Genomic DNA, 112,932 nt, shown 5'->3' with positions numbered 1-112,932 from the left:
CCCAAATTTTCTGAAGCATTGCGCACCGGACTGATATTCGGCGCAGTTGAAACGCTTACGCCACTGATTGGCTGGGGCATGGGGATGCTGGCCAGCAAATTCGTGTTGGAGTGGAACCATTGGATCGCCTTCATTCTGCTGATTTTTTTAGGCGGGCGAATGATAATCGAAGGTTTTCGCGACAACGGCGATGAAGAGGAAGAACCGCAGCGCCGCCACGGTTTCTGGCTGCTGGTTACCACCGCCATTGCCACCAGTCTCGACGCAATGGCCGTCGGGGTGGGTCTGGCTTTCCTGCAGGTCAACATTATTGCCACAGCGCTGGCCATCGGCTGCGCCACATTGATTATGTCCACGCTCGGCATGATGATTGGTCGTTTCATTGGCCCAATGCTGGGCAAACGAGCTGAAATTTTGGGTGGGGTGGTGCTGATTGGTATCGGTGCCCAGATCCTCTGGGCACACTTCCACGGTTAATTCAGACGCTGCCAGACATGAATACTAAAGTCGGTCTGGCAGTCAAACGTCGTTTTCCCCGCTAACGTTTCCCACACTTCCGGCTTTGCCCGCCAGGCGAACGGCGTCATTTGCAGTAACGCAACGGCCTCGCTGCCCTGAAGCTGCATCTGATATCCCAGCGCAATGCTCTGTTGCAGAACAAAACCGTCCAGTTGCTCAGTATGGGGCGCATGCAAACGCACCTCATCATAAATCAGCCCTTTCAGTTCCATTAAATGGCGTGGTCCCGGCGTGGCGGTGATCACCCATCCACCCGGTTTAACCACGCGAGCCAGCTCTTGCGCTTTACAGGGCGCATAGATCCGGATGATGGCATCCATTGACTCGTCTGCGAACGGCAGACGATGGCTGGAGGCAACGCAAAAGATCACCTGCGGATAGCGTCTGGCTGCGGCTTTAATTGCCACTTTGGATACGTCAAGACCAAAGGTTGTACAGCCCGCCAGCGCGTCGGCAAACGCATGGGGGTAATACCCTTCCCCACAGCCAATATCCAGGATCGCTGCATCTTCTGAATTCGACTTTTCTTTAAGCACATTCACAATCGCATCACGCAACGGTTGATAGTGCCCAGCATCAAGAAATGCCCGTCTGGCTTGCATCATTTCAGCGCTATCACCCGGATCGCGCGACCGCTTATGCTGAACCGGCAGTAAGTTGACATACCCTTCTTTCGCCACGTCAAACTGGTGCCGCCCGGGGCAGACAAAACTGTTATTCGCTTGAGTAAGAGGCTGGTGGCAAAGAGGACAGGAAAACGACATGACAACTCCGGCAGGTGACTTAAGGGCGCAAGTGTAACGCGAATTGCGCCCTGGGAAAATAACTTACAGCGACGGCGAGGATACGTTGCTGCCGTGCATCACCAGCAGATGATCAGAGTCGGCAGGCATACCATCCGGTTTAACGTTCTCCAGACGCAGGACATCACCCATTATCTGGCTGAAGACAGGCGCAGAGACAGCCCCACCATAATAAGCACCGTTTTGCGGATTATTGATGACGACCACCAGTGCAAATTTCGGGTCGCTCGCTGGCGCAACGCCTGCCGTGTAGGCCACGTATTTATCGACATACTTACCGTCATCACCAATTTTCTTTGCCGTTCCTGTTTTAACCGCCACGCGATAATCTCTGACCGCGGCTTTAGTTCCCCCACCACCGGGTAACGCGACGCTTTCCATCATATGTTCAACCGGGTGAACCAGCGCCTCCGGCATCACTCTGGTACCGATTACCGGCGGGTCAATACGGGTAATCGAAAGGGGTCGATAGATACCAAAACTACCAATGGTTGCATATACGTGCGCTAACTGCAGCGGCGTTACCATTAATCCATAGCCGAATGCAAAGGTCGCGCGATCCAAATCGCTCCAGTAGCGGCGTTGAGGCATTAAACCGCTACTTTCACCGGTTAATCCCAGTCCGGTTGGATCGCCAAAACCAAAGCTCTTATAGGTATCCAGCAACTTTTGAACAGGCATAGCCAGTGAAAGGTGCGACACGCCGGTATCGCTCGATTTCTGCAGAATTCCGGTCAACGACAGCTCCGGGTAAAATCCGACGTCGCGAATGCGATGTCCATCAAGGTAAAAAGGATGGGTATCAATCACGCTGTCCGGTTGTACTATCCCCTGCTGGAGTGCAGTCATGATCACCAGCGGTTTAACGGTTGAACCGGGTTCAAACGTATCGCTTATTGCACGGTTACGAAAATCATCCAGTACCGCGCCCTCACGGTTATTGGGGTTGAAGTCAGGAAAGCTTGCCATGGACAGTATTTCACCGGTAGCAATGTTGACCAGCACTGCGGCTCCTGATTCCGCTTTATTCCACGTAACGGCATTGTCCAACGCATCTTCGGTGACCGTCTGCAGGCGCTCATCGATGCTGAGCTGTAATAGGTGTGCAGGAACAGGCGTGACTTCGGTGATATTCTCGATTACATGGCCAAATTTGTCTTTACGTACCAGACGGGAGCCAGGTTTACCCATCAACTGGTTATTAAAGCTTTTTTCCAGCCCTTCAATGCCTTGTCCATCAATGTTGGTAAAACCTATGAGATTCGCCGCTACGTGGCCTGCAGGATAGAACCGGCGGGATTCCTCGCGCAGGTTAATGCCCGGGAGATTAAGATCATCGACCCACTCAGCCTGCTGAGGGGAAATTTGTCGTGCCAGGTAAATAAAACGTCCGCCAGGATTACTGTTAACGCGTTCCGCCAGCGTACTCAGTGACAGATGCAGAGCCCTTGCCAGAGCCTGCCACCGTTCGTTATAACCCACGCCTCCCTTGCTGATGATGGTCTTAGGATCGGCCCATACGGCGTTAACCGGAACACTTACCGCCAGCGGTCGCCCTTCTCTGTCGGTAATCATCCCGCGCGGCGAGGCAATAGTTACCTCACGTAATGAACGCATGTCTTCCTGTTTCACCAGACTTGTCGGCGTGACAATTTGCAGCCATGCAACCCGACCCAGCAGCAATCCCAGACTCAATAATATTGCCACACAAAGCAGGGCAAAACGTACGGGAGTAAAATTGCGCGCGTCGCCGTCGTTTTTCTTTTTCACCTGAACTCCAGCAAGATAGTTTTTCAGGTGTCTGATTTAACGAGAAATGTCGTAAGAAAGCGGGGAAAACTATGCTACGAACATCACGCCTTTGCAACAAAGCGCTAATGGGAGGGCATTTAGAAATATTTAGACGTATTTTGAATTAAAAAGCCCCGCATAGGCGAGGCTTTATATCTGAGATGGTTGCGCATATGCGCTTCAAATCAGTGGTGTCGATCAGATAGCTGTTACGTTAACAGCAGCCGGACCTTTCTGGCCGTCCTGAATTTCGAACTCAACGTTCTGGCCTTCAGCCAGAGTTTTGAAGCCGTTACCCTGGATAGCGGAGAAGTGTACGAACACGTCTTTGCTGCCATCAGCCGGAGTAATGAAACCAAAACCTTTAGACTCGTTGAACCACTTAACTTGACCTTTAATCTTTGCCATTTGCAAAATTCCTTAGAGTATTTTCTTCGCCCGCAGGCATAACATAGATAAAACTGAGACATTACTGCTTGAGGCACTAATATAAGGTTCGGCAGAGAAGCGGTATTCAACGTCAACGTGTTTACTCAGGACTTCTTTACTGAAAATGCCACACATAAACAGAACTGTACCTCGTTTAACCCAAAACGTGTTATCACATACAACGTTAATAATGGCAAGCCATTTTTAAACGTGTCTCGATCGGTCGCACAAATCCTGTCGTTCATCAAACAGCAACTGCACAGTTATGCGCCACACTGAGTAGTGTTATATTCCCGCCGCTCGCCCCATCCCCCGCCAGGCTTGCACCATAGCCGGGACATTTCTACCATAGCTCAATAGCTTCGGTTGTTCCAGATTAGCTGTTACAGGGTGTGCCGAATATCATTTTTTATGCTTAGTAATGCATAAAATGTCACAAGCGTAAAAATGAGATCTGCCTTCTGCTTTTGCACCAAAATAATGAAAGAATGATGACAATGCACAAAAAAAGTAAGAGAAACGTTTCGCTGTTAATAAGACGATCGCTATCACAAAAATGACATAATCATATTTTTATCGTATGGGAAATTATATTTATATCAGACCGGGGATAAGATATTAATTGGCTGGAGCATCTGAAAATACTGAGTTAACACGAGAATCAGAGTGCTAATTACACGACATGTGCAGAAGAAAATAATCTGGCATGTTGGCGACAGGATGAAACATCTGAGAACGTAAGCAACAGATCCTCACCCTGTCATACCGTTTTTACCGCTCAGCTACCAGGCGGATGATGTCATCATCTTCGTCTTTCGCTGTGACCACAGCAGGCTCTGCCGCTTTTTCAGGTTCGTTAGCTTCGCAAAGGCGACGGAGCAATGCGTTCTGTCTTTTTTGCTGATCTAACAATGCTTCAAGCAGCTCAATCTGCTCATTAGTACGCGAACTTGCCCTATTGACGAAAAACCACAGTACAAGCCCGACAACCAGAATCACCACCGATACAGCCAAAGACGCCAAACTCAACGCGCCAGAATTCAAAACTTCGTTCATTTCACCACCTCAATGTAGACAGCGTAGTTTACCACTGCCGCACAAGAAGGTAATCAACTGTGGCAAAAATGCGCTTACCAGGGAATAAATTTATTAATGGCACAAATACCGCTGAAAAATTGTACATCCTGATCGCACATGATGTTGAACACTTGCGCCCACATCAGTATGCATACCAGCACGACAACTATCAGCACTACCCAGCGAATTTTTTTCACTCCAGCTCCACTCTTCGAATCAACATCTTATGCCTATAAATTATCATGCGTTACCTAAACCCAGCGTTAACTGTATCGGCATTCAATCTTTTTAGGAATGATTCACTTGTTTCATCCCATGTACAGGCTAATCTAATAATAACGAGAAAAGATAAGAGGTTGTAATGCGTCTGATAATCCGCGCTATTGTGTTGTTAGCTCTGGTTTGGATCGGTTTATTACTGAGCGGCTACGGAATTTTGATTGGAAGTAAGGAGAATGCAGCGGGCCTGGGCTTGCAATGCCAATATCTGACCGCACGCGGAACCAGCACCGCGCAATACGTCCACACAGACAGCGGTATCATTGGCCTGTCGGATTGCCCCTTGTTAAGAAAAAGCACGGTCATTATTGATAACGGTTAATATAGCAGCAATACATCCGCAACGTTATTTGCACCAACTAACATTATGACTGTTCATAAAAAACCCCAGATACAAAAATACCTGGGGTTTTTACGTTGACGCTATTACATCAGATTAGAACGGATAGTCGTTATAACCCATTTGTTCTGAAATTTTACGCGCAGCCGTATGCAGCATCGCCACATACTCGTGCAAACGTTCTTCTGAGAAACGCAGCGTCGGGAATGAAATACTCAAGCCTGCAATCACTACACCGAAACGGTCAAACACAGGTACACCGATGCAGCGCAGACCTTCTTCCTGTTCTTCGTTATCTTCACCGTAGCCCTGCTCGCGTACTTTATCCAGCAATACCAGCAGCTCATCAGTATTGGTAATAGTACGGTCGGTGCTGCGCTTGTACTCGATACCATCCAGAATCTGCTTCACTTCATCGCGGTCACGCCATGCCAGCAAAACTTTACCGATAGCTGTGCTGTACAGCGGATTACGGCGACCTACGCGAGAATACATGCGCAGATTGTACATAGAGTCGATTTTATGGATGTAGACGATGCTGTCTTCATCCAGTGCACCAAGGTGCACTGTCTCTTTGGTCAGGCGCGAAAGTTCGCGCATCTGAATATCAGCGCTACGGATAAGATCGACGTTTTGTAACGCGCGAGCACCCAGCTCGAATAGTTTCAGGGTCAGTGAGTATTTCTCAGACTCCCCTTCTTGTGCCACATAACCCAGCGTTTTCATGGTCTGCAAAAAGCGATAAACGGTGCTTTTTGACATCATGACGCGTTGCGACAACTCGGTAATACCAATTTCGCGCTCTTCACCCAGCGCCTGCAGAATGCCAAAAACCTTCAGCACGGAAGATACAGAATCGGGTTGTTTATCCAGATCTGCGATTGCCATTTATCACCCCTTTCGAGTGTTTTATAAAAATCAGAACCGGTTTTTATTATAATTTCACGTATCAGCCCTCGCAATCGCTCTTTGCTTACTTAGTTACAAATCTGCGACCTAACGCCTGAATATCAATGCTAAAATTATTATTCTCATCATAAATTCCAACAGTATTGACTTCCTATGGAAAAAACTCAGACCGATGGTCTGCCATTGCCCCAGCGATATGGCGCAATTTTAACCATTGTTATTGGCATCTCTATGGCAGTACTCGACGGCGCAATAGCAAACGTTGCCCTCCCCACTATCGCCACCGATCTTCAGGCCTCACCCGCCAACTCAATCTGGATTGTGAACGCCTACCAAATTGCGATCGTTGTTTCGCTGTTATCGCTCTCTTTTTTAGGTGATATGTTTGGCTACCGACGCATTTATAAGTGTGGTCTGGTCGTGTTTCTGTTGGCATCGCTGTTTTGTGCCTTGTCAGACTCGCTGCATATGCTGACGTTAGCGCGCGTGGCTCAGGGTTTTGGCGGCGCGGCGCTGATGAGCGTTAATACGGCATTGATCCGACTCATTTATCCTCAGCGCCAGCTTGGCCGCGGGATGGGTATTAACTCCTTTATCGTGGCTGTATCCTCGGCAGCGGGTCCGACTATTGCGGCGGCAATTCTTTCTATTGCCTCGTGGAAATGGCTATTTCTGATTAACGTTCCATTGGGGATCATCGCCCTGCTGCTGGCTATGCGTTTTTTGCCACCCAATTCATCGCGTAGCAATAAACCGCGCTTTGATCTGCCCAGCGCAATAATGAACGCCTTAACATTCGGTTTGTTGATCACGGCACTCAGCGGATTTGCACAGGGACAGTCGCTAAAACTGATTGGTGCTGAACTTATGGGGCTTCTCGTGGTAGGGTTTTTCTTTATCCGCCGCCAGCTCGCATTGCCGGTACCTTTATTACCGGTTGATCTGCTACGCATTCCGCTGTTTTCACTCTCTATTTGCACCTCAATCTGTTCATTCAGCGCACAAATGCTGGCGATGGTTTCCCTGCCCTTTTTTATGCAAACGGTTCTCGGACGCAGCGAAGTTGAAACGGGTCTGCTGCTGACGCCGTGGCCGCTGGCAACCATGGTGATGGCCCCACTGGCGGGATATTTGATTGAACGTGTTCATGCAGGTCTGCTTGGCGCGCTGGGCATGGCAGTAATGGCTTGTGGGCTGTTTTCTCTGGTGTTACTGCCCGCATCACCTTCCGATTTTAATATCATCTGGCCAATGATTTTGTGTGGTGCGGGTTTTGGTTTGTTCCAGTCACCGAACAACCACACTATCATCACCTCCGCGCCGCGAGATCGTAGCGGAGGCGCGAGCGGTATGCTCGGAACGGCACGCTTACTGGGTCAGAGTACCGGGGCCGCACTGGTTGCGCTGATGCTAAATCAGTTTGATGACAGTGGAACGCACGTCTCGCTGATAACAGCGGGTATTCTGGCTTCGCTGGCCGCAATCGTAAGTGGCTTACGTATTACACAACCGCGGGTTCAGTCATAAAAAAAGCGCGTCTGTCGACGCGCTTTTTGTTGTTGTCTGCTGCAGATTATTTCAGGTACTCACCGCTGCGCAGCGCTTCAATACGTTTGTCCAACGGGGGGTGAGTCATAAACAGCTCACTCAACGATTTGGATTTACCATTGATGCAGAACGCCATCATACTGGTCGCTTCCTGCGGCTCATAGCTGGTTTTCAGGCGCTGCAGCGCGGCGATCATTTTTTCACGACCCACCAGTTTTGCAGAACCGGCATCCGCATGGAATTCACGATGACGTGAGAACCACATGGTAATGATGCTCGCCAGAATACCAAACACCAGTTCCAGCACCGTTGCCACCGCAAAGTAGATCAACGGGTTACCGTTGCTACCCTCACCCTCATCACGGTTTCCGCCCATAAAGCCAGCGGCAATTTGCGCCAGAATACGTGAGATAAAGATAACGAAGGTGTTTACTACCCCCTGAATGAGCGTCATGGTCACCATATCGCCATTGGCAATGTGGCTGATCTCATGCGCGATAACCGCTTCGGCTTCATCCGGGCTCATGTTTTGCAACAGGCCAGTACTTACAGCCACCAGCGAGGCATCCCGGCGTGCACCAGTCGCAAACGCGTTTATATCTGGCGCGTGGTAGATTGCAACCTGTGGCATAGCGATCCCGGCCTGGCGGGCCTGATTCGCAACTGTATTCATCAGCCAGCGTTCTCTTTCATTGCGAGGCTGTTCGATCACTTCCCCGCCAACGGACTTTAACGCCATCCATTTGGACATCAGCAGCGAAATGAAGGAACCACCAAAACCAAACAGCAGTGCCATGATCAACAAGCCTTGAACGCTGCTTGACTGGATCCCTGTCAGGCTCAATACCAGCCCGAAAACGACCATCACAGCCAGGTTCGTCAGCAGGAAGAGCGCGATTCGCATCATAATTTTCTTTTAACCTCAATTTAACAAAACGCACTATGCGATTACCCATATCGTATGGGTCTTATGACTATTTTCAAGCATCCATAGGTGCTAAGTCACCAGAAAGACACAACTTTACATTTTATCGTATCAGGCTGACGTCTTCATGCACTTGTTAAAAAAACAGGCACAATTTCTTGTGCCTGTTCGAGGTTATTGACTGGTTGCGGGCTGTTCCGCTGGCTTCTCTTTCTCAAGATGCGCCAGGTCGAGCGCGATTTTTACCGTTTCATCCAGGTACGGATCCGGCTCCTGGTAATCCTTCGGCAGATCGTCCAGTTTCTTCAATGGCGGTTTGCCTTCACGTTTAAACCGATCGTTGATACGCGCCAGACGCATTGCGTCATCTTCGTTATTCTCTTTTTCACGCTGAGCGTAATTCAGAGAAGCGATGTTGCGCTTATCCTTCATCGCATTGAAACGCGCAATGTCCTTCATGATGTATTGGAACTCAGGATCGTTCGCAATACGTGCATTGTGCTCTTTCAGCAATTCAGGTCCGAACGGCGTCAGATTATCTGACTTAGTGTAGGTCGCAGCATCAATGCTGTCCCACGGCAGTGCGTTATCTTCAAACTTCTCGCCGGTTTCAGTTTCTTCATTACCTGTCGGCATGATGATATCCGGCGTAACGCCCTTACGCTGCGTGCTGCCACCGTTTACGCGGTAGAATTTCTGGATCGTGTACTGAACAGAACCCAGCGCTGGCCATTCCGGACGCAGCATCTGATCGTAAATACGGTTCAGGGAGCGATACTGCTGGACGGTGCCTTTCCCAAAGGTCGGTTCACCAACGATCAACGCTCGGCCATAATCCTGCATTGCCGCAGCGAAAATCTCTGATGCTGAGGCACTGAAGCGATCGACCAATACCACCAGCGGGCCTTTGTAGTACACAACGCCGTCGGTATCGCTGTCTTCACGCACTTTACCGTTATTATCACGAACCTGAACCACCGGGCCGGAAGGAATGAACAGACCGGAAAGCGAAACCGCTTCAGTCAGTGCTCCACCACCGTTAGTACGCAGATCGATGATAATACTGCTGACATTTTGTTTTTCCAGTTTCTGCAGTTGGACTTTGACATCATCAGTCAGGCCTACATAGAAGCCAGGAATATCCAGTACGCCAACTTTTTCTTTGCCAACGGTTTTCACGGACATTTTCACGGCGCGGTCTTCGAGACGAATACGTTCACGCGTTAGCGTCACGGTGCGCGTCTTGGTACCTTTACCGGCAGGCAGAATTTCAAGGCGTACCTTGCTGCCTTTAGGTCCTTTGATCAGTGCCACGACGTCATCCAGACGCCAGCCAATCACATCGACCATGCCCTTGCCCGTCTGCCCAACGCCGACAATACGATCGCCAACGCTGATCGACTTGCTCTTGGCTGCCGGACCACCTGCCACCATGGAGTTAATGACGGTGTAGTCATCATCCATTTGCAGAACCGCGCCAATACCTTCCAAAGACAAGCTCATTTCAGTATTGAACTGCTCGGTATTGCGCGGAGAGAGATAGTTAGTATGTGGGTCGATTTCACGGGCGAACGCTGTCATCGCCAGTGAGAACACATCTTCGCTGTTGGTCTGCGCCAGACGGCGAATCGCAAATTTGTAGCGGCGCGTCAGCGTTTCGCGAATTTCCGCATCGGTTTTACCGGTCAGCTTCAGGCTGAGTTCGTCAAATTTAACCTTACCGTCCCACAGCGCATTAAGCTCTGCTTCGCTCTTCGGCCACGGCGCTTTGCTTCGGTCGAGGTTAAACGTGTCGTTACCGGTAAAATCCATTGGACGTGCCAGTACGCTTAATGCGTACTGATAACGTTCAAATCGGCGTTTTTGCGCCAGATTATAGAGATCGTAAAAGACATCCAGCTTGCCAGCGCGCAGTTCATCGCCGAGGACCGTTTTCTTTTTTGCATACTGTTCGATATCGCTCGCCAACAGCACATTGTGGCTGTAGTCGAGCAAATTCAAATAGCGGTCAAAAATTTTTGCCGAAAACGCCTGATCCAGATCGAACTGGCGATAGTGTGATCGCGTAAAACGCGACGTCACACGTTCGCTTACCGTCGCATGCTGGGTTTCTTCCTTTAAAACGGGGATTTGATCGGCACGCGTGATGTCTTCCACAGCAAGTGCCTGGCCTGCTAATGCAAGCAGACCAGCTAACGCAGTAAGCCTAAAAAAAGTGTTCATGCCAGGCCTGGCCTCCGTTTCAGAACACCAGGTGTTCTGCGCGTACAATCAAAGACATACCCGAATTCAGCTGTACACGGACGCCATCTTTGGTGATTTCTAATACGGTGGCATCCATCGCATTATTTCCTGCTTTCACCTTCAGAGACTGCCCTACCGTCAGTACTGAAATATCAGATACCGGGGTATGCTGTTCTTCGCGAGGAGCACGCGGTGCTTTTGCTGCTGGTTTTTCAGCGCGAGGTTTACGCTCTGCACCTTCTTTACGACGCGGTGCAGGACGCGGCTTACGCTCGCGACGCGGTGCGCCTTCTTTTTCACCGGCAGCAGCAGCCGCTTCGCGTTTTTTCGCCTGTTGCTCTGCGCGTTGCGCCTGAACACGGGCTTTAGCTTCTTCCAGCTGTTTGCGCGCATGTTCAACATGTTGTTCATCCAGCTCACCACAAGGGTTGCCGTCGAGATCAACACGCGTTGCGCCCAATTTAACGCCGTACAGATAGCGCCAGCTTGAAGTATAGAGACGTAAGGCAGAACGGAGCTGAGTCTTGCTGAGGTTCATTTCGCCCTCAACACGCTCTACCAGATCCTGAAAAATGCCAATTTTCAGTGGGCGCGCTTCGCCTTCCGCACTAAAACACTGCGGGAAGCGTTCGGCCAGAAACGCGATGACTTCTTTACTGCTATTCAACTTAGGTTGATTTTCCATGAAATTTCCTGATTACAACGGACGTAGCCAACAAGCGCAGGCATGAACAGGCGACATTATAATGACGTCATCAGTAATTGCTACGTTATCCGTTGATTATCCTGCGACGTGCGCAAAGAATTTTTTGTAATCCGTCGTTGCAAGCACGGTTTCAAGCTGTGCCACCAGTGTACGCAGACCTTGTTCATCTTCCTCAGTAAAGCGGCCAAACGCCGTGCTATCGATATCCAGCACGCCGATTATCTGATTTTCGACGGTGATAGGCAGGACGATTTCAGCGTTGCTGGCGGCATCACAAGCAATGTGCCCATCAAAAGCATGTACGTCCTCAATACGCTGAACCTGGTTCTGCGCCACTGCTGTACCGCACACACCACGCCCTACCGGGATCCGCACGCAGGCAATTTTGCCCTGGAAGGGACCAAGCACCAGCGTATCGTCCTCAAGCAGGTAAAAACCGGCCCAGTTCACTTCTGCAAGACGCTCGTACAACAATGCGCTGGTATTCGCCAGCGTTGCCAGAAAACTGGTTTCACCTGCCATCAATGCCTGAAAATCACGGTTCAGATCCGTGTATAGCTCTATTTTGTTCATTATGTAATCACTTAGTTGTCTTACTTAAAACTGCAGCCTACTAAAATAAACATTAAATGCGTTAATGCTCAAGATCATTCCCGTCATGAGTTAAGATAACATTACTTCAACAATTTGATTCGCGATACATGGCCTTAACGACACCACGCATCACGCCAACTAAAAAAATAGCCATCAGGTCCATCGGTGAGGCACTACCTCGTGCACATTATCATCGCTGCCCTGAATGTGACCTGATATTTAGCTTGCCTAAAATGCGTTCGCACCAAAGTGCCTTTTGCCCACGCTGCCAGGCAAAAATTCGTGACGGACGCGACTGGTCATTAACGCGACTTGCGGCAATGGCTTTCACCATGTTGCTGCTGATGCCCTTTGCCTGGGGAGAGCCACTCCTGCACATCTATTTATTAGGCGTGCGCATTGATGCCAATGTTATGCAAGGCATCTGGCAAATGACCCGACAAGGTGACCCCCTCACTGCTTCTTTCGTGCTTTTTTGCGTCGCTGGCGCGCCGCTAATTCTCGTGACCTCAATTGCTTATCTGTGGTTTGGCAATATTCTTGGGATGAACCTGCGCCCGGTGCTGCTGATGCTGGAAAGGCTCAAAGAGTGGGTGATGCTCGATATCTATCTTGTGGGCATTGGCGTCGCGTCAATCAAAGTTCAGGACTATGCTTTTTTGCAACCCGGTGTGGGACTGTTTGCTTTTATTGCGCTGGTGATCCTCAGTATTTTGACGCTGTCGCACCTCAACGTAGAGCAGCTTTGGGACCGATTTTACCCGCAAAGACCAGCCCGTCGCCCTGATGAAAAACTCCGCGTCTGCCTCGGTTGTCACTTTACAGGTTATCCGGACGCTCGGGGTCGCTGCCCTCGTTGCCATATCCCGCTGCGCTGGCGCAGGAATCAAAGCATCCAAAAGTGTTGGGCGGCGCTACTGGCCTCGATTGTCCTACTTTTGCCTGCTAATCTGCTGCCCATCTCGGTAATTTATGTCAACGGTGGTAGGCAGGAAGACACTATCCTGTCAGGCATAATGTCTTTGGCAAACAGCAACGTCGGCGTGGCGGCGATCGTTTTTATCGCCAGTATTCTGGTGCCATTCACCAAAGTGATTGTGATGTTTACGTTGCTCATCAGCATCCATTTTAACTGCGAGCAAGGATTGCGTACCCGCATAAAACTGCTGCGTATGGTGACCTGGATTGGCCGCTGGTCGATGCTGGATCTCTTTGTTATCGCTTTAACCATGTCGCTGATTAATCGCGATCAGATACTTGCTTTTACTATGGGACCGGCTGCGTTTTATTTCGGCGCGGCGGTAATATTGACTATTCTTGCTGTGGAATGGCTGGACAGCCGCTTACTTTGGGATGCACATGAGTCAGGAAACGCCCGCTTCGCAGACTGAAGCGCAGATTAAAACAAAACGCCGTATCTCTCCGTTCTGGCTGCTGCCGTTCATTGCGCTGATGATCGCAGGATGGCTTATCTGGGGAAGCTATGAAGATCGCGGCAATACCGTAACCATTGACTTCATGTCCGCGGACGGCATTGTACCAGGACGCACGCCCGTTCGTTATCAGGGCGTTGAAGTGGGCACGGTGCAGGATATCAACCTCAGCAAAGATCTGCGTAAAATTGAAGTCCGCGTCAGCATCAAATCGAGCATGAAAGATGCACTGCGCAAAGATACCCAGTTCTGGCTGGTCACGCCGAAAGCGTCGCTGGCCGGAGTTTCGGGTCTGGATGCGTTGGTTGGTGGTAACTATATCGGCATGATGCCCGGAACCGGCGAGGAAGAAGATCATTTCGTTGCCCTCGACACGCAGCCCAAATACCGTCTGGATAATGGCGATTTGATGCTGCATCTGCGGGCGCCTGACCTCGGTTCGCTCAATAGCGGTTCGCTGGTTTATTTCCGTAAGATTCCGGTGGGCCGGGTGTATGACTACACTATCAACCCCAACAATCAGGGCGTAACTATCGACGTGCTGATTGAACGTCGGTTTACCAATCTGGTGAAAAAAGGCAGCCGCTTCTGGAACGTCTCCGGTGTGAATGCGGATGTCAGCCTCAGCGGCGCGAAGATCAAACTGGAGAGTCTTGCCGCGCTGGTCAATGGCGCCATTGCTTTTGATTCGCCTGAAGACTCAAAACCCGCCGCAGCCGACGACACGTTTGGTTTATATCAGGATCTCGCGCACAGCCAGCGCGGGGTGATCGTCAAGCTTGACTTACCCAGCGGGGACGGACTCAAAGCTGGCTCAACATCGCTGATGTATCAAGGATTACAAGTCGGCCAACTCACCAAACTGGATTTAAATCCAGGCGGTAAAGTGACTGGAGAAATGACGGTCGACCCCAGCGTCGTAACGCTGCTGCGCGACAACACGCGGATTGAATTACACAGCCCTAAATTATCGTTAAACGATGCCAATCTCAGCTCACTGCTGACGGGTAAAACGTTTGAACTGGTCCCCGGCGAAGGCGAGCCGCGTAGCCAGTTTGTGGTTATCCCCGCAGAGAAGTCGTTGTTACACGATCCAGGGGTCATGACATTTACGCTCACCGCACCGGAAAGTTACGGTATTGATGCTGGCCAGCCGCTGATTCTCCACGGCGTACAGGTCGGTCAGGTGATTGAGCGCACGCTTTCCAGCAAAGGCGTTTCATTTACCGTTGCCATCGAACCGCAGCATCGTGACCTGGTGCAAGGTGACAGTAAGTTCGTGGTCAACAGCCGCGTGGACGTCAAAGTCGGACTTGATGGCGTGGAGTTCCTTGGCGCCAGCGCCAGCGAGTGGCTCAGCGGCGGCATTCGTATTTTGCCCGGTACGAAGGGGGAAATGAAAAAAAGCTACCCGCTGTATGCCAACCTGGAAAAAGCGATTGAAAACAGCCTGAGCGATCTGCCAACCACCACGGTCAGCCTGAGCGCCGAAACGCTGCCTGATGTGCAGGCCGGCTCGGTGGTTCTATACCGCAAATTCGAGGTCGGTGAAGTGATCAGCGTTCGTCCTCGCGCCGATGCGTTTGATATCGATCTGCATATTAAACCGGAATATCGCAACCTGTTGACCAGCAACAGCGTGTTCTGGGCCGAAGGCGGAGCAAAAGTTCAGCTTAACGGCAGCGGATTAACCGTACAGGCATCTCCCCTTTCACGCGCGCTCAAAGGGGCAATTAGCTTCGATAATTTAAGCGGTGCCAGCGCCAGCCAACGCAAAGGCGACAAGCGCATTCTGTATGCTTCGGAAACCGCCGCGCGTGCGGTAGGCGGCCAGATAACGCTGCATGCGTTCGATGCCGGTAAACTCGCTGCTGGCATGCCGATTCGCTACCTGGGAATCGATATCGGCCAGATTCAGACGCTTGAGCTGATCACCGCCCGTAACGAAGTGCAGGCAAAAGCGGTTCTGTACCCGGAATACGTGCAGACCTTCGCGCGAAGCGGTACCCGTTTCTCCGTGATCACCCCGCAAATTTCGGCAGCTGGCGTGGAGCATCTGGATACAATCCTGCAGCCGTACATCAACGTTGAACCCGGACGCGGTAATCCGCGACGTGATTTTGAGCTGCAGGAAGCCACCATTACCGACTCTCGTTACCTCGATGGTCTGAGTATTGTGGTGGAAGCACCAGAAGCAGGTTCGCTGAATATCGGAACCCCGGTTTTGTTCAGAGGTATTGAAGTGGGGACCGTCACCGGGCTGACGCTGGGCTCGCTTTCCGATCGTGTGATGGTTGCCATGCGCATTAGCCAGCGCTATCAGCATCTGGTGCGCAACAACTCCGTGTTCTGGCTGGCATCCGGCTACAATCTTGACTTCGGCCTGACCGGCGGTGTCGTGAAGACCGGTACCTTCAATCAGTTCATCCGCGGCGGCATCGCCTTCGCGACTCCACCAGGCACACCGCTGGCTCCTAAAGCGCAGGCAGGTAAACACTTCCTGTTGCTCGAAAGCGAACCGAAAGAGTGGCGTGAATGGGGAACTGCCCTGCCACGATAATCTCTCCCCTTGCTCCGGCGTACTCGCGCCGGAGCACTTATGCTACACTGCGCACCTGTTTTTTTGCCGGTGGTACCAAGTGGCTTATTTTCCCGACGCCTTTCTGACTAAAATGCGTGAAGCAATGCCTTCCACGCTCTCATTCGATGATTTTCTCGCTGCCTGTCAGCGCCCGTTGCGCCGCAGCATTCGCGTCAATACGCTGAAAATCTCCGTTGCCGATTTCCTCACACTGACAGCACCTTACAACTGGTCTCTCACTCCGGTTCCCTGGTGTGCTGAAGGTTTCTGGATCGAACGCGATGAAGATGAGTCAGTGCCGCTAGGTAGCACAGCAGAACATTTAAGCGGCCTGTTTTATATTCAGGAAGCCAGCTCAATGCTGCCAGTCGCTGCGCTGTTTGCCGAAGGCAATACCCCTGAACGCGTAATGGATGTCGCGGCAGCCCCCGGTTCCAAAACCACGCAAATTGCCGCAAAAATGAATAATCGAGGCGCCATTCTGGCGAATGAATTTTCTGCCAGTCGCGTCAAAGTCCTGCATGCCAATATCAGCCGTTGCGGGATAGCCAACGTCGCCCTGACCCATTTTGACGGACGAGTATTTGGCGCTGCGTTGCCGGAATCATTTGATGCCATATTGCTGGACGCCCCGTGTTCCGGGGAAGGCGTAGTGCGTAAAGACCCCGATGCGCTAAAAAACTGGTCGCCAGAAAGTAATCTGGAAATTGCCGCAACTCAGCGCGAACTGCTCGACAGCGCCTTTCACGCTCTGCGCCCCGGCGGCACGTTGGTTTACTCGACCTGTACGCTTAATCGTGACGAAAATGAAAACGTCATGCAGTGGTTGATTGAAACCTACCCGGACGCCGTCGAGTTTTTACCACTCGGCGATTTATTTCCACAGGCCGAACGCGCTCTGACGCCGGAAGGATTCCTGCATGTGTTTCCGCAAATTTACGATTGCGAAGGTTTCTTCGTTGCGCGTTTGCGCAAAACAGCCGCCATCCCTCCACTACCTGCGCCGACATATAAAGTCGGTAACTTCCCGTTTAGCCCGCTGAAAGGACGCGAGTCCGCGCTTGTCGCGCAAGCCGCGAGCGCTTGTGGACTGCAATGGGAAGATAATTTCCGCCTGTGGCAGCGCGATAAAGAGATTTGGCTATTCCCAACAGAAATTGAGCCACTGATCGGCAAAGTCCGCTTTTCCCGACTCGGCGTCAAATTAGCTGAAACGCACAATAAAGGCTACCGCTGGCAGCATGAAGCCGTCATCGCGCTCGCCAACCCAAATCACAGCCATGCGTTTGAACTGACGCTTGCCGAAGCTGAAGAGTGGTACCGCGGTCGGGATGTCTACCCACAAACCGCACCGACGAGTGACGACGTACTGGTTACATTCCAGCATCAACCTATCGGTCTGGCAAAACGTATTGGATCGCGACTGAAGAATAGCTACCCACGCGATCTTGTCCGGGATGGCAAACTCTTTACGGGATAACGCACGTTTTTACTGGCGCTTTTGCTAACGTTGACTACGCTGAAAAATGGACGACCTAACTGGTCGTACCACAATTAGCAAATTAACGGAGAGCACGATGATGAAAACCAGTGTGCGCATTGGCGCTTTTGAAATCGACGACGCCGAGTTACATGGCGAATCGCCGGGGGACCGAACGTTAACCATTCCGTGTAAATCCGACCCGGATTTATGTATGCAACTGGATGCCTGGGATGCCGATACCAGCGTCCCGGCCCTGTTGAACGGAGAACATTCAGTACTATTTCGCGAACACTACGATCGTAAGTCAGATGCCTGGATCATGCGCCTTGCCTGATTCAAAAAGAACCCGTCGCCAGACGGGTTATTTCTTGGTTAATTTCCCTCATCTATCAACATCTTCTACACTACAGCTATGGCTTTACCATTTGAGGATGGAATGTTCACGCTGGTTCTTTTTGTGTGCTACCTGGATGGCGGTTGTGAAGATATCGTGGTTGATGTCTACAAAACTGAGCAGCAGTGCCTGATATCGATGGACGATCAACGTATTCGTAACGGAGGGTGTTTACCCGCGGATGACTACATTGATAGTTTCTGGCACCCGGCCCAGGAATACAGCGATTTTTGATTATTGCAGTTGTACCAGCGTTAACTCGCCGCCAAATACAGCACCGGTATCAATATAATGCAGATTCTCGCGATCCAGCCGATGGCGCAACGGCGTGTGGCCAAACCAAAAGTGATCCGCGCCGCGAATCCCACAACCGTTGTTCATTAGCCTCGAACGATCCCACAGCACACGCTGTAAATCGATCTTTTTTAGCCACTGATAATCATCATCCGGGTAATCGGCATGAGCAATAACGTGTATGCCGTTTTGACAGTGCAGCTCCAGAATCCAGGGTAATTGCCAACACTCTTCAAGAGCGAATTTCGCTGCCGGTTGCTCCGCCTGCGCATACCACGAGCCACCATTAATTAACCACATGAATTTATCCCCCGTCGCCAGCGCGTCCAGCGCCATCTGTTCATGATTCCCCCTGACCGCGACAATCCAGCGTTTACGCAATAATTTCAGGCAACGCAAACTGTCTGGTCCACGGTCAATAACATCCCCCACTGAAACCAGCAGATCCTGCCAGGGATCAAAACGGTACTGGCGCAGTTTAGCCATCAGTATCGAGAAGCAGCCGTGGATATCCCCAACCACCCAGACGTGACGCCACTGCGTACCGTCGATTCGTTGATAGATATTGTCAGGTCGTCCCATGTCGCCTCCAGAGTACAAGGGTACCTGATTATAATTTTAGCAATGATGGTAAAAAAGCCTGGACGATCGTGGGCAGGAGTATGGTATGGTTTATGGAGAATGCAGCATGCGATAAGACGTGTTTTGCCCTGGATGGTATCGCATTCGCCACATAAAAAGAGACCGAATACGATTCCTGTATTCGGTCCAGGGAAATGGCTCTTGGGAGAGAGCCGTGCGCTAAAAGTTGGCATTAATGCAGGCTAAGTTACCCTGCCATTTAAGAATAGATGACAGCGCCAGGTTTTCCAGTCCGCGACTAAAGTGGCCGGAAAAAAAGGACGTTTGTTACGCATCCAAACGCAAAAACCGCAAGTTCTCGTGTGAGATCCTTGCGGTTTTTTATTGGAAATCAGAGCGCTACATCTGACAATTAGCAGAGCTTTTCTGCACGCTCCACAAACGGTGCCAAGCTCATTTTTTCGCCCGGTTTCGCCGGATCATCAATCTGGATAATCTCGATCGGCTTTGCCGTGGTTTTTCCGCTCTCCATCTGCTGTCTGGCAACATCATTCAACGGGTATTGCACCAGCGTACTGGGATTGATGACATACAGCGCGTTACCCGGGCGGCAGGTCAGCATCACCTCTTCCCGATTAAACGCCCACTTATCTTTGCCAACCTCAAAACGGCTGACGGTAATGACCTGCGGCGCAGCCAGCGCGGCTCCGGAGCTTGCCAGGAGTAATAAAGAGATAATGATTTTTTTCATGCGTTTCGCCAGTCCATCAATCAGAAAGGTTCAAGGGTTGCAAACAGGCTGACAATTGCCAGCACAACGGCTCCTATACCCCATTCCAGCTTGGTCATCCAAATAAAATAGAGAGTCATGCCGCGGTTATCCTGCTGCATGCGTGGTACCAGAACATACCGATTCACCAGCGCAATCGCCACCATTAGCATGACCAGGGCACCTTTTAACAAAAGCAGTCGCCCGTAAGCCATGTGCCAGGGAACAGAAAAACCGACAATAAACAGCACATTCATAATACCGGTAAGTAAAACACCAATAACAAAAAGATGCCCGTAGCGGGAGAAACGCATCATGGTGCTGATGGCCTGTTCTCGCCAGCGGCCATGCGCCATTCGCATACAGTAAAGTACGGGTAGCAGGCCACCGAACCAGGCGGCGGCGCATATCAGATGCAAGGCATGGTTAACCTGCTGGATTGCCCCAGTAATACCACTATGCAGCGTCGCATGCCCGACGCCAGCCAGCAAAATAAACTGCGCAATCGTCAGCATTAACAGCCGTCGCGGCATGCTACGCGGTACGATAATAACCACCACCAGAGTGACCAGCGCGAGGATAATCTGCCATAACCAGACGCCGCCAAACTGCGTTTGCAACACCGCGCCCCATACATCTGTAGAGATAACATCCCGCCAGCCTGAGCCCATTAACCCGCCCTGGATCGCCAGCATCAGCGTCGCGCTGATAAAGCTCCACGTTGCGGCATGCCGTTGCAGACGCAAAAAACGACGCATCATTAAACGACGAACCGAAACGGGAGCCAGCCATGCGCCGTAAAGCGCACAGCCAAACACCAGCATCAACGTGGTAAAATGGATAAACCGTAATGCAACCCAGGTAAATGCCAGCATCGGTTATTTCACGCTAAAGGTATATTGCCCCTTCGTCTTGTGACCATCCACGGAAACAACGTGCCAGTCGACCGTATATTTTCCAGCTTCAAGTGTTTGATCAAGCGGAACAATCAGCTGTGTTTTGTCCTGCTCACTGCGTGACGCCTTACCCGTTTTGATCTGTTCTTTGTTTGGACCTGTTAGCTTTGCGCCGCTGAATCCCGGCTCTACGCCTTCAGAAAAATTCAGCGTCAACGCCTGAGGAGATGCCGCAACCTCGGCATTAGCCGCCGGGCTTTGTTTTGTGAGGTGGGCATGCGCCAGGGCGGCGGGCGTTGCCAGCACGCTGGCAAGTACGATGAGAGCGCTGCGAAGCATAGATGCAGATGAAGCCATTTCAACTATTCCTTTTTGTTATGTCTAATCTATAGAGAATAACCTTCTACAATGATCGAGTCGAGAATCATCATTTCGGTCTTGCCATTAATGCACACTCTTAGTAACTTTGCGCGCCGAAAGACAGAGAAAAGGAGAAGCCCATGAACATCAATCTGGCCAAACTTGAGCAAGCGGAAATGGATAAGGTCAATGTTGACCTGGCCGCTGCGGGTGTAGCGTTTAAGGAGCGATACAACATGCCGGTTGTTGCCGAAGTTGTTGAGCGTGAACAGCCCGAACATTTACGCGACTGGTTTCGCGAAAGACTCATCGCGCACCGACTGGCATCCGTTTCCCTTTCACGTTTACCTTACGAGCCTAAAGTTAAATAAAACTTATACTACGTTACGATTCCTTACATGATGGCTGCTACAGTATAAGTATATTCTTAATCTATACTTTCAGGATGATTGTAGACACTATGAAAAGGAAATCATTATGTCACACTGGAAAATCGCAGCAGCGCAGTACGAACCTCTTCACACCTCAGTTACCGAGCATGTCGCACATCACCTGCAATTCATTCAGGCAGCCGCCCAATGCCAATGTGAATTGCTGGTCTTTCCTTCCCTCTCCTTGTTAGGTTGTGTTGATGAACATGACGCGCTTCCTGCCCCGCCCGATGAAGCGCTGTTAGAACCTCTCGCCCATGCCGCCGTGACTTATCGTATGACAATCATTGCGGGACTACCGGTGGAACATAACAACCGGTTCGTAAAAGGCATCGCGCTCTTTTCTCCCTGGATGACCTCGCCCTTAACGTTTCATCAAAGTCACGGAGCCTGTATCGCCAGACAGCAAAATGCCATTAGCGTAGTGGATAGCCAACCGGAAGGAATCGATATCGACCCGGCTTACTCCCTGTTCACGAGCAGTCAGTCCATTAGCGAACCCGAATTGCTCTCCTCCACATCTCGTCTACAGAGTTTCTCGCATAAGTTTGCCATAGCTGTATTAATGGCCAACGCGCGTGGCAGCAGCGCGTTATGGGATGAGCGAGGCCGATTGATTGTTCGCGCAGACAGCGGTTCTTTGCTGTTAACCGGTCAACGCACGCCACGGGGTTGGCAAGGTGATATCATTCCATTACGCTAGTCGTTTTGGGTCAGGAGCATGGCATGTTGCGCATAATAGATACAGAAACCTGTGGTCTACAGGGAGGCATTGTTGAAATTGCTTCTGTCGATGTGGTTGACGGAAAAATAGTCAACCCAATGAGCCACCTGGTACGCCCTGACCGCCCCATCAGCCCACAGGCGATGGCTATCCATCGCATTACTGAAGCAATGGTGGCCGATAAGCCGTGGATTGAAGACGTCATCCCGCAGTATTACGGCAGCGAGTGGTACGTGGCGCACAATGCCAGCTTTGACCGCCGTGTATTACCCGATATGCCCGGAGAGTGGATTTGCACCATGAAGCTCTCCCGTCGTTTGTGGCCGGGGATCAAATACAGCAACATGGCGCTGTATAAATCGCGCAAGCTGAGCGTACAGACGCCAGCGGGTCTCCACCATCACCGCGCCCTGTACGACTGCTACATCACTGCTGCACTCCTGATCGACATCATGCAGACGTCAGGCTGGACAGCCGATCAAATGGTCGATATTACCGGCCGTCCCGCGTTACTCACTACTTTCACTTTTGGTAAGTACCGCGGAAAACCGGTATCAGAAGTGGCTGAACGCGATCCGGGCTATCTGCGCTGGTTATTTAATAACCTTGATAATATGAGCCCGGAACTGCGATTAACGCTAAAACACTATTTGGATCACGCCTGAGCAGGCAGTGTTCCCTGCGCCAGTCCAATCAAAAAAGCGTACTCAAGAGCCACACCTTCGTAAGATTTAAAACGCCCGGATTTACCGCCGTGTCCGGAATCCATATCCGTGCAAAGTAGCAGCAAACGATCGTCCGTTTTCAGCTCACGCAGTTTTGCCACCCATTTTGCTGGTTCCCAGTATTGCACCTGGGAATCGTGTAATCCCGTCGTGACCAGCAGATGCGGATACGCCTGCGCGGTTACATTGTCATACGGACTGTAGCTTTTCATATAGGTGTAATACTCTTCGTCCTGCGGATTACCCCACTCTTCAAACTCACCGGTCGTCAGGGGAATTGATTCATCCAGCATTGTGGTCAGCACATCGACAAACGGCACCTGAGCAATAACACCATGGAAGCGTTCCGGGCGCTCATTAATGGCGACGCCCATTAACATGCCCCCGGCGCTTCCTCCCATGCCATAACATAACTCAGGCGCGCCATAGCCCATTTTTAGCAGCGCATCACAGACGTCGAGGTAATCATTAAAGGTATTTTTCTTGCGCAGAAACTTACCGTCCTCGTACCACTGTTGTCCTAATTCACCACCGCCACGCACATGGGCAATGGCGTAAACAAAGCCGCGATCCAGTAAGCTTAAACGGCTGCTGCTGAAATCGGCATCCATGCTGGCGCCATATGACCCATAGCCATAAACCAGTAGCGGATTTTTTCCTTTCAGGAAAAACTTTTGATGATAAACCAGCGAAACCGGAACCTCAGTGCCATCACGTGCCGTTATCCATACGTGTTCGCTACGGTAATTCGCCGCATCAAATCCGGGTACCTCCGTCTGCTTAAGCACACGACGTTCCCCGGTGTCCATATCCAGTTCAAACAATGTGTCCGGGGTAGTCATGGAGGAATAGCCATAGCGCAGGCGCGATGTCTCCGGCTCTGGATTATAGGCAAGCCAGGTCACATATGCCGGATCGTCAAAGGCGATCCCGACCACTTCGCGCGTTTTACGATTAATCTGCCGCAGGCTGGTTAAGCCCCGCTGACGCTCTTCTACCACCAGCCAGTCGGTGAATAACGTAAAGCCCTCCAGCATCACGTTGTCACGCGGAGGGATCAGCGTCTCCCAGGCTTGCTCATCACGAACACGGGTACGGTACAGGCCGAAATTTTTCCCCTGACGGTTGGAGCGCAGATAAAAATTGTGCTGATAGTGATCGAGACTGTATTCGTGGTCTTTGCGTCGCGCTAAAAAGACCAACGGTTCGGCATCTGCCAGTTCTGCATCAAGCAACAAAACTTCACTGGTGGTCGCACTGGCAATGTGGATAACCACATAATGCAATGATGTGGTTTTATGCAGACTGACATAAAACATGTCATCGGCTTCTTCATACACCAGCTCATCCAGTGACGATGGCGAGCCGACTGTATGTCGCCAGACCTGATACGGCAATAACGTCGTTTCGTGCTTGCGCACGTAATAGAAAGTCTGAGAATCATTCGCCCATACCAAATCCGCTTCGACGTTTTCCAGCACTTCCGGATACCAGTTGCCGCTTTGCAGGTTGCGAAAACGCACGCCATATTGCCGGCGAGAGAGATAATCTTCGGCCAGTGCCATGATGGTGTTATCCGGTGATATCGCCAGTCCTCCCAGCGTATAAAACTCGCTGTGTGCCGCGCGCTGGTTCCCATCCAACAAAGTGTCCCAATCATCCCACTCTTCACTGAAGGCAGACTGACGCTGATAAATGGCATATTCGCACCCCGGTTCATAAATATGCCGGTAGCGATAACCATTCTTCACATAGGGGGCAGAAGCATCCTGAGGCGGGATACGGTCGATAATCTCTTTCAGGACGCGATCCTGCAAAGCCTGCTGCGAGGCCATAACCTGACGGCCATACGCATTTTCTTGTTGCAGATAATCCAGCACTTCTGGCTGCGAGCGAGTGTCATCTCGCAACCAGTAATAATTATCAACACGAGTATCGCCATGCTGCGTCATGGCGTGTGGAATACGAGAAACTTTTGGTAGCATGTCATTGTTCTTTTGCTTAAACATCCTATAAGGGTGGCAAAAGACAGCAATGATGCAAGCGAAACATGCGCCTTAGCGGTAAGTAATTAACCCGGTAACGCCTGTTTTTGTTCCTTGAGATCCTGTTCAATGCCTTCACGAACATCCTGCGGGATCTTCAACGCATCGCCCAGCGCATTGAGATAACTACGTTCCATAAAGTGGTCGATATCAATCGCCGCACAGCTCAGGAAGTAAATTTCTAGCGCTTCTTCTTCGTTACGGATCCCATGCGCCAGTCGTTGAGGGTCTAACGGTTGTTCGATGGCGCGTTCAATCAGAATGCGGCCCTGCTCTTCCACGCCCGCTTCACGGAGCTGCTGCTCAATGGCGCTACGTTCTTTGGCATCAATATGGCCATCGCTTTTCGCCGCAAAAACCAGCGCCAGAATCAGACGTTCAGTTCGCTCATCCAGCGGTGAGCTTTGTGCGCCAAACTGCGGCTCATCCTGATGCGCTACGCGAACTTTATCCTTGTACTTGTTCCATAACACAGTCCCGGCAACCGCGCCGCCGCCCACCAGAAGCGCGCTGGTGCCGTATTTACTCAGTAATTTACGAGAAGATTTGTTGGCAACCAGTAATCCTGCCAGACCGCCTAACGCGCCTGGAACGAGAAGTTTACTCAGCCCTTGCTCGCCAGAAGATGACGCGGAGGAAGCTTTTTGCCCAAGAAGAGATTGTAGTTGATTTAGCCAGTTAGCCATTTTGCCCCTCAAGTACAGACGAATAATCATCAAAGCGTACCCGAGGGGATGTCAGGAAGTGTTCAGGTCATCAAAAGATGTGCAAATACCTCCGTTACTGCGGCTGATACTCCGCTGTTCCGGCTTTGCAGTCGACTTTTACCTGATAGTGAATATCCGCACTTTTACCGCGAACAGTCAGGGGAACTGACCATTTCCCGTCTTTGCCCGTAATATCGGGCGTGTTTACCCAGGCGACAGGATCGGCTTGCCCGACGCGCTTTTGATCGTCAGCCCAGCGCGCGATGCGATTTTGTTGATAATCACGTTTCACGCTCGCCGCAATACCGTTAGCGTCCAGTCCCTCACACTTGGGAAACTGGACGTTTTTGCTTTCCATATTTGCCGCAAATACAGATACGCTGGCAGACAGCAGCAGCAGGCTCAATAACGTTCTTTTTTTATACATTCTTTTCTCCTTAATCTCCCCTTCGTCATTCAGATTGCCTGTAGCAACGTGAAATAACGTCAGGGATTGCACAATGATTCAGGGAAAAGCATGGTACAAAACGTCAGGAGCGCAAGTCGTTTCAGGCAGCCTGAGTATCATCCCCAGCGTGCGCATCGTTTTCGACAGCCTGCGGCGAAGGCAGCTTGCCATTTTTCAGAATGGCGCTCAGCACATCTTTTTGCTCAGCCAGCCACAGGGAAAGCGCTTCGCGCTGCTCGTCTTCAAGCGCTACCGGCGATTGCTCCAGCCATGTGTCGAGCAGATCTGCTGTATCCAGCATTTTGTCATACGCATCGGCTTCCTTTTTGCTGGTAAACGACATTTTTTCCTCACCTTCCCGAATGACTACGTATTTAACTTCAACCGCCATTTTGCAGCCTCTTAAATTACCTGTATTTATGTACAGTATATTCTTTTTAAGCCCTGAAATCAACCTGGTAATAAAGACAGACGCAAACGTTTTCGTATATACTGCGCCCAGATAAAACAGGGGATTAATTTATGACGTTATTAGGCACAGCGCTGCGTCCAGCAGCAACGCGAGTGATGTTATTAGGTTCGGGAGAACTGGGTAAAGAAGTAGCAATTGAATGTCAACGCCTGGGTGTGGAAGTCATTGCCGTGGATCGTTACCCCGACGCGCCAGCCATGCACGTTGCCCATCGCTCATACGTTATCAACATGCTGGATGGCGAAGCATTACGCCAGCTCGTCGAGCGTGAAAAACCACATTATATCGTGCCGGAAATTGAGGCGATCGCCACGGATATGCTGGTAAAACTGGAGCAGGAAGGCCAGCGTGTTGTGCCATGTGCAAGAGCAACGCAACTGACCATGAACCGGGAAGGAATCCGTCGCCTCGCCGCCGAAGAATTGTCTCTACCGACCTCTTCTTACCGCTTTGCTGACAGTGAAGTCCGCTTTCGCGAAGCCGTCGCTGAAATCGGCTACCCCTGCATCGTGAAACCGGTAATGAGTTCATCCGGTAAAGGACAAAGCTTTATCCGTTCAGCCGATCAGCTCGCTGCAGCCTGGGACTATGCTCAACAGGGCGGTCGGGCTGGTGCCGGACGCGTTATCGTCGAAGGCGTAGTGAATTTTGATTTTGAAATCACCCTGCTAACCGTTAGCGCCGTTGATGGCGTGCATTTCTGCGCGCCGGTTGGACATCGACAGGAAGATGGCGATTATCGCGAGTCCTGGCAGCCGCAACAGATGAGTGAACTGGCGCTGGCGCGCGCGCAGGAGATTGCCCGCAAGGTGGTGCTGGCGCTGGGTGGTCACGGACTGTTTGGCGTGGAGCTGTTTGTCTGCGGTGATGAGGTGATTTTCAGCGAAGTCTCCCCTCGCCCTCACGACACGGGTATGGTGACCTTAATTTCGCAGGATCTGTCTGAGTTTGCCCTGCACGTACGTGCATTTCTCGGTCTGCCCGTTGGCGAAATCCGCCAGTATGGGCCTTCTGCTTCCGCTGTTATTCTGCCGCAACTTACCAGTCAGAATATCACGTTTGATAACGTGCAGGCCGCTGTAGGTGCGGGTATGCAAGTACGATTTTTTGGCAAACCGGAAATCGACGGGAGCCGTCGTCTGGGCGTTGTGCTGGCCACAGCACAGAGCATTGAAGATGCGGTGATACGCGCGAAAGACGCGGCCGCACAGGTGAAAGTTACTGGATAAAAAAACGGGCCGAATGGCCCGTTACAGATTCGCAGGCCCGGTAGTGATTACCGGGCATTTTGCGCAATTATTGCTTCGCGCCTTCAACAGCCTCACGAGCCAGTTTGGTAATGCGATCGTAATCACCCGCTTCCAGCGCATCCGCCGGAACCAGCCAGGAACCGCCGATGCACAGCACGCTTTTCAGTGCCAGGTAGTCGCGGTAATTCGCTGGAGAGATACCACCGGTTGGGCAGAAACGGACCTGTGAGAACGGACCTGCAATCGCCTGCAGCGCTTTAGTACCGCCATTTGCTTCAGCAGGGAAGAATTTGAACTCTTTCAAACCGTAGTCCATACCCAGCATCAGTTCAGATACGGTGCTGATACCAGGGATCAGCGGAATAGTGCCTTCAGTTGCGGCTTTCAGCAACGGCTCGGTCAGACCCGGACTGATAGCAAACTGTGCACCGGCTTCGGTAACTTCAGCCAGCTGTTGTGGATTCAGTACAGTACCTGCACCAACGATAGCGTCCGGAACTTCTTTTGCGATCGCGCGAATGGCATCCATCGCACATGCGGTACGTAGGGTCACTTCCAGAACGCGCACGCCGCCTGCAACCAGCGCTTTTGCCATCGGCACTGCGTGTTCCAGTTTATTAACCACGATAACCGGTACAACCGGGCCAGTGGTCAGGATTGCTTCTGCACTTGTCTTCCAGTTTTTCATCAGAGTTTTCTCTCGCCTGATTACAAAATAAGTCTTAAAAAGTGATACAGGTTGCGCCCTGTTCCGCACCGGACAGCTTTTCACGCAACGCGCTGAACATTTCACGGCCTGTGCCCACGCGCGATGCGCTGAGGTCAGGAATATGAGGCTGACGAGAAGCAAGTTCCTCTTCATCAACCAGCAGCGTCAATTCACCTGTCTGTCCATTCACACGAATGATGTCGCCATCGCGTACTTTTGCCAGCAGCCCGCCATCATAGGCTTCTGGGGTTACATGGATTGCTGAAGGCACTTTACCTGAAGCACCTGAAAGTCGTCCATCGGTAACTAACGCAATTTTGAAACAACGGTCCAATAATACACCAAGTGGCGGCATGAGTTTATGTAATTCTGGCATTCCGTTTGCTTTTGGTCCCTGATGGCGCACAACTACTACGCAATCACGGTCGAGCAGTCCCGCATCGAAGGCAGGCAATACATCATGCTGACTTTCGAAAACAACCGCGGGCGCTTCAATCACCTGATTTTCTACCGGTACCGCCGACGTTTTCATCACTGCGCGGCCGAGGTTTCCACTCAGCACTTTGGTGCCGCCGTGGTGGGAGAAAGGCTGGTCAAAGGTGGCTATCACGTTGCTGTCCAGCGACTTCGCCGCACCTTCACGCCAGTCCAGCTCACCCTCGTTGAGCCAGGGTTCCATGGTGTAGCGCGATAAACCAAACCCGGCAACGGTGTTCACATCTTCATGCAGCAGACCCGCGTTAAGCAGTTCGCGCATTAACACCGGCACGCCACCCGCCGCCTGGAAGTGGTTAATGTCTGCCGGACCATTCGGGTACAGACGCGCCATCAGCGGCACGATATCGGACAGATCGGAGAAGTCGTCCCAGTTAATCAGAATACCGGCCGCGCGCGCCATTGCGACCAGGTGCATTGTATGGTTAGTGGAGCCCCCGGTCGCCAGCAGCGCGACAATACCGTTGACCACTACTTTTTCATCGATCATTTTACCGATCGGCATCCATTCATTGCCGTTGCCGGTCAGACGCGTTACCTGACGAGCCGCAGCGGCGGTCAACGCTTCGCGCAGCGGCGCATCCGGGTGCACGAATGAGGAGCCTGGCAGTTGCATCCCCATAAACTCCACCACCATCTGGTTGGTGTTTGCCGTGCCATAGAACGTACAGGTACCCGGTGCGTGATAAGACGCAGCTTCGGATTCAAGCAGCGCCATACGATCGACTTTACCTTCAGCATACAACTGACGGATACGCACTTTTTCTTTGTTCGCCAGACCACTCGCCATCGGGCCGGAGGGAATAAAGATCGAAGGCAGATGACCAAATGACAGTGCCGCCATCACCAGACCCGGGACAATTTTGTCGCACACGCCAAGGAATAACGCGCCGTCGAACATATTATGTGAGAGGCCCACAGCAGCCGACATAGCAATCACTTCGCGACTCAACAGCGAAAGCTCCATCCCATCCTGTCCCTGGGTCACACCGTCGCACATCGCAGGAACACCGCCAGCAACCTGGCCTACCGCATTGGCTTCATGCAGCGCTTTACGAATGATGTCCGGGTAATGCTCGTACGGCTGATGTGCGGAAAGCATGTCGTTATAGGAGGTAATGATCGCGATATTGTTACGCAGCATGCTTTTCAGCGAAGCCTTGTCATCCGGCTGGCAGGCAGCAAAACCATGCGCCAGGTTACCGCACGCCAGTTGTGAACGATGAACGGTAGTCGATTTCGCTTGTTCAATACGGGCAAGGTAGGCGGAACGTGTGGCGCGAGAACGTTCGACGATACGTTGTGTTACGCGTAACAAATTCGGATTCATAGAGGCTCCTAAAATTTATCTGTCAGAGCGTTGGAAAAACAATGTGTTTCAGTTGGGTTAAAAACAGCTGAATCGCTTGTTAGCCGTAGCTCAGGGGCAAAATCGTTTCAGGCAGTGTAATAAAAAAAGCCCCGCGGGTGAATCCACGCGAGGCTTAAAAGTGCAAAAATTATTCTACAATCTGTGTTAGATCATGTTACCGGTAAAATAACACCTATGGGCTAGATGATATTTTACTCGAATTCGTTCCAGGAACGACCATCACGGGTAATCATGGCCACAGAGGCAACCGGTCCCCAAGTCCCGGCCTGATAAGGCTTCGGCGCGTCGTTGTCCATTGCCCAAGCTTCGGTAATAGAGTCGACCCACTTCCATGCTTCTTCAACTTCATCTCGACGCACAAACAGCGCCTGAATGCCGCGCATCGTTTCAAGCAGCAGACGCTCATAAGCGTCGGCCAGATGTGTTTGATTGAAGGTTTCGGAGTAGCTCAGATCAAGTTTGGTAATTTGCAGGTTATGCTTGTGATCCAGGCCCGGTACTTTATTCAGGACCTGGATATCGACACCCTCATCAGGCTGCAAACGGATGGTCAGCTTGTTCTGTGGCAGGTCCTGCCAGGATTCTCTGAACAGGTTCAGCTCAGGCGTTTTGAAGTAAACCACGACTTCAGAGCACTTGGTCGGTAAACGTTTACCGGTACGCAGGTAGAATGGAACACCCGCCCAGCGCCAGTTATCGATATCCACACGGATTGCCACAAACGTTTCCGTATTGCTGCTCTTGTTCGCACCTTCTTCTTCCAGGTATCCCGGAACTTTTTTGCCCTGGGCAAAACCGGCGGTGTACTGACCGCGAACCGTTTTTTCTCGCACGTTCGAACGATCGATGCGACGCAGTGATTTCAGTACCTTCACTTTTTCATCACGGATGCTGTCAGCGCTCAGATCGGACGGCGGAGACATCGCGATCATGCATAGGATTTGCAGCAGGTGGTTCTGGATCATGTCGCGCATCTGACCGGCCTGGTCAAAGTAGCCCCAGCGCCCTTCAATGCCCACTTCTTCCGCCACGGTAATTTCTACGTGATCGATAGTGCGGTTATCCCAGTTGTTCACAAACAGGGAGTTGGCAAAACGCAGTGCCAACAGGTTCAGTACCGTCTCTTTGCCGAGATAGTGGTCGATGCGGTAAACCTGGCACTCTTCGAAATACTCGCCTACCTGATCATTGATTTCGCGCGATGTTGCCAGTGACGTTCCTAACGGTTTTTCCATCACCACGCGGGCAGGCTTAGCATTCAGCTTTGCTTCACCCAAGCCTTTGCAGATTGCGCCAAAAGTGCTTGGTGGCATCGCGAAATAGTTAATAGTGGTACGTGATTTCTGATCCAGCATTTCACCCAGACGGCTAAATGCGGCGGTATCATTGACGTCCAGATTACAAAACTCCAGACGACCGCTGAGGGTCTCCCATAAACCTTCATCGATTTTTTCTTTCATGAAGGTTTCGAGCGCTTCGCGCACAACCTTGGTATAAGCTGCTTTGTCCCAGTCGGCACGCCCAACCCCAATGATACGGGTTTCCGGGTTAATCTGGCCGGCCTTTTCCAGTTGATACAGGGAAGGCAGCAATTTCCGTCGCGCCAGGTCGCCCTTCGCACCGAAAATGACCAGGTCACATGCCTGGGCTGTTTGCGTTACCGCCATGTCATTCTCCTCAATTAAGTGCCTGGTGCTTTTGCCAGACACTGGTTGTAATTTTATTACAGTGCACTGTACTGCTTTTACGTGAATCCGGAAACCGTAAACGCTTATCCAGCCGTGCTGTTACCGCGAACAGCCGCTTTATTGGCGTATAACCCATCAAAATGGATAAAAAAGTCGTATTTTTCGTACCCATGACGAAGTATGAAAATCCGACTCCGATCATGTAATGAAAAAAAACAACAACTATTCTGTCCATTTTGCCCCGTTGCTGCATTAGCAGGGGTAATATCTATACACTAAATTGTGTATCGGTTTCCCCGTATCGCTGAAATCGTTTTTGCCCATGACCCATGAGTCTACCTACATCATGAATATGCTGGAAAAAATCCAGTTAAAACTGGAACATTTGAGCAAGTCAGAGCGTAAAGTCGCCGACATTATTCTTGCCTCTCCCGAGCGGGCAATCCATTCAAGCATCGCCGCACTTGCTGTAGAAGCGAATGTCAGCGAGCCAACGGTGAACCGTTTTTGTCGCAGCATGGACACCCGCGGCTTTCCTGATTTTAAACTGCATCTGGCGCAAAGTCTGGCAAATGGCACCCCTTATGTTAATCGCAATGTGGATGAGGATGACAGCGTAGAATCTTACACGGGGAAAATCTTCGAGTCAGCGATGGCAAGCCTCGACCACGTTCGCCAGTCGCTGGATAACGCGGCGGTAAACCGGGCGGTAGATTTATTAACCCAGGCGAAGAAAATTGCCTTCTTTGGTTTAGGTTCTTCCGCCGCGGTAGCGCATGACGCGATGAATAAATTTTTCCGCTTTAACGTGCCGGTAATTTATTCCGACGATATTGTTCTGCAACGCATGAGTTGTATGAATTGTAGCGACGACGACGTCATTGTGCTTATTTCTCATACCGGAAGAACCAAAAGTCTGGTTGAACTGGCGCAGTTAGCGCGGGAAAACGATGCCATGGTTATCGCCCTCACCTCTCCCGGTACGCCACTGGCGCGGGAAGCCACGCTGGCAATTACCCTCGATGTACCGGAAGATACTGACATTTATATGCCCATGGTCTCTCGACTTGCTCAACTGACCGTGATAGATGTGCTGGCTACAGGATTTACTTTGCGCCGAGGGGCAAAATTTAGAGATAACTTGAAGCGTGTCAAGGAAGCGCTCAAGGAATCGCGTTTTGATAAAGAATTACTCATCAAGAGTGATGACCGCTAAAAGCAATAACAATGTTCTACCCTTTTATCATCCGGGTTGTTCATTTACCGTTAATGTTTGAGAACGGCCGGATCAATGTTCACGCAACACCAAGTTGTTTCAGTCAACGGAGTATTACATGTCCAGAAGGCTTCGCAGAACCAAAATCGTTACCACGTTAGGCCCGGCAACTGACCGCGATAACAACCTTGAGAAGATTATCGCCGCGGGTGCGAACGTCGTACGTATGAACTTTTCCCACGGCTCTCCAGAAGATCACAAACTGCGGGCGGATAAAGTCCGTGAAATTGCCGCAAAACTGGGACGTCATGTAGCTATTTTGGGTGACCTGCAGGGACCTAAAATCCGCGTATCCACTTTTAAAGAAGGTAAAGTATTCCTTAACGTTGGCGACAAGTTCCTGTTAGACGCCAACCTCGGCAAAGGCGAAGGCGACAAAGAAAAAGTCGGTATTGATTATAAAGGGCTGCCTGCTGACGTCGTGCCTGGCGATATCCTGCTGCTCGACGACGGTCGCGTACAGCTTAAGGTGCTGGAAGTTCAGGGCATGAAAGTCTTCACCGAAGTCACCGTCGGTGGCCCGCTATCCAATAACAAGGGCATCAACAAACTGGGCGGCGGTCTCTCTGCTGAAGCCCTGACTGAAAAAGACAAAGCCGACATCATTACCGCAGCACAAATCAGCGTTGACTATCTGGCTGTCTCCTTCCCGCGCTGCGGCGAAGATCTGAATTATGCCCGCCGTCTGGCGCGCGATGCCGGTTGCGATGCGAAAATTGTCGCCAAAGTAGAACGTGCAGAAGCCGTCTGCGACCAGAATGCGATGGATGACATCATCCTGGCTTCTGACGTAGTGATGGTAGCCCGTGGCGACCTGGGTGTTGAAATCGGTGACCCTGAGCTGGTAGGTATTCAGAAAGCGTTGATTCGTCGCGCGCGCCAGCTGAACCGTGCGGTCATCACCGCTACGCAGATGATGGAGTCGATGATTACCAACCCAATGCCGACTCGTGCGGAAGTGATGGATGTGGCTAACGCCGTCCTCGACGGCACCGATGCCGTGATGCTCTCTGCAGAAACAGCAGCAGGTCAGTACCCGGCGGAAACCGTCGCGGCAATGGCGCGCGTCTGTCTCGGCGCTGAAAAGATCCCGAGCATCAACGTCTCTAAACACCGCCTTGACGTGCAGTTTGATAACGTTGAAGAAGCGATTGCGATGTCAGCGATGTACGCTGCTAACCACCTGAAAGGGGTCACCGCTATCATCGCAATGACGGAGTCCGGTCGCACTGCGCTGATGACTTCTCGTATCAGTTCCGGCCTGCCGATTTTCGCGATGTCCCGTCATGAGCGTACGCTGAATCTGACCTCCCTGTACCGCGGTGTCACCCCGGTTCACTTCGACAGCGAAACTGACGGCGTCGTTGCCGCCAATGAAGCGGTGAACCTGCTGCGCGATAAAGGCTACCTGGTTTCTGGTGACCTGGTGATCGTGACCCAGGGCGATGTGATGAGCACCATTGGCTCAACCAACACCACGCGTATTCTGACCGTAGAATAAGTCGCTTAAATGTAAAAAAGCCTCTCGTTTTGAGAGGCTTTTTTTTATTTCTTCGGATAGAGATCTTTGCGCTTATAGGGCTCAATCTCGCCGGGTTTACGCGTCTTAAGCAGTTTCAGAATCCAGGTGTATTGTTCGACATGAGGCGTGACAAAAATCTCCACCTCTTCGTTCATCCGTCTGGCAATGGTGTGGTCATCCGCCGTCAGGATGTCATCCATCGGTGGACGAACATGGATCATCAGGCGGTGCGTTCTCCCATCGTATACGGGGAACAGCGGTACCACGCGCGCGTGGCAGACTTTCATCAGACGTCCAATCGCCGGTAACGTTGCTTTATAGGTAGCAAAAAAATCGACAAACTCGCTGTGTTCAGGCCCATGGTCCTGATCCGGCAGGTAGTATCCCCAATATCCCTGACGGACAGACTGAATAAACGGTTTGATGCCATCATTACGCGCATGCAAACGACCACCAAAGCGACGGCGTACCGTGTTCCAGACGTAATCGAATACCGGGTTCCCCTGATTGTGGAACATCGCAGCCATTTTCTGTCCCTGGGACGCCATCAGCATCGCCGGGATATCTACGCCCCAGCCATGTGGAACGAGAAAAATAACTTTTTCATCGTTGCGCCGCATCTCTTCGATGATTTCCAGGCCCTGCCAGTCAACCCGACTCTGAATTTTCTCCGGGCCACGTATTGCTAATTCAGCCATCATGACCATCGCCTGAGGCGCAGTTGCATACATATCATCAACAATGGCTTCACGCTCAGCTTCGCTACGTTCAGGAAAGCAGAGGGATAAATTGATCAATGCTCTGCGACGGGAGCTTTTTCCCAGTCTTCCGGCGAGCCGTCCGAGTTTTGCCAGAATAGGATCACGAAATGACGCAGGTGTTAACGCAATCCCAGCTATCGCCGCGACACCCAGCCAGGCGCCCCAGTAGCGTGGATGGCGAAATGATTTGTGAAACTCAGGGATATACTCAATATTCTTTTTTTTCGTTTCCATGCTCTTCCAGTGTCTGGTGCCGCGAAAAGTAAATCTGCTGATAGTGTAGCGGCGCACCGTGCGCCGTACAAAATAAAAAAGCCGGCACGCATAGCGTACCGGCTTTATCAGTGTACTAATTAATCAAAACGTAGCTGAGGCATAACCTCTTTCACCTGCGCCAGGTAATCGGTGCGATCCGAGCCGGTCAGACCCTCTGTACGCGGCAGTTTCGCCGTCAAAGGGTTCACGGCCTGCTGGTTAACCCATACTTCATAGTGCAGATGCGGCCCCGTTGAACGCCCGGTGTTACCTGACAGCGCGATACGATCGCCACGTTTCACTTTTTGACCTGGTTTCACCAACAGCTTACGCAGGTGCATATAGCGCGTGGTGTAGGTGCGACCATGACGAACCGCAACATAGTATCCGGCAGCGCCGCTACGCTTCGCTACAACCACTTCACCATCGCCCACCGACAGTACCGGCGTCCCCTGCGGCATCGCAAAGTCGACACCTTTGTGCGGCGCTACGCGTCCAGTCACCGGATTCAGGCGACGCGGGTTAAAGTTCGAGGAAATACGGAACTGTTTCGCCGTCGGGAAACGCATGAAGCCTTTCGCCAGCCCAGTACCGTTACGGTCATAGAACTTACCGTCTGCAGCACGGATGGCATAATAGTCTTTGCCTTCAGAACGTAAACGCACGCCCAGCAGTTGGCTTTGCTCGTGCTTGCCGTCCAGCATTTCGCGTGACATCAGCACCGAGAACTCATCGCCTTTTTTCAGTTTGCGGAAATCCATCTGCCACTGCATGGCCTTAATCACTGCGCTGATTTCAGAGCTGGTCAGCCCGGCATCTTTGGCGCTGGCGACGAAGCTTCCGCCCACCGTGCCTTTGATACGACTGTTAACCCAATCGCCCTGCTGCATTTCGCTGCTCATTTTGAAACCCGTCGCAGTGCGATCGTAAGTACGGGTTTCACGGCGGGATACTTCCCAGGTCAGACGCTGCAGGTCACCTTCCGCGCTTAAGGTCCATGAAAGCTGCTGACCAATTTTCAGATTACGCAGCTCTTTATCGGAAGCAGCGAGTTGACTGATATCGCCCATATCGATGCCGTACTGATTCAGAATACTGCTCAGCGTATCGCCTGTGGAGACGACATACTCATGCACACCGGCTTCACCAGACGTTTTGTCATCCAGTTCATCCTGTGGAATGGCTTCGTCTTCTTGTGCAGCCTGATCAATAGGTTCGCTTGCCTCAGGCAACAGTGAACGAATCTCGCTTTTTTCCAGCTCGATAGTTTTAACGATGGGTGCAGAATCGGGATGGTAAACATAAGGCCGCCAGACGGCGACGGCCAATGTCAGTACGGTAAGCGACCCCAGCATAACGCGATGGGGTCGCGGCAGATTATTAAATGCCAGAGCGACAGAGCGGGCTATCTGTTGCACGTATTCACTTCCTCATTAATCTCCTTTCAGGCAGCTCGCATACTGGTTGGCTAATTGGTTCAAAAACGCTGAATAGCTTGTTTTACCCAGTTTGATATTCGTACCGAGCGGATCCAACGTTCCCATTCGAACGGATGTCCCTCTCGCGACGGCTTCAACGACCGCTGGCCTGAACTGTGGCTCAGCAAAAACGCAGGTTGCTTTTTGCTCAACCAACTGTGTTCTTATTTCATGTAAACGCTGCGCACCAGGTTGAATCTCAGGGTTCACGGTAAAGTGACCAAGCGGTGTTAGTCCGTAGTGTTTTTCGTAGTAGCCATAGGCGTCATGAAAAACGAAATAACCTTTTCCCTTGAGCGGTGCGAGCTCGTTACCTACCTGCTTATCGGTTGCGGCTAATTGTGCCTCAAAATCCTTCAGGTTGGCGTCAAGTTTGGCTCGACTTTGCGGCATAAGTTCCACTAATTTTTCATGGATTGCAACCGCTGAGGCCCGCGCTATCTCTGGGGAAAGCCAAAGATGCATGTTGTAATCGCCGTGATGGTGATGCTCGTCACTTTTTTCACTGCCAGCATCATTGTGTCCATGATCGTCATCGTCGTCGTCAGCACCTTTCATGAGTAACGGTTTCACGTCATTGAGCTGCGCAATCGTTACCTGTTTCGCGTTAGGAATATTCTTGACTGACTTTTCCATAAACGCTTCCATCTCAGGTCCAATCCAAACGACTAAGTCCGCGCCCTGTAAGCGTTTTACGTCTGATGGACGCAGTGAATAGTCATGTTCGGAAGCCCCGTCTGGCAGCAAAACCTCAGTGTCTGTTACCCCGTCCGCAATGGCCGAAGCAATAAATCCCAGCGGCTTGAGCGAGGCCACCACAGCAGCATTTGCTGCCTGTGTTGCACTACCCCAAAGAGCAGCGGATAATGCTGCGAAAAGAAGCGTATTTTTATGTAACATAATGCGACCAATCATCGTAATGAATGTAAGAAATGTGATATTATAACATTCTATAACTTCTGCAAGACTAAAATTGATATGACGACTTTGGTTTCACTGGAAAATGTCTCGGTCTCTTATGGTCAACGCCGCGTCCTGTCTGACGTATCGCTTGAACTTCGACCCGGTAAAATTTTAACGCTTCTCGGCCCGAATGGTGCCGGGAAGTCTACGCTGGTGCGCGTTGTATTAGGACTGGTAGCGGCTGATGAGGGAGTTATCAAGCGTAATGGCCAATTGCGGATTGGCTATGTACCGCAAAAACTGTACCTCGATACTACGCTTCCGCTGACGGTAAGTCGGTTTATGCGCTTACGTCCCGGCACCAAAAAAGAGGATATCCTTCCGGCACTGAAGCGCGTTCAGGCCGGACATCTGATGAATGCGCCGATGCAAAAGCTCTCTGGCGGGGAAACGCAACGCGTCCTGTTAGCCCGTGCTTTATTGAATAAACCTCAGCTACTGGTGCTCGATGAGCCGACCCAGGGCGTGGATGTCAATGGGCAGGTCGCACTGTACGACCTTATCGACCAGTTGCGACGTGAACTGGATTGCGCCGTACTGATGGTTTCCCATGACCTGCATTTGGTGATGGCCAAAACCGATGAAGTACTGTGCCTGAACCATCATATTTGCTGTTCCGGTGCACCGGAAGTGGTTTCCATGCACCCGGAATTCATCTCAATGTTCGGGCAACGCGGCGCCGAACAACTCGGAATTTACCGTCATAATCACAACCACCGCCACGATTTACAGGGTCGTATCGTCTTACGCCGGGGAAATGGTCACTCATGATTGAATTGTTATTACCCGGTTGGTTAGCCGGGATCATGCTGGCCTGTGCTGCTGGCCCACTCGGCTCGTTTGTGGTCTGGCGTCGAATGTCTTATTTCGGTGATACGCTGGCCCACGCTTCGCTGCTGGGAGTCGCCTTTGGCCTGCTGCTGGATGTAAACCCTTTCTATGCGGTTATCGCCGTCACTTTGTTGCTGGCTGGCGGTCTGGTATGGCTTGAAAAGCGCCCTCACCTTGCGATCGATACCTTACTGGGCATTATGGCGCATAGTGCATTGTCGCTGGGGCTGGTTGTCGTCAGCCTGATGTCCAACATCCGTGTGGATCTGATGGCTTACCTGTTTGGTGATTTGCTCGCCGTGACGCCTGAAGATCTTATCTCCATCGCCATCGGCGTGGTTATTGTTCTGGCGATTCTGTTCTGGCAGTGGCGTAACCTGCTATCGATGACCATCAGTCCGGATCTGGCATTTGTCGATGGCGTGAAGCTGCAACGCGTGAAGCTGCTGCTGATGCTGGTTACGGCGTTAACGATTGGCGTGGCGATGAAGTTTGTCGGGGCGTTGATTATCACCTCGCTGCTTATTATCCCTGCGGCGACCGCCCGTCGCTTTGCCCGTACGCCGGAACAGATGGCAGGAGTTGCCGTTGGTGTGGGAATGATAGCGGTTACAGGCGGGCTGACTTTCTCGGCCTTCTATGACACCCCGGCAGGTCCCTCCGTGGTGCTGTGTGCCGCGCTGCTGTTTATTTTCAGCATGATGAAAAAGCAAGCGAGCTAAGCATGCGTTGCCCGGTGGCGCTGCGCTTACCGGGCCTACAAAATCGCCCAGGCCTGGTGAGCGTAGCGACATCATGCATTAAGGCATTTGTGGCGGCGTAATGCCAAAATGGTTCCAGGCGCGCACGGTTGCCATACGTCCACGCGGCGTACGCTGCAGAAAACCTTGCTGAATCAGATATGGCTCAAGCACGTCCTCAATGGTTTCACGCTCTTCCCCGATCGCCGCTGCCAGGTTATCCAGTCCGACCGGTCCGCCAAAGAATTTGTCGATAACCGCCAGCAGCAGCTTACGGTCCATATAATCAAATCCTTCCGCATCCACATTGAGCATATCCAGCGCCTGAGCGGCGATATCTGCTGAAATCGTGCCGTCATGCTTCACTTCGGCGAAATCACGTACCCGGCGTAATAAGCGGTTGGCAATACGCGGCGTACCGCGGGCGCGGCGTGCCACTTCCAGCGCGCCTTCATCGCTCATTTCCAGGCCCATAAAACGCGCACTGCGTCCTACAATGTGCTGCAGGTCAGCCACCTGATAGAATTCCAGGCGCTGTACAATACCAAAACGATCACGTAACGGAGACGTTAACGACCCGGCGCGCGTCGTCGCCCCGATTAGCGTAAACGGCGGCAGATCGATCTTGATCGAACGTGCAGCCGGTCCTTCACCAATCATGATATCCAGCTGATAATCTTCCATCGCCGGATACAGCACCTCTTCCACCACCGGTGAAAGACGATGGATTTCATCGATAAACAGCACATCATGGGGTTCAAGGTTGGTAAGCATTGCCGCCAGGTCACCCGCTTTTTCCAGTACCGGACCGGACGTGGTGCGCAGATTAACGCCCATTTCATTGGCGACAATATTGGCAAGCGTGGTTTTACCAAGACCTGGAGGACCGAAAATCAGCAGGTGATCGAGAGCGTCACCACGCAGCTTCGCCGCCTGGATAAAAATCTCCATTTGCGAACGGACCTGAGGCTGGCCAATATACTCTTCCAGCAATTTAGGGCGGATCGCACGATCCACCAGGTCTTCAGGGGTCGTGCTGACAGCCGAAATCAGGCGATCTGCTTCAATCATCCTTTACCTCACAATGCCGCGCGAAGCGCTTCACGAATCAGGGTTTCACTGCTGGCATCAGGGCGGGCAATTTTGCTCACCATGCGGCTGGCTTCTTGTGGTTTATAGCCCAACGCTACCAGCGCAGCAACCGCTTCCTGCTCGGCGTCGTCCGTTGTCGGACTGGCCGGAGAGGTCAGAACCAGATCCGCCGCCGGGGTAAAGAGGTCACCATGCAGGCCTTTAAAGCGGTCTTTCATTTCAACAATCAAACGCTCTGCGGTTTTCTTACCAATGCCCGGTAATTTCACTAACGCGCCAAGCTCTTCGCGCTCAACGGCATTAACAAACTGCTGCGCAGACATTCCGGAGAGGATCGCCAGCGCCAGCTTCGGCCCCACGCCATTGGTTTTGATTAACTCTTTAAACAGCGTGCGCTCTTGCTTGTTGTTAAAGCCATACAGCAGTTGAGCGTCTTCACGCACCACAAAATGGGTGAAGATAATCGCTTCCTGCCCGGCTTCCGGCAACTCGTAGAAACAGGTCATCGGCATATGCACTTCATAGCCTACCCCACCCGTTTCCAGAAGGACCAACGGGGGTTGTTTTTCAATAATGATGCCTCTGAGTCTGCCTATCACGTGACGCTCCTGCGTTAAGGGCTAAAAGGTAATGCGCTATCATAAAAAAAGGCTGGATAGATATCCAGCCTCATTTGTCACTAACGTAATCGACCTCGCGCCAGATTCAGCCTCGACTCGCTCATTTGCATGGCATTCTGACTGACATGGCAGTGGGTAATAGCTATCGCCAGCGCATCCGCGGCGTCCGCTTGCGGATTCGCCGGGAGTTTTAGCAGCGTGCGCACCATATGCTGGACCTGGCTTTTTTCCGCACTACCGATCCCCACCACAGTCTGTTTTACCTGGCGGGCCGCGTATTCAAAGACCGGTAGATCCTGATTGGTCGCCGCAACGATTGCCACGCCGCGTGCCTGTCCAAGCTTTAGCGCCGAGTCAGCGTTCTTCGCCATAAAGACCTGCTCAATGGCAAAATAGTCCGGCTGGAACTGGGTGATGATTTCCGTCACGCCCGCGTAAATTAACTTCAGACGTGACGGGAGATCGTCGACTTTGGTGCGGATACAACCGCTGCCGAGGTAGGTCAGCTGTCTGCCGACCTGACGAATAACGCCATAACCGGTGATGCGCGACCCCGGGTCAATGCCGAGAATGATAGACATCACGCACCTCCTGTCAGGTTGCGGTACAGCCACCTCATTCTAAGGTAGCTGCAACCTCATCAGAGATCTCGCCGTTATGGTAAACTTCCTGCACGTCGTCGCAGTCTTCCAGCATATCGATCAGACGCAACAACTTCGGCGCTGTTTCTGCATCCATATCTGCTTTGGTGGATGGAATCATAGACACTTCAGCCGCGTCCGCTTTCAGACCTGCCGCTTCCAGCGCGTCACGCACTTTACCCATCTCTTCCCACGCGGTGTAAACGTCAATTGCGCCGTCGTCGAAGGTCACCACGTCTTCAGCACCTGCTTCCAGCGCCGCTTCCATGATGGCGTCTTCGTCGCCTTGTTCAAAGGAGATCACGCCTTTTTTGCTGAACAGGTAAGCCACGGAACCGTCGGTACCGAGGTTGCCGCCCGTTTTCGTGAACGCGTGACGCACTTCCGCAACAGTACGGTTACGGTTGTCAGACAGACATTCAATCATAACGGCTGTACCGCCAGGACCATAACCTTCATAGATGATGGTTTCCATGTTGGAATCTTCATCACCACCCACACCGCGCGCGATTGCACGGTTCAGGGTGTCACGGGTCATGTTGTTAGCCAGCGCTTTATCAACCGCTGCACGCAGACGCGGGTTAGCGTCCGGATCGCCGCCGCCGAGTTTTGCCGCCGTCACCAGCTCACGAATTATTTTGGTGAAAATTTTACCGCGTTTAGCATCCTGCGCTGCTTTACGGTGTCTGGTGTTGGCCCATTTACTATGACCTGCCATAAATAATATCTCCAAAAAGCGCGCCTTTTCAGGCGACGTTAATTACAAACTCTTCAATCGCCTGCCGGTTACTCCACGACTTGGTTAATTGGGCGGCTTCAACCGCATTAACCCAACGATAGGTCAGATGTTCGGTGAACACGATCTCTCGTTCTGAGGGAAGTGCCAGGCAAAACCAGGACTCAGTATTTCGTTCAATTCCCGGTGCATAGCGATGACGTAAATGGCTAAAAATCTCAAACTCCACCGTGCGCTGACAGTCAATTAAGGTCAGTTGCTCAGATGCAACATCAATGGCGACCTCTTCCTTTACTTCGCGCATAGCGGCTTGCGACGCGGTTTCACCCTCTTCAAGGCTGCCGGTGACCGACTGCCAGAAATCAGGATCGTCGCGTCGCTGTAACATCAGCACTCTCCCGGTGTCCTTTGCATAAATCACGACTAACACCGAGACAGGCTGTTTGTATCTCATATCAGTTATTCTCGGCCTTCTTAACAACCTGAATGCTCAGTTCCGCCAGAGCAGCTTCGTTGGCAAAGCTCGGCGCTTCAGTCATCAGACACGCTGCAGCAGTGGTTTTCGGGAAAGCAATAACGTCACGAATGTTGTCAGTACCGGTCAGCAGCATAGTCAGACGGTCCAGACCGAACGCCAGGCCCGCATGCGGTGGTGTACCATATTTTAGCGCATCCAGCAGGAAGCCGAATTTCTCACGCTGCTCTTGCTCGTTAATGCCCAGAATACCAAATACGGTCTGCTGCATGTCGCCGTTGTGAATACGCACGGAACCGCCGCCCACTTCGTAGCCGTTGATAACCATATCGTATGCGTTAGCAACCGCGTCTTCCGGCGCAGCTTTCAGCTCAGCGGCCGTCATATCTTTCGGCGCGGTGAACGGGTGGTGCATTGCGGTCAGTCCGCCTTCACCATCGTCTTCAAACATTGGGAAGTCGATAACCCACAGCGGCGCCCATTTGGCTTCGTCGGTAATGTTCAGGTCTTTACCCAGTTTCAGACGCAGCGCGCCCATCGCGTCGGCAACCACTTTCTTGTTGTCGGCACCGAAGAAAATCATGTCGCCGTCTTGCGCACCGGTACGCGCCAGAATCGCTTCCACGATTTCTGCGTTCAGGAACTTAGCAACCGGGCTGGTGATACCTTCCAGACCTTTCGCACGCTCGTTGACTTTGATGTAAGCCAGACCTTTCGCGCCGTAAATCTTAATAAAGTTACCGTAATCGTCAATTTGCTTACGGCTCAGTGCGGCACCGCCCGGTACACGCAGAGCAGCTACGCGGCCTTTCGCATCGTTTGCCGGACCAGAGAACACTGCGAACTCAACGTCTTTCACCAGATCGGCAACGTCAACCAGCTCCATCGGGTTACGCAGGTCTGGTTTATCAGAACCGTAACGACGCTCAGCTTCGGCAAAGGTCATGATCGGGAAATCACCCAGATCCACCCCTTTAACTTCCAGCCACAGATTACGCACCAGCGCTTCCATCACTTCACGCACCTGCGGTGCGGTCATGAAGGAAGTCTCAACGTCGATCTGGGTAAATTCAGGCTGACGGTCAGCACGTAAGTCTTCATCACGGAAGCATTTTACGATCTGATAGTAGCGGTCAAAGCCAGACATCATCAGCAGTTGTTTAAACAACTGAGGTGATTGCGGCAGCGCGTAGAATTTACCTTTATGTACGCGAGAAGGTACCAGGTAATCGCGCGCGCCTTCCGGCGTCGCTTTGGTCAGCATCGGTGTTTCGATGTCGAGGAAGCCGTGGTCGTCCATAAAACGACGCACCAGACTGGTAATTTTGGCACGCGTTTTCAGGCGCTGCGCCATTTCAGGGCGACGCAGATCTAAATAGCGATACTTCAGTCGCGCTTCTTCGGTGTTGACGTGGTTAGAGTCCAACGGCAGCGAGTCTGAACGGTTGATGATGGTCAGATCGGAGGCCAGCACTTCAATTTCGCCCGTCGCCATCTCGGCGTTGACGTTTTTCGCGTCACGCGCACGCACGGTGCCCGTAACCTGGATGCAGAACTCATTACGCAGTTCGGAGGCCAGCTTTAACGCGTCCGCACGGTCCGGATCGAAAAATACCTGCACGATACCTTCGCGGTCGCGCATATCGATAAAGATCAGGCTACCAAGATCACGACGACGGTTGACCCAACCACACAGAGTCACCTGCTGCCCCTCGTGGGACAGACGTAGCTGTCCGCAATATTCTGTACGCATGAGATATCCCTTAACTTTGCCGCAGGCGGATTGTCACCTGTCTCGCAGATGACGAAGTCGCAGCTTTAGCTGAATGTCACAACTGAATGAAAAAAGGCGGCTATTATACTGGAAATTCTGCCGCACGATAAGAGCCTATCCCAGTAGGCTATCTTATTTGCCATTTTACCCTTGGGCAGTGCTCACAATCCTCACGTACTTCATGTACGCTGCGGTTGTTCCGCGCTGTCCGCGGACAAACTGGCGGCAACAATTACGCTTACTGGGATAGACTCTTAGTCCGGTACTGACTGTACGCCTGTTTCCTGGACGGGCATTGCGTAATCTCACAAAAAATAACAAAAATTGTCGCCCCTTTCACACTGATTCGCGCTTAAGGTGTAACGGAATTCTATTTTTTACTGGAGTGAACATGCTGGAACTGAACGCAAAAACAACTGCCCTTGTCGTGATTGACTTACAGGAAGGGATCCTGCCTTTCGCTGGCGGACCTCATACGGCACACGCTGTGGTTGCCCGCGCCGCGCAGTTGGCGGAAAAATTCCGTACCCACGGTTCCCCGGTGGTAATGGTGCGCGTCGGGTGGTCTGACGATTACGCCGAAGCGCTAAAACAACCAGTAGATGCTCAGACTCCAGCAAAAGCGTTGCCCGAAAACTGGTGGGATTACCCGGCTGCTCTGGGTAAATGCACCAGCGACCTCGAAGTAACCAAACGCCAGTGGGGCGCATTCTACGGCACCGATCTGGAATTGCAGCTGCGTCGCCGGGGTATCGATACCATCGTCCTGTGCGGCATCTCTACGAACATTGGCGTTGAGTCGACGGCGCGAAATGCGTGGGAGCTGGGTTTCAGTCTTATCATTGCAGAGGATGCCTGTAGTGCCGCCAGTGCTGAGCAACACCTGGGCAGCATGACTCACATTTTCCCCCGCATTGCGCGCGTTCGCAGCGTGGAAGAGATTTTGCAAGCGCTATGATCTATATCGGTTTACCCCAGTGGTCGCATCCAAAATGGGTGCGTTTGGGGATCACAAGTCTTGAAGAGTATGCCCGCCACTTTAACTGCGTGACGCGGTAATTTTTAAAATCACTAAAGAACGCCCAAGAGCATGTGTTTTCTTTAGGTTAATCAGTGCATTATAAGACGCCTCCATATGAAATTCGGTTAAGTTCATATGAGTTAAAATGTCCCAACCATGCCCCAAAACTGGCATTTATGCCCCATACATGCCCCAAAAACCTTCCTTAAAAAGCTACGTGCCCAACCGTTGACGCTGTATAAATAAACAGTATAAATTGCGTGCAAAATCATTGTTGCTTTGGAGGCGGTATGTTCGTTGAGTTGGTGTACGACAAACGGAATGTTGAAGGATTAACAGGTGCCAGAGAAATAATTCTGAATGAGTTAACAAAGCGAGTGCACCGGATCTTTCCGGATGCAGAAGTGAAGGTTAAGCCGATGCAGGCGAACGGCTTAAACAGCGATGCCAGCAAAAGCGATCGGGAGAAGCTGAACCGCATGCTGGAGGAAATGTTTGAAGAATCCGATATGTGGTTAGTTTCGGAGTAGTGCCAGCTTTTACCAAGTCCTTTTCATACCTTTCTGGATACGGGAAACCAAATTCCCGTATTGGATGAACCATTGCCGCCCTTTTTTAAAGCTGCTCTACCAGCGGATAAAAATTATGATCCTCGCGCTGCATTCGTTCATGCACCTTGCGCAACACTACATTCGCGTCGCGGCGAAATGCCTCGTCACAATTGATAAGCTTATTTGCCGTATTCCAGCGACGGGAAAACTTTTCATACTCGGCAACAATATCAGCCATCTCGCGCTGAAAATTTACGCTCATTGTTTTTAGCTTTTGATCGTTCACCTTTTCCAGATAAGGATATAAAAACTGATCTTCGGCAGAAAGGTGTACTTTAATCACAGAACTCATACTGATAACGGTTTGAGCGATTTCTTGCGCATGAGCCGTCACACCCGCCCGGCTAAGCTCCCTGAGGCGGCTAATTTTATGGATAATCTCGGCATGCTGGATCTTCATTTTATCAATATTCACTGGGGAATCCCTTAATGAGCTTTGCAATTTATAACATATATGTTAAATGCATCTTTAAAAATAAGCAATCTGAGTTGTTTTTATTAAATTTTATAAATTTACGTTATGTAAATACATAATAAACAAAATTTGAATGCAAATATAAAGAGATCTATTGCCAATCTTCGGAATTTTTCTATCGTACATATGTCTCAAAACTGCGCCAATGCCGCCTCAAGAGATATCGCAGCATCAGTGCTGTTGATAAAGTGCGTCACCCGCCTCATAACCTCAGCCTCTTCAGCTGCATCACCTTCGATCGCTTCGCCGTCATCCGTGATTAACGCTTTCCCCCTAAGCTTCGCAAACTGCGTCCGACCTCCGGACAGAATCAACAGCGCATCACCCTGCTGTGGGCGCGTGACCGGGACGATGATCGCATAACCCGCCGACGTCTCGAGGATGCGACTGTCGGGAGTCATGCAGACACTGGCTGGCGTAACCCGCTGCTCTATATAGTCGGTAGCTGGTGAAGGAAAGCCCATGTTTACGCCCTCTCTTGAATGCTGGATAAAAACACAGTATAAATACTGTATACCCATCCAGTAAAGGAGCAATGAGCAATGTTCGTGGAACTCGTTTATGACAAAAGGAATTTTGATGGGCTGCCCGGTGCAAAAGATATCATTCTGGGCGAATTGAGTAAGAGGGTTCACCGGATCTTCCCTGATGCTGATGTCCGGGTTAAACCGATGATGACATTGCCGGCGATCAACACTGACGCCAGCAAGCACGAGAAGGAACAGATAAGCCGAACTGTTCAGGAAATGTTTGAAGAGGCTGAGTTCTGGCTGGTTTCAGATTAAGTGACGGTCTGCCGCAGTCCGTTCTGCATACGACGTGACTGCGGCAATTCATATCACAAGAAAGGCATCACACCCTACTGCCCTGAAGTTCAGTAATTTGTTTCTGCAATGCCTGAATTGCTCCGGTCAGTTTTGCAAGCATTGCGACTTCGTTCAGACTATACGCCCCGACTGGGTTGAGTGGATCAAAGTCTTCTTTCAAACCATCTCCGGTAACACACTCGGGTGATACTTCAACAAGGTCGTTTGCAATAAACCCGAGCTTCTCATCAGATTCCGGAATAACCCCGCGCTCTTTATATTTGAATAATGCAGGTTTCCAGCGCAATACCTCATCAAGGCATTGGATGTAAAATGTTGGCGATTCATCTGACTGATAAATTATGTCTTTCTTCAGAAATTTATCTGATGTAGTGACAAGTGACACCTGACCGACGTTAGACGAATCAACCCATGCATTGAGTGAGCCGTTCCAGTGAAAATTCCAGACGTTTGATGTTGTCGCCCCACTTTGCCCCTGACGTGAACGATACCCCCCCGCCGCATCCATGACGCTGACTAAATAAATTCCATTCGAGCTCAGCTGCAAGCGATCAACGCCGGCAGTCCTCATAATCATCACATCTGATGACTGGTATATTGATGCGGCACCTCCATCAAAATTCATTATCCCGGTAAAACTCGGAAAATGTGAGTCTGCCTTTTTATTCAGATCTGTTTTATCAGCTTTGTCACCCACACTATTGATTAATTTTTTCGCTGATGGCCCTGTCATCTGGCTGTTGTCTGGAAGCGTGATGGTTACATCGCCGGTAGCGGTGAAGAACTGCTGCCAGTTCTGTTTATCGTAGTTCAGGCCTCGAAGCGCTTCTGTGCTCTGAGCCACCAGCGCCGCGGTGACCATATTCAGCGCCACACGAGGAACAGCAGACCAGGCCGCACCAGATTGTGTTGGCCCGGTGAAATCGCTGACCAGCGTCAACGCTGTACCGCTTTCCACGGACTTAATCGGGAGCGTATAGGGAACGCCTCCGACAGTGACAACAATAAAATCGCCTGCCGCCACCTCGGTGGTAAATGCGGTCCCGCTACCAGCGACCGCATCAGAGTTATGCGTCAGGGTTAAAGTTCCTGCTGACATGAATACCTCCAGAATTCAGATAATAAAAAACCCGCCGGAGCGGGTTATTTTTGGTGTTTCATTGAGGGCAATTCGAACTGGTGAAGTTATTTTTATTCACCCATCGCCAGTTAAAGGGATAACCGGCCCTGTACTCAGTCTGATTAGCAACTTTTCGCACACCGTAAATCTGCACTGACTGGGGCAGTCCACCAGCCACTATCTCAGCCTGACAAACCGGTTTCTGTTTCTCCAGAACAGGTCCTGAACATGCAGAAAGCACCAGACAGGCAATAACGGGAATAATTATATTTTTCATTTCGACACCAGAGTTAATTATTTAAACAAAAAAATAACCAATGGCGTTGAATAATAAAAATAGTTTTAATAGATCAATATTCTTAAATTGATCGTTTAAATCGATCGGTTTAATCATATGCGGCTGTGTTTATCGCCGTTATCACAATCCCGCTATTCGTCGTTCCGACTGAAGAACCACTTGCTGTTGTTGATGAAAGTCCTTTTATTCTTGTTCCCGCACCTTCATTGAAGCACCCCGTTCCCACATCCACAGGCTGGATTATTGGTTGTCCGCCAGGTGCTGAACCAGCATGCAGAAGAACAGACCCCAGCCCCATCGGATTTACAGCCCATTTGCCTGTCATGTATGTATCGATGTTAAGCCCACCCGTTGCAGCGCCAGGTGAACCTATAGTTGTAAGGTCGCTTAATACCCGGGACTCATTCGTAAGTACCAGTGTCCCTTCGGCATCCCATATAGCCACACCCCAGGCCGGAAGCGTAAGCGGATATATGGCAAAAAAATAGGCCTCAAGGACAAAAGCCGATCCCCTGTAATTAGACGCATCAACACTGAACGTATTGCCACTTTTTGAAGCTGATATCTTCGCCGGGGCGCTGGTTCGTGCAAATGCAATCCCTCCCTTCTGACCGTCGATAGTAACGGACGCCGAAGCACTGTTAAAATTCCCCCCAAAAGTTGAGTTTACCGTTACTTTTCGGTAAAGCGTCATTGGTGTGGAATCAGGCGTGATAAAAGGGTTCCCGTTTGGTAATGAAATCAATGCGCCATATTTAGCCATCTACGCAGTCTCCGCAAAAACGATTAACTGCACTTTGACTGCCGGGTAATCATTAATCCCATCACTACCTGAAGGCTGTATTGTTATGGTGTTTCCAGATGCAATAATATTTCTTTTATCTGTGTAACTTATTGTCCCTTTATCCTCCAGAGTACCAACCGCAAAACCGACCTTTAAACCGGGCTCGAGGTTGAACTGGTAGCTTCCCGTTTTCTGACCTAAAGCAAGATCGATGATACCCACCACAGTTACAGGTTTAATGCCATAGTTATTCGGGACACCGTTAGCGTCCCATGTCTGAATTCCCCATGTCATCAGAATACCCCTGTTAATTTGCCAATCTGCACGCGGAGAACCCCATTACTATCTTTAACGCTGTAATTGAGATTGGTCATTTTCGTTGCACCCTCCCCGGCAACCGCCCCATTCATTTCAAACGTCCCGTCTGATTTCATAATGGTGCCGGTTTGCCCCTGCACATAATTAGCGGACCGCAGCTCACCAATTTTTGCCAGCGTGATTTGGCTATACTGAATAAAAGCATCGCTGATAAATACCTGACCGTTGATGACAGCAAACGGAGAATATTGTGTATCGCTACTGCCACTCATCAGGACGAACTGATTAGCGTTAAACCCGACGCGGGTGACTACCGCCTTACCCGCTTCCGCCAGCACCGCGATCGACATCCCGGCGTTATACATCACACCGTTTATTCGAACCCCGGTTTTAAGGGTGTAAATCGCAGATGCACCAGTAGCATCAACCACGGCGGTTAGCTTATCTTCCAGCGCGGCAATCACATCATTGAACTGCGCCTGCACCTGGGTGGACATCTCCGCCATCGCCTGATTCACATCAGCGATGGTCGTTTTGACCACCAGAATATCCGCGCGCACTTCGCCATACTGCGCCCACTGGTGTTCCACGGTTGCATGGTTGGCCAGCGCATTCTGCAACGCGGCTTCCAGGTTGGTATCAATGTCGCTTGTCAGGCGGTCACCGTCTGCAGAAGTCAGGAAGTCATCAGCAATATCGCCCAGGTAGTCGTCAGCATTCGCGTTGGATTGGCCACGAACCCAGTCGGTCCAGCCTGATTCATTACCCGTTCTGTCTACCAGCTGCGCGCGGTACCAGAATTCCTGCCCCGCCTTCAGCCCCAGTTGGGTGTATTCGGCAGACGGATAAGGCACATCCGACAGCAAAAGAGGATTAGAGAAATCACTGTTCGCGGTGTACTGAATTTCCGTTTTCAGCGTATCCCCGGTATTAGCCGGGAATCCCCAGTTCAGGCGAATCCCCCAGTTGATCGGCGTTGTCGCAAAGCCGACAGGTTTCGGCGGATTTCCCACCTTGCCCGTTAGCGTTTTCTCTTCGGAGTAGCCCCAGCCAGAGGAAATTTCAGCGGCATTAATGGCACGCACACGCACGAGGTAGCGCCCTGCATAAATACCAGAAACATCGAATGACGTGGTGGAGCTGCGCGGCACGTTTACCCAGTTACCATCATTGCGGCGCCACTGTGCCTCGTAGGCGATAGCATTCTGCGCCTGGTCCCAGCTCACACGCATGGTTTCGACGCTGATATTCTGCTGCACCACTGAAAACGAGCTGATCACAATGTTAGCCGGCGGCGACTGGTTACCCGGCGGGATTACACTCACCGGCCGCTGGTCAATGATGGCTCCGGTATCGATACGGGCATATTTATCCGGGTCATGCCATGCGCCAGTAATAGAAAAAGTGCCATCATCATTATCGGAGACGCTGACAACTCGATACTGCTGGGCGTAGAGCTCGTCTGACTCAACCACCCATACAGCTTCGGCCTGTGGTGTCTCACTGTATGCCGTGGTGACTGTGATAAATTCCCCGTTAACTGCCTGAATGGTCCTGCTCTGTGACGCTCCTGAAGGAAGGTTGAGAATCAGTCGATCGCCTGCTGCTGCATCAGCAACGCGGTCAAGTTTGATAACGCGACCATTAACGGCGCTGATGCGCCCCCCCATAACTTTGCCGGACAGAAGCTCGTCTGATACAGCGATGATGTATCCCGGCTGCGGAATGTTTCCGTCCAGGCCAACATCAAACGAAACAACGCGATCCTTATTGTTGGTGAGAATACCCCAGCGCCCCTTTCGGTTCGCTTCTGATTGCCGGGTGCAGCCGATGGCTGTCATTTCCAGCTGATTAAATCCGTACCGGGCCACCAGAGGCTGCTCAAACACCGGCTCCATCGCATCCGCATAGGCGTTACCCGGATCAGACCAGGAAACCAGCGCTGTGGTATACCGCGTTTTTGTCGTGCTGCTGGAATAGGTAAAGCGTCCGTCGATAACGTTAGCGCGGGTGTAAGCGTAATCCACATCTCTCGGCATATCGGCAAGCGCAACAATCTGATCACCGCCCCAGTACGTCATACCCCGGAATATAGCCGCAAAGTCACGCAGCACAGTGTAAGCGTCATTCCTGTCCTGAACATAGACGTTACAGGTATAGCGTGGCTCTGTCCCGCTTCCACCCTTTCCATCCGGTACCGGCTGATCGCAATACTGCGATACCTGGTACAACGTCCATTTATCGATGTTGGCTGCACTCAGGCGATTACCCAGACCAAAGCGATCGGTAATAACCAGATCGTAAAATATCCACGCCGGGTTATCGGTCCAGGCCCACTTAAACGCGCCCTGCCATGTACCACTATAAGTCCGCGTATCGGGGTCATAGTTATCAGGCACTCGGATCACCCGGCCACGTGGTTCACAGGATATCTGTGGAATCGAACCATTGAACTGACTTGAGTCGAATTCGATGTACAGCAGCGCGGTGTTCGGATAGCGCAACTTGGCATCAATCACCTCCGTGAAGCTTTGCAGCGTCATCGTGTCGCCGATCTTGGCGCTGTTTGCGTCAGCGGTAATCTTACGTAGTCGGATTGTCCAGGTGCTGCCAGCCTGCGGTAAATCAATACGGTGGCTGCGCTCATAACCAGACGTCGTTTTGCCGGTTACGCTGGTATTAAGAACGGTTTGCCAGGTCCCACCATCAGTTTGCAGGTCTATTGCATAATTGATGGAATACCCTACCAGATCGCCGTTGTCCTCTTGCTTAAACAGAGAAGGCCATTTCAGTCGCAGGCGAACGGCTGATAGTTGGGTGTTGGTGAAGGTACGCGTCCAGGCTGTTGCGCTTGATACTTCAGTTCCAACGTTGATTTCGTTTTCGGTACCGGGAATGCCCTGAATGTAATTTTGTGCCTGAGTTCCCGCGCGAAATTCCCACGTCACGCCGCTAAAGTTTTTGGTGCCATCGGAGTTTTCCAACGCCGTGCCGTCCAGGTAGATATTTTTTCCGGTTAATTGCCCTGCAAATTCCCCTTCCCCAAGCGCAACGAGGATTTTGGCCTTCGCTACAGATTGCAGATCATCAGGCTGTTCGGTAGGGGTTCGTGAACTGGAACTGCCGCCCTTGCGGCCTTTAATCTGGGTTGCTGTAGCCATATTGCGCCCATAAAAAAAGCCACCATAAGGTAGCCTGAAAGGAAGATTATTTTGTTATTGCTGGTCTTCGACGTATATACCAGCAGAGATGATCGCCCCGCCAATGCGTCTGCGACCATAAAGCAGCGGGACCGGATAACCTTGTGCGGCAGTATTTGTCACCCCACCGAAAGCATATGAAGCGTGGTTATCTGCACTTTGCTTACTGGCAAGACCTGACGGTTGAGGTGAGAGCATCTGAACAACGCCGCCAAGTGCCATTGCCGCACCAATTTTCATCATAGGCACGCCAACAGCGCCGCCCCCAAAATATGTTGCTACAGCACCAACTACAACTAAAGCTGCTCCCAATATGGTTTGTAACACGCCAGCTTTTTTACTGCCTATAACGACAGGAATAATGCGAATAACCTCACCTGAAACAGGATATCCAAGATCAGATTCACTCAGATTTTTTTTACCTTTGAACACCGCATAAGTAAGACCACGCAGCTTACTTGAATTCAGAAACTTTTCGAATCCATTAATTGTACAGCATAGGGCTCTTACTGCTTCGGATGTGCTTCCGACTAATCGATAGTGTTGTTTACCAAATGTCTTCCCAAGAACACCACCTAATTCTATTTGCGTCATAACCTCAGACATAATCGCTCCATAAAAAAACCACCAGGAGGTGGTTTCATTGCACTGTAGTAGGTTTTATATCTACATTGGCATCATTGTCTATATATATTCTGACAGTCTTACTATCATCAGTTTTTATATTTATATAGCGTTCTTGCCTTTCAATTCCGGAGTTACACATACCTTTCCCATCAAATGTAGCTCCGACCGCCCATTCACCTGGAGGCAGATGAAAAATAGCCTTTTCCTTCTGGTTTAAAATTGCGGCTTTCTCACCGTTGATATACAAACTTGCTGCACAGCCTGCAGAGATAAATCCGCTGTCACGCACAACAGTAAGTACACCATCATTCGGATTAGTCTCTTGAAATTTATAGATCTGATTTGCCGGAGCAAGTTTTGCTTTACTTGGAGGAACCACCTCAGTTGAACATCCAGACAATAACGCAATAGACAAGACTAAAAGTATTTTGTTCATATTCCATTCCCTGAGTAAACGTCCATAAAGGTTAGCACAGAGATTTATGCCGTAGAACCTTCATCGTCCGTTCCTGCCAGTAGCCGCCATAAGGCACACGCTGACTCAAATGGCCATAAAGATGGTGGAGTAGCATATTGCCTTCCAGCAGGATCCCTGCATGGTTCCACTTATTAGCCTGGACCTGCATGATGACCATGTCACCTGGCTGCGGCACACCGCTGAATTCACGGAATCCGCATTCATACCAGCAATCGTGGTAGAAGTTTTCGGGATAACTGTCTTCCCACCAGGGATAATCCACGCGGTAATCCGTCAGCTCAATGTCATGCGTTTGCCGGAAATAGCTCATCACCAGCCCCCAGCAATCGAAGTGACCAAGCACAAATGGGCGCTCCAGTAGCGGCAGCTCGCCCCGCGGCTGAATGGTACGCAGATCCCCCTCCGGCCAGCTGACGATGTGCCACGGAAGTAACGTAGCGTCACACTGTGCCTTATCCAGTTCGCTCGCCTGCGTCGTGGCATCCGGGTGGCTGTGGACAATGGCAATCACTGTTCCCCAGTCTTCGGCAGCGGCGTAATCTTCCGGCGACAGGTGGAAATGCTCTGTCGGATCGGTTGCCAGATTACGGCAGGGAATGTACCGCTGCACCCTGCTTTTTTGCACCACTACGCCGCAGCATTCGCGCGGATATTCAGCAGCAGCATGCGCCATAATGGCGTCGATAATTTTCTGACGCATATCAGCTCCTGATCAGGGATGTGCCAGGGAAACCACCGAACGGCAACTCGTTCCCCTCGCCATGTCTCAACTTGCACGCAGTGAGTGTACCGGGGCATTCATCGAGCGATGGATCGTTAACCGGGTTGTTGTGTTTGTCGAAATAACGCGTTCCGGCATAGTCACATCCATCACCGGAGCGGTATTTGTTACGGATACACCAGGTACAAAGCGAATGTAGCTGGCGCGTCGGGATCATCAGCCCCTGCAGGTCCATTGGACTGGACAACGTAAACGCCACCACTTCGTTGGTTTCAGTGCTCTTGGCGTCAATGTAAAACACCTTCAGCTTTTCCTGCTGCGGATCCGCCGACGGGTTGCCCTCCGGATAGTTTTTCGCATCCAGATACTGCGCCAGCGTGTCATGAATCGTGACCTTTGCCTGCAGCAGGTCATCATAAGCAAGACACAGCGCCGTAATGGAACTGTCCAGGTTAGCGACCGACAGCGTCGGCTGCGCGCTGGTCCCGTCGGTCGCCGTCTCAATACCCTCGATCTGGCAGGGCCAGGCTTTATATTCCTGCCCCTGCCACCAGATCGATTTCGCCGGTAGCTTATTGTCATCTCCACCAGCAGCAGCAATTTCATCGGGAGTGTGGGCAATATTGTGGGCGTGGAAGCGGAGAACGTCGGAAACACCAAATGCGGTGCCATCGACATCAAAAAGCCGGACAACATTGCCCGGCTCAAGTTTCTGATAATCACTGTTTAAGCTCATGGTGCAAACGCCTGTTCAAAGGTGGCTGATACGGTTTCCACCGTTTTACTTTTGGTGACACGCTGCAGGCTGTCTGCCTCAACGCGCCACAGCGCAAGATCACCGCCTGGCGGGGTAAACGAAAATGATTTCGTCTTATGGCGCCGCAGGAAAGCATAAATATCCCGGACGGTTTGCGGTTCGCCGGTAAATGAAAACTCATAACTGAGCGTTTCATCATTCATCCCGGCACCTGACACCTGCTTATAGCCATCACCAAACTGCGCCGTACGGATGGTATCCTTACTTTTCAGGGTCGGCTGGCTGGATGCTTTAATCCGCCATGCAAAATGCTCGATCGCCATTACTTACCTCTGTTTTGTTGCATTCCAGATGATGCCACCGGGCCGGACTTCTCTGGTGATACCTTCCCTGATTGAGCTGTTGATCACCTGCTGATAGGCTTTCCCCAGCGCATCGCCGCTTCCTTTCTGTAGACCGGAATCCCCCTGGCCTGTTGTCACCGAAACCGGCGCATACACGCTGATGCCAAAAGGAGAAGCAACGCCACCGCCACTCCCACCGACCAGACCACCAGTCGCATAGCCGCGCATCATGCGATAAAGGTTGCCGACACCGATTCGGTTAGTGGCCTCCTGCGTAAAGACAAACTCTCCACGGTGCACCACACCTGCAGGCTCATATTTGCCGCCGGATCCGGTATAACCACCACCAGCAAAACCCAGCGCTGACGTGGCAGAACTGACCAGGCCAGCCATGGCCTGTTTCATCAGGATCTGCGTCAGCATCGACAACATGGAACGGGTGAAATCTGCCCAGTTTGCTTTACCTGTCGTCAGCATATCGGCCATATTCTGGCTGATACCATCGAATGTGGCTGAAGCAGCGGACTTCATCGAACCATAGGCATCAGCTGCTGAATCGGCATAGTCAGCCCACGCTGATTTCGCCCCGGCCTGCCAGTTGCCGCGGAGCTCGTCCTGTGCGGCATAATATTTCTTCAGTGCATCCAGTTCGTTCTGATAACCCTGATCGGTGTCCGTACCGCCGGCATTCATCCAGCCCTGCCGCAACTGTGCCTCTTCGTTTTTCCGCTGCGCGCCGCGACTGCTCATGCTGCCCCCGGCCACCAGCGCCCGGGTTTTCTCCCCAATCTGGGTAACGTACTTCTGCGAGCTGTCCTGCAGGCGGTTTAACCGTTCCTGGGCAACAATCTGATCGCCCAGCCGGGCATTCACTTCGGCCCGCGCCAGTACCTCGTCTTTGTTCGCCAGCACCGATTTTTCATCGGCGGTCAGCGCGCGCTTTTTGGCGGCCTCTTCTAGCACCGAAAAGCGGGATTGTTGTTTCCACAATTCCTGCCGCTGCTGGCTGATGGTATCCGTGATGCTCTTATGCTCCTGCAGAGTGCGTAACTGCGCCTCCAGCTCCAGCGTCTGCGCGCTGGCAGTATCGACACTTTTTACACCTGCAGGTGTTTTTACCGCTGAAGGGGCTTTGGGTTTCTTCAGCGAGTCGTCGTATTCTTTTTTCGCAGCTTCCAGATTGATGTTGTAGTCAGCCTGGAGGATCCGTCCGTCTTTAAGCGCCTTGTTCAGTTCATTCTGACGGGCCGTGTACTTCTCCAGCGCAGTCTGCGTCTTTGCATAATTCGACTGCGCCTGCGCGGCATACTTCTGGCGGTCAGATTCAATCACCGCCTCGCGGGCGGCGTTATCCTCAGTGGCCTTTGCCACGCTGGCCTGCTGCTGCGCCATTTCCAGTGCAAGGCGGGCAGACTCCCGATCGTTCCAGTAGCTGGCACGCGCATCATCATTGACATAACCATCACCTTTACGCAGATTCCAGATTTCATCCGCCCGCTTAAAGGCCGCTTCCGCTTTGGCAACCATCTCCTGCGTGGTGTCAGGCCGCCCGATATCGAGCGCCGCATCCCACATCGATTTAAAGGCACGCTTCAGGCTGTCGGCAGCAGACTCAATCGACCCCATATTGTCGCGCAGGCTCTTTGTCTGCTCACGAAAACCGTTCGTCGCCGCATCATTAGCTGCCTGCAGCGCCCCTGCTTCATCACCGGCGCGTTGCAGTTGCGCCACATAAGCAATCTGTTCCGCGGTAACGTTGTGGAACTGTTGCGCCATAGCAATAAGGCCTGAAGTCGGATCATTCGTCAGTTTGCCAAATGCCGCTGCCACCTTGTCGACCGGCACGCCCGACGCATCGGTGAACTTCGCTACCGCCTGACTCATCTCATCGAACCGGGCACCGGCACGCACTCCGGCGTTGACCAGCTCCGTCAGCGCGCTGCTGGTCTGGTTAAACGTGAGTCCCGCCTGCTCGCCGGATTTCGCCAGCACCAGCATGCGGTTTGAGGTCAGCCCGGCAGTGTTACCGGACAGGACCAGCGTTTTGTTGAAATCAGACAGCGTGGACGAGCCCTGATACCAGGCGTAAACCACCGCGCCAGTGGCGGCAGCCAGCGCGCCAACCCCCACCATCACCGGCGATATGGTGCCCAGCAGCGCCCGGAAGGTCGGAATAATACCGCCGAAGGAGTCTTTCACCTGACCGCCCTGCTGCAGCAGGATAAGCCACGGACTCTGCCCACCGGCCAGCTGAGTGGCGATATCCGTAAACTGCGCAGGCAGCATACGCATCGCGGCGTTATACTGGCCTACAGAAATACCGGCCTTCTTCGCTGCGCTCTCCTGGCGGGTAAATGACTGTTGCACTTTCAGGGCAGAGTCATTCGCTGCGTCCCCCGTCTGCTTAAACTGCCGTTTTACGTACTCCATCTGCTCGTTGAACTTTGACGAATTAACGTCAAGGTTCACGACCAGGTCACCCACTGCCGTCTGGGCCATAGCGAACACCTCCTGAAATGCCCTCGGCCTTTGCCATCAGCACAGCGTCACCGGGTTCATCGTCGGCAATATCCTCCGCTGAAGGTGAAAGCAGGCTGAAGCTGGCAGGGGTTGATGTGGTTTTGGGGTCAAGCGCGGTGATAACGATATGCATCAGCGAGGAAAAATGTGCATCCAGTTGCACATCATTAAAAAAATTGTCCTGGTAGAACATTCGCCAGTCGGCGTATTCCGTTGACGACATACCAGCAAGCATGGCGCGCCAGTCCGGGCGGCGAAATTCACGCGCCAGTTTCAGGACGAATGTCAGCTCGCTGGCGAGGACTTTTCCAGACTGACCGGCTCAGTCACAGCGATATCCTCTGGATCATTCGCTTCCTGCAGCGGCACCATGCCGGATAACAGCTTCACGCTGTACTCTGCTGCGGAAACAATCTCCAGCGGCCAGGTCATCAGCACTTCATTCTGGATCTGCTCAACGTCTTCTTTCGGCGTTTTGTGCGTCCCTTTCAGGGGATGTCCATGCCATAAAGACATGGCCACCAGCAGTGCGCCGGATTTAATCGTCATATCCATCGCCGCCTGCATGTCGGCATCAGTGATACTTTCCAGCGTCTTCAGGTGTTCAAGATGCTCAATACGCTGCAGCGCCGACAGTTCGTAGAGCGTGACGGTCTTACCGTTGCGTTCGAACGGCTCACTTTTTAAAAACATGGGTTACTCCAGAAAGCGGGGCCACAAGCCCCGGAGGTCAGGAAATGGTGACTTTACAGGTCGCGACAAACAGCCCGTCGTTGGTCATCACGATAATGTCGGCGGTTCCGGCGGCAATGCCGGTTACCGTCAGCACCGCACCGGCGACAGTCACCGTGGCTTTACCTGCATCCGTGGTGGTGGCCCGGAAAGATTGATCACTCGCGCTGGCTGGCGCCACGGTGACATTCAGCGTGGTGGTGGCAGCAACCGCAACGGTGGTGGTCGATTTATCCAGGCTGACGCCGGTTACGTCTATCACTGCAGCAGCGCTGTCTTCAGCAAGACCTGGCTTGCCGTTGTTACTGATTTTGACAGAACGGGTAATGGTGTCTTTTGCCGTCACCGTTTTACCCAGGCTGCTTACCCAGCCACGGAATACATCGATGGCGCCATTCGGGTATTTGATTTTGTACGCCAGCACGGTACCGTCATCAAACCAGCGAACCAGATACTGCTGCCCGCTCTCGGCAGGTTTCCAGGCCAGCGTAAAACTGGCCTCCCCCGCCGATTTCTGTCCCTGCGCGGTAGCAGTCCAGTCGGCATCATCGTCATCCAGATAGGTATCATCGTTTGATTCGGCAGTCAGTTCACCGGGCTGCAGATCTTTAATCTTTGCCAGGCGCGTCCAGTCAACATCCGATAATGGGTTGGCGAAGGCGTTACCCGATCCGGAATAAATCCAGAGCGTGGTGGTGGCACCCTTTACCGGCGCCAGTGGGTTTGGTGTAGTCATTACGTCCTCACATAATGTAGCTGATGGAATAACTGAGGTCGGCAGATCCCCACGTCATGGCCTCTTCATCGCGCTGATAGTCATACCCCTGAGCCGCCATCAATTCGAGAAGATTTGCCAGTTCGGGAACATCAGCCATTGCCGGATAGATGCGGTCCTCCATCCAGGAATCCAGAGCACTGTCTGTAGCCGTGGCTTTCAGAAACACCTCAACATGCAGCACGGCTGTCCACATATCTTCATCAACACTTTCATCCGAGGCTCGGGCGTCAGAAAGGTAAACCGCAACCGCCGGAAGATCCTGCTCATCCAGAAACCCAGGACGACCATCGAACCATGTCACTGCATCTGAGATATTGCGCTGGAGCGCGGTTAGTACGGCTTTCCGGATATCACTGTTTTTCATCGTTTAAGGATTAGCCTCAGTTGGTTAGACAGGTTCTGTCGCATAATTTGCGGCATACGTTCGTCCATAAGTTTTGGCACTTCATCCCGGAATGTCTCGGTCAGGGGAATTGCTAAGGGAATACTGACCACTTCAATGGGGTACCGGCTCTTCGTGGTACGCCGCAAGACATGCCAGCGACCGCTTGCCAGTTGCTGAATAAAGGCCCCAGGAAAACGAAAGCGCCCCACACGCAGCTCACTGTTCGTGCCTGGCTTATCGCGTTTACGCCGTGACAGACGCATGCTGGATGGCCCCAGTTTGATAGCGGGAAGATTACCGCGGTTTATGCGAATCAGCGCGCGCGGTTTCGCCACCGTCGCCCGACGTACCCGTGCACGCTGCCTGACAAGTTTTCGGGGGACGCGGGTTGATTTCGCGACAGTGGACACGCTGCGATTGACCGCCTGTGTGGCGATACGGTTCACCGTCTGGGCGGAAGCGCGCGGTACAGCTTTTTTACTTATGCTGTTCAGGTTGGCAATGGCCTGCTCCAGCCCTTTAATCGACATATTCCCTCCTGCTTACTCGATAAAGATGCGCGGTTTGCCGTTAAAGCGTTCGTGACGGGTAAGATGGAATTCCTCCCCTTCAAAAATCACCACGTCATTACGACGGGGACTGTATCCTGAGGTAAACACCACCAGCGATCGCCCTGTTCCGCTCAAAGGCCCCATTTCTTCCAGAAACTCAGCCGGAATAACAATCATGGGCTCCCCGTTGATGATCGCTGGCTTGCCCATTTTGTTTACCGTGACCGCATCCATGCGGCTGACAAGTCTGTCAAAGGGATTAAGCATTGATTTTCACGGCTACAATTGCGGAACTGGCAGCAGCATCTTCCCAGGCTACCCCAGCCAGATCGGCTCCTGTCGCGTCGTTCTGCACTTTGCCATCTTTGATATGAACCTGCTCACCGATGGTGATCGCATCGGTAGTCAGCTTAGGCAGCAGGAAAACCCCTTCGGCAAAACCGTCCCCCGTCTGGCCTGCCGGAATATCAGTAATGGCAATCGCCACGACTTTCCCCACCATCACCGGCGAACCACTCAGGATCGCACCGCTGCCCGTGTTGGCAATCTCAATAGTTTTGCCATGCTGTACAAAATTCTTCGCCATAAATTCAGTCTCCAACCAGCCCCGTACGGGGCCGAATTCAGATACAAAAAAAGCCCTTATGGGCTGTGATGTGCTGCTTGAGTGGAAGGGATTATTTCCCGGTTGATTTCGCCAGGCCGCGATAATCCAGAGGAGATACACCGGCATCGATGCGCACTTTGGTGGCAATACCGTCGGTCGTGAAGCCTTCCTGCTGATCGATATACGGAGTATCAACGCCGTTCAGGTAAGCCACTTCGATGGTGTCCGTGCCCTTAGCGGCGGCCAGATACCAGGCGCTGGTGTCTTTGGCGTCAAGACGCGGCTCCGAGATAACTTCAGCAAAGTTCTGAATTGGGTTCATGATACCGGCGTTGATATCCGCCCCTTTCACACTGGCAGACTTGATCGTCTGGTTTGCCAGGGTTTCGAGCGCGACAGGCACCAGCATGAATGCCGGGCGAATATTCAGGGGACGCTCACCCTCGTTCTGCAGACGCATCATCTTGCGCGCTTCATCAAGGCTGGCTACAGAAATCGCGCCTGCGGAAATATTACCGTGATCAGCATGGAACAGCGGCTTACCATCAGACAATTTCGCGTTTTCGGTCAGAACGGCATACACTAGGTCGCCAATCGTCCCTTTTGCTGCACGGCCCATCTTCATCGGTACATCGGTTAACTGATTCAGATCGTCGTTGATGATCGCCTGACGGGTAATAGAGAAGATTTCGCCGTAGGTGGCCAGCGCGATGCTTTCACCTTTATCTTTGGTGGTCACATACTTATATTCAGCACCTTCGCGTACCTGACGCAGGGATGAGAAGCCGCCCAGACCGACACGATGCGCCGTTTTAAAGTCAGACAACTGGCCTTTCTTGGTCCACTGCTCAAAAGTTTCTGCCGCTTCCTCCCAGCCCTGCAGTAACGCTTTATTAGCAACGTCGAGCAGGATATTACCGAAGTCAGACGTGCTGTGCGTCAGTGCCATACCGACCATTTGCATCGGGTTATAGCTGGAAACGCCGATGCCGCGTTCGGTCAGTGCCATACGGGCATATTCGCGCAGCGTCATGCCGTTATAGACGTTGTCCCGCTCCAGGCTCTCGAAGCCCGCGCGCGCCATCAGTGCCTGGCGAACTCCGTCGCCAACAAAGTTACCGTTCCCGGCGTAAATGTGCGCATCCGTGGTTTTATTCGACGGTGTTGCATTTTTGCCCAGCGCCGCCAGCAGTTCATCTTTAGCCTGAGCCACTGTGCATTCCGGATCCGCGATGCATTTATTCTGCAGCTCATGATGCTTGCCGCCGAACATCGCAAAGAGATCGTTGATACCATTTACGCGGCTCTTTTGCTCGGCGAGAACCTGAGCACGGATTGTCGCTTCATCTGATGCTGCCGGCTGAGGCGTAGTCACCTGCGGCTGAGGTTGTTGTGGCTCACGCGCAGTGGTATTGCGCGGTGGGGTGATCATGTTGCGAATGCTGTTTGGCATCTTTTCAAAATCCTCGATACGTTTTGATTGAATACAGGCCATTGCCTGCAGAGAGGTAGTGACCTGATCGGCAAAGCCATGCGCTAAGCATTCTTTACCGTCCATCCAGGTTTCATCGTCCAGCATGGCGGCGATTTCTTCGGTCGTTTTTCCAGTTTTCTCCGCGTAGGCAGGGATCAGGACAGACTCGACCTTATCCAGCAGATCGGCATAATCCCGCATGTCGTTGGCATCACCACCCGCAAATCCCCATGGTTTATGGATCATCATCATCGTGTTTTCCGGCATAATTACCGGGTTGCCAACCATCGCAATCACCGAAGCCATTGAAGCTGCCAGACCATCAATGTGAACGGTGATCGCCGCGCCGTGATGCTTCAGGGCATTAAAAATGGCGATGCCATCAAAGACATCGCCACCGGGCGAATTGATGTGAAGGTTGATATGGGTAATGTCGCCCAGCGCCTTAAGGTCATTCACAAACTGGCGCGCCGTCACCCCCCAGTAGCCGATCTCGTCGTAGATATAAATATCCGCTTCGTTGTCGGCGCTGGCCTGCATACGAAACCAGGAATTACTTTTTGCGCTGGCTTTCGGACGGTGGTGCGCCCGGTTCTTTGGCTTCGGCACTTGTGCCTCCTTTGTCATTAGCAGGGTCAGTGTCAAACACCAGCCCCATCTCTTTGTTTTCGTCGATCTCTGCCTTCCGGCGCGCCTTCACATCGTTCGGGTTACGTCCGCTGGCGCGGACCCAGTCGGATTCCGTTGCCGCTCCGCCCCGGATCTGTAACTTCCAGGCATTGGCCTCTTTAACCGGATCGATCCACGGCATAACAGGGCCGGAATACACCGCCGAGTACAGCGACTCCATATCCAGACCGCGGGGTAATTTAATCTCGCCAGCGGCCACCGCCATTTTCAGCCAGGCGCGGTACATTGGCCGGGTCACCGCGCCAATAAACCAGTCCTGTAAAATGAGATAGCCATCTGTTGATTCCACCAGTTCCTGCCGCTGCGCGCTGTAGGTGCCGTTGTAGTTCCTGGCTGTGCTTGAAAAGCTGAGTCGGCTGCCTGCTGCGACAGCGCGAAGTTGCCCATTACGGAAGGTTTCAAGGTTAGGATTGGGCCTGTCAGATTTCACCATGCCGATATCTTCACCAGGCTTCAGATCGTCATAAATGATGCCTGGTTGAATCATCACTTCCCGATCATCATCATCGGAAGAACTGTTACTCTCTTCGAAGCTTTGCCCGTCTCCCTTTTTGATGTACATACCCAGCGCAGCAGCAATACGTGCGGCGGTGAGCTCAGCATCTTCATACTCTTTAAGTGCGCTCAGACGCATCAGTACACCGGATAGCATCGATACGCCCCGGGTCTGGTGCAGACGGCGGACAAATTTAAGATGCAGCATGTTTTCCGCATCCACTTCTTTGGTATCAAGCTGACGGCCTGAAACGGGCAGGCTTTTATAAACCTGATATTTCCTTGGTCTGCCCCAGTTGTCGACGAATACCCCCTGATTAAGCTGGCTGGCAGCATCGCTGTTCATGGGAATAAAATCTGGTTCAAGCGCTTCAAGCCAGAAAGGGATACCGGCTGCTGGCGTAAGACCATTCCCGGTTCCACTGACAAGCTGGGCAAACACTTCGCCATCCCGCAGCCAGGTGCGCAACATCAGGCGCTCAAGCATCGGGCGGGTAAACTGGTTCGTGACATCAGGCCTGACAGACCATTCTGCCCATTTATTACGGATCTGATCTGCCAGCTTTTTGGCGATTTTACCGTTCATCAGTTTGGGATGGGGTTCAACAATAATTCCGGCTTTCCCAACCACCCGCTCTTCCAGCTTATCGAACACCCCAATCACCAGATCGTGATTGTTATCGAGCCACCGGGCCTGCTCCCGCAGTGATACCGCCCCCATTTTGCTGAGCTGATCAGCTGAACGATTTTCACGACGCCCTTTGTGCGTTCTGGTCGGGGTAACGGCTTCATATGCCCTGATTTTCGCGCGCGCCTGCAGACGGGCTGCTTTCCAGCCTGGCGAAAAGACCCCAATCGCATCATCTAAAAGGCTCATTCAAACCTCGCCAGTCGGTAACCGGGTCGCCCGCGGCGATGAGAAATAAGAGAAGAGAGCCGACGCTCCCACTCCTGACGCCCTTTTCGGATTTCAGACAGGTTCTCCATCGTCATTTCCTGCCCATTGAAACGGATAGTTTTACCATCCAGCACCGCCATTTCGGCTTCGGTATATCGCTGGATCATGGCTTCAATATCAACACGGTTCACAACCATCCTCCTGATGTACTCCAGGGGTTAGAATCATCGGTTACGGGCTTCTTCCGCTTCCGTTTTTTGGTGGGTACTGGTTCTGGTGTCTGGGATGCCGCTTCGCCAGCTTCCGGCGGCGCGTTCTCCAGCCAGGTTTCCCGCCTCGCCCACTCAGGAGCAGCGGGCCATTTGATTTTCTCGTAGCCGTGGAGGATGGCGAGCGCATCAGCGTAGACCAGCAGGTCAAATGCTTCGTTTGCACCACGTCCCGGCTTACTCCATTTGCCATCAGTCGATCGCTCCTCATAGGTCAGTTCATCGTAAAACCAGCTGCCGAGCCAGTCAGGGAAATGCACATAGCCAGGGCCTGGTGAATCACGCCACAAAGCGTTGTTCACCCGGTCTTTCAGAGCATCGGTCTGGATCAAGTAAAGCGGGACATCACCAGAAGCCTGTGCCCTTCGGCTTGAACGTCCGGTATTATCAGGAAAGGTTCGGGAGATAAGTTTGGATCGGCGGACACTGTCGCCTTTGAACAGGTAAATCTGTTTTCCGAGTCCTTCACGACGACACTTACGCCAGAATTTATAAGCGTTGTCGGTCACACCATCCTCACCGCCGGAGTCAACGGCCATCGCCATCAGCCGCATACACCTAGTCGGATCCGATGCCATTGGCCAGGCTTTGTTAAACACATCGGTCAGCAATAAATCCCAGTCTTCCGGATAGCTTGCCGGGTCAATCTGCTGGCTCTCGCCATTGGCGTCATAGCGCATCGACTGCCTGATATTGTAGCGGTCCACCAGCCAGCGCTCTCCCATGCTGCCGTAGCCAGTAACCTGAACAACAAAACGCCGGTTGCGCCCCGCCTGAACATCGACGGTCGCCATAAGGAAACAAACCCCGTCCGGAACAGAGCGCTTTGGTACAACCTCCGCACGCTGCTCAAGCAGTTCACTTTTGCGCTGTTCCATGCTGGAGCGAGGAAGATACGGACGCCCAAAGTCGGTGTTGATTACCGTCTTCAGTGCTTCCTCGCTGCCAGTGGCCTGATAGTCCTGCTCAGCGGTAAGAAATTTATAGATGAGCTGCGCCCAGGTCTGGTACGCGGCGGCAGGGCCTTCCATCCAGAAGGAGGCAATGCGCGAGCGTCGCCCTTCCCCAGTGATAACACCATCGTTGTCGATGGTTTGCCCATCCCGCAGCCACTTCCCTTTCATATTGAGCGAACGCTTCATATCCGCAGTGATGTGCTCTTTACAGGCAGGGCATTGAAGACAGGCTTTCTCGCTGGCCTGAACAGGGTCCGCGATATCGCGGTAACCTGTCATATTGTCCATTTCAGGCTGGAAATATTCACCGCAATGTGGGCACGGCCAGTAAAGGCGACGGCGATCACCACGGTTGTACAGCGACAGAATCCCCGTTGAAGGAGGTGCTTCATGCGGTGAGCTACGGCGCCATTTTGTGTCACGTATGTCGCGGCCCGGCGAACTCTCAACCAGTGTCATACCTGACGACATGAACGTTGTTGTTCGCTTTGATGCCAGTGAAAAGGCGTCACCTTCCCCGTCAATGTCTTCCGGGAAACGGTCATAGTCGGTCAGTGCCACGCATTTATAGTCCGATGAGGACATGATATTGACCGATGGCCAGCCGATTTTCAGGTAGTTCCCGGCGCGAAACGTGCGGTCATATACGTTGTTATCATTACGCCGCGGGCTCAGTCGGGCTTTCACTTCAGGGCTGCAACGGAATGTACGATCAAGACGCTTTTTGGAGTGCTCGCGCGCCTTTTCCTCAGTCATCTGAATCAGGAGCATATCAGCCGGATCACAGACAACGTTGTAAACAATCCAGCCATCAATCAGACCAATGGTTTTACCCGTTCGCGCCGGACCAACAAACACTACCGCGTCATATTCACGCGATGCCAGGCAGTTCATCGGTTCAATCACGTAAGGTGCCAGATCCGGATCCCATGGAACGGAGTTACCCGCCCCCATCGGCACGCGCATATAAGTACTGACCGCATCGGCCACCTGCATTCGACGCGGGGCACGTAAGATACCGGAAACATCGCGGCGGATGCCTCTGGCGGATGCCCGCTTTGCCATCAGTCCTCCTCTGGCTCTTCCTCCTCTGCTTCAGCGTCCTGCACCCTCTCCGCCATCTGATCGCGCAGGTCATCAATAACGCTCTGCACGCGAGAAACCGCAACAGGCGTTAATGCACAGTCACGCTCAAGTACATCAGGGAGGGTTTCAAGTACCATGACGACGGCTTTCGCCATCAATGAGAATTCGCGCGCCACTTCATCAGCGGGAATGAGCTGCCCCGTATCCTGCTCAAACTTGAGTCGCTCATTCTCCGCTTTCCAGTGGGAAAGCCTGTCCGATGGCAGCATGTCATCGATATTGGCTGACACAGTGGGGATCATCAGTTCGGTCAGAATGTCGGTGATCAGGTAAAGCTTTAATTTGCTGTTGCTACCTGGTGCCGGTTCAATATTTTTCAGCCTGGCGGCGACCGTCTGACGGTGTACGCCAGTGATCCCCGCCAACTGGTTGATATTCAGTTTTAAAGTGGCAATTTCCTGGTCCATGATGGTGAACACTTTTTAAACGATTCGACATCTGCACGAAATCGCCTCCAATGAGATCAATAACCTGCGCAAATGATGATGATGACCTTAGATCTGAAAAACTAGCCGTTTTCCGCGAGCACGCCGCCTCGTGGCTGATCGCCCCCCCCCGGAGTACCTCATTAAATGAGAGTGCATATCATTTAATAATTTTTTGATGACGATGAACTAGAAGCCAAGGCGCACGCGACCTTCAGAGTCATTCCGATTAGTGGTTCTCCATGCCGACCCGGCTAAGGGATTGTCATCCGTACTGTCTTTTAGCTGACTCGTCAGCTTTCCGGTCTTAGACAGGTAAAGACGTGCACCGCGCTGCTAGGTCTCGGATGCGACCTTCGGCAGATTGAACACACCTGACATCATAAGCACACCTTCACCGCCATCTGCGATGTCATGCTGTACAATACCGATGATGGAACCAACAACAACAGGTTGACCTGAAACGACAGCATCTCCAGTTCTATTGTGCCAGCCCATGGTTGTTCCGTCCTGGTAATAGTTCTTTGTCATTTAGATAGTCTCTGTTAATGAATTAAATCGGAAAGATACAACACAGATGTCTATTGCGGATAGTAATCTGCATAAATTATCTAACAAAATTTAATTTATATAATTTATTAAGCCAGAATATAATGGCTCAATAAATTAGATTGAGAGAAGCTCGTCAAACCAAATTAAAATATAGGAAATGTTTTATGCTAACCCATCCTTATATAACTCTGCCAAGTACAATAAGTTTGCATTTTTATTTTCAGAATTCAACATCTCCCCATATTTATCCGTAACTTTCACAAACCCTATCCCTGCAGTTAAAAGACCTAAACCTGTTACTAAAGGGTTTGATACATCAGCTATAGCTGTTAGCGCACCAAGTACGGTAGTCGTAAAGTCCTTTGAGTTAGGCATTTCTAATTTCATGCTATATCGGTCAAAAGAAAACCCTTTATGCATTTCACTGATTCTATTGATATTCTTAAGGCTATCATTAAAATCAGCATATGCTTTTTTCTTAAATAATGGCTCATCTGGTGCACTGGCCACATTCTCATATAGCTCATCCAAATAATTATGCAATGAGTTGAGAGCATCTCTATGCTTTGTTTTAAATTCTAAAACTTGCTCTGGCCTGACATATTTAGATGGAACTGGTAAGGCATTGAACAGTTCAAATTGTAAGTTTCTAAAATCATCATGTTTTGATGTCGGGAGATTTAAATTAACTCCAATTTGGTGTAGCACATACAGACAATCTAGATTATCACGCTGCATTTCCTCAAAAATTCTTAATTGTTGAGCAGGGAATTGTGTCGGGTATAAATCAGTGTTATATCCAGTACTAAACAATGGTCGTGTGATAACTCCCAGTTTAATTAATTCTTCTTCGTTTGGAAGCACATATCGAAACTCTTTTGAACCAGGAATAATTATCTCATCCCAATATAAGGAATAGTAGTTAAGATCAGTTTCACTAAGCCCTGTGGTTTGCATAAAACCGCCACCAGCAAGAACTTCAAACCCCATAGGGGATGCAACAACACCTCTTTTCATTGCGACACCTTCTCATTCAATTTGGTCTCGCCATTAAAACATACTTACAACCTAGTAAAAAACCTAGCAAACTCTAATTATTAGAATTGTTGTAAAAAATACATAAAGCGCCAAAGATCTTTCTACTACGCTTCATAACCATAAAAATTAACTTATGCTTAACGGGTTGGATTTCTAACCACCTGATAGCTTCCCTGTCGTCGTTACAGCGCACCAGATATTGAGTCTGCCCAAGCCTGCAGAGCCTGCAGGTCGAGTTTCATCTTCCCGCCACACTGTCCGGAATAAGCGATATGCTTATCATCCCGGTACAGGACGGCCATGTCGTTCAGCTTATTGCGTCCAGCCAGATCGAGAAACTGGTAAGCCAGGTGTGGCTCGGGTGATTCGATGTAAGGCAGGTGCCAGTTACCAGCAATCGGCCAGGCGTCATCATCCCACAGGAAGATATGCTCACAACCTGCATCCATCAGCGCGGAAAGGCTGGCGTTCTTTGCGGCCACAATACCGAGTGATGCGCTATGGCGAAGCAGCTGCACGCCGTCGGGAACTACCGCTGCAGCTATTGAACCATCATCGACAACCACCACCAGCGCCCCGGCGGGAAGATGCTTCATGTGTTGTTCGAGCGCTCGTTTTAAAACGTCTGCACGCTGATGTGTTGAAATGGCAATACCGATCCGCGATGAAATTGCGCAGGCGGGTGCATACGAGACACCATTAATAGTGACCTGCATTTGATTTTCCTTTTAGGCGTGAGTCTGTCGCACGGCAAAGCCGCCAAGAGGTAACGGTTTACCCAAGCTCACCACTGAAAGACTCTCTTTGATGTGAGCGTGCGATGCGCATGAAATTCCGGTCCGGATACATGTGTTTTTATCAGGATATCCAAACCAATTTGCTTGCCTTATTTTGGTCGTCACCGAAGTAAATCCGTGCAATGGAGATGTGAGCAATGAGTCTAGAAAAATTATTAATCAAAGACAGGAAGTGCGGTACCTGTTCTGTTTGTTGCCATTCGTTACGAATCGAGCAACCTAATCTTAAGAAGCTCGCCGATGTGCCATGCCAGTACCTTAGACCACAAGGAGGATGCTCGATTTATAATGCACGGCCAGATGTATGCCGTACCTGGTATTGCGGATGGCGAATAATGGATGTTGGCCCAGAAATGAGACCCGACCGGAGTGGGGTTCTGATCCGTTTCGATGGCTCCGCACTCTGTTTTCAACCCGTAGATAAAGATCGTGTATCGTCTTTGCTCGATTCAGAGCCGCTGCGCGTTTTGGGTGCCTCCATAGCCAATGGAATGAAGGTTGAAATATCAGTCCCCACGAAGGAAGGGTATTGCTCAGCCAATTTGGACGTTACTGAACTTATGTCAGAGGTCGTTAAAAGTAGAGAGTATGAAAAAATGCGGTCCGCACTACTTGCGGCTATCCAGTTTGCGTCACATTCAAAGACAGACCCTGTAGAACCACTGGAGTGATTAGTCGAGTCGGAGCCCCCTCCGACTCTTTAAAATGGTACTTCTTACAATGCTTAAATTTTTCTAGTAGACTGACTTCCTCATTATTAATCGACACCATTAATGATTTATCAGATCGAACAGTTATTTTTTTCATTGCATGGTTTTCTCTAAATTACTGAGTCCAGCTAGCCTCTTCTGATTTGCAGTTCGCCTGCCACGCTCTGTTGTGAGCCAGAATGTCCCGCTTCGTCTGACGGTCCATCACCTCAATATCGTGCTCTGTGAGATAAATAATGCTTACCCAATCACAGGCAGTGTCCGTTACTTCAGGTTTTGCGGGTAAATTTTTCGCGCAACTCACGGTCAACATCGTCATCAGGAAGATGATTAACAGTTTGCTGTACATCCCTGGCTCCTTTTGTTGTCTCTACCCGGCGTTCTGCAACGGCTTCAGTAGCTGCTGCTCGTTCTTCAGTGCGCTGCTGATCTGCTTTAGCTTCCGCTTTATTGGTGCCTCGCAAATGGCCAACACCAAAACCACCAGCAGCTGCTACCATAATTGCGCCAATAACGCCGATAATGATTTCTACAATGCTCATGCGATCACCTTTGGTTCAAATGAGCGGACGTTGATAGGCTGACCGTATGGGAAAGACCAGTTAAGCCATGTGAAGGTTTTAAGTTCACACATCCCGTCGAACACCTCGCCCGGTTTAATATCGCTATAACTGCAAACGATATGTAATTCGTCTCCCTTCTCCTGCAAAACAACCGTGTCCGTTTCCCAATGTGGAATGAGAAGAACCAGCCACTTAATCATGAGAACACCGATTTTGCTTTGGCGTAACGTGCACGACGGTCGTTAATACCGTTCTGTCCACCATTGATGATCTGAGTGATGCGAACCAAATCGCCGGAATAGCTCAGGCATCCGCTGGTGGCATAGAACCATGCAGCTGACCGTGCTGCGTTGATATCCTTTTCCAGCAACTCAGGATTACTGAGTAAATCCAGTTTTAATCCCGTTCCGCAGCGGCGGTAATTATCAAGACCGGTAATCTGAATCAGCCCACGGCCACGATATTTCCACCCATCGCCTGATGCTTTGTTACCGAGGCGATTGCTGTACACCAGATTTGCAATGGCTGGCTGATTGGCTAGCTGCCCTTTTTCTTTGTCACGCCCAAGCATATATGCCTGATAGTTCGTAATGCGGCGTCCAAAGGTGGTCAGCAGAGCGGCAGGGGTGTAGTTGAAGCTCTCCACCAGCGCGGTAAATCCTGCTGATTCATGTCCTGCCTGAGCGATAAACATTGCCTGGTCTTCGGGCTTAACAATGCCGAACTCTTTCATCGCAGCATCAATATGCGGAAACCAGCGCGAAGCTAACCCGGCGCTTACACCAGCCGCCTGTTGAAATTGTGATTGGTTCATTAATGCCTCAGCGTATCAACGAGACGCGCCACGTTCCCACGAGCCCATAAGACGGCAGCGCAAATAAGAAGGTTTACGATGACCACCATCCAGTGTGACTCCTGGTAGAGGCCGAACAGGTAACGGAAAGGGACGCTGGCATAAACCAGCACAAAGAAGTAAGCCAGCAATGATATAGCGGGGCGATGCCTTGCCCCTTCACGCTGGTAGAACATCAGGACAAGGACGATGACTGCACAAATACCTGCATTCACCATCGCTGACGGATCACTTGTTACCATTGCTGGCCCCTCCTCCACGGAATCGCGAAAGAATACTGAACAGGCTTCCCAAATCCTGACTGTTGAAAAATGTGAGCACTTTGATTGTCATCGCAGCCACTACAACAGCACCAAGTGCGTCTAATGGTCTATCACTGTACCCGGTAGCTTGTGACAGCTTTGAACCAACCAGGCCAGCAGCAAGAACGCCAACAATGAATGACGTCATGAAGTAAGCAATCAATCGTACTCGTGTGATATTTGCCGCTGTCGCTACATAAAATACTGCACCAGCGAATGCGCCAAATACCACGCCATAATCAATACCGGTTGCAAGACCAAATACGCTGGCTCCCATCAGGCCACCAGCCGCGACCGTAGTGCCAGAAACAGGATCGGACATTAAGCCCCCTCTTATTGCTGTGAGTCCTCTCAGAAGCGAGGGGAATAAAAAAGGCCACCCGAAGGTGGCCTTTAATGTGATTCTTTTGCTGAATTATTTCTAAGCGGTAGCGACTACAACCTTACTCAGGAAACCATCATTACTAAGAAGAATGGCTTTCTCGAACTGTTTTGCTTTAAACCACTGCAAATATTTTGTTGCCGTTGAGTTGGCAACACTAAACACTTTTCCGATGAGCATAAAGCTCAACACAACAGGTGCAATGTAAAGCAGGAATGGTAGATTGTTTGCCACCAGAGCCTTATCCATTACTTTTACTGACTCAGACACAGCCTGAAGCAATTCTTCATTTTCACATGCAAACAGCACCTTGGCATGTTTGTTAACTCTTTCTTTGATTTCAGGGTTTCGAGCAAAGTTGATTTCCGCTCTGATCTTGTTACCAATTGTTAACAGGTGAAGTCTGTTGATCGTGTTGTTTAAGCCGTCGTGGATAAGAACAGCTGCTTTCATGTCCTTAGGGCTAAGATTGCCTGAAATAATTTCATTTCGAACTTTATCACGAATTTCGAAGAGCTCATTCCTAAAAGAAAGCCTCAATGATGGCTGCAAAATCCTTTCGTAAATGAAATGAAATGCAGCAAAAGCACATAGCGTGAAAAACAACGCAGTGATCATGGTGCATCCTCCAATTTAATTGTTGTTACTGGTCACTCGTCCCGAGTGGCTGTGACGTTTTTTGTTGCTGCAGAGTTGTCTTCTCTTTTCCTATGCGTTCAGCCTCGCTGCTGAAATCCTTACGCATAATCCTAGCATGACCTGCCCATGCGATAAGTGCAAGTACAAAGAATATCCAACCAAGCATGTTCCAGTTTAGAAGAGATACCAGGATATCGTGAATAACGTCTGGAATTTTCTCATTTGGTACACGAGTAAGCAAGATAACGAGCACTACAAAGACACATAAAGGCAACATCTGCCCTGTAGACATAGCTCTGTTGACAATATCCCTGGTTGCATGCGCCCAAGTGATCTTTGTGATACTGCTTGGCTTGCCGCCAGTTCTCTTATGATTGCCACTCATATTGTTAGTTATAGTCACGTTTTGAAGGGTAATTAATCTTATCAAAATGTGATGATTAAATTCAAAGATTTACATCAATAAAATCTAGTTGCGGCAATAGGTTATAATTTAAAAGGAAAAACCCGCACGATGGCGGGTTTCTTTTTGTTCTGTTGCTCAGTTCGCTTTAACGTCCCGAGCTTAACACAATTTAAGCACTTCCCGCGCAACTATTCAAGTAGAATCTGTCGCTATTTGTGCCGAATGCGTCACACATTGGCTTGTATAGCATCGATTCTGCTACATTTAGCCAAACATCAATTCGACTTTCACAGGTTCGCAAACACCATTCAGGATGTTTTGCATTTAAGTCTCTGGCCATCGCCTTTTTGCTCAGGCGCTTGATATATCGATCTTCAATAAGAGCGTATAACTTCTTATGCCCTGACTGCACAAGGATACCGCTGAGTACAGCGTTGATGGCCAGCGCTTCTTCATCGGTACAGAACGCCAGACCGCTTTTATTCTTCCCTTCCAGAATCTCTTTGAGGAACGCTTCCAGTTCGGGTTTGCTGATACCCGCTTTCTTCATCCGGCGTAGCGCTTCGTTGATTGCCGTTTTGGTGATTTTTCCGGATGTCAGTAGCTGGTTAAACATGTTCCCACCACTACCGCCGCCGATATAAGACCAGCGGCCCCACATGCGCAACTTACCCTGTATCCAGATGCTTTCCAGAGTACGAAGACGAACCATTTCACCAGCCTTGCCAACTTCAGAAGGATTAATCATTAAACTTTCTCCATTTATGCCAGCACGCCAATTGCCAGCGCTCGATCTATAACCCGAAAAACTAGGACCAGTTGGTCATCGTATTTCGCTTCAAATGCCACGGGATCAGCATGCAACTCGTTGTGATGTGCTCTGCACAGCGGTATCACAAACAGGTCGTGTGCTTTTGTACCCATTCCACCCTGCCCGTGGCCAATCAGGTGGTGGGGGTCGTCTGCGGGTTTATTGCAACAAACACAGGGTTGTGTTTTAACCCAGCGGGTGTACGTCTCATTTATCCAGCGGCGACGTTTTGGCCTGAGCATGAAAGACTCCGGAGACTCCGGATCGACGGTTAACGTCAGTATTGGCTTTTGGGTTTCCACATCCAGGCTGTCTGACCGCCGAGCTGGTAACGTTTCAATCGGCCTGACTTTTTCCTGCATAATGCTGGTGGCCGGCGGCATAGGTACGATGTCACTTTCCCGGTAAACAGATAATAATGGTTCGTCTGGCAGCCGTAGTGCCCGCTGCGCCATTCCTTCGGTGACAGCATCAGCGACACCAGATTGAACCGCCCACCAGCAAAGTTCGGCTAAAGAGAGGGAGCGCTCTTTGTTGTAGCCAAGCCCAGCCAGTACGGTATCAATAATCCATTCGGCAACATTGTTCAGCGCAAGCGCCTGCAATCTTTCCGTTGTCTGCCCGCGCAATTTGTTATCGCAGTGCCAGCACACCACCAACGCGCCAGGCGGATGCCATAGTGTCGTTAGCTCGGCATGATGGTAATCAGAAAAAGGGTACTGACACTTTTTAATGCGCTGACGAAGCCAGAACTCAAGCCCGGACATACCACCAGCAGCAGTAATGACCCGTTCATCGGTAAAGAAAGTGTGAAGGCTGGGATCCTCCAGTAGCGGTTGCTGTGCATCGGGGATCCGACCAGACGGAAGCCGGGCCATGTTTTCTGGCTCCCGTTCAACCAGCACGCGACCTGATGCAAACAGGGGCATTAACTCCCGTCCTGGCTTGAACAGCACCACGCCAAGGCGTGGCACCATTTCAGGGGTAAGTAAGGCTCTCAATGCCCACCCCTTATACCGTCAGATCTTTAAATTTCTGTACGGCCTTCCCCATGTCCGCCATAGCATCCACAAACTCATCAAACTTACGGCTTGCCATTCCATAAGCCTGGAGGATTTCAAGCTTCAGAGGATCGAGTTGCTTTTTTATTTCAGCGCGGTCACCTGCCTTTTTTTCAGCTTCTTCAGCGGCACGAATGAGGGCTTCAGCCTGCTTGCGTAATTCTTCAGGGGTCACGGTTGGCTTATTCAAAGTGGCTTCCTTCAATGTCTTCGACGACGCAATAACCGGCGCCACGGATTTATGACCAAACTTAGGGTGATGCAGGGTTGTTGTCCTGCCGTCATCAGTAATGCAGAGCAGGCTGTTTTCGCGGATGATATCGATCAGGTTTTCTTTATCCTTCCGGCTCAACGAGCTATATGCTGATACTTTGTGCGTCAGATGGGTGAGCGTTGCCCCATCAGGTTGTTTTTCAACAAACCGTTTAACCCTGGACAATACAGGCTGAAGGTGCGGAGGGGTCACTCTCACTGGAGACCCCCTGCTAAATCTTTATCGTGGGTAAAACTACCGTTCCAGGTGACCTTCATCGGAAGCTTCCCCTTCAGGTAGTTTTTGTACAGCCAGACAGCGCCTTCACGTAGCAGGACGGGCTGGTAGGTAGTAAAGCTCACCGCAGAGTTTGGCGATACTTTACTGCTTTTCTCGGTGAGGTATTTGTCGCGGGCATACGAACGAACACGCCACTGTGCACTGCGGCCTTCGGGATTGTCGTCGTACAGCCAGTTAGCAGAGACAAGCCAGGCACTGATCTTGGAGGTATTCACACCATTCAAACGCTTACAGAACTGTACAGGGGAAAGCCCGTCAGTGAAGAGACTCTCGAGATGCTCGATATATTCGGCCTGCTGGTGGGTAACTGTTTCCGCGCGCTGCCTGGCTTCAAATTCATCAGCCCATGCTCTCGCAGCCTGTGCCGGATCAGAGAAATTTGGTAATGATGGTGTACCAACTCGCATTTTCGCTTGTTGTTCGCATGTGATGAAATAACGGCGAACCTGACGACCCTTCTCGTTTCTCTCCACCATCGCCAGTTCTTTACCCATATCAATGGTGATCAGGTAATCAACGGTTGGGCGTCCACCGAGGGGGTTCTCGCCAGAATTGGCGTAAACCACATAATCAGTATTTTCAGCAAAACCATACTGACTGATACGCCCTTTAATCCAGTTGGTGAAATCACGCCCAACGCCGAGAAAGGCATGTAACCTTTTAGCGCTGACCATCGGGGTTATGTGGTTGCCAATATTGCCCTGAGTGATCGGGATGATCTGATGTAGCTGACTCATCTTGCCTCCCCGTTGCGCAGATCGCTGATAAAAGGGAGATTGCTCAGAACGCGAACATAAAAGTCAGGGCTCAACCAGAGGGCATAGGCAAAAACCAACTCCTGAGAGGCGAAAGTACCCTGTAAGACTCCACCGCGAATAACATGCAACTTTTCCCAACGTTCACCAGGGAGAGCATTTAGAATTCTTTTTGCAGTTAGCGTCCTGAGATAAAACGCAGGTTTTTTGGACGCAGACCCACCTGAAGCCTTATGAATATCATTGAGACTATAAAGATTTGGTTCGAATGAGTTGATTAAACATCCATCAACAACAAGATAAGAGTCTTTTTTGGGCGTAGCAGTGCCCATAACATGATGATTGCTCATATTCTCTCCATACTCTGATTGTTGCGAAGGGCCTGCACGCCCTTTTCGCTTGCACTTTCCGACATTACTGCCATAACGACCAATATTCAACCCACAGCTGGACATATAACCACCTCTTTTTTATATGCCGTTATGGTTATCTCAACTTTTCCCTTCGGTACTATCGGTCCCCATTCCACCAGCATGCGCTTAATCTGGCTGTCGTCTTCCCAGACACCCGCATGCGTCAGCGCGTCAAACAGGGCTTTGTTGTAATTATCGATATCCCGGCGGCGCGCATCCGGCGGGTACAGAGTGATTTCTACCGCTGCCAGTTCAGTCGATGGCTTCGGGAGACGTCGTAATTGCTCAATGATCGCCACGCAGGCAGCGCTCTGGTATTTACGGCCATCAGCGCTAATGAGGTGACGACCGGCCAGCGGCCCCTTGTTAGGGGAGCGCCAGTAAGTGTTCACGCTCGGAGGAAAAGGCAGGATCAATTTCACGCGGCCTCTCCCCGCATATTGCGAACAAGTTCAGAAGCGGCAGTAATGATTTCGCTGGTGGCCGTTCGTTCCAGCCAGAGTTGATTGATGTTGGCTTTCAGCTTGTTCTGCTGTGAATCATCCAGCATGTCAGCGCCATCCACCTGATCGAATACAATTCCAACCTCCAGCGGCCAGATACGGGACTCGGGAAGCGGATCCGCTACTGGTTTAGCTTTCTCACGGATGTGCATGCGGATCTGGCGAATATTGGACCAACTGGAAACATCCAGGCTTCCCATAGCTGCAATGAAATCAGTACTGTTCATGCCATATTCACCAGATGCTTCAAGGGCAACAGTCCGAATACGTTCCGACATATCCAGGTGCGCAGCAGCGTCATCGAATTCAATCGACAACAGCCACTCATCCACACCGAACAAAATACTCTCACGAATAAGCAGCTTCGCTTTGTCGATCGTTAATGGTGATACCTGAGTGAATTCCGGTGCTTCGACAGAATCCGCCGCCCAGGTATGCCCAAACTTCGATTCACTGAATGTGTATTCTTCTTTATCGCCGAACGCAGCTCTAACGCATGCCCACGCCTCTACACCGCTGACATCAAAAATATCTTTCTGGGTGAGTGGCAACTCTACTTCTGGCTTGTCAGCTACAGATGGTGTGGCAGTTGCAGGTTGAGACTTGCTGACAGCAAATTGCGCCAAAGTCATAAACGCCTGCCCTTTTGCCTCCAGTTCTGTACGGTTGATATAGCTGAACCGCTCACCACGCCATGACTTATCGAATACAGCTATGGCACCGGCAAAAAACGCGCTGGTGGGCTTCTGTTTTTCGTCAGCAGGTACAAACCACACAGGCAGATCGAACCCAATGCGCCCGCGAATGAATACAATGTGATCGGCATCTTCCGGCCACCACGTTTCACTCGGCGCGGCTTTTATCAGGAATACATAGCGACCGCCCTTTTCGCGCTGGGCTGCTGCGTACTTCATGATGTGCGTCATACCAGTGATCGCCTGATTCTCGTGGTACTGCGAACGGCTATACGGTGGGTTGCCATAACCTGCACCACCTAGTTCTGCCAGACGTTCAGACCAATCCTGGGTCAGCGCGTTATCTTCGGCGGTGTACCATGCCGGGCATTTCGCGTTGTCGTCGTCAGCAAACAAGTCCAGAACTAATGGGCCAAATAACGCGTTGATCCCCCAGAAAAGCAGATCAGGTGTCCTCCACTGATCTCCAACTTCTTTCAATTCGTGAGCTGGTTTACTGCGCAGTTCAGCCAGCGCCTGGCAATACTTATTTGGCATCATGAGCGGAACCCCGAATTTTCTGGCAGTGAATAGTCAACATTTTGGAAGTTTGCGCGGCTGGCTGAGTTAGTCGCCCATTTACCGTTAACGCGTTCAGGTCGCCCAGCGGCAGACCATTTGGTCGCGCTTTGCAGGTAACCGGGGAAGTTTTTTGGAATAAACAGAGTTGCCGGGCGGAGGTATTGAGCCTGCTCGCTATCACGCCAATCAGCGTTTTTGTAATCCACCACAAGGCACAGATCATCAACAGTGAACTGTTCCCGCAGACGGGCGCGAATGTTCTCCAGCGACGTGCTGCATACCTGGTAGCGTGAACCAGTTGTCTGGTTCAGGTAAGACAAAACCTGTCTGGCCTGATCAGTAATCACAACCTCAGGGTCGGGTTGCGCCGCAACCGGACAAGAGGGTTTTGAAGTTACTTGTGGATCTTGTTTTGATTTTACTGACGGATCCCCGCCAGATTCTGACGGGTCAAAACCTCCGTTTTTGCCAGATTTCGACGGGTCAGTTTTTGAGGCGTCAAATTTTGATGCGTCAGATTTTGACGTGTCAGAATCTGACAGTTGAGAAAATGCGGCAGCCTGAAGTTTCGCCACATTCAGTCGGTACACGTTCGACGCATTACGGTTACCATTACGGCGCTGTGTACGCGTGAGCCAGCCATCTTTTTCAAGCTTTGCGATTGCCGTTCTGATAGTGCTCGGCCCAGCGCCAAGCTGGCGAGCAATAGTTTCAATAGACGGCCAGCACACGCCCTCATCGCTGCTGAAATCAGCAAGGCGAGCCATGATCGCGACACTAGACAACTTCATGCCCGACGCCGCGCAACCATCCCATACGTAGCCGGTTAATTTAGTGCTCATGATCGTCCGTTATCTCCCTGAACTTTTGCCTGAATTGCTCAAGTGGGCTGAAGCATTCGTGCAGGTAGCCATCACGCAGATAGATAACGCGCTGTGTTTCTGGCTCCCAGCGGATAACACGGACTGGCACTCCACGGTGGTCTTTGAACCTTCGGTTAAGTTCGCGCACAGGCGTTTTGCCCTCCGGTTGTAGACCCCCACAATTGAAACCGCCCTACTGTGGTTACACGGAACCCAGCGGTTTGATAATCTGCGTTCATACCGAAACAACGGAGTACCCGAAACCGGGATCATCCTGAGTTGCGGTAGACGGTTAAAAGCCGTTAAACTGCTCATGCGGATTATTTCTCCATACTCGAAGAGTTGTTCGCCAAGGCGCCCGGAGCTGCACACTCGCGGGCGTCACTCTTTTCTGCGACACAAAAAACTCGATAAAGAAGCGCTACGTGCTCCTGGAACTTCGCGATAACCTGATAGCTGTTTTCCTCAATCTGAGCGCGCTCATCTGCGTCAATTACCCCATCAGCCGTGGCTTTACGTACAAAATTAGAATGACGGCCTATCCATTCGATGGACTCCATCAGGCGCTGGTTGATATCGGCGTTATCCAGATCATCAACATCTGCCAGCGGTACAAATACGCCCTGAGAATGGCGCGCAACGGCATCAGCTATATGAGTTGAACCACCAGCACGTTGTAAAACCATTGCCCAGCCCAGTGGGAAGATCTGGTCGCCGTCAACACGAAGGCGGTTAAACAATGCGTTCTCTGTCACACCCAACCATTCCGCCGCCTCAGCATATCCACCAGGCAGATCGGTAATCGTTTTTTTAATCGCTACCACCAGCCAGGAAGGCTGACGCTCGACTTTCCAAATAGGTTCGTTACCCACGGCTCCTCCCTTCTTCCTGTGGTTTGAGTTTTACTGAAGCTTCGCTACGCTTTTCGTAAAGGTCGGGATGGAAAACCAATTTCCCCCCAGTCCGATAGGCTGCTTCTGCTGCACGTCCTTTCGGGATTAGGCGACCAGTTCTATTACGCCACTGGTAAACGGCCTCGCTTGTGATTCCAAAAAATTCGGCAACTTTCTCAGTACTGCCGAAGTAGTTTTCAATATCATCGGTTGTCATAACGCCTCCTTAGCTAAGTTTGATTAGATATTAATAACCAATCTAACTTTGGTCAATAAAAACTAAGATTGCTTAGCCTTTTAATTTTTTATGGTGTTCAAATGGAAACTGTCGGTCAGCGCATCAAAGCTCTCAGGCGTGTAACCAAAACTTCGCAGAAAGAACTTGGTAAGTTCTGTGGTGTTAGCGATGTGGCGGTTGGGTATTGGGAAAAAGACATTAATGTGCCAGGCGGTGAGTCACTTTCGAAACTTGCAAAGTATTTCAACACATCAATTGATTACATACTCTATGGTACTGAATTTGAAGGAAATCTGATAACCAAGATGCGAAGGATTCCAGTGATATCTTGGGTTCAGGCTGGACAGTTTACAGAATGTAAAGCAGCAGAAGTTTTCAGTGAAGTAGATAAGTGGGTAGAAACATCACTCAGGATAGGTGATAGCTCCTTTGCATTGGAGGTCAAAGGTGATTCGATGACAAACCCTAATGGTCTTCCGACAATCCCTGAAGGGGCAACAGTCATAGTGGACCCTGATGCAGAGCCACTTAATGGAAAGATAGTCGTAGCCAGACTTGATGGGACAAACGAGGCTACTGTAAAAAAACTAGTCATCGATGGGCCTCAAAAGTTCTTAGTTCCCTTAAATCCACGCTATCCAAACATTTCAATAAACGGTAATTGCCTGATCATTGGAGTTGTCAAAGGCGTTCAGTACGAGCTTTAACCCACCTCTAACCTTCCTCTTAACATCAAGCTAAGAATAGTTTGGTGTTTTTTCTTGATCTAATGGCTAAGTTAAGTTAGATTTCATTCATCAGCAGCGAACAGGCAGGACGCCCACGAAGTAGCCGCCGGTGGCATAAGAATAACCGGATGATTCGCAGGCAACAAAAAAGCGCCCATCGGACGCTTAGCTCTTTAACAATCTGGATACCCCAACCAAAGTAATTGTTTATTTACTTGGTGGCGCAGGAGGACGCGGTTGTGTAGGTACGTGTCCATGCCTGTCTGGATGAGGAGATGAGTGGTCCATCAGTAAAATCTCATCCTTTAGGTGCTGGTGGTCTGGGTTTCGGGGGACGATGGTTAGGAATTATCGGCACGGGTTTTGACATCTTTTTTCACCTTTTTTGTTCGGGGCAGGTCACCCGCAATCCAGGCAATCACGCTGTGTATGAATGATATTTCAGAATCATCATTACGTCCCAGAGCGATGCAGGTTCGCTTAAATGCAGCATCTTGCAGCGACCGCCAAGGGTTACTGTCGGCATCCTGGATCTTCAGATATCTGGCTCTTAGTTCATCATCAGGAAGAATTGAGAATTCAACAAGTAAACGCTTGTATTGCCTCATTTGCTCCTTAGATAACCCCGCTTCTTGCCCAAATTGATAAACCAGCTGAAGTACAGACAGAACGGCAACAGAAACACCAAAAATAAACATATTGCTGAATGGAGCAAAGACAGAAAAGCCCAAGACGATAAGGATAAGGGTAATGCTTTTATCTATTCGGTTCAGAAGGGTGTAATTCATTTTTTCAATGAAATACGAATAGTTGATATCAAACTCCAAATCGTCCCGGTTCATATAACACCTCAGTCTTCTTTTGGTGGAGCCGGTGGCCTTTGCTGAACCGGCATGTGCTTCTCTTCGTAATCAAGATATTGCATCTCAGTTCCTTATGACTATTGGGGGTATCCAGATTATCGCATTCCTGACTGTTGGGGAATAGCAGGATCCACCGCGCCTGATGTGGTTAAAAGCAGGCCAAAGCAATAACAAGTAACTCCCTGTTCTGGCGGCCCGGTGTTTTCCCGTGTATTTCCGGTAACCGCCAGCCTTTTTCAGGGAACAACGACGAGAGCATTGACGAGCAAGGCATAAGTGCTGGTTCGATTCCAGACAGTCCCATTCAGTTGGGAGGGTTGGGCAGGGAAAAGGTTCGTTCGATTCGGACACCGGCAGTGTTCTCTTCGTTGTGGTGAATTGCAGTCCATCGAGACAACCAGAAGATAAGCATCTGGCGCCACAACCTTATTGCTGTGTGTAGTCTTGGCGGTACCAGGGTCTTCAACCTTATACAAGGGGGACGAAGATAATGTTCTACCTCGTTACCGCCCTTTTTACGCAACAGAAAAGGGCATCACCGGGCGACGGGCTCATAACCCAATCCACCCGGGCAAAAAGAAAGCGGTCTCTCAAGCCGCCGACCAATGCAGGTGCCCTTCTCTGTTGTGTATGGAGAAAGTTCGGCGGTTGCAGCCGCCTTAACTTCGTGTATGGACTAAAACCTTGTGCAGAGGAAAGTTAAATGAAATTACCTAAGTTCCATAACGCAATCGTGTACCGCGCCACACTACCTAGCATTGAAGCTATCGAGGGGCATCTGCTTGAACTCCCCTACTCCGAGATTGGTGAAACTGAGTTTTCACGCGCCTCTTTTGTGCCAAACCCGATCACTGGCGAATTGGTCACCCCAATATCAGGTGGGTATGCCATCGTGATCCGCCATGATCAGAAAATCATTCCCCAGCATGTTGTTTTGAAGGAAGCCGCAGCACGGATCCAAAGAATCGAAGATATGTCCGGGAGTAAAATCAAACGTATCGAACGATTAGCAATTATCGACAGCGTCCGAGTTGACCTGTGTAAACGGGCATTTGTTAAATCAACGCTGATCCTTGCGTTGTACAGCACCAACGAAAAGCTATTAGTGGTCAATACGACCAATAAAAATATTGCCGGTATGGCTGTGGCTATGCTGGTGAAAGTTGTCGGTTCCGTTAAAACAGAAACAATCAACATTAGCGATATTAAGAACGGTTTAACTACGCGGTTGAAAAACTATATCAATGGCGTGGCCAATGCTTTTGAAGGGTTTACCGTCGGCAATTATATCCAGCTGTCCCGCCTTGCCGATCAAAAGGAAGTTATTCGCTACTCAGCTGAACACGACTCAATTCAAAGCGAGCTAGTTGATAGCCTTAATAGCGGCTTTACCGCTGATAAAATGGAGCTAGCAGGATGCGGTGTATCGTTCATCCTCACCGAAAATTTCCATTTTTCGCGCATCAATACCCAAGCCCAAACATTCAACGATGAAGATGATAAAGCATTTCAATGGCGCCATCAGGCCGGGACGGATCTACTCCAATTCAGCAAAGTAGTAAACCTGATGTGTGATCTTCTTTCGTACAAAGAAGAACAGCCACAAAAACCCGCAGCCTAATACCCCAGACCGTAATTAACCCATGTCATGGGTTGGGTTGCTGCACGCTAAATTTAGCAATTCATTAATTTAATAGCGCGGTGCAGCGCGCCAATATGGAGAAAACCATGAGCTACATTCAGACATTATCCGGCAAACATTTTAATTACCTCGATATCCAACAGGACGATATCGTGATCGAGGGTATTGCTACCGCGTTGTCTCATATCTGCCGTTTTGCAGGGCATCTTCCTGAGTTTTATAGCGTCGGCCAGCATAGCGTTTTAACCAGCCACCTCGTTCCGCAGGAGTTTGCATTAGAAGCACTGCTTCATGATGCTGCTGAAGCCTACCTGCAGGACATCCCCTCCCCGCTTAAGCACCTGCTTCCGGATTACCAGGTGATCGAAGCTCGCGTGGATGCAGCCATTCGGCAGAAGTTCGGCCTACCGACGGAACAACACCCAACTGTGAAATATGCCGATCTGGTGATGCTCGCCAGCGAACGCCGCGATTTTGAGATTGACGAAGGTTCCATTTGGCCATTCCTCGAGGGAGTTGCCCCAACGGATTTATTCATTATCAACCCAGTTCGTCCTGGCCAGTCATACGGCATGTTCATCAATCGCTTTAACGAGTTGATGGAGCCGCGCCAATGCGCCGCATGAAGGTAAAAGAACTCGTAGCGGAGGCGTTTGCCTCCGTTGCTGAATTGCCACCAAAACATGCGCCGCTTATGCGCGAAGTCGCCACCAGACTGGACGCTACGTTTGCAGCATTAAAAGAGTCTCTGGTGCAACTGGAACAGGAGCGTAAAGGTAAAACGCCATGACCGTATTTGAATATCTCCAGGCTCATCCGAATACCACCAGCGGTGAAATCGCCAAAGGTATGAACAAAAAGACACCCGCGGTCGCTGGCGCATTATCGCAACTCTATGGCACCGGCCGGATCGTGAAGTCTGGTGTTCGCAAGGGAATTCCAACATACCGTGTTAACGATATGCCGTTTGGGTGCAGTAACAGCCTAACAATGATGTTTAACCAGTTGTTGAACAGAGCCAGACAAGGATCAGCCCAATGACAGCACTAAACAAACAGGCGCTGCACAATGCCGACTGTTTCGACGTCTTCCCACAACTTGAAGACGGTACCGTTGATCTGGTTTGCGCTGATATTCCCTACGGTACCACCCAGTGTCGCTGGGATTCGGTGCTAGACCTGCAGGTTATGTGGCAGGAACTCTATCGCATCGCCAAGCCAACAGCGGCTATTGTGCTGTTTTCCGCTCAGCCTTTTACCAGCGTGCTGATTGCCAGTAACTTACGAGACTGGCGAGCGGAATGGGTATGGGAAAAAGGAAACGCCACGGGCTTTCTGAATGCCAAAAAGCAGCCGCTTCGCGCACATGAAAATATCGAGGTTTTTTACCGCCGCCAGCCGACCTACAACCCGCAGATGACCGATGGCCACACACGCAAGACCAGTAAGCGGAAGACCGTCAATTCAGAGTGCTACGGTAAGGCCCTGTCTCTGACTGAATACGATTCAACACAGCGGTACCCGCGAGATGTTCAGTTCTTCTCGAGCGACAAACAGACGGGAAACTATCACCCAACCCAGAAACCACTAGCACTGGTTCAGTATCTGATCGAAACGTACAGCAATCCTGGTGATACGTTTCTGGATTTCACAATGGGTAGCGGTACCGCGGGTGTTGCTTGTCAGCAGACTGGACGCAATTTTGTTGGCATTGAGAAAGACGCCACAATTTTCCAAACCGCATGCCATCGCATGGGAATTAAACAGGAGTATGCAGCATGACAACTAACAGCCACCCGGCGAACGGTCTTGTATCACTCGATCGCCTGTACCAGATACGCGAAATACTCAGCAAAGCAGCAAAACAAAGCGACGGCGGTAATCTCGGCTACGCAATGGCTGATGCTGTTAAGGTGATTGATGAGGTACTGGAGCTACGCCGTAACTATCTGGCGCTACGTGGTGAGATTGAGGACGTTCAGGCGCAACTCTACGAGGCTGAAAACCGGAATGAGGCCGACGCTACGGAGCTACAGGAGCGCCGCAAGGCTGATAGCGCGGAGCCTATTTACCAGTTATTTGACGCAGGCTGGTACGACACAAACAAAAGCACTTATTACGATGTGACTGGTGCTGGTATGAAAGGGCGAATTGTCTACGCCGCACCGCAGCAAGCGTCGTTAGTGCCGGATGAAAAGCCTATGCCAGAAGCGTCGAAAATGCATGCGATAGATGCTGTATCTGCAATCGCAGAAGTCAGGGGATGGAACGCCTGCCGCGCCGCAATGCTTAAAACAGCACCAAAACAGGAGAATATTTAACGTGAACAATTTAATGATCGACCTCGAATACATGGGCAAAAAACCGAATGCCCCTATCGTCTCCATTGGAGCCGTATTCTTCGATCCGCAAAGTGGTGAACTGGGTCAGGAGTTTTACACCGCCGTTAACCTTGAAAGTGCTATGGAACAGGGAGCTGTGCCGGATGGTGACACTATTCTGTGGTGGTTAAAACAAAGCCCAGAAGCACGATCAGCAATCTGTGTTGATGATGCTCTGCCAATATCGTCTGCCCTATCTGAACTGAGCCATTTCATTAATCGGCATTCTGATAACCCTAAATATTTAAAGGTTTGGGGCAATGGAGCTACTTTCGACAACGTTATATTGCGCGGTGCATATGAGCGTGCCGGCCAAGTTTGCCCGTGGCAATTTTGGAACGATCACGACGTCAGAACCATCGTCACATTAGGCAGAGTTGTGGGTTTCGATCCAAAGCGAGATATGCCATTCGATGGGGTTGCACATAACGCACTGTCCGATGCGCGACATCAGGCAAAATACGTGTCCGCAATCTGGCTGAAATTGATTCCGACCACCAGCAGCGAGCTTTAATTTCCCCAGGGTGCAGCCAGGGTAATGGATAAATAACCATGAGCAATATTTTCCAGTTAGCCCCCAACGAGTGGGTTTGTGAAAGCGTTCTTATCGCGGTTACCGGGCTCAAGCCCGGTACCATCCTCCGGGCCAGAAAAGAATGCTGGATGGTTGGGAGGGAGTATATCCACGTATCGCCTGACGGGAATCCTAAACCTTCCAGTGAGTGCATGTATAACAGAAAGGCTGTAGATGCCTGGGTCGCTTCAATGAAAAGCAAGCAGCCAGGGTGATTTGATGCCATGAAAAAGGTAAGCTCGTATCGCTCTTGGGCGTCTGGAGGTAACACCAATGGATAAAGTCACATATCCAACAGGCGTCGAAAACCACGGTGGCACATTACGCATCTGGTTTAATTTTAAAGGTAAGCGTGTCAGGGAAAGTCTCGGTGTCCCTGACACCTCTAAGAACAGGAAGATAGCCGGGGAACTGCGGACATCAGTATGTTTTGCCATCCGCACAGGAAACTTTGATTATGCAACCCAGTTTCCTGACTCCCCTAACCTCAAGGCTTTTGGTGTAAGTAAAAAAGACATTACAGTGAAAGAACTTGAAGAAAAATGGCTGGATCTGAAACGGATGGAAATCTGCGCGAACGCATTCAATCGCTATGAGTCTGTCGCAAGGAATATGGTGCCGAGGATCGGAGGTAATCGCCTGGTGTCAGCAGTAACCAAAGAGGAATTGCTGTATCTTAGGAAAGATTTGCTAACTGGTTACCAGAATCCGACGAAAAACAAAGCTACGGCAAAAGGGCGAAGCGTTGTTACTGTGAACTATTACATGACGACAATGGCCGGAATGTTTCAGTTTGCTGCAGATCACGGTTATTTAGAGGTGAACCCATTCGAGGGAATTAAGCCTCTGAAAAAAGCCAGGGCAGAACCAGATCCTCTGTCTCGTGATGAATTTATTCGCCTGATAGATGCATGCCGGCATCAGCAGACGAAAAACCTGTGGTCATTAGCAGTGTACACAGGAATGCGTCACGGGGAACTGGTCTCCCTGGCCTGGGAAGATATCGACCTGAAGGCGGGAACAATTACCGTCAGGCGTAATTATACGAAACTTGGTGAGTTCACTCTACCGAAAACCGAGGCAAGCACAGATCGAGTGGTGCATCTTATCCAGCCCGCAATCAGCATCCTGAAAAATCAGGCTGAGATGACAAGGCTGGGCAGGAAACATCACATTGAAGTTCAGTTACGTGAGTACGGCCGTTCGGTGAACCATGAGTGTACATTTGTCTTTAACCCGCATGTGGTCAGACGCAGTAAGCAGGTCGGATTTATCTACCGAGTCGATTCAGTAGGCGACTCATGGGAAGCGGCACTTAAGCGCGCGGGGATCAGACACAGAAAGGCGTACCAGTCACGACATACCTATGCGTGCTGGTCATTATCTGCTGGTGCAAACCCGAGTTTTATTGCCAGTCAGATGGGACATGCGAGCGCGCAGATGGTGTTCAATGTTTACGGTGCATGTATGGCTGACAGCAGCGCAGAGCAGATCGCAATGCTGAATCAGAAGCTGGCAGATTTTGCCCCATTGATGCCCCATAGCCACGTGAACAGTACAGGAGGATTATTAAAATCAGTAAGTTAACCCATAACGCCCGTCATGTTAACTGCGTGGAGGGCAATACCACGCTGTATGCGCTGCCTAAAGCCGATATTGTTGCCCGCTGGCAAGCACAGACCACCGATACGTTTCGATTTTGTTTTAAGTTTCCGGCGACCATTTCGCATAAGGCCGCGCTGCGTAATTGTGATGACCTGGTGCAGGAATTTTTTACGCGCATGTCGCCGCTGGGATCGCGCATTGGACAATACTGGCTGCAATTACCCGCGACTTTTAGCCCACGCGACCTGCCTGCCCTGTGGCAGTTTCTCGATGCGCTCCCCGAATGCTTTACCTACGGTGTGGAAGTTCGCCATCCAGACTTCTTTGCCAAAGGCGAAGCCGAACAGCTATTTAATCGCGGGTTACACGAGCGTGGAGTAAACCGGGTGATTCTGGACAGCCGCCCGGTACATGCCGCAATCCCACATACCGAAGCGATACGTGACGCCCAGCGTAAGAAACCAAAGGTTCCGGTGCATGCGGTGGTGACGGCAAACCATCCGATGGTACGCTTTATCGGCAGCGATGATATGGCACAAAACAGCGCGCTTTTTGCCGTCTGGCTGACCAAGCTATCACTATGGCAACACACCACGACGCCGTATCTGTTTTTGCATACGCCGGACATCGCGCAGGCCCCGGAGCTTGTTGATACGCTATGGGCAGATTTACGCAATGCTCTGCCAGAGATCGGATCAGCGCCGTCTATTCCACAGCAATCTTCTCTTTTCTGAAAATGCCACCTATCATAGTCAATGCCAGCAGCCATTTTAAAAGGGAGTTTGTATGGTAAGCGCGCTTTATGCCGTATTGGGTGCGTTATTGTTAATAAAGTTCTCCTTTGACGTTGTTCGCCTGCGCATGCAATATCGCGTTGCCTATGGCGATGGAGGTTTTAGCGAACTGCAAAGCGCTATCCGCATTCACGGTAACGCGGTGGAATATATTCCCGTCGCGTTAGTGCTGCTGTTATTTATGGAAATGAACGGCGCAGAGACGTGGATGGTGCATCTTTGCGGGCTGATGTTGATTGCCGGACGACTGATGCATTATTACGGATTCCACCACCGGCTTTTCCGCTGGCGCCGTTCAGGCATGAGCGCAACCTGGTGTTCGCTGTTGCTAATGGTGCTGGCGAATCTTTGGTATATGCCCTGGGAGTTGGTTTTCTCCCTGCATTAGCGCACAATACGCCACTTTATTTTTCCCGGATTTTTACGTTATGTCTCACCGCGACACGCTTTTTTCTGCGCCTATCGCCAGTCTGGGTGACTGGACCTTTGATGAACGGGTAGCTGAAGTCTTCCCGGATATGATCCAGCGTTCCGTTCCTGGCTATTCCAATATTATTTCTATGATTGGCATGCTGGCCGAACGTTTCGTACAACCCAACACGCAGGTCTACGATCTGGGCTGTTCTCTGGGCGCGGCGACGCTCTCGGTGCGTCGCAATATTCATCACGAGAATTGCAAAATTATTGCTGTCGACAACTCTCCGGCGATGGTTGAGCGCTGCCGTCGTCATATTGACGCCTATAAGGCACCGACCCCGGTTGAGGTTGTCGAAGGCGATATTCGCAACATTACTATCGAAAATGCCTCGATGGTGGTGCTGAATTTTACCCTGCAATTCCTTGAGCCACCCGAGCGCCAGGCGTTGTTGGATAAGATTTATCAGGGGCTGAATCCCGGTGGCGCGTTGGTGCTATCTGAAAAATTCAGCTTCGAAGACGCGAACGTAGGCGAGTTGCTGTTCAACATGCACCACGACTTCAAACGGGCCAATGGCTACAGCGAACTGGAAATCAGCCAGAAGCGCAGCATGCTGGAAAACGTGATGCTGACCGACTCGGTCGAAACGCACAAAGCGCGACTGCATCAGGCCGGCTTTGAGCACAGTGAGTTGTGGTTCCAGTGCTTCAACTTTGGCTCTCTGGTGGCGTTGAAAGCTGAGGTTAGCGCATGATCGATTTTGGTGACTTTTATCAGTTGATTGCCAAAAATCATCTGTCCCATTGGCTGGAAACACTTCCGGCGAAAATCGCTGCCTGGCAGCGCGATCAGCACGGTCTTTTTAAACAATGGTCAAACGCCGTCGAGTTTCTGCCCGAGCTAACGCCGCATCGTCTGGACTTACTGCACAGCGTTACCGCAGAAAGCAAAGAGCCGCTAAGCGAAGGTCAGCTTAAACGTATCGACACCCTGATTCGTAACCTGATGCCATGGCGTAAAGGACCTTACTCGCTGTACGGCGTCAATATCGATACCGAATGGCGTTCCGACTGGAAGTGGGATCGCGTCCTGCCGCACTTGTCTGATCTCACCGGACGTACCATTCTTGATGTCGGTTGCGGCAGTGGCTATCACATGTGGCGCATGATTGGCGCGGGCGCACATCTGGCGGTCGGTATCGATCCGACCCAACTGTTCCTGTGCCAGTTTGAGGCGGTGCGTAAACTGCTGGGCAATGACCAGCGCGCGCATCTGCTGCCGCTGGGTATTGAACAGCTTCCGGCGCTCAACGCCTTTGATACCGTATTCTCCATGGGCGTGCTTTATCACCGCCGCTCGCCGCTGGAACACCTGTGGCAGTTAAAGGATCAGTTGGTTAAAGATGGCGAACTGGTACTGGAAACGCTGGTCGTCGAAGGCGATGAAAATACCGTGCTGGTGCCGGGCGATCGCTACGCCCAGATGCGTAACGTTTACTTTATCCCGTCTGCACTGGCGCTAAAAAACTGGCTGGAAAAATGCGGGTTTGTTGATGTGCGCATTGCCGACGTATGTGTGACCACTACCGAAGAACAGCGCCGCACCGAATGGATGATTACCGAATCGCTGGCCGACTTCCTTGACCCGAACGACCACAGTAAGACGGTGGAAGGCTACCCCGCCCCACTGCGTGCGGTATTGATTGCGCGTAAACCGTAGTCATTTTTGTCAAATGACTATTACGTATAGCACCATTTCTCCAAAATAGTTCGGTTTGCAACAAGGCGGCGACGCAGCAAATCCCTGGGAGCGTAGATAACTACGTGACCGGGGTGAGCGAGGAAAGCCAACACAGTTGCAGACCGAAATATGCAGGAGAAGGAGAAAAAAAGGCCCCTGTTGAAATTGCAGGGGCCTGGTACGAGCAAGCATCATATTGGGCGACATGATGCAACGGTAAAATCAGCTGGCCTGATGGTGTGCAATGATTGCTTTCATTTCAGCAACCGCCGCCCCGTCTACCGCATAGCGAGAATACTCATCCGCCTGCGCATCCGAAGACATCGACAACCCCGAATTGCGATAACGCATTGGTGAAGCCAGCCATACTCCGGCAGAACTGTGGACTTCCTGCACCCCAGCATCAAGGAACAGGGACAAATTCGAGGCGCGAACCCCCGCTCCGGCCATAATGATTGGAGCACCAGGCTGCGTAATAAGTTCCATTATTTTTGTTAAACCTTGCGCCGCATCTGATTTTTGCCCGGAGGTGAGTACTCTGGCGATGCCCAAATCAGCTAATTTTTTAAGCGTATTGAGTGGGTTAGCACACATATCAAAGGCACGATGAAAAGTGACTTGCAGTGAACCGGCGGCGATCATTATTTTCTCCATGCGCGGCATATCGACATCGCCATCCGCATCTAAAATGCCGGTCACCAGCCCTGAGAACCCTAGTTCTCTGACCATCGCTATATCATCCAGCATTGCAGCGAATTCACCTTCGGTGTAACAAAAGTCGCCTCCACGTGGACGAATAATGGGATTGACGGGAATCGAAATGTGCTGGCGAACAGAACGCAAGACGCCCAGCGAAGGCGTTAAGCCCCCTTCTTTGGGTGCCGAGCAAAGCTCAATACGATCCGCGCCGTTTTGCTGAGCCGTGCGCGCGCACTCCATGCTGTAACAGCAGATTTCCAGTATAGTCATGCTCACTCCTGACGTTCGCTTGCCACAATGGTTTCAATCGACCACGGGTGGAATTTTATCGTCACGCTACCATCGCTAACCGCCAGCGTCGGATTCGGTAAACGTTCACGTTCTCCTTTTGGCGAGCTGGTTTTCACAAATATACCAGGTTGACTCAGACCGTGATCGGAAAGCAGCGCCAGCGCTCGCGCATTCAGCGTTTGTGCCTCACCCGGCAGAACAATTTCAATATGTTCCCAGCCTTCATGTGGGTAACGTTTTTCGCCCGGCCACGGCAGTTCGACGATGGAAAATTGCCAATGTTGCACACAAACCGGCTCATGCAGTTTAAAAAGACAAATAGGTCTGCCGTTAATGATGTTTTCTGACAACAATTCACCGCACTGTTCAAACCCGCGACGCCAGCGTTCTGCAGTGGTATTTTGATGGCAACGCAAGGAAATGTGATCGGCTTCCAGGCCTGTGATATCCAGCCCAAGACGGGTAGAAAGTTCCGTTAATGCCTGCGTGAAATGCGGTAAATCTGCAGAAATATCCTGTAGTTCTGCAACGGTTTGCCAGTTCGCCATATTAAAAGCTCATATCCATGTTCAAAGTCGCTAATTTACTCTGTTGCGCTGCGCCATCCAACCGCTGTTTTCTCCGAACACATCATGGATAAATTTACGCCATTGCATGGTTTACATTTCAGGCTACTGGCGGTACACACAATGCTGACGGCAACGGGCATTTGCAGTATACTCCCGCCCTTAATTCTTAAACTGGTGCGGTGAATTTTAGGCCGCTTCATAAATGTAAGGTATTCCGGTGAATATTCAGGCTCTTCTCTCAGAAAAAGTCAGTCAGGCCATGATTGCTGCAGGCGCGCCTGCAGATTGCGAACCACAGGTTCGTCAGTCAGCAAAAGTACAGTTCGGCGACTATCAAGCTAACGGCATGATGGCTGTCGCTAAAAAACTGGGTATGGCGCCGCGACAACTGGCTGAGCAGGTGCTGACTCATCTGGATCTCAACGGGATTGCCAGCAAAGTTGAAATTGCAGGCCCGGGCTTTATCAACATTTTTCTCGACCCGGCATTTCTGGCGCAGCACGTTCAGCAGGCGCTGGCTTCCGATCGTCTGGGCGTCACCCAACCGGCTAAACAAACCGTTGTGGTTGACTACTCCGCGCCTAACGTAGCGAAAGAGATGCACGTTGGTCACCTGCGTTCCACCATCATCGGTGACGCGGCGGTGCGTACGCTGGAATTCCTTGGTCACAAGGTTATCCGCGCCAACCACGTCGGCGACTGGGGTACTCAGTTCGGTATGCTCATCGCATGGCTGGAAAAACAGCAGCAGGAAAATGCCGGAGAGATGGCGCTGGCTGACCTGGAAGGTTTCTACCGTGACGCGAAAAAACATTACGACGAAGATGAAGCCTTCGCGGAACGCGCTCGTAGCTATGTCGTGAAGCTGCAAGGCGGCGACGAATACTTCCGCGAGATGTGGCGTAAACTGGTCGACATTACCATGTCGCAGAACCAGTTAACCTACGATCGCCTCAACGTTACCCTAACCCGTGACGACGTCATGGGCGAGAGCCTGTACAACCCGATGCTGCCTGGCATCGTGGCCGATCTCAAAGCCAAAGGCCTGGCTGTTGAAAGCGAAGGCGCTACCGTCGTATTCCTTGATGAGTATAAAAACAAGGAAGGCGAACCGATGGGCGTTATCATTCAGAAGAAAGATGGCGGCTATCTCTACACCACAACCGACATCGCCTGTGCCAAGTATCGTTACGAAACCCTGCATGCCGATCGCGTACTGTATTACATCGACTCTCGTCAGCATCAGCACTTAATGCAGGCCTGGACCATCGTACGTAAAGCTGGTTATGTGCCGGATTCGGTGCCGCTGGAACACCACATGTTCGGTATGATGCTGGGTAAAGACGGTAAACCGTTCAAAACCCGCGCTGGCGGCACGGTTAAACTGGCCGATCTGCTGGATGAAGCGCTGGAGCGCGCACGTCGTCTGGTCGCGGAGAAGAACCCGGACATGCCTGCCGATGAGCTGGAAAAGCTGGCAAATGCGGTCGGTATCGGTGCAGTGAAATACGCGGATCTGTCCAAAAACCGTACCACCGACTACATCTTCGACTGGGACAACATGCTGGCGTTCGAAGGCAATACCGCGCCGTACATGCAGTATGCTTACACCCGCGTACTGTCCGTATTCCGTAAAGCGGATATCGACGAAAGCGCGCTGGCAAATGCGCAGGTGATTATCAACGAAGATCGCGAGGCTCAGCTGGCTGCGCGTCTGCTGCAGTTTGAAGAAACGCTGACCGTCGTTGCGCGTGAAGGTACACCGCACGTGATGTGTGCTTACCTGTACGACGTTGCCGGTCTGTTCTCTGGCTTCTACGAGCACTGCCCTATCCTCAGCGCTGAAAACGAAGAGATTCGTAACAGCCGGCTGAAACTGGCACAGCTGACGGCGAAAACCCTGAAGCTGGGTCTGGATACACTGGGTATCGAAACCGTAGAACGTATGTAATTACCTCAAGTAATGTGAAAGCCCGCGCTATGTCGCGGGCTTTTTTATTTTCCCTGACCCGTTCTCATGGCAGCGCAATCAGGCCTACGAGAAGCGGCGACGTTCACTGTAATTTGTAACAGCCCACAAGGAATGACACATTTCCCTAGAGATATGGAACATTTTTTGCCTGTCATCCCGTTTAAGCCTCCGTATCATTAGGCGGCGAATTAATCGGGTACGGGTCAATGACATTCAGAGATTTTGAGGCGGAAGAAAAACTCTTTCAGCGGCGTGTGTTGGTGGCCTTTGGCCTGGTGGTCATCTGTTTTGGCATCCTGATTTACAATCTGTATAACTTACAAATCTGTCAGCACCAGTATTACACCACCCGGTCGAATGCAAACGACATCAAAATGCTACCCGTCGCCCCCACACGCGGCATGATTTACGATCGCAACGGCATCCCGCTGGTGCGCAACGTCACCTGGTACGATATTTCCGTTACGCCTTATAAAATCAGCGATATGAATGCGTTGATCCAGCAGCTCACGCCCATCGTTGACCTCACTCCTGATGATATTGATCAGTTTCGCCATGAGCTAAAAGCCAGCAGCCGCTATCGTCCGGTCGTGCTAAAAAATGCACTTACCGATGTGGAAATCGCCCGTTTCTCGGTAAATCAGTTTCATTTTAGCGGCGTAAACATCAATAGCTACGAAGACCGCCAGTATCCCTATGGCGCGGCGCTGGCACATGTCCTTGGCTATGTTTCAAAAATCAATGACAACGACCTGAAAGCACTGGATCAAAAGGGTCAGGCAGAGAACTACGCCGCCGATCACAATATCGGTAAGCAAGGTATTGAACGCTATTACGAAAATGAACTGCATGGAAAGACCGGTTATCAGGAGGTGGAAGTAGATAACCACGGACGCATCGTACGCCTGCTCAAAGATGTGCCGCCCGTTGCCGGAAAAAATATCCATCTGACGCTGGATTTACATTTACAGCAATATATTGAGAGCTTGTTGGCTGGCCAGCGTGCCGCCGTTTTGGTTGAAGATCCACACGACGGTTCTGTACTGGCGATGGTCTCAAACCCCAGCTATGACCCTAATCCGTTTGTCAAAGGCATTAGCTATCAGGACTATAACAAGCTACTCCAGGATAAAGACCTGCCATTAATCAACCGCGTCACACAGGGATTGTACCCCCCCGCTTCAACGGTCAAACCGTATATGGCGATGTCAGCATTACTAAACGGTGTGATCACGCCGCAGACCAGTTTCTTCGGTGCTCCTACCTGGACGCTACCCGGCACCGAGCGACATTACCGTGACTGGAAAAAAACGGGCCACGGTATGTTGGATGTCACCAAAGCGATAGAAGAGTCTGCCGATACGTTCTTCTATCAGGTGGCGTATATGATGGGGATCGACCGGATTAACAGCATGCTCAGCCAGTTTGGTTACGGTAAACCGACCGGCATCGATCTTGATGAGGAGTATAACGGCCTGCTCCCGAGCCGCGAATGGAAGCAAAAAGTGCATAAAAAAGCCTGGTATCAGGGGGATACTATCTCAGTTGGCATCGGCCAGGGCTACTGGATTGCCACTCCTATCCAGATGGTCAAAGCCATGGTCGCACTGATTAACAACGGCAAGGTTATCGTCCCTCACCTGCTACTCGATGAAGAAAATGGCAAAACCCTCACGCCGTATCAGGCTCCAGAAGCACCGTCACAAATCGCCTCAGCCTCGTCACCCTACTGGGGACTGGTGCGTCAGGCGATGTTCGGCATGGCGAATGAACCAAATGGTACAGGTTATAAGTTCTTTCACACCGCACCTTACGGCATTGCGGCGAAAAGCGGCACCTCGCAGGTCTTTAGCCTGAAAGAAAATCAGACCTACAATGCGAAGATGATCCCTGTCCGCTTGCGCGACCACGTGTTCTATACCGCATTTGCGCCCTATAAGAACCCGAAGGTCGCGGTGGCATTAATTCTGGAAAACGGCGGCAGCGATGGTGTCACCGCCGCGCCGGTTATGCGTCAAATCATGGATCATCTCTTTGCCCCGCAGGACAACACGGTACACACAGTGACGACTCAACCATCAGGTCCGATAGCGGTAGCGCCATCGAATACCGATATCAAAAATACTTACGCAAGTATTCGGTAAGACACAGCATCGCCATCGCTTGTCCGTAAGGCATAGAAGTCCGAGGGATGTTGCGGTAGAAATCGAGATTGTGTCCCATCCCGGTACCAAACGAGGTGTGCAGCAGTTCACCTTCCGGTGAAATATGCTGCACAATGCCACGAATGGCTTTTTCGGCCACCAGCGTATACTCTTGCCCAACATAGCGTTTACGTACAGCTTTGAGGATCCCATAAGCAAATCCGGCAGTTGCCGATGCTTCCAGATACGACTGCGGGTCGTCCAGCAAGGTATGCCACAACCCACTTTCATCCTGGCATTTCGCCAACGCCGCGATTTGTGCGTTCAGGACCTGTACCAGATAGCGGTGAACGGCATTGTTTTCTGGTAAATCAAGTAATTCGAGGAAGTCCGGGATCACGATAGTTAACCAACTGTTGCCACGCGCCCAGCGGGCATTGGCAAAGTTATGATTTCCTTCATAGCTCCAGCCGTGGAACCACAGCCCCGTGTCTTTATCCATCAGGTTTTGCACGTGCAGCAGGAACTGATACGTTGCCTCTTCGATGTAGTCAGGGCGATTGAGTAATTTGCCAATCTTCGCCAGCGGTAAAACCGTCATCATCAGCGTGTCATCCCACATCTGCTGGTGGTTTTCTTCCGCCAGCGTGATGTGTTGCATACCGCCGAACTCGGTACGCGGCATCTCATGCATTGCCCACTCAGCCCAGCTGTCGAGCCACGGTAGATACGCCGGATTACGCGTCTCTTCATAGCGATACGCCAACGTTAAAAATGGCGCCATGGTGTTAACGTTTTTGGTAGTTGCACCTTCAGCAAAGCGATCGGCAAACCAGCTATCGATGATATCGCGCATCGTTTCATCACCGGTTTGCAGATAGTACTGATACATCCCGTACAAGCCGACGCCGTGGGTCCACTCCCATCCCGCCCAGCCTTTGGTATCAATTACGCGTCCATCGTCCAGACGCAGCAAGAACTCACCTGTTTCGTCATGAATATTGACCAGGTTATGCGTCACCTTTTTGATCAGCGCTTTTAATTCATCCCTGGCAATAAAATGTTCTGGCTGGCGCAACAACGGGCTATGTTTAACCGGGTAAACAATCATTTACTTAACCTCTGTCAATGTCGGATTCAATGCTGTGACCTGCCCCTGTTGCGGCGCAGCAGCTGTATTTGGGAGGCCCCGCAATCCTCGCTTTGACAATGGGCATCCTTATAAGGGCACAGTAAAAGCAAACAGGAAGTGAAACCTTTCTATTTCTGCCAGAAGGGTTCGTGGAATGGCAACAATACAAAGAGTCCGGCAACGTACGTCACTTATTTTATAAAACTGCGTTTCTATTTAATTGAATGAGAGACTGGAATGTTGAAACAACCAGCAGTTTCAACTGCTGGTCTGAATGACGGAGGGTGTTAACGGTAGTTCACAATCACCTGATTGCTCTGAATGCGTAACGCGGGGATCAGGCGACCACCGCCGGGGACTTCCCAGACAAAATGCATCGGTTCAATGGCCGGAACATTATTGAACCCGTTGGTGGTCCCACTTTGCCCATCCAGCTCGACACAACGGGACTGAGAACATAAACGCACCCGCAGACCTGCGGGCGTGGGGCCATTCAGCTCATAGCGCCAGGCTACCAGCGTCATTAAGCCAGAGACCGGCTGGCCAGGAACCAAAGGCGCAGACGAGGCTGACTGGCCACGGTGATTTAAGGTGATCCCCATACCGCTTGCCTGCCAGGCCCCTTCTCCGGCGGCCTGCGCCACCAGAGGAAAAAACAACAACCACAGTAACTTGCGCATTATTTACCTCCAATGGTCGCCGTCATGCGGATATGGCGGTTATCGGAAAGCTCCATGTTCGATAACACCACCAACTGCGGGATGCTGCGACGTAAAAACCGCGCCAGCAGCGGACGCAACGCGTGATTAACCAGCAAGACAGGCGGCGCGCCCAACATTTCCTGCCGGGACAGCGCTTCCTGTGTTTGGGCCAGCAGGCGGTCTGCAAGCCCAGGCTCCAGGCCTCCCCCCCCCTGCAGCGCTTGCAGCAGCAAACGCTCGAGCGGAGTATCAAGACCGATAACCTGAACCTCTTCATTACCCGGGAACCACTGCTGAGTGATGGCGCGTCCCAACGCAACACGGACGACCGCGGTAAGCTCATGCGGATCGTTTTGCAGCGGCGCATGTTCCGCCAGCGTTTCAAGAATGGTGCGCATATCACGAATCGGTACTTTCTCGTCCAGTAAGTTCTGCAGCACTTTATGCAGCGTGGTGAGCGTCACAACTCCCGGCACCAGATCTTCCGTCAGCTTTGGCATTTCCTGCGACACTCGATCCAGTAACTGCTGCGCTTCCTGACGGCCAAACAGCTCAGCGGCGAACTGGCCAATCAGGTGATTTAGATGCGTAGCAACAACAGTACTGGCTTCAACCACCGTAAAGCCCTGAATCTGCGCCTGTTCCTTCAATGCGCTTTCAATCCAGATAGCGTCCAGTCCGAAAGCCGGATCGACCGTTTTCTCACCCGGCAGCGACCCGGCAGCAGTACCCGGGTTAATGGCTAGCCAGCGTCCCGGATAGGCGTCACCGCTGCCAATTTCTACCCCTTTCATCAAAATTCGATAGCGGGCCGGCTGCAGATCCATATTGTCACGGATGTGTACCACCGGCGGCAGGAAGCCCATATCCTGAGCAAATTTCTTACGAATACTGCGAATTCGCCCCAGTAACTCGCCATCCTGCTGAAAGTCCACCATTGGGATCAGGCGATAACCTACCTCCATTCCCAGCGAATCTTCCAACTGCACGTCGTTCCACGTGGCTTCCACCACGGAGTTGTTTTCCGGCATTTTCACCGGCTGCGGTTCATCTGGCGCTTTTTGCTCACGACCGCGCATCCACCAGGCCAGGCCCAGCAATGCGGCAGTAAACATCAGAAACACCAGGTTCGGCATGCCCGGAACCAGGCCCAAAAGTCCAAGTACCGCCGCACTGAGCAACATGACACTAGGATTGCTGAACAGTTGGGTCACCATCTGTTCGCCTACGTCCTGGTCGGTACTCACGCGGGTCACGATAACGCCCGCCGCGGTAGAGATAACCAGCGCAGGAATTTGTGCCACCAGCCCGTCACCGATGGTCAGCAGGGTATAACTTTCCGCAGCGCTGCCCATGCTCATACCATGCTGCAACACCCCAACTAACAGACCGCCGACTACGTTGATCACCATGATCAAAATACCGGCAATGGCGTCTCCACGGACGAATTTACTCGCACCGTCCATTGAGCCGTAAAAATCCGCTTCCTGGGTCACTTCCGAGCGTCGTTTTTTAGCTTCATCTTCGCCAATCAGACCGGCATTCAAATCCGCATCAATCGCCATCTGCTTGCCGGGCATACCATCCAGCACGAAGCGCGCGCCAACCTCGGCGATACGCCCTGCACCTTTGGTGATTACCATAAAGTTAATGATGACGAGAATCACGAAGACCACGATGCCGATCGCAAAGTTACCGCCCACCAGGAAGTGACCAAAAGCTTCAACCACCTTCCCCGCCGCCGCCGCGCCGGTGTGTCCTTCCATCAAAATGATACGGGTCGACGCAACGTTCAGCGCCAGGCGTAATAATGTGGTAAACAGCAAAATCGTCGGGAATGCGGCAAATTCCAGCGTACGCTGGGTGAACATCGCCACCAGCAGCACCATGATCGACAGCGCAATGTTAAATGTGAACAGCAAATCGAGGACGAAAGCCGGCAGCGGCAGCACCATCATCGACAGGATCAGCAGGATGAGGATCGGTCCGGCAAGGATTTGCCATTGCGTGGATTTCAGGTTGCTGGGCAGACGCAGCATCGCGACCAGATTAGCCATCAGTATTCTTCTCGTTCATGAAATCCAGTGCTTCAGGCACCGGAAGGTTTTCAGGTTGTGGTGGACGTTTGCCGCCAGCCAGACGCCAGCGTTTTAGCTGCCATACCCATGCCAGCACTTCGGCAACGGCGGCATATAATTGACCCGGTATTTGCTGACCAATTTCAGCATGGCGATAGAGCGCACGCGCCAGTGGTGGCGCTTCTAATGTAGGGACACGGTGCTCTGCGCCAATTTCACGAATGCGCAGCGCAACCAGCCCGGCCCCCTTAGCGACAACTTTCGGCGCACTCATTTTGTTCTCGTCATACTTCAACGCCACTGAGTAGTGCGTAGGGTTAGTGACAATAACGTCTGCTTTTGGTACATCCGCCATCATGCGACGCTGAGCGGCCGCGCGCTGCATTTGGCGAATTTTGCCCTTAACGTGCGGGTCACCTTCGCTTTGCTTAAATTCGTCACGGATATCCTGGCGAGACATGCGCAGCTTTTTCAGATGGCTGTAAATCTGGAAAAAAACGTCGAATCCCACCATCGGAATGACACCAAGCACCACCAACAACGCGCACATGCCGACTAAATCCAGGGCGTTGCCCATTGCCGTAATCGGAGATTCCGCCATCAGCCGCATCATCTCTGGCCACTTGTGCCAGAGATAAAACCCGGCCACGCTGCCCACTAACGTCGACTTCAGTATCGCTTTGAGCAGTTCTGCGCCGGTTTGCGCGGAAAACATGCGCTTAATGCCCGGCAACGGATTCAGCTTAGAGAATTTGGGTTGCAGGGATTTACCGCTGAAAATCAAGCCGCCAAGCATCACCGGGGAGATTAATGCCACCAGAACGACGCCGGTAATCAACGGCAACAGCGCAATCATCGCGTCTTTAATCAGCAGGATGATTTGGCTGAGGATCAGGTTTGGATCGTTGACCATACTGTGGTCAAAACGTAATCCGGCCGACAGCATACCGGCCAGCCTGCGGGCAAGCGACTCCCCGCCAATCCAGATAATGCACACGCCCACCAGCAAAATAAGTAGTGAGGTTAGCTCTTTGGATCGGGGGATCTGCCCTTCTTCCCGCGCTTTTTCAAGTCGGTGGGGTGTGGGGGCTTCTGTTTTGTCGTCGTCGCTTTCTTCTGCCACGCATCAGACCCTGGATAGAGATATAGGCGAGAATGATGCCAGAACAGCTATCCAGCAATGGGAAGAGTAAGCGGTAAAAAAGACGGGATTTATGGCTTTAAGCAGAATTGCGCGTAAGCCGGATGAGAGGCCCACGCCTCACATCCGGCAAATACTCATCAGAACCCGAGGCTATCCAGCAGGTCGTCAACCTGATCCTGGCTTGCCACTACGCCAGCTTTCGAGGCGTCAACCTGCGGGCCGTTCAGCAAGCTTTCGTTTTCACGTTTAGGACGAGCGCCCTGTTCCGGTATGTTTTCCAACAGAACCATCAACAGCTGACGTTCAATTTCCTGGATAACATCCATCATGCGCTTGATGACCTGTCCGGTGAGATCCTGGAAATCCTGCGCCATCATGATGTCCAGCAACTGGGCATTGGTAAAGCTGGTATGTCCGGGCACATCACCAAGGAACTGACGGGTATCGGTGACCAGTTCACGAGCGTCTGACAGTTCGATCGGATTTTCGAACCATTCATCCCAGCGTTTGGTCAGGTCTTTGGCCCCTTTTTCCATCGCGTCCTGGTGCGGCTGCGAAGCTTCGACGCTGTTCAGCGCGCGCTCTGCCGCCTGAGCGGTCATCTGTACAACGTAATCGAGACGATCGCGGGCATCGGGAATTGCTTCTGCCGCTTCGGCAATAGCCTGATCCAGCCCCAGTTCACGCAGGCTGTCGCGCAGCATTCGGGTCAAACTGCCGATGCGCGCGATGATGTCCCCTGCAGAGTGTTCGTCAGCAGGTTTAATTTGTGGTTGCATCATCATCACACCCTCACATGCCCAGTTTCTCAAAGATTTTATTCAGTTTTTCTTCCAGCGTCGCCGCCGTGAACGGTTTCACGACATAGCCACTGGCGCCTGCCTGTGCCGCCGCAATGATGTTCTCTTTTTTCGCTTCTGCCGTGACCATCAGCACCGGCAGAGAAGCCATCCCACCATCTGCACGGATGGTTTTCAGCAGTTCCAGTCCATCCATGTTCGGCATGTTCCAGTCAGAAATAACAAAACCGAATCCCCCTGCCTGTAGCTTGTTCAGCGCATCCACGCCATCTTCAGCCTCTTCAACATTGTTGAATCCCAGCTCTTTAAGCAGGTTACGCACGATGCGACGCATGGTGGAAAAGTCATCCACAACCAAAAACTTAAGCTCTTTATCCGCCATAAAAATAAACTCCTGATTCAAATACGTATTGCCTGTCCGGCACTAATTTTCACCAGCATTTGCTGGCTCACCTGGCTAAGATCGACCACTTCGCTTACGCCACCCATATTGATGGCCTCGCGCGGCATGCCGAACACCACACAACTTGCTTCGTTTTGCGCAATGGTCCAGGCACCCGCCTGGTTCATCGCTAGCATTCCGGCTGCGCCATCGTTGCCCATACCGGTCAGGATCACCCCAACGGCATTACGCCCCGCATGTTTCGCCACCGAATGAAACAGCACATCCACTGAGGGCCGGTGCCGGTTAACCGGCGGACCGTCATGAATTTTGATTTGATAGTTCGCGCCGCTGCGCGCCAGCTCCATATGCTTGTCGCCAGGCGCGATATACGCATGCCCAGGGAGAACGCGCTCTCCGTCCTCTGCCTCTTTCACGGTAATCTGACACAGTTTGTTCAGACGTTCGGCGAACGATCGGGTAAATCCTGGCGGCATATGCTGGGTAATAAGAATACCGGGACTTGAAAGCGGCAATGGCTGGAGTACATGGCGAATTGCCTCTGTTCCTCCGGTTGAGGCGCCGATGACCAGCAGTTTTTCTGAACTGAGTAATGGCCCCGATTTCAAGGTCGTCGGTGCCGCCAAGGGTTTGTGGGCGGCCAGTTTTGCCCGCGATGCGGTGCGGATTTTCTCCGCAATCATCTCGCTATACGCCAGCATGCCTTCGCGGATCCCCAACTGAGGCTTGGTGACAAAGTCAATCGCCCCCAGTTCCAGGGCCCGCAGCGTGACCTCAGAACCTTTACCGGTCAGTGAAGAAACCATAACCACCGGCATCGGACGCAGGCGCATCAACTTCTCAAGGAAATCGAGGCCGTCCATGCGCGGCATTTCCACGTCCAGCGTCAGGACGTCGGGATTGTATTTTTTGATTAAATCCCGGGCGACCAACGGATCCGGCGCCGTCGCCACCATTTCCATATCACTGTGGCTGTTAATAATTTCGGTCATGATTTGACGCATCAATGCAGAATCATCTACCGACAACACCCTGATTTTACTCATGCTTTATCCTTACCTGGCGCATGCGCATACACGGTCTGTCCACGCAGGCTAAACTCGCGCACAAGGTTGCTAAAGTTTTCTGAATGACCTGCAAACAGCAGTCCGTCAGGTTTAAGAAGTGGAACAAAACGGTGCAAAATGTCCTGCTGCGTCGTTTTATCGAAATAGATCATTACGTTACGGCAAAATATGGCATCAAAAGGGCCTGGCACGTTGTACTGCTTATCCAGTAAATTGACGCTGGAAAATTCAACATGACCTGCCAGTTCCTGCCGAACGCGTACCAACCCTTCATGCGGCCCGGTGCCGCGCATGAAATAACGCTGCAACTGCTGGGGTGACAGCGTCTTTAGCTCATCGAGGCGGTAAATGCCGTTTCTGGCCTTTTCCAGCACTTCGGTATCAATGTCGCTGGCAAAAACACGCCAGCGGCCCGGTGCCATACCTAAGGTATCGGCAAGCGTAATCGCAATGCTGTAGGGTTCTTCTCCGGTTGATGCCGCCGCGCTCCAGACGCGGTATTCACCGCTGCGCCGACGAGCATGATCTGACAGCACCGGAAAATGATGCCCTTCGCGAAAAAATGCGGTCAGGTTGGTAGTCAGGGAGTTAATAAAAGCCTGCCACTCAGCACTGTTCTGGTTAGCTTCCAGCATGCTGAGATAGCGACCAAAGTCATCCAGCCCCAGGGTACGCAAACGGCGGACCAGGCGGTTATAAACCATATCCCGCTTGTGGTCGGCCAGTACGATCCCCGCACGCTGGTAGATTAATTGACATATCCGACGAAAATGCGCGTCAGACAGCGCGAGGCGCTGTGTCATCTGTAACAATAATGACGTTTGCCCGGTGGGCAGAGATGATGTCATAGCGCCTTCTCAATCACATTCAGGATACAACGGGCACAACCTGCGGCTGCGCCAACTCTTGTTTTGCTACGGTTTGCTCTTCAAGCTTGAAAAATGCGACACAGGCGGAAAGATTATCGGCCTGTGTAGCGAGTTGTCCGGTGGCGGATGCGGCTTCTTCCACCAGCCCGGCGTTTTGCTGCGTCACTGAGTCCATCTGGCTGACGGCCTGCGCCACCTGCTCAATGCCTCTGCGCTGTTCATCGGATGCCGAGGCAATCTCGCCCATGATGTCGTTAACCCGGGTCACCGAACTGACAATTTCCGTCATCGTGCGCGACGCCATATCCACCAGTTGCGAGCCCTGATGCACCCGGGTGACTGACTCCTCAATGAGCCCCTTAATTTCTTTCGCCGCCTGCGCGCTACGGCTTGCCAGATTACGCACTTCACCAGCGACGACGGCAAAACCACGCCCTTGCTCCCCTGCCCTGGCGGCCTCGACCGCGGCATTCAACGCCAGGATATTGGTCTGGAAGGCAATGCTGTCAATCACGCCGATGATGTCGCCGATTTTCTGCGAGCTGGCAGAAATCTCATGCATGGTGCTGGCAACCCGGGACGTCTGCTCGCCACCTTTATGCGCTGTGTCTGCCGCACTTTTGGCGATCCCTGACGCCTGGCGCGCGTTATCAGCGTTCTGGCCGACAGTGGCGGTAAGTTGTTCCATGCTGGCTGCCGTTTGTGCCAGCGCGGCCGCCTGCTGTTCGGTTCGCGAAGATAAATCGTTATTGCCCATCGCGATTTCTGAAATACCGCTATGCATGGCTGAGCTGCCCTGACGAACGTCATTTACTGTTTCGCGTAATGCCTTTTGCATCTTCTGCAGGCTGGCAAAAATGGCCGAGATCTCATTGCGCCCATAAACCGCTACTGGCCGTGCCAGATTCCCGGCGGCAATACTGTCGAAATGGCTGCCAATAATCGCCAGCGGCTGAACAATCATCTTGCGTGACCAGAACAGCGCACCGCTGGTGAGCAGTGCTGCCAGGACCACCATGGTGGCGAAAATCACCCCCGACATATGGTAATTGCGCTGACTCTGCTCTCCTGCCGTTTGCAACACGCGGTCGATGTTGCTCTGCCACGCATTCACATTCGCATCAAAAGCATCTTGAGCCGCCTGCACCGGCGCGGTCAGAAAATCTGACAACTGATTGTTTTCAAGCCAGGTGGCCTGATGCGCGAGATCGCTTTGCCACTGGTTGAAACTTTTCTCCGTCGCGCTAAACAGCGCCTTGCCTTGTTCCGTCGAATCCGACGTCGCCATAAAGTGTTTAAACATCAATTCAGACTGCGCCAGGCTGTCGCGCGCAAGGGTCATCAGGGTTTTGATGTCCTCTGGCGGATAGCTCAGGGCGGTCAGCGTCCCTGCCTTATTAAGGGCCGTACTGGCCTGTAATAACACAGCGCGGGTTTGGGCCAGCGCAGCGCGTTGCTGATTACTCCGTTCGACCTGATTCAGGTTCTGAAAACCGTCCCGAAATGCCCAGAAGGACAAGCCATTACTGCCAATCTGCAAAACACCGCAGAGGATTAAAATCAAAAACAGCGTGGTCGAAATTCGAATACGATTAAACATCAACGCTCCCATCAGGCGGCACTGGCCGCGGTTTAACTGTCAGTCAAAATGTTTCCCAATTCGTATCTTGTTCAATGCTCTGGCGCGGATAGGATGCGCTCGGCGCTGCAGGTAATCGTGTATCGCGTGGTTTTGTCGAGGCCGGACGTGATGCAAGACGGAAAGTCGATACCGACTGCGTCAGGCGACTGGCCTGTTCTTCAAGAGCGGCCGCTGCGGCAGCCGACTCCTGTACCAAAGAGGCGTTCTGCTGCGTAACGCGATCCATTTCAGAGACCGCGAGCGCAACCTGATCAATCCCCCGGCTTTGCTCGTCGGAGGCCGAGGCAATCTCACCCATGATATCGGTCACCCGCGTCACGGCATTGACGATGTCGTTCATCGTTTCCCCAGCGCTTTCTACCAGTACAGAACCGGTATCAACCCGGGAAACGGAATCTTCAATCAACGCTTTAATCTCTTTCGCCGCCTGCGCACTGCGGCTTGCCAGATTACGCACTTCGCCCGCCACCACGGCAAAGCCGCGGCCTTGCTCACCGGCGCGGGCAGCTTCAACCGCCGCGTTCAGTGCGAGAATGTTGGTCTGAAAGGCAATGCCATCGATGACGCTAATAATGTCGGCAATTTTCTTCGAGCTATCGGCAATTTCGTGCATGGTGTTCACCACGCTATCAACCACTTTGCCGCCATGCTGCGCGGTATCCGAGGCGCTTTTCGCCAGTTGCGAGGCCTGACGCGCGTTGTCCGCGTTTTGCTTCACGGTTGCGGTCAGCTGTTCCATGCTGGCTGCGGTTTCCTCCAGCGCTGACGCCTGCTGTTCCGTACGAGATGAGAGATCCGTGTTTCCGCTGGCAATTTCGCTGGTACCAGAATAAATCGCATCAGAGCCTTCACGCACCAGAGTGACGGTTTCCGTCAGCGAGCGCTGCATATGATCAACCGTACTGGCCAGCTCGCCGATTTCGTTACGACCACTAACGGCGAGAGTTGCGGTCAGGTTACCGCTGGCGATTTCCCGAATATGGGCAATAACACGGGACAGAGGATTAAGCAGGGTATGACGGATGCCGTACCAGACCACCACCAGAATCAGCACCAGCACTACGGCCAGCACGCCAAGCTGCCATTGGGCGAAATGGTAATCCCGCGCGCTTTGATCAAATGCCTGAACGTAAAGCTTTTCGCTAACGCTGGCGTACTTGCCCAGCGCCTCGCCGAGCGCGTTTTGCATTCCCTGCGTAGGCTGCGCAAAGTAGGCGTCCATATTGCCGCTTTCCAGAAACTGAACCAGTTCTGCCAAGGCCGCATGGTACTGCTGATATTTTTCCTCAATGTTGCCGCTGGCTTCTGCCATTTCCGGCAACGGTGTGATGTTTTTAAATTTTGCGTAATGCGTTTCAGCCTGCGCCAGCGATGCTTTCGCATTCTTCAGCAGATCGTTTTTGGCGCTGCTTTGCTGGTTAGACGCATCCATCATCATGCGCGCAGAAGAACGGCTTAAATTGATTCGTGTTTGCAGCATCAGATCCCATGTTGAGGTAAGTTCACTTTGCTGCTGTCGAAGATCGTTAGAAATAACAAAACTTTGCTGATTCTGCTGCAATGAAGAAAACAACAGACCACCGGAAACAAGCTGTAGCAGTGCGAAAACCCCCAGCACCATCATCAGCATTGTGACAACGCGGATACGGTTAAACATAAGGCACCTTCCTGAAAACGAGTTATCAACGTTATCGGCAGTGGCTGAGATAACTTTACGTTTGCAAAAAGGAAATCCTGAAGGGATGTGAAGCCTGGCGAGGGGAAGGTAAAACTGGTGTGCAGCAACTACAAATTACTCACATAAAAACACCATAATTATCATGCAAATAACATTCATACTCATCGGTGAGCACGGCCAGATTGGCTGAAATACACTTTTTTGTGTGATTTGGATCACACATACGCATCGTAAATACCACAACAAAATGGATAAAAAATTAAAAAAAGTTGTATCCGTTTACGCTTTAATCCAATTTATATGATGAATACTTCGTTACCACTTAATAAGTATAAAAAATGAGTAACAGATCAATAAATGTTAAATCCTTACTGAGGGCTTTTTAGTGGCAAATGCAAACAAACTCACGTTGTTTATCGTGATCTTCATGCTGGCGGGGATCCTGTCGGGTGCGGTGATCCACTCTTATGCCTCTCCCGGCGTTGTGACCGCCTGGGCCGATAATATTACGCTTCTCACCGACATCTTTTTACGTCTGATTAAGATGGTGATTGCGCCTTTAGTATTCAGCACCCTGACCGTTGGTATTATGCGCCTGGGGGAAACGTCCACCATCGGTCGCGTGGGCGGCAAAGCGATGATCTGGTTTATCAGCTCTTCTGTATTGTCTATTCTGGTCGGTCTGTTTGTGGTTTCCCTTGAGCAACCCGGGAGCGGGTTAAACCTTGCGATCCCGCTGGAAGCCACCGACACCGGTCTGGCCGTAGGCGGCATGAGCCTGAAAGGTTTTCTGACACATACCATTCCAACCAGCATAGCCGAGGCAATGGCTAACAATGAGATCCTGCAAATCGTGGTGTTCTCAATGTTTTTCGGTATTGGTGGAGCATCGCTCGGAGAGAAATTTAACGCTCCGCTGGTTGCCGCGCTGGATGTGGTTTCCCACATTATGCTGAAAGTGACCGGCTACGTGATGTACGTCGCGCCGCTGGCAATTTTTGCCGCCATCTCTTCCGTAATCTCTACCCAGGGTCTGGGGATCCTGCTTAACTATGCATCGTTTATCGGCGGCTACTATGTGGCGATTTTGCTGACCTGCCTGGTTCTGTTGGCGGTGGGTTATGTCATGCTGAAAAAAGAGGTCTTTCGCCTGGTGAGCATGCTGAAAGACCCGGTTCTGGTCGCATTCACCACCAGCAGCTCTGAGGCCGCTTATCCGAAAACGCTGGAGCAATTAACTAAATTTGGCTGCTCACCCAACATCGTGTCATTCGTGCTGCCTATCGGTTATTCGTTTAACCTGGTCGGTTCCATGGTCTATTGTTCATTTGCCTCCATGTTTATCGCGCAGGCCTATAATATTCACCTCTCTTTCGCAGAAATCACCGTCCTGATGCTGACGCTGATGCTGGCGTCCAAAGGAATTGCCGGTGTGCCGCGTTCAGCGCTGGTGGTACTGGCGGCAACCATCCCAAGCTTCAATATTCCGGTTGCCGGGATCCTGTTACTGATGGGAATTGACCACTTCCTGGATATGGGACGTTCAGCTATCAACGTATTAGGTAACGGGATTGCAACGGCGATGCTGGCGCAGGATGAAGGTTTACTGGAAGAAAGCGAGTCTTCAGAAAACATCACAGAACAAATTAAGGCTTAGCTTTTTTAAGACAAGAGCAAGCTAAGTAAACAAGAGCAGCAAATCAACAAAGATTACCCCAGCCATAGACTGGGGTATTTCAACAACACCTGGATGATAATTTACATCAATTACCAGCTGTAACGTACGAGCAAACTACCGCTGAGATCGCCATAGTCATTACGTCCTTTTTGACCCGCCACTTGTCCAGTGATACTCCACTGGCTATTCAAATTCGCCTGGATACCCACTTTCACCTCGGCGCGATCTGCCGGAAGATCCTGCTTCACCTCAGCACCATCAAATGCTACGCCAACATCATCACTGGTGTGTAACCAGTTCACCTCTGCAAACGGCTGGATCACCGACGTCGTATTCTTGTGCAGCTTGCCATCTACCCGCAGTCCGAGGCGCGTGGTCCAGCTGTCCCCGTTTTGTCCATCAATACGCGTTCCATTCTGTGCGACAGCGTCCGCTTTAAATTGCTGCCATGTCGCCTGAGCCTGCGGCGTCAGGCTGACGACATTATAGTTTGCAAGTATGATGTCGTACCGATAGCCCGTTTCCAGAGAGACCGCGCTCGCCGCCGAATCATAATCTGTTGACCCGACATCGCCGTTATCGACGCTGTTATTGTAGAGCCCGTACTGGTACCAACTGTCCACGTACAGGCCGCTGTGATTTTTCGCATCCGCAAACCAGGTGGCATAAGCGCCAAGATTATAACCGGCTACGTTACCACTGGCAGAGAACCGGCTCCCATCTGCACCACGGTTACCCGTACTGTCCGTGTCGGCGTGAATATAACTCACCATCAGCCCCGCCTTCAGGCTCTGCTCACCATTATCCCAGCTAAGCACATCACCACCGATTTGCAGTTGCGAATAAGTGTTGTCAATATCCACATGACCGTCTGCAGCTGTTGACGACGCTTCACCCGCTTTAAAGCGCAGCCACATACCGCCGTCACCTGTACGTAATTGACTCCCTTCGCGATCATAAAGGGTCTGCATTTGCAGATTACGCGCCATCCACTGGTTGCCCAGATAAGCGCCAATATCAGCCCGATATTGCGGTTCTAC

126 protein-coding genes and 2 pseudogenes (1 of these 128 only partly in view) are annotated in these 112,932 nt (G+C 51.4%); 37 read left to right on the top strand and 91 right to left on the bottom strand.

All coding sequences use genetic code 11. The features are described 5' to 3' along the window. A protein-coding gene (mntP, locus tag SK39_RS21435; RefSeq protein WP_003021013.1) for a manganese efflux pump MntP crosses the window boundary here: on the top strand, positions 1–477 show its 3' portion. The gene continues 90 nt to the left of window position 1, outside the view; only the last 477 of its 567 coding nucleotides appear in the window; its start codon lies beyond the left edge, outside the window; the stop codon is at positions 475–477. Here mntP and rlmA read toward each other — a convergent pair. From rlmA to mgrB, 6 genes are all read right to left on the bottom strand, one after another. Further along, positions 474–1,283 carry a 23S rRNA (guanine(745)-N(1))-methyltransferase gene (gene rlmA / locus SK39_RS21430; protein ID WP_048217481.1) on the bottom strand — a complete coding sequence of 270 codons (810 nt, stop codon included), beginning with the start codon at positions 1,281–1,283 and terminating at the stop codon, positions 474–476. The two genes, mntP and rlmA, sit on opposite strands and share 4 nt — an antisense overlap. Before the next feature lie 63 nt (positions 1,284–1,346). Beyond that, a complete protein-coding gene (gene ftsI / locus SK39_RS21425) occupies positions 1,347–3,092 on the bottom strand; it encodes a peptidoglycan glycosyltransferase FtsI (protein ID WP_048217480.1) in 1,746 nt (581 codons plus the stop codon). Between the two features lie 219 nt (positions 3,093–3,311). Then, positions 3,312–3,521, bottom strand: a complete 210-nt coding sequence (cspE, locus tag SK39_RS21420; protein WP_001062678.1) for a transcription antiterminator/RNA stability regulator CspE — start codon at positions 3,519–3,521, stop codon at positions 3,312–3,314. A gap of 12 nt (positions 3,522–3,533) precedes the next feature. Next, complete coding sequence (locus tag SK39_RS26340) at positions 3,534–3,677, bottom strand: DUF2627 domain-containing protein (protein ID WP_003034983.1); 144 nt, start codon at positions 3,675–3,677, stop codon at positions 3,534–3,536. Positions 3,678–4,313: 636 nt separating this feature from the next. Next, positions 4,314–4,598, bottom strand: coding sequence for a YebO family protein (locus SK39_RS21415; protein WP_003841991.1), 285 nt, complete (start codon positions 4,596–4,598; stop codon positions 4,314–4,316). 74 nt (positions 4,599–4,672) lie between these two features. Then, entirely contained in the window at positions 4,673–4,816 is a 144-nt protein-coding gene (gene mgrB / locus SK39_RS21410; RefSeq protein ID WP_003034977.1) for a PhoP/PhoQ regulatory lipoprotein MgrB, read from the bottom strand. 164 nt (positions 4,817–4,980) lie between these two features. On the opposite strand from mgrB, the gene SK39_RS21405 reads away from it, so the two are divergent. Next, positions 4,981–5,220 carry a YobH family protein gene (locus tag SK39_RS21405; protein WP_003841988.1) on the top strand — a complete coding sequence of 80 codons (240 nt, stop codon included), beginning with the start codon at positions 4,981–4,983 and terminating at the stop codon, positions 5,218–5,220. 114 nt (positions 5,221–5,334) lie between these two features. Here the strand turns inward: SK39_RS21405 and kdgR are convergent, their stop codons facing one another. Then, complete coding sequence (kdgR, locus tag SK39_RS21400; RefSeq protein ID WP_003833778.1) at positions 5,335–6,126, bottom strand: DNA-binding transcriptional regulator KdgR; 792 nt, start codon at positions 6,124–6,126, stop codon at positions 5,335–5,337. A gap of 174 nt (positions 6,127–6,300) precedes the next feature. Here kdgR and SK39_RS21395 point away from each other — a divergent pair, with 174 nt between their 5' ends. Beyond that, positions 6,301–7,674 (top strand): MFS transporter, encoded by a 1,374-nt coding sequence (locus tag SK39_RS21395; protein WP_048217479.1) that lies wholly within the window; start codon positions 6,301–6,303, stop codon positions 7,672–7,674. A 46-nt stretch (positions 7,675–7,720) separates the two neighbouring features. Here SK39_RS21395 and htpX read toward each other — a convergent pair whose 3' ends face one another. From htpX to SK39_RS21375, 4 genes are all read right to left on the bottom strand, one after another. Continuing rightward, positions 7,721–8,602: a protease HtpX gene (gene htpX / locus SK39_RS21390; protein WP_003034964.1), complete on the bottom strand. Its 882-nt coding sequence runs from the start codon at positions 8,600–8,602 to the stop codon at positions 7,721–7,723. Positions 8,603–8,794: 192 nt separating this feature from the next. Further along, positions 8,795–10,843, bottom strand: a complete 2,049-nt coding sequence (prc, locus tag SK39_RS21385) for a carboxy terminal-processing peptidase (RefSeq protein WP_048217478.1) — start codon at positions 10,841–10,843, stop codon at positions 8,795–8,797. 19 nt (positions 10,844–10,862) lie between these two features. Beyond that, on the bottom strand, positions 10,863–11,549 hold the full coding sequence (gene proQ / locus SK39_RS21380; RefSeq protein WP_003034957.1) for an RNA chaperone ProQ: 687 nt from the start codon (positions 11,547–11,549) through the stop codon (positions 10,863–10,865). Between the two features lie 96 nt (positions 11,550–11,645). After that, positions 11,646–12,143, bottom strand: a complete 498-nt coding sequence (locus SK39_RS21375; protein WP_003034953.1) for a GAF domain-containing protein — start codon at positions 12,141–12,143, stop codon at positions 11,646–11,648. Positions 12,144–12,271: 128 nt separating this feature from the next. Between SK39_RS21375 and yebS the strand changes: the two genes are divergently transcribed. The 5 genes from yebS to SK39_RS21350 all read left to right on the top strand — a co-directional run bounded on the left by yebS (position 12,272) and on the right by SK39_RS21350 (position 18,289). Beyond that, positions 12,272–13,555, top strand: coding sequence for a membrane integrity lipid transport subunit YebS (yebS, locus tag SK39_RS21370; protein ID WP_003841983.1), 1,284 nt, complete (start codon positions 12,272–12,274; stop codon positions 13,553–13,555). Next, entirely contained in the window at positions 13,524–16,157 is a 2,634-nt protein-coding gene (locus SK39_RS21365; protein ID WP_003034947.1) for a PqiB family protein, read from the top strand. Before yebS ends, SK39_RS21365 begins: the two co-directional genes overlap by 32 nt. A 79-nt stretch (positions 16,158–16,236) precedes the next feature. Beyond that, the gene (gene rsmF / locus SK39_RS21360; protein ID WP_075261972.1) at positions 16,237–17,658 is read left to right on the top strand and encodes a 16S rRNA (cytosine(1407)-C(5))-methyltransferase RsmF; all 1,422 of its coding nucleotides are present in this window, start codon (positions 16,237–16,239) and stop codon (positions 17,656–17,658) included. Positions 17,659–17,758: 100 nt separating this feature from the next. Beyond that, complete coding sequence (locus SK39_RS21355) at positions 17,759–17,995, top strand: YebV family protein (RefSeq protein WP_029139506.1); 237 nt, start codon at positions 17,759–17,761, stop codon at positions 17,993–17,995. 102 nt (positions 17,996–18,097) lie between these two features. Continuing rightward, on the top strand, positions 18,098–18,289 hold the full coding sequence (locus SK39_RS21350) for a YdfD/YebW family protein (protein ID WP_003034941.1): 192 nt from the start codon (positions 18,098–18,100) through the stop codon (positions 18,287–18,289). Here the strand turns inward: SK39_RS21350 and pphA are convergent, their stop codons facing one another. The 4 genes from pphA to yobA form a co-directional block, all read right to left on the bottom strand. Next, positions 18,290–18,931 carry a protein-serine/threonine phosphatase gene (pphA, locus tag SK39_RS21345; RefSeq protein WP_048217477.1) on the bottom strand — a complete coding sequence of 214 codons (642 nt, stop codon included), beginning with the start codon at positions 18,929–18,931 and terminating at the stop codon, positions 18,290–18,292. Positions 18,932–19,343: 412 nt separating this feature from the next. Further along, positions 19,344–19,682, bottom strand: a complete 339-nt coding sequence (locus SK39_RS21340; protein ID WP_003034934.1) for a YebY family protein — start codon at positions 19,680–19,682, stop codon at positions 19,344–19,346. Between the two features lie 20 nt (positions 19,683–19,702). Beyond that, positions 19,703–20,575, bottom strand: a complete 873-nt coding sequence (gene copD, locus SK39_RS21335) for a copper homeostasis membrane protein CopD (protein WP_032935389.1) — start codon at positions 20,573–20,575, stop codon at positions 19,703–19,705. A gap of 3 nt (positions 20,576–20,578) precedes the next feature. Then, positions 20,579–20,953 (bottom strand): CopC domain-containing protein YobA, encoded by a 375-nt coding sequence (gene yobA / locus SK39_RS21330; RefSeq protein WP_003034928.1) that lies wholly within the window; start codon positions 20,951–20,953, stop codon positions 20,579–20,581. Between the two features lie 143 nt (positions 20,954–21,096). Here yobA and SK39_RS21325 point away from each other — a divergent pair, with 143 nt between their 5' ends. From SK39_RS21325 to exoX, 3 genes are all read left to right on the top strand, one after another. Further along, the gene (locus SK39_RS21325) at positions 21,097–21,327 is read left to right on the top strand and encodes a DNA polymerase III subunit theta (RefSeq protein ID WP_003034925.1); all 231 of its coding nucleotides are present in this window, start codon (positions 21,097–21,099) and stop codon (positions 21,325–21,327) included. Between the two features lie 106 nt (positions 21,328–21,433). Then, positions 21,434–22,090 (top strand): carbon-nitrogen hydrolase family protein, encoded by a 657-nt coding sequence (locus SK39_RS21320; RefSeq protein WP_003841657.1) that lies wholly within the window; start codon positions 21,434–21,436, stop codon positions 22,088–22,090. A gap of 23 nt (positions 22,091–22,113) precedes the next feature. Then, entirely contained in the window at positions 22,114–22,776 is a 663-nt protein-coding gene (gene exoX / locus SK39_RS21315) for an exodeoxyribonuclease X (protein ID WP_003833802.1), read from the top strand. Here exoX and ptrB read toward each other — a convergent pair. The 4 genes from ptrB to yebG form a co-directional block, all read right to left on the bottom strand. Beyond that, entirely contained in the window at positions 22,767–24,821 is a 2,055-nt protein-coding gene (ptrB, locus tag SK39_RS21310) for an oligopeptidase B (RefSeq protein ID WP_176350139.1), read from the bottom strand. The two genes, exoX and ptrB, sit on opposite strands and share 10 nt — an antisense overlap. A gap of 86 nt (positions 24,822–24,907) precedes the next feature. Further along, positions 24,908–25,567, bottom strand: a complete 660-nt coding sequence (locus tag SK39_RS21305; RefSeq protein ID WP_016150461.1) for a tellurite resistance TerB family protein — start codon at positions 25,565–25,567, stop codon at positions 24,908–24,910. A 94-nt stretch (positions 25,568–25,661) separates the two neighbouring features. Continuing rightward, complete coding sequence (gene yebF / locus SK39_RS21300; RefSeq protein ID WP_003034909.1) at positions 25,662–26,015, bottom strand: protein YebF; 354 nt, start codon at positions 26,013–26,015, stop codon at positions 25,662–25,664. A 121-nt stretch (positions 26,016–26,136) separates the two neighbouring features. Then, on the bottom strand, positions 26,137–26,427 hold the full coding sequence (gene yebG / locus SK39_RS21295; protein WP_003034906.1) for a DNA damage-inducible protein YebG: 291 nt from the start codon (positions 26,425–26,427) through the stop codon (positions 26,137–26,139). A 131-nt stretch (positions 26,428–26,558) separates the two neighbouring features. On the opposite strand from yebG, the gene purT reads away from it, so the two are divergent. Continuing rightward, complete coding sequence (purT, locus tag SK39_RS21290; RefSeq protein ID WP_003034904.1) at positions 26,559–27,737, top strand: formate-dependent phosphoribosylglycinamide formyltransferase; 1,179 nt, start codon at positions 26,559–26,561, stop codon at positions 27,735–27,737. A 67-nt stretch (positions 27,738–27,804) separates the two neighbouring features. Here the strand turns inward: purT and kdgA are convergent, their stop codons facing one another. From kdgA to zwf, 3 genes are all read right to left on the bottom strand, one after another. After that, entirely contained in the window at positions 27,805–28,446 is a 642-nt protein-coding gene (kdgA, locus tag SK39_RS21285) for a bifunctional 4-hydroxy-2-oxoglutarate aldolase/2-dehydro-3-deoxy-phosphogluconate aldolase (RefSeq protein ID WP_003034901.1), read from the bottom strand. A 34-nt stretch (positions 28,447–28,480) separates the two neighbouring features. Then, on the bottom strand, positions 28,481–30,292 hold the full coding sequence (edd, locus tag SK39_RS21280; RefSeq protein WP_048217475.1) for a phosphogluconate dehydratase: 1,812 nt from the start codon (positions 30,290–30,292) through the stop codon (positions 28,481–28,483). A 233-nt stretch (positions 30,293–30,525) separates the two neighbouring features. Beyond that, on the bottom strand, positions 30,526–32,001 hold the full coding sequence (gene zwf / locus SK39_RS21275; protein WP_003034896.1) for a glucose-6-phosphate dehydrogenase: 1,476 nt from the start codon (positions 31,999–32,001) through the stop codon (positions 30,526–30,528). Positions 32,002–32,368: 367 nt separating this feature from the next. Here zwf and SK39_RS21270 point away from each other — a divergent pair, with 367 nt between their 5' ends. Next, on the top strand, positions 32,369–33,238 hold the full coding sequence (locus SK39_RS21270) for a MurR/RpiR family transcriptional regulator (protein ID WP_003034893.1): 870 nt from the start codon (positions 32,369–32,371) through the stop codon (positions 33,236–33,238). A gap of 118 nt (positions 33,239–33,356) precedes the next feature. Continuing rightward, on the top strand, positions 33,357–34,799 hold the full coding sequence (gene pyk / locus SK39_RS21265; RefSeq protein ID WP_003034890.1) for a pyruvate kinase: 1,443 nt from the start codon (positions 33,357–33,359) through the stop codon (positions 34,797–34,799). Between the two features lie 44 nt (positions 34,800–34,843). On the opposite strand, the gene lpxM is transcribed toward pyk, so the two are convergent. From lpxM to znuA, 3 genes are all read right to left on the bottom strand, one after another. Then, entirely contained in the window at positions 34,844–35,815 is a 972-nt protein-coding gene (gene lpxM, locus SK39_RS21260; protein ID WP_048217474.1) for a lauroyl-Kdo(2)-lipid IV(A) myristoyltransferase, read from the bottom strand. 119 nt (positions 35,816–35,934) lie between these two features. After that, the gene (gene mepM / locus SK39_RS21255) at positions 35,935–37,254 is read right to left on the bottom strand and encodes a murein DD-endopeptidase MepM (RefSeq protein ID WP_075261971.1); all 1,320 of its coding nucleotides are present in this window, start codon (positions 37,252–37,254) and stop codon (positions 35,935–35,937) included. Between the two features lie 15 nt (positions 37,255–37,269). After that, positions 37,270–38,214 (bottom strand): zinc ABC transporter substrate-binding protein ZnuA, encoded by a 945-nt coding sequence (gene znuA, locus SK39_RS21250; protein ID WP_003844151.1) that lies wholly within the window; start codon positions 38,212–38,214, stop codon positions 37,270–37,272. Between the two features lie 78 nt (positions 38,215–38,292). Here znuA and znuC point away from each other — a divergent pair, with 78 nt between their 5' ends. Both znuC and znuB read left to right on the top strand, forming a co-directional pair. After that, positions 38,293–39,048 carry a zinc ABC transporter ATP-binding protein ZnuC gene (gene znuC / locus SK39_RS21245; protein ID WP_003034877.1) on the top strand — a complete coding sequence of 252 codons (756 nt, stop codon included), beginning with the start codon at positions 38,293–38,295 and terminating at the stop codon, positions 39,046–39,048. Then, complete coding sequence (gene znuB, locus SK39_RS21240; RefSeq protein WP_003034874.1) at positions 39,045–39,830, top strand: zinc ABC transporter permease subunit ZnuB; 786 nt, start codon at positions 39,045–39,047, stop codon at positions 39,828–39,830. Before znuC ends, znuB begins: the two co-directional genes overlap by 4 nt. A gap of 78 nt (positions 39,831–39,908) precedes the next feature. On the opposite strand, the gene ruvB is transcribed toward znuB, so the two are convergent. The 6 genes from ruvB to aspS form a co-directional block, all read right to left on the bottom strand. Continuing rightward, positions 39,909–40,919 (bottom strand): Holliday junction branch migration DNA helicase RuvB, encoded by a 1,011-nt coding sequence (ruvB, locus tag SK39_RS21235; RefSeq protein ID WP_003034872.1) that lies wholly within the window; start codon positions 40,917–40,919, stop codon positions 39,909–39,911. Positions 40,920–40,927: 8 nt separating this feature from the next. Next, on the bottom strand, positions 40,928–41,539 hold the full coding sequence (gene ruvA, locus SK39_RS21230; RefSeq protein WP_003034869.1) for a Holliday junction branch migration protein RuvA: 612 nt from the start codon (positions 41,537–41,539) through the stop codon (positions 40,928–40,930). Positions 41,540–41,619: 80 nt separating this feature from the next. Further along, on the bottom strand, positions 41,620–42,141 hold the full coding sequence (ruvC, locus tag SK39_RS21225) for a crossover junction endodeoxyribonuclease RuvC (protein WP_003034867.1): 522 nt from the start codon (positions 42,139–42,141) through the stop codon (positions 41,620–41,622). Between the two features lie 34 nt (positions 42,142–42,175). Beyond that, the gene (locus tag SK39_RS21220) at positions 42,176–42,919 is read right to left on the bottom strand and encodes a YebC/PmpR family DNA-binding transcriptional regulator (protein ID WP_003034865.1); all 744 of its coding nucleotides are present in this window, start codon (positions 42,917–42,919) and stop codon (positions 42,176–42,178) included. Positions 42,920–42,947: 28 nt separating this feature from the next. Further along, positions 42,948–43,391 carry a dihydroneopterin triphosphate diphosphatase gene (nudB, locus tag SK39_RS21215; protein ID WP_003844155.1) on the bottom strand — a complete coding sequence of 148 codons (444 nt, stop codon included), beginning with the start codon at positions 43,389–43,391 and terminating at the stop codon, positions 42,948–42,950. Position 43,392: 1 nt separating this feature from the next. Beyond that, positions 43,393–45,165 carry an aspartate--tRNA ligase gene (gene aspS / locus SK39_RS21210; protein ID WP_032935372.1) on the bottom strand — a complete coding sequence of 591 codons (1,773 nt, stop codon included), beginning with the start codon at positions 45,163–45,165 and terminating at the stop codon, positions 43,393–43,395. Between the two features lie 412 nt (positions 45,166–45,577). On the opposite strand from aspS, the gene SK39_RS21205 reads away from it, so the two are divergent. The 3 genes and pseudogenes from SK39_RS21205 to SK39_RS21200 all read left to right on the top strand — a co-directional run bounded on the left by SK39_RS21205 (position 45,578) and on the right by SK39_RS21200 (position 46,737). Beyond that, on the top strand, positions 45,578–46,144 hold the full coding sequence (locus tag SK39_RS21205) for a hydrolase (RefSeq protein WP_003841685.1): 567 nt from the start codon (positions 45,578–45,580) through the stop codon (positions 46,142–46,144). Continuing rightward, a pseudogene (locus tag SK39_RS27625) lies at positions 46,141–46,236 on the top strand (hypothetical protein); the annotation flags it as partial. The gene SK39_RS21205 and the pseudogene SK39_RS27625, both read left to right, overlap by 4 nt. 261 nt (positions 46,237–46,497) lie before the next feature. After that, a complete protein-coding gene (locus SK39_RS21200; RefSeq protein WP_000497460.1) occupies positions 46,498–46,737 on the top strand; it encodes a DinI family protein in 240 nt (79 codons plus the stop codon). A gap of 85 nt (positions 46,738–46,822) precedes the next feature. Here SK39_RS21200 and SK39_RS21195 read toward each other — a convergent pair whose 3' ends face one another. Both SK39_RS21195 and SK39_RS21190 read right to left on the bottom strand, forming a co-directional pair. Beyond that, entirely contained in the window at positions 46,823–47,233 is a 411-nt protein-coding gene (locus tag SK39_RS21195) for a hemerythrin domain-containing protein (protein WP_048217473.1), read from the bottom strand. A 191-nt stretch (positions 47,234–47,424) separates the two neighbouring features. Continuing rightward, complete coding sequence (locus tag SK39_RS21190; RefSeq protein ID WP_003841689.1) at positions 47,425–47,757, bottom strand: hypothetical protein; 333 nt, start codon at positions 47,755–47,757, stop codon at positions 47,425–47,427. A 78-nt stretch (positions 47,758–47,835) separates the two neighbouring features. Between SK39_RS21190 and SK39_RS21185 the strand changes: the two genes are divergently transcribed. Further along, positions 47,836–48,078, top strand: coding sequence for a DinI-like family protein (locus tag SK39_RS21185; protein WP_016150467.1), 243 nt, complete (start codon positions 47,836–47,838; stop codon positions 48,076–48,078). A 67-nt stretch (positions 48,079–48,145) separates the two neighbouring features. Here SK39_RS21185 and SK39_RS21180 read toward each other — a convergent pair whose 3' ends face one another. The 44 genes and pseudogenes from SK39_RS21180 to SK39_RS20965 all read right to left on the bottom strand — a co-directional run bounded on the left by SK39_RS21180 (position 48,146) and on the right by SK39_RS20965 (position 82,260). Continuing rightward, positions 48,146–49,219: a tail fiber domain-containing protein gene (locus SK39_RS21180; protein ID WP_048217472.1), complete on the bottom strand. Its 1,074-nt coding sequence runs from the start codon at positions 49,217–49,219 to the stop codon at positions 48,146–48,148. 58 nt (positions 49,220–49,277) lie between these two features. Beyond that, positions 49,278–49,517 carry a phage exclusion lipoprotein Cor gene (gene cor / locus SK39_RS27620; RefSeq protein ID WP_071681336.1) on the bottom strand — a complete coding sequence of 80 codons (240 nt, stop codon included), beginning with the start codon at positions 49,515–49,517 and terminating at the stop codon, positions 49,278–49,280. Positions 49,518–49,626: 109 nt separating this feature from the next. Beyond that, positions 49,627–50,301 (bottom strand): hypothetical protein, encoded by a 675-nt coding sequence (locus SK39_RS21175; RefSeq protein WP_048217471.1) that lies wholly within the window; start codon positions 50,299–50,301, stop codon positions 49,627–49,629. Further along, positions 50,302–50,616, bottom strand: coding sequence for a hypothetical protein (locus SK39_RS21170; RefSeq protein ID WP_044700331.1), 315 nt, complete (start codon positions 50,614–50,616; stop codon positions 50,302–50,304). Then, positions 50,616–53,801 (bottom strand): TipJ family phage tail tip protein, encoded by a 3,186-nt coding sequence (locus SK39_RS21165; RefSeq protein WP_048217470.1) that lies wholly within the window; start codon positions 53,799–53,801, stop codon positions 50,616–50,618. Before SK39_RS21165 ends, SK39_RS21170 begins: the two co-directional genes overlap by 1 nt. A gap of 54 nt (positions 53,802–53,855) precedes the next feature. After that, positions 53,856–54,446: a tail assembly protein gene (locus SK39_RS21160; protein WP_048217469.1), complete on the bottom strand. Its 591-nt coding sequence runs from the start codon at positions 54,444–54,446 to the stop codon at positions 53,856–53,858. A 34-nt stretch (positions 54,447–54,480) separates the two neighbouring features. Next, the gene (locus SK39_RS21155) at positions 54,481–54,903 is read right to left on the bottom strand and encodes a hypothetical protein (protein ID WP_048217468.1); all 423 of its coding nucleotides are present in this window, start codon (positions 54,901–54,903) and stop codon (positions 54,481–54,483) included. A gap of 31 nt (positions 54,904–54,934) precedes the next feature. After that, the gene (locus SK39_RS21150) at positions 54,935–55,645 is read right to left on the bottom strand and encodes a C40 family peptidase (protein WP_048217467.1); all 711 of its coding nucleotides are present in this window, start codon (positions 55,643–55,645) and stop codon (positions 54,935–54,937) included. A gap of 1 nt (position 55,646) precedes the next feature. Further along, positions 55,647–56,402: a phage minor tail protein L gene (locus SK39_RS21145; RefSeq protein ID WP_045445169.1), complete on the bottom strand. Its 756-nt coding sequence runs from the start codon at positions 56,400–56,402 to the stop codon at positions 55,647–55,649. Beyond that, entirely contained in the window at positions 56,399–56,746 is a 348-nt protein-coding gene (locus tag SK39_RS21140) for a phage tail protein (RefSeq protein ID WP_048217466.1), read from the bottom strand. The genes SK39_RS21145 and SK39_RS21140 overlap by 4 nt, the downstream gene beginning before the upstream one ends. Positions 56,747–56,749: 3 nt before the next feature. Beyond that, the gene (locus tag SK39_RS21135) at positions 56,750–59,266 is read right to left on the bottom strand and encodes a phage tail tape measure protein (RefSeq protein WP_048217465.1); all 2,517 of its coding nucleotides are present in this window, start codon (positions 59,264–59,266) and stop codon (positions 56,750–56,752) included. Beyond that, complete coding sequence (locus SK39_RS21130; protein WP_003826206.1) at positions 59,244–59,522, bottom strand: phage tail assembly protein T; 279 nt, start codon at positions 59,520–59,522, stop codon at positions 59,244–59,246. The genes SK39_RS21135 and SK39_RS21130 overlap by 23 nt, the downstream gene beginning before the upstream one ends. A gap of 50 nt (positions 59,523–59,572) precedes the next feature. Beyond that, positions 59,573–59,980, bottom strand: coding sequence for a phage tail assembly chaperone G (gene gpG, locus SK39_RS21125; protein WP_003826205.1), 408 nt, complete (start codon positions 59,978–59,980; stop codon positions 59,573–59,575). Between the two features lie 37 nt (positions 59,981–60,017). Further along, positions 60,018–60,755 carry a phage tail protein gene (locus SK39_RS21120; RefSeq protein ID WP_048217464.1) on the bottom strand — a complete coding sequence of 246 codons (738 nt, stop codon included), beginning with the start codon at positions 60,753–60,755 and terminating at the stop codon, positions 60,018–60,020. 7 nt (positions 60,756–60,762) lie between these two features. Continuing rightward, positions 60,763–61,161: a phage tail terminator protein gene (gene gpU / locus SK39_RS21115; protein WP_008784478.1), complete on the bottom strand. Its 399-nt coding sequence runs from the start codon at positions 61,159–61,161 to the stop codon at positions 60,763–60,765. Next, a complete protein-coding gene (locus SK39_RS21110) occupies positions 61,158–61,712 on the bottom strand; it encodes a phage tail protein (RefSeq protein ID WP_048217463.1) in 555 nt (184 codons plus the stop codon). The genes gpU and SK39_RS21110 overlap by 4 nt, the downstream gene beginning before the upstream one ends. A gap of 12 nt (positions 61,713–61,724) precedes the next feature. Then, positions 61,725–62,000 carry an ATP-binding protein gene (locus SK39_RS21105; RefSeq protein ID WP_048217462.1) on the bottom strand — a complete coding sequence of 92 codons (276 nt, stop codon included), beginning with the start codon at positions 61,998–62,000 and terminating at the stop codon, positions 61,725–61,727. Next, entirely contained in the window at positions 61,993–62,319 is a 327-nt protein-coding gene (locus SK39_RS21100) for a DUF2190 family protein (protein ID WP_048217461.1), read from the bottom strand. Before SK39_RS21100 ends, SK39_RS21105 begins: the two co-directional genes overlap by 8 nt. A gap of 91 nt (positions 62,320–62,410) precedes the next feature. Further along, positions 62,411–64,441, bottom strand: a complete 2,031-nt coding sequence (locus tag SK39_RS21095; protein WP_181595367.1) for a ClpP-like prohead protease/major capsid protein fusion protein — start codon at positions 64,439–64,441, stop codon at positions 62,411–62,413. Further along, positions 64,368–65,876 (bottom strand): phage portal protein, encoded by a 1,509-nt coding sequence (locus SK39_RS21090; RefSeq protein WP_044700357.1) that lies wholly within the window; start codon positions 65,874–65,876, stop codon positions 64,368–64,370. The genes SK39_RS21095 and SK39_RS21090 overlap by 74 nt, the downstream gene beginning before the upstream one ends. Continuing rightward, positions 65,873–66,088, bottom strand: a complete 216-nt coding sequence (locus SK39_RS21085) for a hypothetical protein (protein ID WP_001082414.1) — start codon at positions 66,086–66,088, stop codon at positions 65,873–65,875. The genes SK39_RS21090 and SK39_RS21085 overlap by 4 nt, the downstream gene beginning before the upstream one ends. After that, positions 66,085–68,187 carry a phage terminase large subunit family protein gene (locus SK39_RS21080; RefSeq protein WP_048217460.1) on the bottom strand — a complete coding sequence of 701 codons (2,103 nt, stop codon included), beginning with the start codon at positions 68,185–68,187 and terminating at the stop codon, positions 66,085–66,087. The genes SK39_RS21085 and SK39_RS21080 overlap by 4 nt, the downstream gene beginning before the upstream one ends. After that, positions 68,187–68,675, bottom strand: a complete 489-nt coding sequence (locus SK39_RS21075; protein WP_044700360.1) for a DUF1441 family protein — start codon at positions 68,673–68,675, stop codon at positions 68,187–68,189. The genes SK39_RS21080 and SK39_RS21075 overlap by 1 nt, the downstream gene beginning before the upstream one ends. 354 nt (positions 68,676–69,029) lie before the next feature. Then, positions 69,030–69,224: a DUF2190 family protein gene (locus SK39_RS26940; RefSeq protein WP_048217559.1), complete on the bottom strand. Its 195-nt coding sequence runs from the start codon at positions 69,222–69,224 to the stop codon at positions 69,030–69,032. Positions 69,225–69,407: 183 nt separating this feature from the next. Beyond that, positions 69,408–70,262, bottom strand: a complete 855-nt coding sequence (locus SK39_RS21065; RefSeq protein WP_048217459.1) for a DUF6236 family protein — start codon at positions 70,260–70,262, stop codon at positions 69,408–69,410. Between the two features lie 269 nt (positions 70,263–70,531). Next, positions 70,532–70,999: pseudogene (locus tag SK39_RS21060) on the bottom strand (glycosyltransferase family 2 protein); the annotation flags it as partial. A gap of 906 nt (positions 71,000–71,905) precedes the next feature. Further along, on the bottom strand, positions 71,906–72,103 hold the full coding sequence (locus tag SK39_RS27615) for a hypothetical protein (RefSeq protein ID WP_075261978.1): 198 nt from the start codon (positions 72,101–72,103) through the stop codon (positions 71,906–71,908). Further along, the gene (locus SK39_RS21050) at positions 72,060–72,332 is read right to left on the bottom strand and encodes a hypothetical protein (RefSeq protein WP_008323305.1); all 273 of its coding nucleotides are present in this window, start codon (positions 72,330–72,332) and stop codon (positions 72,060–72,062) included. The genes SK39_RS27615 and SK39_RS21050 overlap by 44 nt, the downstream gene beginning before the upstream one ends. Then, positions 72,329–72,553, bottom strand: coding sequence for a hypothetical protein (locus tag SK39_RS21045; RefSeq protein WP_042063971.1), 225 nt, complete (start codon positions 72,551–72,553; stop codon positions 72,329–72,331). Before SK39_RS21045 ends, SK39_RS21050 begins: the two co-directional genes overlap by 4 nt. Next, a complete protein-coding gene (locus SK39_RS21040; RefSeq protein WP_048217456.1) occupies positions 72,550–73,167 on the bottom strand; it encodes a glycoside hydrolase family 19 protein in 618 nt (205 codons plus the stop codon). The genes SK39_RS21045 and SK39_RS21040 overlap by 4 nt, the downstream gene beginning before the upstream one ends. Next, complete coding sequence (locus SK39_RS21035; protein ID WP_048217455.1) at positions 73,167–73,448, bottom strand: phage holin family protein; 282 nt, start codon at positions 73,446–73,448, stop codon at positions 73,167–73,169. The genes SK39_RS21040 and SK39_RS21035 overlap by 1 nt, the downstream gene beginning before the upstream one ends. Then, positions 73,435–73,830 (bottom strand): phage holin family protein, encoded by a 396-nt coding sequence (locus tag SK39_RS21030; protein WP_008323296.1) that lies wholly within the window; start codon positions 73,828–73,830, stop codon positions 73,435–73,437. The genes SK39_RS21035 and SK39_RS21030 overlap by 14 nt, the downstream gene beginning before the upstream one ends. Positions 73,831–73,929: 99 nt before the next feature. Continuing rightward, a complete protein-coding gene (locus tag SK39_RS21025) occupies positions 73,930–74,508 on the bottom strand; it encodes a hypothetical protein (protein ID WP_044703006.1) in 579 nt (192 codons plus the stop codon). Positions 74,509–75,104: 596 nt separating this feature from the next. Beyond that, positions 75,105–75,683 (bottom strand): DUF1133 family protein, encoded by a 579-nt coding sequence (locus tag SK39_RS21015; RefSeq protein ID WP_048217454.1) that lies wholly within the window; start codon positions 75,681–75,683, stop codon positions 75,105–75,107. A 14-nt stretch (positions 75,684–75,697) separates the two neighbouring features. Then, positions 75,698–76,747: a DUF968 domain-containing protein gene (locus SK39_RS21010; RefSeq protein WP_048217453.1), complete on the bottom strand. Its 1,050-nt coding sequence runs from the start codon at positions 76,745–76,747 to the stop codon at positions 75,698–75,700. Between the two features lie 10 nt (positions 76,748–76,757). Beyond that, complete coding sequence (locus tag SK39_RS21005) at positions 76,758–77,279, bottom strand: hypothetical protein (RefSeq protein WP_048217452.1); 522 nt, start codon at positions 77,277–77,279, stop codon at positions 76,758–76,760. Next, a complete protein-coding gene (locus SK39_RS27420; RefSeq protein ID WP_081328879.1) occupies positions 77,276–78,097 on the bottom strand; it encodes an antA/AntB antirepressor family protein in 822 nt (273 codons plus the stop codon). Before SK39_RS27420 ends, SK39_RS21005 begins: the two co-directional genes overlap by 4 nt. Continuing rightward, on the bottom strand, positions 78,094–78,465 hold the full coding sequence (locus tag SK39_RS20995) for a KilA-N domain-containing protein (RefSeq protein ID WP_048217451.1): 372 nt from the start codon (positions 78,463–78,465) through the stop codon (positions 78,094–78,096). Before SK39_RS20995 ends, SK39_RS27420 begins: the two co-directional genes overlap by 4 nt. 86 nt (positions 78,466–78,551) lie before the next feature. Beyond that, positions 78,552–78,950 (bottom strand): RusA family crossover junction endodeoxyribonuclease, encoded by a 399-nt coding sequence (locus tag SK39_RS20990; RefSeq protein WP_048217450.1) that lies wholly within the window; start codon positions 78,948–78,950, stop codon positions 78,552–78,554. Further along, complete coding sequence (locus SK39_RS20985) at positions 78,947–80,266, bottom strand: phage N-6-adenine-methyltransferase (RefSeq protein ID WP_048217449.1); 1,320 nt, start codon at positions 80,264–80,266, stop codon at positions 78,947–78,949. Before SK39_RS20985 ends, SK39_RS20990 begins: the two co-directional genes overlap by 4 nt. Continuing rightward, positions 80,263–81,129, bottom strand: a complete 867-nt coding sequence (locus SK39_RS20980; protein ID WP_048217448.1) for a conserved phage C-terminal domain-containing protein — start codon at positions 81,127–81,129, stop codon at positions 80,263–80,265. The genes SK39_RS20985 and SK39_RS20980 overlap by 4 nt, the downstream gene beginning before the upstream one ends. Next, a complete protein-coding gene (locus SK39_RS26305) occupies positions 81,119–81,298 on the bottom strand; it encodes a DUF4222 domain-containing protein (protein WP_075261969.1) in 180 nt (59 codons plus the stop codon). The genes SK39_RS20980 and SK39_RS26305 overlap by 11 nt, the downstream gene beginning before the upstream one ends. 172 nt (positions 81,299–81,470) lie before the next feature. Next, a complete protein-coding gene (locus SK39_RS20970) occupies positions 81,471–82,022 on the bottom strand; it encodes a YmfL family putative regulatory protein (RefSeq protein ID WP_000526197.1) in 552 nt (183 codons plus the stop codon). Further along, a complete protein-coding gene (locus SK39_RS20965) occupies positions 82,015–82,260 on the bottom strand; it encodes a Cro/CI family transcriptional regulator (RefSeq protein WP_048217446.1) in 246 nt (81 codons plus the stop codon). The genes SK39_RS20970 and SK39_RS20965 overlap by 8 nt, the downstream gene beginning before the upstream one ends. Before the next feature lie 101 nt (positions 82,261–82,361). On the opposite strand from SK39_RS20965, the gene SK39_RS20960 reads away from it, so the two are divergent. Then, positions 82,362–82,988 carry a LexA family protein gene (locus tag SK39_RS20960; RefSeq protein WP_048217445.1) on the top strand — a complete coding sequence of 209 codons (627 nt, stop codon included), beginning with the start codon at positions 82,362–82,364 and terminating at the stop codon, positions 82,986–82,988. Between the two features lie 362 nt (positions 82,989–83,350). On the opposite strand, the gene SK39_RS20955 is transcribed toward SK39_RS20960, so the two are convergent. After that, positions 83,351–83,851 carry a hypothetical protein gene (locus SK39_RS20955; RefSeq protein WP_048217444.1) on the bottom strand — a complete coding sequence of 167 codons (501 nt, stop codon included), beginning with the start codon at positions 83,849–83,851 and terminating at the stop codon, positions 83,351–83,353. Between the two features lie 724 nt (positions 83,852–84,575). Here SK39_RS20955 and rdgC point away from each other — a divergent pair. The 13 genes from rdgC (at position 84,576) to cmoB (ending at position 93,004) form a co-directional block, all read left to right on the top strand. Continuing rightward, the gene (rdgC, locus tag SK39_RS20950) at positions 84,576–85,493 is read left to right on the top strand and encodes a recombination-associated protein RdgC (RefSeq protein WP_048217443.1); all 918 of its coding nucleotides are present in this window, start codon (positions 84,576–84,578) and stop codon (positions 85,491–85,493) included. Positions 85,494–85,600: 107 nt separating this feature from the next. Further along, positions 85,601–86,140, top strand: coding sequence for a hypothetical protein (locus SK39_RS20945; protein ID WP_048217442.1), 540 nt, complete (start codon positions 85,601–85,603; stop codon positions 86,138–86,140). Next, the gene (locus SK39_RS27415; RefSeq protein ID WP_001253786.1) at positions 86,128–86,304 is read left to right on the top strand and encodes a hypothetical protein; all 177 of its coding nucleotides are present in this window, start codon (positions 86,128–86,130) and stop codon (positions 86,302–86,304) included. The genes SK39_RS20945 and SK39_RS27415 overlap by 13 nt, the downstream gene beginning before the upstream one ends. Beyond that, complete coding sequence (locus SK39_RS20940) at positions 86,301–86,555, top strand: hypothetical protein (protein WP_048217441.1); 255 nt, start codon at positions 86,301–86,303, stop codon at positions 86,553–86,555. Before SK39_RS27415 ends, SK39_RS20940 begins: the two co-directional genes overlap by 4 nt. Continuing rightward, positions 86,552–87,295, top strand: a complete 744-nt coding sequence (locus SK39_RS20935) for a DNA-methyltransferase (RefSeq protein ID WP_048217440.1) — start codon at positions 86,552–86,554, stop codon at positions 87,293–87,295. The genes SK39_RS20940 and SK39_RS20935 overlap by 4 nt, the downstream gene beginning before the upstream one ends. Beyond that, positions 87,292–87,834: a hypothetical protein gene (locus SK39_RS20930; protein ID WP_048217439.1), complete on the top strand. Its 543-nt coding sequence runs from the start codon at positions 87,292–87,294 to the stop codon at positions 87,832–87,834. The genes SK39_RS20935 and SK39_RS20930 overlap by 4 nt, the downstream gene beginning before the upstream one ends. A gap of 1 nt (position 87,835) precedes the next feature. Continuing rightward, complete coding sequence (locus tag SK39_RS20925; protein ID WP_048217438.1) at positions 87,836–88,408, top strand: 3'-5' exonuclease; 573 nt, start codon at positions 87,836–87,838, stop codon at positions 88,406–88,408. 38 nt (positions 88,409–88,446) lie between these two features. Beyond that, the gene (locus SK39_RS20920; protein WP_003034696.1) at positions 88,447–88,683 is read left to right on the top strand and encodes an excisionase family protein; all 237 of its coding nucleotides are present in this window, start codon (positions 88,447–88,449) and stop codon (positions 88,681–88,683) included. A gap of 58 nt (positions 88,684–88,741) precedes the next feature. Further along, on the top strand, positions 88,742–90,055 hold the full coding sequence (locus tag SK39_RS20915) for a tyrosine-type recombinase/integrase (protein ID WP_048217437.1): 1,314 nt from the start codon (positions 88,742–88,744) through the stop codon (positions 90,053–90,055). Beyond that, the gene (locus SK39_RS20910; protein WP_048217436.1) at positions 90,034–90,807 is read left to right on the top strand and encodes a DUF72 domain-containing protein; all 774 of its coding nucleotides are present in this window, start codon (positions 90,034–90,036) and stop codon (positions 90,805–90,807) included. Before SK39_RS20915 ends, SK39_RS20910 begins: the two co-directional genes overlap by 22 nt. Positions 90,808–90,859: 52 nt before the next feature. Next, a complete protein-coding gene (locus SK39_RS20905) occupies positions 90,860–91,255 on the top strand; it encodes an MAPEG family protein (RefSeq protein WP_003034689.1) in 396 nt (131 codons plus the stop codon). Positions 91,256–91,295: 40 nt separating this feature from the next. Next, entirely contained in the window at positions 91,296–92,039 is a 744-nt protein-coding gene (cmoA, locus tag SK39_RS20900; protein ID WP_003034686.1) for a carboxy-S-adenosyl-L-methionine synthase CmoA, read from the top strand. Then, a complete protein-coding gene (gene cmoB, locus SK39_RS20895) occupies positions 92,036–93,004 on the top strand; it encodes a tRNA 5-methoxyuridine(34)/uridine 5-oxyacetic acid(34) synthase CmoB (RefSeq protein ID WP_048217435.1) in 969 nt (322 codons plus the stop codon). Before cmoA ends, cmoB begins: the two co-directional genes overlap by 4 nt. Positions 93,005–93,247: 243 nt before the next feature. Here cmoB and cutC read toward each other — a convergent pair whose 3' ends face one another. Continuing rightward, positions 93,248–93,994 (bottom strand): copper homeostasis protein CutC, encoded by a 747-nt coding sequence (cutC, locus tag SK39_RS20890; protein WP_032936856.1) that lies wholly within the window; start codon positions 93,992–93,994, stop codon positions 93,248–93,250. Positions 93,995–93,996: 2 nt separating this feature from the next. Further along, on the bottom strand, positions 93,997–94,563 hold the full coding sequence (locus SK39_RS20885) for a VOC family protein (RefSeq protein ID WP_003034677.1): 567 nt from the start codon (positions 94,561–94,563) through the stop codon (positions 93,997–93,999). Positions 94,564–94,801: 238 nt separating this feature from the next. On the opposite strand from SK39_RS20885, the gene argS reads away from it, so the two are divergent. Next, positions 94,802–96,535, top strand: coding sequence for an arginine--tRNA ligase (argS, locus tag SK39_RS20880; protein ID WP_003844166.1), 1,734 nt, complete (start codon positions 94,802–94,804; stop codon positions 96,533–96,535). Positions 96,536–96,762: 227 nt separating this feature from the next. Further along, positions 96,763–98,700 carry a penicillin-binding protein 2 gene (gene mrdA, locus SK39_RS20875; RefSeq protein ID WP_048217434.1) on the top strand — a complete coding sequence of 646 codons (1,938 nt, stop codon included), beginning with the start codon at positions 96,763–96,765 and terminating at the stop codon, positions 98,698–98,700. Here mrdA and bglB read toward each other — a convergent pair. From bglB to tar, 10 genes are all read right to left on the bottom strand, one after another. Next, on the bottom strand, positions 98,672–99,811 hold the full coding sequence (bglB, locus tag SK39_RS20870; protein WP_044711087.1) for a beta-galactosidase BglB: 1,140 nt from the start codon (positions 99,809–99,811) through the stop codon (positions 98,672–98,674). The two genes, mrdA and bglB, sit on opposite strands and share 29 nt — an antisense overlap. A 308-nt stretch (positions 99,812–100,119) precedes the next feature. Next, on the bottom strand, positions 100,120–100,512 hold the full coding sequence (gene flhE, locus SK39_RS20865) for a flagellar protein FlhE (RefSeq protein WP_003034667.1): 393 nt from the start codon (positions 100,510–100,512) through the stop codon (positions 100,120–100,122). After that, positions 100,512–102,590, bottom strand: a complete 2,079-nt coding sequence (gene flhA / locus SK39_RS20860) for a flagellar biosynthesis protein FlhA (RefSeq protein ID WP_003034666.1) — start codon at positions 102,588–102,590, stop codon at positions 100,512–100,514. The genes flhE and flhA overlap by 1 nt, the downstream gene beginning before the upstream one ends. Next, positions 102,583–103,734, bottom strand: a complete 1,152-nt coding sequence (flhB, locus tag SK39_RS20855) for a flagellar biosynthesis protein FlhB (RefSeq protein ID WP_003034664.1) — start codon at positions 103,732–103,734, stop codon at positions 102,583–102,585. Before flhB ends, flhA begins: the two co-directional genes overlap by 8 nt. A gap of 158 nt (positions 103,735–103,892) precedes the next feature. Further along, positions 103,893–104,537 (bottom strand): protein phosphatase CheZ, encoded by a 645-nt coding sequence (cheZ, locus tag SK39_RS20850; protein WP_003034659.1) that lies wholly within the window; start codon positions 104,535–104,537, stop codon positions 103,893–103,895. 10 nt (positions 104,538–104,547) lie between these two features. Next, positions 104,548–104,937 (bottom strand): chemotaxis response regulator CheY, encoded by a 390-nt coding sequence (cheY, locus tag SK39_RS20845; protein WP_003034656.1) that lies wholly within the window; start codon positions 104,935–104,937, stop codon positions 104,548–104,550. Positions 104,938–104,954: 17 nt separating this feature from the next. Next, complete coding sequence (locus SK39_RS20840; RefSeq protein WP_003839158.1) at positions 104,955–106,004, bottom strand: protein-glutamate methylesterase/protein-glutamine glutaminase; 1,050 nt, start codon at positions 106,002–106,004, stop codon at positions 104,955–104,957. Next, positions 106,001–106,873: a protein-glutamate O-methyltransferase CheR gene (cheR, locus tag SK39_RS20835; RefSeq protein ID WP_003034649.1), complete on the bottom strand. Its 873-nt coding sequence runs from the start codon at positions 106,871–106,873 to the stop codon at positions 106,001–106,003. Before cheR ends, SK39_RS20840 begins: the two co-directional genes overlap by 4 nt. 19 nt (positions 106,874–106,892) lie before the next feature. Further along, complete coding sequence (gene tap / locus SK39_RS20830; RefSeq protein WP_003844172.1) at positions 106,893–108,494, bottom strand: methyl-accepting chemotaxis protein IV; 1,602 nt, start codon at positions 108,492–108,494, stop codon at positions 106,893–106,895. A gap of 43 nt (positions 108,495–108,537) precedes the next feature. Then, positions 108,538–110,193 carry a methyl-accepting chemotaxis protein II gene (gene tar, locus SK39_RS20825; RefSeq protein ID WP_032936849.1) on the bottom strand — a complete coding sequence of 552 codons (1,656 nt, stop codon included), beginning with the start codon at positions 110,191–110,193 and terminating at the stop codon, positions 108,538–108,540. A gap of 406 nt (positions 110,194–110,599) precedes the next feature. Here tar and SK39_RS20820 point away from each other — a divergent pair, with 406 nt between their 5' ends. Then, complete coding sequence (locus SK39_RS20820; protein ID WP_003839151.1) at positions 110,600–111,871, top strand: dicarboxylate/amino acid:cation symporter; 1,272 nt, start codon at positions 110,600–110,602, stop codon at positions 111,869–111,871. A gap of 110 nt (positions 111,872–111,981) precedes the next feature. On the opposite strand, the gene SK39_RS20815 is transcribed toward SK39_RS20820, so the two are convergent. Beyond that, the coding region (locus tag SK39_RS20815; RefSeq protein WP_048217433.1) for an autotransporter outer membrane beta-barrel domain-containing protein at positions 111,982–112,932 on the bottom strand (951 nt) is incomplete at its 5' end.

It is taken from the genome of Citrobacter sp. BIDMC107, assembly GCF_001037575.1.
GTDB lineage: Bacteria > Pseudomonadota > Gammaproteobacteria > Enterobacterales > Enterobacteriaceae > Citrobacter > Citrobacter freundii.
The sequence above is the reverse complement of the archived record's forward strand: the minus strand, read 5'-3'. Positions and strand labels throughout refer to the sequence as shown.

What these genes read in the sequence shown, in the direction of transcription:
- rlmA (WP_048217481.1), bottom strand. Translation starts at nt 1,283, where the DNA reads ATGTCGTTTTCCTGTCCTCTTTGCCACCAGCCTCTTACTCAAGCGAAT.
- cspE (WP_001062678.1), bottom strand. Translation starts at nt 3,521, where the DNA reads ATGGCAAAGATTAAAGGTCAAGTTAAGTGGTTCAACGAGTCTAAAGGT.
- SK39_RS26340 (WP_003034983.1), bottom strand. Translation starts at nt 3,677, where the DNA reads ATGTGTGGCATTTTCAGTAAAGAAGTCCTGAGTAAACACGTTGACGTT.
- SK39_RS21415 (WP_003841991.1), bottom strand. Translation starts at nt 4,598, where the DNA reads ATGAACGAAGTTTTGAATTCTGGCGCGTTGAGTTTGGCGTCTTTGGCT.
- SK39_RS21405 (WP_003841988.1), top strand. Translation starts at nt 4,981, where the DNA reads ATGCGTCTGATAATCCGCGCTATTGTGTTGTTAGCTCTGGTTTGGATC.
- kdgR (WP_003833778.1), bottom strand. Translation starts at nt 6,126, where the DNA reads ATGGCAATCGCAGATCTGGATAAACAACCCGATTCTGTATCTTCCGTG.
- SK39_RS21395 (WP_048217479.1), top strand. Translation starts at nt 6,301, where the DNA reads ATGGAAAAAACTCAGACCGATGGTCTGCCATTGCCCCAGCGATATGGC.
- htpX (WP_003034964.1), bottom strand. Translation starts at nt 8,602, where the DNA reads ATGATGCGAATCGCGCTCTTCCTGCTGACGAACCTGGCTGTGATGGTC.
- prc (WP_048217478.1), bottom strand. Translation starts at nt 10,843, where the DNA reads ATGAACACTTTTTTTAGGCTTACTGCGTTAGCTGGTCTGCTTGCATTA.
- proQ (WP_003034957.1), bottom strand. Translation starts at nt 11,549, where the DNA reads ATGGAAAATCAACCTAAGTTGAATAGCAGTAAAGAAGTCATCGCGTTT.
- SK39_RS21375 (WP_003034953.1), bottom strand. Translation starts at nt 12,143, where the DNA reads ATGAACAAAATAGAGCTATACACGGATCTGAACCGTGATTTTCAGGCA.
- yebS (WP_003841983.1), top strand. Translation starts at nt 12,272, where the DNA reads ATGGCCTTAACGACACCACGCATCACGCCAACTAAAAAAATAGCCATC.
- SK39_RS21365 (WP_003034947.1), top strand. Translation starts at nt 13,524, where the DNA reads ATGAGTCAGGAAACGCCCGCTTCGCAGACTGAAGCGCAGATTAAAACA.
- SK39_RS21355 (WP_029139506.1), top strand. Translation starts at nt 17,759, where the DNA reads ATGAAAACCAGTGTGCGCATTGGCGCTTTTGAAATCGACGACGCCGAG.
- SK39_RS21350 (WP_003034941.1), top strand. Translation starts at nt 18,098, where the DNA reads ATGTTCACGCTGGTTCTTTTTGTGTGCTACCTGGATGGCGGTTGTGAA.
- pphA (WP_048217477.1), bottom strand. Translation starts at nt 18,931, where the DNA reads ATGGGACGACCTGACAATATCTATCAACGAATCGACGGTACGCAGTGG.
- SK39_RS21340 (WP_003034934.1), bottom strand. Translation starts at nt 19,682, where the DNA reads ATGAAAAAAATCATTATCTCTTTATTACTCCTGGCAAGCTCCGGAGCC.
- copD (WP_032935389.1), bottom strand. Translation starts at nt 20,575, where the DNA reads ATGCTGGCATTTACCTGGGTTGCATTACGGTTTATCCATTTTACCACG.
- yobA (WP_003034928.1), bottom strand. Translation starts at nt 20,953, where the DNA reads ATGGCTTCATCTGCATCTATGCTTCGCAGCGCTCTCATCGTACTTGCC.
- SK39_RS21325 (WP_003034925.1), top strand. Translation starts at nt 21,097, where the DNA reads ATGAACATCAATCTGGCCAAACTTGAGCAAGCGGAAATGGATAAGGTC.
- SK39_RS21320 (WP_003841657.1), top strand. Translation starts at nt 21,434, where the DNA reads ATGTCACACTGGAAAATCGCAGCAGCGCAGTACGAACCTCTTCACACC.
- exoX (WP_003833802.1), top strand. Translation starts at nt 22,114, where the DNA reads ATGTTGCGCATAATAGATACAGAAACCTGTGGTCTACAGGGAGGCATT.
- ptrB (WP_176350139.1), bottom strand. Translation starts at nt 24,821, where the DNA reads ATGCTACCAAAAGTTTCTCGTATTCCACACGCCATGACGCAGCATGGC.
- SK39_RS21305 (WP_016150461.1), bottom strand. Translation starts at nt 25,567, where the DNA reads ATGGCTAACTGGCTAAATCAACTACAATCTCTTCTTGGGCAAAAAGCT.
- yebF (WP_003034909.1), bottom strand. Translation starts at nt 26,015, where the DNA reads ATGTATAAAAAAAGAACGTTATTGAGCCTGCTGCTGCTGTCTGCCAGC.
- yebG (WP_003034906.1), bottom strand. Translation starts at nt 26,427, where the DNA reads ATGGCGGTTGAAGTTAAATACGTAGTCATTCGGGAAGGTGAGGAAAAA.
- purT (WP_003034904.1), top strand. Translation starts at nt 26,559, where the DNA reads ATGACGTTATTAGGCACAGCGCTGCGTCCAGCAGCAACGCGAGTGATG.
- kdgA (WP_003034901.1), bottom strand. Translation starts at nt 28,446, where the DNA reads ATGAAAAACTGGAAGACAAGTGCAGAAGCAATCCTGACCACTGGCCCG.
- edd (WP_048217475.1), bottom strand. Translation starts at nt 30,292, where the DNA reads ATGAATCCGAATTTGTTACGCGTAACACAACGTATCGTCGAACGTTCT.
- zwf (WP_003034896.1), bottom strand. Translation starts at nt 32,001, where the DNA reads ATGGCGGTAACGCAAACAGCCCAGGCATGTGACCTGGTCATTTTCGGT.
- SK39_RS21270 (WP_003034893.1), top strand. Translation starts at nt 32,369, where the DNA reads ATGAATATGCTGGAAAAAATCCAGTTAAAACTGGAACATTTGAGCAAG.
- pyk (WP_003034890.1), top strand. Translation starts at nt 33,357, where the DNA reads ATGTCCAGAAGGCTTCGCAGAACCAAAATCGTTACCACGTTAGGCCCG.
- lpxM (WP_048217474.1), bottom strand. Translation starts at nt 35,815, where the DNA reads ATGGAAACGAAAAAAAAGAATATTGAGTATATCCCTGAGTTTCACAAA.
- znuA (WP_003844151.1), bottom strand. Translation starts at nt 38,214, where the DNA reads ATGTTACATAAAAATACGCTTCTTTTCGCAGCATTATCCGCTGCTCTT.
- znuC (WP_003034877.1), top strand. Translation starts at nt 38,293, where the DNA reads ATGACGACTTTGGTTTCACTGGAAAATGTCTCGGTCTCTTATGGTCAA.
- znuB (WP_003034874.1), top strand. Translation starts at nt 39,045, where the DNA reads ATGATTGAATTGTTATTACCCGGTTGGTTAGCCGGGATCATGCTGGCC.
- ruvB (WP_003034872.1), bottom strand. Translation starts at nt 40,919, where the DNA reads ATGATTGAAGCAGATCGCCTGATTTCGGCTGTCAGCACGACCCCTGAA.
- ruvC (WP_003034867.1), bottom strand. Translation starts at nt 42,141, where the DNA reads ATGTCTATCATTCTCGGCATTGACCCGGGGTCGCGCATCACCGGTTAT.
- SK39_RS21220 (WP_003034865.1), bottom strand. Translation starts at nt 42,919, where the DNA reads ATGGCAGGTCATAGTAAATGGGCCAACACCAGACACCGTAAAGCAGCG.
- nudB (WP_003844155.1), bottom strand. Translation starts at nt 43,391, where the DNA reads ATGAGATACAAACAGCCTGTCTCGGTGTTAGTCGTGATTTATGCAAAG.
- aspS (WP_032935372.1), bottom strand. Translation starts at nt 45,165, where the DNA reads ATGCGTACAGAATATTGCGGACAGCTACGTCTGTCCCACGAGGGGCAG.
- SK39_RS21205 (WP_003841685.1), top strand. Translation starts at nt 45,578, where the DNA reads ATGCTGGAACTGAACGCAAAAACAACTGCCCTTGTCGTGATTGACTTA.
- SK39_RS21200 (WP_000497460.1), top strand. Translation starts at nt 46,498, where the DNA reads ATGTTCGTTGAGTTGGTGTACGACAAACGGAATGTTGAAGGATTAACA.
- SK39_RS21190 (WP_003841689.1), bottom strand. Translation starts at nt 47,757, where the DNA reads ATGGGCTTTCCTTCACCAGCTACCGACTATATAGAGCAGCGGGTTACG.
- SK39_RS21185 (WP_016150467.1), top strand. Translation starts at nt 47,836, where the DNA reads ATGTTCGTGGAACTCGTTTATGACAAAAGGAATTTTGATGGGCTGCCC.
- SK39_RS21180 (WP_048217472.1), bottom strand. Translation starts at nt 49,219, where the DNA reads ATGTCAGCAGGAACTTTAACCCTGACGCATAACTCTGATGCGGTCGCT.
- cor (WP_071681336.1), bottom strand. Translation starts at nt 49,517, where the DNA reads ATGAAAAATATAATTATTCCCGTTATTGCCTGTCTGGTGCTTTCTGCA.
- SK39_RS21175 (WP_048217471.1), bottom strand. Translation starts at nt 50,301, where the DNA reads ATGGCTAAATATGGCGCATTGATTTCATTACCAAACGGGAACCCTTTT.
- SK39_RS21170 (WP_044700331.1), bottom strand. Translation starts at nt 50,616, where the DNA reads ATGACATGGGGAATTCAGACATGGGACGCTAACGGTGTCCCGAATAAC.
- SK39_RS21165 (WP_048217470.1), bottom strand. Translation starts at nt 53,801, where the DNA reads ATGGCTACAGCAACCCAGATTAAAGGCCGCAAGGGCGGCAGTTCCAGT.
- SK39_RS21160 (WP_048217469.1), bottom strand. Translation starts at nt 54,446, where the DNA reads ATGTCTGAGGTTATGACGCAAATAGAATTAGGTGGTGTTCTTGGGAAG.
- SK39_RS21155 (WP_048217468.1), bottom strand. Translation starts at nt 54,903, where the DNA reads ATGAACAAAATACTTTTAGTCTTGTCTATTGCGTTATTGTCTGGATGT.
- SK39_RS21150 (WP_048217467.1), bottom strand. Translation starts at nt 55,645, where the DNA reads ATGCGTCAGAAAATTATCGACGCCATTATGGCGCATGCTGCTGCTGAA.
- SK39_RS21145 (WP_045445169.1), bottom strand. Translation starts at nt 56,402, where the DNA reads ATGAGCTTAAACAGTGATTATCAGAAACTTGAGCCGGGCAATGTTGTC.
- SK39_RS21140 (WP_048217466.1), bottom strand. Translation starts at nt 56,746, where the DNA reads ATGGCGATCGAGCATTTTGCATGGCGGATTAAAGCATCCAGCCAGCCG.
- SK39_RS21135 (WP_048217465.1), bottom strand. Translation starts at nt 59,266, where the DNA reads ATGGCCCAGACGGCAGTGGGTGACCTGGTCGTGAACCTTGACGTTAAT.
- SK39_RS21130 (WP_003826206.1), bottom strand. Translation starts at nt 59,522, where the DNA reads ATGCTTGCTGGTATGTCGTCAACGGAATACGCCGACTGGCGAATGTTC.
- gpG (WP_003826205.1), bottom strand. Translation starts at nt 59,980, where the DNA reads ATGTTTTTAAAAAGTGAGCCGTTCGAACGCAACGGTAAGACCGTCACG.
- SK39_RS21120 (WP_048217464.1), bottom strand. Translation starts at nt 60,755, where the DNA reads ATGACTACACCAAACCCACTGGCGCCGGTAAAGGGTGCCACCACCACG.
- gpU (WP_008784478.1), bottom strand. Translation starts at nt 61,161, where the DNA reads ATGAAAAACAGTGATATCCGGAAAGCCGTACTAACCGCGCTCCAGCGC.
- SK39_RS21110 (WP_048217463.1), bottom strand. Translation starts at nt 61,712, where the DNA reads ATGTCGATTAAAGGGCTGGAGCAGGCCATTGCCAACCTGAACAGCATA.
- SK39_RS21105 (WP_048217462.1), bottom strand. Translation starts at nt 62,000, where the DNA reads ATGCTTAATCCCTTTGACAGACTTGTCAGCCGCATGGATGCGGTCACG.
- SK39_RS21100 (WP_048217461.1), bottom strand. Translation starts at nt 62,319, where the DNA reads ATGGCGAAGAATTTTGTACAGCATGGCAAAACTATTGAGATTGCCAAC.
- SK39_RS21095 (WP_181595367.1), bottom strand. Translation starts at nt 64,441, where the DNA reads ATGACAAAGGAGGCACAAGTGCCGAAGCCAAAGAACCGGGCGCACCAC.
- SK39_RS21090 (WP_044700357.1), bottom strand. Translation starts at nt 65,876, where the DNA reads ATGAGCCTTTTAGATGATGCGATTGGGGTCTTTTCGCCAGGCTGGAAA.
- SK39_RS21080 (WP_048217460.1), bottom strand. Translation starts at nt 68,187, where the DNA reads ATGGCAAAGCGGGCATCCGCCAGAGGCATCCGCCGCGATGTTTCCGGT.
- SK39_RS21075 (WP_044700360.1), bottom strand. Translation starts at nt 68,675, where the DNA reads ATGGACCAGGAAATTGCCACTTTAAAACTGAATATCAACCAGTTGGCG.
- SK39_RS26940 (WP_048217559.1), bottom strand. Translation starts at nt 69,224, where the DNA reads ATGACAAAGAACTATTACCAGGACGGAACAACCATGGGCTGGCACAAT.
- SK39_RS21065 (WP_048217459.1), bottom strand. Translation starts at nt 70,262, where the DNA reads ATGAAAAGAGGTGTTGTTGCATCCCCTATGGGGTTTGAAGTTCTTGCT.
- SK39_RS27615 (WP_075261978.1), bottom strand. Translation starts at nt 72,103, where the DNA reads ATGTTGACCGTGAGTTGCGCGAAAAATTTACCCGCAAAACCTGAAGTA.
- SK39_RS21050 (WP_008323305.1), bottom strand. Translation starts at nt 72,332, where the DNA reads ATGAGCATTGTAGAAATCATTATCGGCGTTATTGGCGCAATTATGGTA.
- SK39_RS21045 (WP_042063971.1), bottom strand. Translation starts at nt 72,553, where the DNA reads ATGATTAAGTGGCTGGTTCTTCTCATTCCACATTGGGAAACGGACACG.
- SK39_RS21040 (WP_048217456.1), bottom strand. Translation starts at nt 73,167, where the DNA reads ATGAACCAATCACAATTTCAACAGGCGGCTGGTGTAAGCGCCGGGTTA.
- SK39_RS21035 (WP_048217455.1), bottom strand. Translation starts at nt 73,448, where the DNA reads ATGGTAACAAGTGATCCGTCAGCGATGGTGAATGCAGGTATTTGTGCA.
- SK39_RS21030 (WP_008323296.1), bottom strand. Translation starts at nt 73,830, where the DNA reads ATGTCCGATCCTGTTTCTGGCACTACGGTCGCGGCTGGTGGCCTGATG.
- SK39_RS21025 (WP_044703006.1), bottom strand. Translation starts at nt 74,508, where the DNA reads ATGATCACTGCGTTGTTTTTCACGCTATGTGCTTTTGCTGCATTTCAT.
- SK39_RS21015 (WP_048217454.1), bottom strand. Translation starts at nt 75,683, where the DNA reads ATGATTAATCCTTCTGAAGTTGGCAAGGCTGGTGAAATGGTTCGTCTT.
- SK39_RS27420 (WP_081328879.1), bottom strand. Translation starts at nt 78,097, where the DNA reads ATGAGTCAGCTACATCAGATCATCCCGATCACTCAGGGCAATATTGGC.
- SK39_RS20995 (WP_048217451.1), bottom strand. Translation starts at nt 78,465, where the DNA reads ATGAGCAATCATCATGTTATGGGCACTGCTACGCCCAAAAAAGACTCT.
- SK39_RS20985 (WP_048217449.1), bottom strand. Translation starts at nt 80,266, where the DNA reads ATGATGCCAAATAAGTATTGCCAGGCGCTGGCTGAACTGCGCAGTAAA.
- SK39_RS20980 (WP_048217448.1), bottom strand. Translation starts at nt 81,129, where the DNA reads ATGAGCACTAAATTAACCGGCTACGTATGGGATGGTTGCGCGGCGTCG.
- SK39_RS20965 (WP_048217446.1), bottom strand. Translation starts at nt 82,260, where the DNA reads ATGACAACCGATGATATTGAAAACTACTTCGGCAGTACTGAGAAAGTT.
- SK39_RS20960 (WP_048217445.1), top strand. Translation starts at nt 82,362, where the DNA reads ATGGAAACTGTCGGTCAGCGCATCAAAGCTCTCAGGCGTGTAACCAAA.
- SK39_RS20955 (WP_048217444.1), bottom strand. Translation starts at nt 83,851, where the DNA reads ATGAACCGGGACGATTTGGAGTTTGATATCAACTATTCGTATTTCATT.
- rdgC (WP_048217443.1), top strand. Translation starts at nt 84,576, where the DNA reads ATGAAATTACCTAAGTTCCATAACGCAATCGTGTACCGCGCCACACTA.
- SK39_RS20945 (WP_048217442.1), top strand. Translation starts at nt 85,601, where the DNA reads ATGAGCTACATTCAGACATTATCCGGCAAACATTTTAATTACCTCGAT.
- SK39_RS27415 (WP_001253786.1), top strand. Translation starts at nt 86,128, where the DNA reads ATGCGCCGCATGAAGGTAAAAGAACTCGTAGCGGAGGCGTTTGCCTCC.
- SK39_RS20940 (WP_048217441.1), top strand. Translation starts at nt 86,301, where the DNA reads ATGACCGTATTTGAATATCTCCAGGCTCATCCGAATACCACCAGCGGT.
- SK39_RS20935 (WP_048217440.1), top strand. Translation starts at nt 86,552, where the DNA reads ATGACAGCACTAAACAAACAGGCGCTGCACAATGCCGACTGTTTCGAC.
- SK39_RS20930 (WP_048217439.1), top strand. Translation starts at nt 87,292, where the DNA reads ATGACAACTAACAGCCACCCGGCGAACGGTCTTGTATCACTCGATCGC.
- SK39_RS20920 (WP_003034696.1), top strand. Translation starts at nt 88,447, where the DNA reads ATGAGCAATATTTTCCAGTTAGCCCCCAACGAGTGGGTTTGTGAAAGC.
- SK39_RS20915 (WP_048217437.1), top strand. Translation starts at nt 88,742, where the DNA reads ATGGATAAAGTCACATATCCAACAGGCGTCGAAAACCACGGTGGCACA.
- SK39_RS20905 (WP_003034689.1), top strand. Translation starts at nt 90,860, where the DNA reads ATGGTAAGCGCGCTTTATGCCGTATTGGGTGCGTTATTGTTAATAAAG.
- cmoA (WP_003034686.1), top strand. Translation starts at nt 91,296, where the DNA reads ATGTCTCACCGCGACACGCTTTTTTCTGCGCCTATCGCCAGTCTGGGT.
- cmoB (WP_048217435.1), top strand. Translation starts at nt 92,036, where the DNA reads ATGATCGATTTTGGTGACTTTTATCAGTTGATTGCCAAAAATCATCTG.
- cutC (WP_032936856.1), bottom strand. Translation starts at nt 93,994, where the DNA reads ATGACTATACTGGAAATCTGCTGTTACAGCATGGAGTGCGCGCGCACG.
- SK39_RS20885 (WP_003034677.1), bottom strand. Translation starts at nt 94,563, where the DNA reads ATGGCGAACTGGCAAACCGTTGCAGAACTACAGGATATTTCTGCAGAT.
- mrdA (WP_048217434.1), top strand. Translation starts at nt 96,763, where the DNA reads ATGACATTCAGAGATTTTGAGGCGGAAGAAAAACTCTTTCAGCGGCGT.
- bglB (WP_044711087.1), bottom strand. Translation starts at nt 99,811, where the DNA reads ATGATTGTTTACCCGGTTAAACATAGCCCGTTGTTGCGCCAGCCAGAA.
- flhE (WP_003034667.1), bottom strand. Translation starts at nt 100,512, where the DNA reads ATGCGCAAGTTACTGTGGTTGTTGTTTTTTCCTCTGGTGGCGCAGGCC.
- flhA (WP_003034666.1), bottom strand. Translation starts at nt 102,590, where the DNA reads ATGGCTAATCTGGTCGCGATGCTGCGTCTGCCCAGCAACCTGAAATCC.
- cheZ (WP_003034659.1), bottom strand. Translation starts at nt 104,537, where the DNA reads ATGATGCAACCACAAATTAAACCTGCTGACGAACACTCTGCAGGGGAC.
- cheY (WP_003034656.1), bottom strand. Translation starts at nt 104,937, where the DNA reads ATGGCGGATAAAGAGCTTAAGTTTTTGGTTGTGGATGACTTTTCCACC.
- SK39_RS20840 (WP_003839158.1), bottom strand. Translation starts at nt 106,004, where the DNA reads ATGAGTAAAATCAGGGTGTTGTCGGTAGATGATTCTGCATTGATGCGT.
- cheR (WP_003034649.1), bottom strand. Translation starts at nt 106,873, where the DNA reads ATGACATCATCTCTGCCCACCGGGCAAACGTCATTATTGTTACAGATG.
- tap (WP_003844172.1), bottom strand. Translation starts at nt 108,494, where the DNA reads ATGTTTAATCGTATTCGAATTTCGACCACGCTGTTTTTGATTTTAATC.
- tar (WP_032936849.1), bottom strand. Translation starts at nt 110,193, where the DNA reads ATGTTTAACCGTATCCGCGTTGTCACAATGCTGATGATGGTGCTGGGG.